We start from the raw sequence: 115,343 nt of genomic DNA, 5'->3' as shown, positions 1-115,343 counted from the left end.
ATTTTGCCACATCACATAGTCTTTGTACTGCACTCTCAATTTTGGAAGCTCATTTCCTTTATACAATTCTACAAACTCTTTTATTAATATCCCCATTGATAAACCATCAGATATTATATGATGCATATCTACTACAAGAATATGTCTTTCTTCTGCTATCCTTAAAAGCAACACCCTTAATAATGGAGGTTTTGATAAATCAAATGGACTTATAAACTCATGTATTAAATAATCCGCATCTTTTTCATTTACATGAACGTATTCAATATTGAAATCTACATTAGGCTCAATTTTCTGCACTAATTCCCCATCTAAAATTTGAAAAGAAGTTCTTAATATTTCATGTCTCTCAATTAAAGATTGAAATATATTTTCAAACTTATCTTTACAAATATCCCCTTCTACTTTAAGTATTGTGGGCATATTATAAGTTGTATTTGTACCATCTTCGAATTGATCTACTATAAACATTCTCTTTTGTGACGTAGAAGCTAAATAATACTCTTGTTGTTTTACAGGTTCTATGGAAATATAATTACTTTTTTCCATTTCTAATATACATTTTGAAAAATCAACCAAAACAGGAAACTTAAATAGGGATTTAATAGATAATTGCACATTAAATTCTTTATTAACGATAGAAATTAACTTAGCAGCCTTTAATGAATGACCACCTATCTCAAAAAAATTATCCCGTATTCCTACCCTTTGTATTCCTAATACATCTTTCCAAATATCAACTAATTTTCTTTCTGTAGAATTTGTCGGCTCTAGATGACTAGATTTCAAATTATTAATAAGTTGAGGTAATTTTTTTCTATCTATTTTTCCGTTTTGTGTTAACGGTATGTTTTGAATGGATATGATTTGTTGAGGTATCATATAATATGGTAACTTGGTTGCTAAATATGCTCTTACCTCTGGAATAGGAATATCTTTTTCTGTAACTACATACGCACATAAATACTTTTCTCCACTTTCATCTTCTCGCTGTATTACTACGGCGGTTTTGATTGTCTCATATTTTAACAAACTTGCTTCTATCTCACCTAGTTCTATTCGATATCCCCTTATTTTCACTTGATGATCAACTCGTCCCAAGTATTCTATGTTACCATCAGGTAGCCATCTCGCTATATCTCCTGTTTTATATAATTTCTCACCATGTTCAAATGGATCATCAATAAATTTATCTGCTGTTAATTCTTTTCGATTGATGTATCCCCTAGCTAACCCTATGCCAGAAATACATATTTCTCCTGGAACACCTATAGGTTGTAGCCTGTGAAATGAATCCAATATGTAAATTTTAGTATTTAACAATGGCGAACCTATTGGTACGTTTTGTGTTGTAATTTCTTTATCCCTCTCATATTGATAAGATGTACAACAGACTGTAGCCTCTGTAGGTCCGTATAAATTTAATATTTGGAGGTTCCCCCTAAATAGATGATCGTATTTTGCGAGTAATTCTGTTTTAATAGGTTCTACTCCCACGAAAAGTTTATTTAACGATATCTTCTGATTCGCCCTTACAAAATAATCATATATTTCATTTAATAAGGTAGGTGGAATATATGCTAACGTGACCTGTTCCTCAAGAATGACTTGTACAAGTTTTGGTACATCAAACTTCTCACCTTGATAAATAGTCATTCTTGCTCCATATACCAATGGGACAAATATTTCAAATATAGTAACATCAAAAGAAATACTACTTGAGAATAGTACATTATCAGTTATCCCTATATCTTGAGAGAAGTCCTCATACATTGCACACAAAAAATTAGTTAAGGAACGATGTTCAATCATTACCCCTTTGGGCTGGCCTGTAGAACCTGATGTATAAATAACATATGCCAAATTTTGAGGTTCCATCGTTATCTGCAAATCTTCTACTTGTTCTTCTTCAAAAGGAATATCCATTAGATTTATTACACTACCTTGAAATGCTACTCCCTTTATAATAGAGTTTTGATATGTTAGTACATGTGAACACTCGCTGTCTGTCAGCATATATTCCACTCTTTGTTTTGGTAACTCGGTATCAATCGGTAAATACGCCCCACCCGCTTTTAAGATACCTAATATGCCTATAATCATCTCAATAGAGCGTTCCATCATCACACCAACAATGGATTCTCTTTTAACTCCCTGGTCTAATAACCTTCTCGCCAACTGATTAGCTTTTATATTTAATTGTTTATATGTAATTTCTTTTCCATTACATACAATCGCTATTTGATTAGGATTCTGTTTTACCTGCTCTTCAAATAATTGAGGAGCTGTTACAGTCTCACAAAGTAATGTTTTATGAACTCTAGTCGTATGATTGAAATCAAATAATATTTGATTCTTTTCTGTTTTAGGCATTACATCTAGATCCATTGCAGATTTATTTGGATCTTTCATTAATATATCTAAAATATTATATAAATGATTAACTATTCTACTAACTAATCCTTCACTATATAAAGTAGAATTGTAATCCACTTGAACCTTTAACTGTTCTTCATTTTTCATAAACCTAATAACCATATCAGAGTTTATTTTATCTGTACTCTCATAACAATGAATATCATCTAACATTACTATTGTATTTAATAACGGAAGATTATTACTCTCTCCATCTAGACTTAATAATTGAGTAAGTTTATTAAAAGGAAAATGACAATGTTCATTTGACTCTAAAATTGTTTCTTTAATTTTATATATTATTTCTTTAAAATTATCTTCTTGATTTATTTGAGTACGTAATAATAAAAAGTTGTTTTGAAAAACCGTCTCTTCTTGACCTTGTTTAAAAACTGGCATTCCAATTACTACATCATCCTTATCGGTATATCTACTTAAGAGATATTTCACACCTGATAATAAAATAGTGTACAGTAACATATCAGAATTATTGCTAATTGCTACAGCTCTCTTCGCAATATCCGATGGGAATTGACAATAATAACTTTCTTTAGAAGCCTGAATATTATTTAAAGACAGACAATCACAAGGAAATCTACTTAACTCAACATCACCTGATAACTTGTCTAACCAATATTCTTTTTCTTTTTTAAATTTTTCACTAGATAATAAAACCTGCTGGGTAAATTTATCAAGCATTTTTTCTTCCCACCATTCTCTATGATATTGATACTAAATACTACATATTTAGTGGTTATGTTCCCCATAGACCTATCCGTTTTATCATGAGGGGGCACAATCATACTCGTCATTGGGAGTTTTCTTCCTCAGTAATAAAACTCCCAATGACGACCAATTAGATTGCTACTTTAACGATAGAAGTTTCACATAAAGCACAGAAATGCACTTTTCTCTTACTCAGATACATCTCTTAATTTTTTTACTTCACAGATTTTACCCTATCTAGTATTTTCATAATTAACTCGCCCACGATGTCAGCTTGATGTAGTAAAAACATATGACCACCATTAACTGTTAGAAAATGAACCTCATTGCCCCATTCTACCCACTTCTTAGCCCCTTTTACTGTATAATTAGAGTCTGTTGTTCCACTAATAATATATAGGGGCGCTTTCAACAATGTTGTGTCATCATTTATATAATTCTCAATGGCACGAAAGTCTGATCGAATAACTGGAAGGATATAGTTTAAAAGCTCCTGATGTTGTAATACTTCATCTGGTAATCCTCCCAAAGACTTTATATAATCTATAAAGTCTTTATCATCTAAATGATTTGTTTTTCTTCTTATTTCCGGTGGATTCATAGCAGAGATAATAACATTTTTAGGATTTATGCCCTTACTTTCTAAAATTTGAGCCATACGGTGAACTATAATTCCTCCCATGCTATGGCCAAATAATGTAACCTCTCCCTCTAAAATTGGTTGCATCTCCATTAAATATAAATTAACAAGATCATCTATGTTATCAACTAGTGGCGAAAGATTAGGACCATGGCCTGGAGGATCAAATGAAATAAGTTTTATATCTTTTGGTAAATAATTCTTTAAAGGTAAAAAAGAATTCGAATAGCCCCCAGCATAAGGAACACAAACCAAATATTTGTTACTATTCAATCCTGGCGATAAATCTTTCATTAATTTTCTCAAGTGACTTCTCCTTTATTAAATAAAATTTTCATCAAATAGTTGTTTAATCAAACAAATTATCAATTTCTTCATCACTAAGGTTTAAGGTTTCAAAATCTGATGAAGTAAATTCTTTTCTTTGCATTTGACAACAGGATTGGATATATGTCTGTAGTCGTTCTAAATAATCTGAAAATAAATTTTCTACAAAATTCTTTTGAAAATGACTTGTACTAAATGTCACATGAATTTCTAAGCTTTTATTCTTAACCATGGCCACAATATCCAATAATGCAGTAATATGATTATCTTTTGATTGTTCACTGCCACTTTGATAATCAACAATAGTAAACCATCCATCCCCGAGAGAATTATCTATCTCTCCTAAATAGTTAAAACGAATTATATTTTGAGTTAAATCTTTGCAAGAAGGAAACTTCTCTTTAAGAATTCCATATCCAATTCCCTTATTAGGTCTTTTACGAACCTCTTCTTTAACACTCTTTATTTGATTAGCAATATTATGCGAAACTTGTAATACAATAGGATACATCGTTGTAAACCACCCTACTGTACGTGAAATATCAAGATGCTCAAATAATTCCTCTCGACCATGACCTTCTAACTCAAATTTAATTTGATCTTGGTTTGTATATTTACCTAAATTTTCTGTCAACACAGCAAGTAACAACTCCATTGGTTGTGTATTGTAAGGCACATTTGCAGTAGTTAATAGTTTTCTTGTATCATCTGCATTCAATGTAAAGGTAAGAGTCGTACAACTTTCAACAGTACTATTTTCTTTTTCTCTATTAATTTGAAAATTATTATCTAGCGTGTTATCTATGGATTCCCAATAATCTAATTCAGCATGTACTAAATTAACTCCTCGACTATTTAAAGCTTCAGACCAATCTTGGAAAGAGTTAGTTTTTAATGGTAGCGATGGAACTTCTCCTAAATACAAGCTATTCAAACATCGGTTTGCATCTTCAATTAAAATACGCCAGGACACAGCATCAACAATAAGGTGGTGTGCAGTTAATAATAACAACTGTTGATCATTTGAAAGCTGGAATAAGGCCCCTTTAAATAATGGTCCTACATTCAAATTTAAACTTCCTTTTAACTCTTCACCTTTTATATGAACCTGATTCAAAGCCATTTCAATTGGAATTTCAGACAAATCAAACATGGTAACCTTAGAATCAACAATGGACATATCTTCGTCATAATAGAAGTAATCCTGCTTATCCTCATACCTTAACCGTAACAAATCATGATGATGCATGATCGTATTTAACATCTTATTAACATATTCTTCTTTAACCGGCTTCTTCAAAGACAGTAATACCGATTGATTCCAATGATGCGGGTTCTTAAACTGTTGATCAAGGAACCAACGCATAATAGGAGTAGGCTCTACCTTTCCTGTTACCAATGTTTGTGAGACTGTAACATCTTTTTGTTTAACTAATATTGCTGCCAATTCACTTACAACTGGATAATTTAGTACATCTTTAACTCTAACTTTCCATCCCAGTTCTTGTAATCTAGCGCTCACTTGGATCGCTTTAATAGAATCTCCACCTAAATGATAAAAATTACTATGCAATTCGATTCTATCAGTCTGTAATATTTCCTTGAGAACTTCACTAACCATTCCAGTAACATCTTCATCTACTTCTTCTAAATGAGTATGATTAGAACCGTTATTTAACATCGGATCTGGCAACGCTTGACGATCTACCTTTCCATTGATAGTAAGCGGTAGCTGATCCATATAGATAAAAAATGAAGGAATCATATAACTTGGTAGCATATGCGAAATAAAACTGCGTATTTCTATATTTTGAACACTGTCTTTCAAAACAATGTAAGCAACTAGATGATTTGAATTATCCTCACCTTGCCAATTCACCACTACTACATCTTTAACAGACTTGTGTTGTAACAGTGCATTCTCAACTTCCCCTATTTCAATACGATATCCTTTAACTTTCACTTGAGAATCCATCCGTCCTTGATACTCAATTAATCCATTTGGCAACATGACAGCTAAGTCACCACTTCGATACATCTTCTCACTCGAAATAAATGGATTGGATAAAAAACGTTGCGCTGTTAAATCCGGACGATTTAAATAACCTTTAGCTACCCCATCACCCGATATATAAATTTCTCCTTTTACACCAATAGGAACCGGCTGAAGATTCTTATCCAATAAATATATTTGAACATTATCAGCTGGTGTACCAATTGGTACGGATGCTCTTCGATCTAGATCTGGATCATAACGATGAATCATACATCCAACCACAGTTTCAGTTGGTCCATATTCATTAATTATTTCAACTTTACCGCTAAAAAGATCATATACCTTTTCGGCTACTGAGGTTTTCAAATCCTCTCCACCCACAATCAATCTGCGAAGAGATGAAACTCTTGGAGGTGCATAGTTATTTAACAATGCTAAATGTGAAGGCGTAACTTTCAACACTGTTACTACATTTTCCTTGAGTATTTTTGACAAAATAAACTCATCTTCATTATCATGATATATTACTAACAATAAACCACTTATTAAAGGAGTGAATATTGAAGTTACTGTTAAATCAAAAGAAACGGATGAATATAATGCAAAAACATCATTTTCACTACTAATATAGTTCTTTTTAGCCCAGGAAATATAGTTAACCAATCCACGTTGAGTGATTACAGTTCCTTTAGGATTCCCCGTGGTTCCAGAGGTATAAATTATATATATTGGATCATTTGATGCAGTTACTAGGGTTAGATTGGCATTATCTCCTTCATAAAGTTTCTGATCACATATATTAATTTTCTCACCTAAATATTCTAAATTACCCTCATTTGTATAGTCAGTTAAAAGTAATGTTGTGCCGCTATCATTCAAAATATAACGAATTCGGTCCTCTGGGTAGGAAGGATCTATAGGCAAATATGTACCTCCAGCCTTAATAACTCCCAAAATTGCAATTACTATCTCAAGTGAATGTTTAGCTAGTATACCCACGACTTGACCATTTTTGACTCCTTTTTCTCGTAACTTTCTTGCTAACTGATTAGATTTCTTATTTAATTCAAGATAAGTCATTGATCTATCAGCATGTTGAATTGCTATTTTTTCTGGTGTCTGTTTTACTTGTTCTTCAAATAATTCTTGAATAGTTTTTTCTTTCGGATACACAACAGCTGTATTGTTAAATTTCTCTAACATAAACTTTTGCTCATCATCCGATAACAAAGATAATTCTTTTATCGATTGATCTTCATTACGTAAAACTTGTTCTATTAAAGCTAAAAACCTCTCATGCATACAATTGATTTGATCTTCTTCAAAATCCGCGACTTTATAATCATATTGAATTTCTAAACCTTCATCTGCCCATTCCTTAATAACTAACTGCAATGAATAGGCTTGGTAGCCACTATAAAACTCCACGTTTTCTAAAGAAAATCCATCGATAGTATTTTTAAGTTTTGTATTATAGTAATTCACACTATATTGAAATAAACCATCGTATCCTTTACTAGTCAATTGCAAGTCTTTTACCAATAAGTTGTAAGGATAACGCTGGTGAAATAGACATTGTTTTATTTCATGATTTACTCTTTTAATGAAAGATAGAACACTCTCATCTTCATCCACATTTAACCGTAACGGCATTGTGCTAGTAAACATACCTACTATTTTCTTTTCTAGTACACCGGAACGATTTAGTACAGGAGATCCAATGATTATGTCTGATTGATCATACATTTTATGAATATAAATAAGCATAAAGGTTGAAAATAATGTATTCATAGATATTCTATGTTTTTGTATAAAAGACTGTAGAGCAACCGATTTTTCTTTTTCAATTAAAAATATCTTTCGTTTCCCTTCTAGAGAATGAGATGTTTTTGATAAAAAGAAATCTGGCAGATTCATAAATTTCTCATTCCAATAATTCTTATTTTTTACGTATCGAGGGGATTCCAGATATTTCTCCTCTGCTTGTAAATAAGACAGATAAGTAGATTCAACCGTATCATTTATATGCTCATCATTCTTTAACTTAGAGTAAAAATCGATAATTTGACTCGTCATAAGTTGGATTGTCCAACCATCAGCTATAATATGATGAAACTTAACAAAATAGGAGCTTTCTACATCACTTATTTTCAAGAGCACAAATTCAAACAGAGGGCCTCCTTCAAGTGGAATTTTTTTTTGAAATTCATCCTGGGCCCATTTTCTAGCTTCTAAACTTGGATTATGATGATTAGAAAAATCAATTAAACGTATTGGTGTAGGTTCAAATGGTGATATATATTGGTGGGGTTCTCTATGTTGTTGAAAAATCCGTAGACGTAAACCATCATTTTTCTTAATGAATAATTGAATTGCTTTTTCTAAAATTGTAAAATTAATTTCCCCCTTAATAAGAACCATCCCTCCGATGTTATACATAGATGTGTTTGGATAAATTTGTTCATTATACCAAACTCTTTTTTGTGGATGCGTAAGAGAATGCTTTACAATTGTTTGTTGCATATTTCCACTTCCCCTCTATCCACATCCGTTGGTGTTTCCGGAAATTGTATATTAATATAGTGAGGATAAGGATTTATATTCTCAAGATTATGTTCTAAAATTAATATTCCATTTTCGTTGCTAGTTTCCTTAAATCCAGCTAATCGGTACGTAACAAACATCATACGGTTACGGTCAGTCTGTCGAAACTCAGCCAAAAAGCGTTTACCTGCCTGTTTTGTTCTTTCCATTAGATATGTGAGGAGTATAGTACCAACGCCACGGGACATTACACGACAAGACATGAGAAGAAGTTTTAGGCAGTCGGCTTCCTCCGTCCTTTTTACAAGTGTTAAACCAATCTTCCCATAGGAGCCATATTTATCTGATAACTCACAAACTAATAATAAATAATCTGGATGATTACGATAATAGTTTAATTCATCATAATCATAGGTAATACCAGTCGAATTTAATTGATTCGTACGTACTGTTAACTCCTCTGCCCGCTGCAAATCTTCCTCACGAGCCTCACTAATCACAAAATTCATCCCAAGTGAAGCTAAAAATTCTTCTTTTGGGCCTTCATATTCTTCTTCATCCTTCGTTCTCTTAAGATTTTCTAAATACATCAGTCTTCGACGACCTGAATCTTCTGTAATTCTTTTTGGTTGTAGTCGTGGCAAGTCTAATAACGACTTATATTCATTTACATGTATACACAGAATATCATTATGAACGCTCTGTACTTCTTCTAATTCAAAAGGTTGGTCATCAATGAACGCAAAAGTATCAATACCTATGTTTAAATTTTTTCTAATTTTCTCAATGGAACTAGATTTAGAGTTCCAATGAATCTCCGGATATAAAAAATACTCTTCTATTCCAAATTCCCGTAATTTAGCTATTGCATCTTCGTAGTTATTTTTACTAGCAACTGATTGCAGTATTCCACGTCGATCTAATTCACATATAATTTCATAAATTCCAGGTTTTAAAGTAACTGTACCACTCTCTAATAAAACACCATCCCAAATTGTACAATCTAAGTCCCAAACAACACATTTAATTTCCTTACTCATAATAATGCCTCCTTTGTTTTATTCATTTTCACAGTTCCCATCTCCATCACTATAAGCTTATCTGCCAAATGAAAATATTGATCGTCGTGAGTAATAGCAATAATACATTTACCCTTCGCTCGCATTTGAGGTAACAATTCTTCATAAAAGAAGCGTCTATAACCAGGATCTTGATCCGCTGCCCATTCATCAAATAAAAGTATAGGTCGATCTTCCAAATACGTAACCAGCAATGCCAACCTTTTCTTTTGTCCAGTTGATAGTTGCGTAGTAGTAAAGCGTCCATTCTCAATGCCAACCTTGTCACTCAGTTGGAGAAGTTCTAAATAATGATCGATTTCTGCTTTCATTCCTTCTGTATTAATTCCATATAGCCTATCAAAAACATGAAAATCACTCAGGATAGCTGAATAGTATTGATTCAATTCCTCTGGAGCTATTTCTTTTCCATTTAATAAAACGTTACCTTCATTAGGTTCATATAACCCAGTAATCAGTTTTGATAAAGTAGATTTTCCACTCCCATTACCACCAGCAATAAAGACTATTTCTCCAGAATTAAAGTCCATGTCTATTGGACCAATACCAAAACCAGTAAAATCTCCATCTTTATTCTTATACTTATAACTTACATTTTGTAGCTGCAAACAAATTGGCACATCTAAGTACTCTTTTGTTGTTGCGATTTGCTCATTTGCCTTTATATGATCTACACTCTTCACCATTTGTTGAATACGTTGCCAAGAAATACGTACATTTACGAGCTGAGGGATACCGCCCAGTATTTCATTAACTGGACCTGTCATATACAGAAAAACAATTACATAGTTACTTATCGTCTCTTTTGGCATATTAACAAAAATTTCTGGAAATACGAAAACTACAATACCAATAACAAAAATGAATAATAGTTCTCCCAGAACAAACACATTTGCAAATTTAATATCTCCTATCGTTCGTTTAACACGATAGTTATTACAGCTTTCATTCATAACTTCTCGAAAATCGTTTCGTTTTCCAGTATGAAGCCTAAGCTCTTTGAAACCATGCCTTAGATCACCAATCAAACGAAAATATACATTCTGAATATCTCTTGTTTCATTCCAAACTTTATCTGCTTGTCGTCCGATCAAAGAATATACCCCTGCAGTAATAAAGATGATACACAAGGATAGTAAAAAGGCATACATATTCATTACACCAAGATAGAGAAAACAAAATAGTAACGTTAATAAACTTGTTCCAGCAGTAACTAATAGATTGAGAGAACGAGAGATAACTTCCGTATCGTTATTTAATGTCGCCTCTATTCGGCCCTTCTCAATCAACTCCAATTTGTAATAAGGAGTCTGTAACAACTTATCTGTTAATTCCATCCTTTTTTCATAAACTAGCTCGTTTGTATACGATACAATGCTAGTTCTAATAATACGTTGTGAAAAGATATACATAACGATTCCAAGTACAAAGTAAAACAACAAGCCATTTTCCAAATTATTTGATCTAACAAACGTTTCATTAATCACAAAAATGAGAAAGGCATTACCAAATCCTGATATTAATCCCAAAACAATTAAAGTCAAAAGCGACTTTCCCTTTTGTCTTGGAAAACAAAGATTTAAGAATGTATGGATAACATAGGCCAAACCCACCCCAGCAATTGCATATATTGCAAGGACAACAGTTGAAGGAGCCCAAACTTTTATAAATGCCCACGGAAGCCCTCCAAACAAGAGATTTGGTAGTTGATAAAGTGCATAAATCATTAGCCCATATATCGCAACAACTAATACCATATGTAACCATGTTTTTCCCGTTGGTAATATAAACTTTCTTTTTCTAAAAATAATCTCCCTGATTAAATGAAATAACATGACCAATAACGTTAGTAAACACAAAGATGAGATCACAAATAAGGCTGTTCCTATTTGATCCGTTTTCTTATATTCATCATAGAGTAACGGTTTAACTTCTTTATCTATCATCATATTTAAAAGACTGCTACCGATATAGTAAGTGTAATTACTATTCAGATTTGCTAATACTACGACCCCTATCTGTTCCTCATCACGGAAACCAATATACGATGAATAATTTGGGTTACTTCCACCATGTGAAATTTCCCCTCCACCACTTTGATAGACCTCCCATCCAGCTGCATATGAAGCTCCATTGCTATCTGGGGCAACCTTTCTATTCGCTTTATGAGAATCGTTAATCAATTCCTCCGGAAACATCCTAGGCTTTTCAACCCCAAGCTGTAATTTTAACCATCTTTCCATATCATTTATATTTGAAATAAAATATCCAGCCGGTGTATTCCCCCTATAATTAGGAGCGTCATAGGGTAATGATTGTAAGAAATTACGCTTGTAACCTTGGGCCATGTTATCTAATGGGGCCATCCCACGTCCAGCGTATGTACTCAATAAATCCAACTTTGATAGCACATGATCTTGAACATATCTTTCAAATGATTGATTAGTTGCCTTCTCGATTACTAAGCCTAATAGATCGTAGTTAACCGTAGAATATTCAAAACTGCTACCCGGCTCTCGGTTTAGTCCTATTGGCATAACATTTCTAATCGTTTTCTCAATAGAATCTTTGCCATTGGTTATAGGAATATATCCAATGGCCTTTTCCGGTATTCCACTAGTATGGTGTAATAAGTCATAAAGTGTAATTTCATAAGGTTTTCCTTTATACTCCATTTCAAACCATGAAACATATTTAGTTAAAGAATCACTAAGTTTAATTTTCCCTTCTTTTTCTAGCTGCAATACAGCTAATGCCGTAAAAGCTTTTGAAGTAGAACCTAGCTCGAAAAGCGTCTCATTCGTAACTTGACGTTTTTTGTCTGTATTGGCATAGCCATAATTCTTCTTATAAATCGTTTCGTTTCCTTTTACAATTACTACTGAAAGTCCAGGAATACCCGCTTGAGATATTTGTTCTTCTATATGCTTCTGTATTTTCTTCTCATTAAACTGTACCGTTTCCTGTGCTTCCACCTGTCGATAAGGGAGTACTATTAAAGTCATTAAAATGATAAACTTCAACCATATGTTTAACTTCATATTTTTAGCCCTCTTTTAGTTAACTTGGATTAACTTTTCAATTTTCTTTTTAAATGGTTGCACAACATTTTGACCAATACGTTCAATTTCATGCTCACTAATCTGAGAAGTAATAAGAAAATAATTTGCCCCTATTTCCCAAAAATCAGTTAACGTCGAGATGACTTCCTCATAGCTACCAACAATAGAAATTGAATTAGATGGGTTAACTAAACTTAGACCTCCCCAAAGATGATCATCTATCCACATACTATCTTTTGTAATTAAATCTTTGTATCGGCGAAGTCCAACAGAATCTGCATTATCTAAAAATAGCTTAGTCATCCTCTTTAAGGCTGCTGGTGTTCTCTCAAGTAATTCATATGCTTCTTTATATGCTTCTTCCGAAGTCTCACGAGCAATGATGTCTACTAAAATAGCACCTGGAATTTTCTCGCGCCCATATTGCTTAGCGTAATTATTAACTGTTTGATAGTGTTCTCTAAGACTTTTGCGGTCTGTTGCATAAAGTATATAAGCATCACCATACTCTGCAGCTACTCTCATTGCCTCCTCGGAGGACCCCGCTACAAAGTAGCGGGCACTTCGAGAGAGATCTTCCTTTGGATAAATATCACTATTTTCTACTTGATAAAACTCACCTTTATAGCTAGTTACTCCTCGTCTTAATTGTTGTAACAGCTCAATATATTCTTTTGTCCTAGCATATCGTACATGGTGCGGTTCTGGTAATCCATCACGCGCAAGGACAAGCGAGGCACTTCCAGTTACAATGTTAATATCTGCACGATTACCAATTAAACTATTTAAAGTATTCAATGCTTTTGCTGTTACGGTAGGAAGCATCTGGTTTGTATTTTGCGCAACCAAAATCTTTACAAACTCCGTATTCATTCCAATCATAGACGCTGCTATCATTGGATCAACAGATGTTGGTGCAATGGAAACCAATACTGAGTCAAAGTTATTCTTCTCAGCTCTTTTAGCTTGATTAACATATTCCTCTAGAAGTTCTTTTGTTTGTGGTGTTGGAATAACAGGTAATCCCCAGCAAAACTCAACTTTTGACGGAACTACTTCTTTATTAATCATGTTGTTCCCCTCCCTTTACTACTTTCTACTTTTTAAAGCAGATAATGTATTTTTCATAACCGATTTCGCTTTCAATAACTCTTTTTTATTTGTTAAATTGTTATTTACTTCTTGATTACTTAAATATTTAGCAAGAGATTTAATTGACGTATGCTCATAAAGAACAACTATAGGTAAGTCTCGTTTAAAGGCCTCTTTTAATTTCACATTAATACGAACAAGATCTAAAGAACTCATCCCTAGATCGAAGAAATTATCGTAAATTCCTATTTCTTCGATTCCAAACATATCTTTTAATAATTCGTATAATTGTTGTTCAATTTCATTAGTTGGTGGTCTATACGTTGTGGAAACATCTGAACGATTCTGCTTTAATCTATTCTTACTTCCTTTTTCCAATAATTCATTATAATAGTTGGCACCATTTAAAAGTTTCCAATGTAAATCTATTGGAGAAACCACGACTTGTTGTTGATTTCTATTGATAATACTACGGAATACTTTTAAACCCTCTTCTACAGTTACACCATCATGTAATACACTTTCCATATCCATATTAAATTGCTTTGCCCATATTTCAGCCGACTTAAGTGACATACCCACCTCTTGCCAATCTGGCCAATTAATAGCTACAGTGAACACTCCATCATGAGCCCGCTTATAAAACGCAAATGCATCTAAAAATTCATTCGCTGCATTATAACCACTCTGACCAAATTTCATATGATACGCCACATTACCAATTGATGAACATAATACGAAGAAATCAATTGGTTCATCTTTTAATAAAGCATCGAGTACTAGTGTACCTTTAATTTTCGGAGCTAAAATTTTATTATTAGATTCTTTTTCACGATTCATCATAATACCTAGATAATCAGCGACACCTGCTGCATGAATTACGCCATTAATAGAACCAAAACGAGATTTAGCCTTTTCAATTGCCTGTTTCATATCATCTTGATTGGAAACATCAGAACTTAGGATCATGTATTCTGCACCTTGAGACTCCATTGTCAACAAATCAGAAATAACTCGGCTTACACGCTCGTCTTTATTTTCTAAGTACTGTTCCCATTGATTACGTGGTGGGAACTCTGAGCGGCCAATCAATATAAGTTTGACATTTGGTACTCTATTAGCTAAATCTTTTGCAATTTCAAATCCAATTCCACCAAGTCCACCAGTAATTAAATAAACGCCACCCTCTCGTAATCTATCAATTTCTACATCTTCTTCCTCAAAAGGACTTTGAATAATCGTTTGCGTCCATCGATGACGTCCTCGATAAGCTACAACTATATCAGTAGAATCCACAAAACTCTCCATTAAACCCGCTTCTTCAAACATTTGTTGAGAATCTGTATCCATATCAATGGTACGACATTTTATATTTTGAAACTCAAGATTGCATATTTTTGAAAAGCCTAGAATTGTAGCTTGCTCTGGCTTTAAGTTCAGCTCTGTACCTGTAACTTCAAACATACGATCAGTAAAAATGTTTAACTGTAATGCTCCCTCATAATTAATTTTCCCAATTGCTTGTGCAATATAAAGTAACGAATAATATCCTTCATCCATTGATCGTTCAATTCTCTCTTGATCGAGAATAACCTCATTAACTGGATTAAAGCTCCAAGCATGTATAATCTTATTTGGTAATAAATCTTTTTGTTCTAATTCTGAAAATAGCATTTCATAATGCATTTTTTGAGATGGACATATCGTATATAAACCGTCGGATTTTTCAGAGAAAATACCACCTGTTTTAACTTCAATTACATCATGACCTTCTCTTTTTAATTTTTCTATCAGTCGATTGAATCGATTTAGATGATCATTGAAAATAAGCCATTTATATTTTTGTTCTTTCTTTATTTGTATAGATTTTAATGTTTTGCGTTCCCAAGAAGGCAAATAAAACCAGTCTTTAATATTAGCCTGTTTATTATGGCCTCTTGTTTCCTGAGTTAAACTCTGAGATTGAGTATTAAAAAATGGATCAGCTTTAAATCGTTTTTTCATGAAAGGATACGTTGGTAAATCTAATAACCTTTTATTCTCACTGTTATTAAAAGTATTCCAATTTATAGTTCCACCTTGCATCCATAACCGTCCCATTTGCTTGCATAAATGCTCGAAGTCATTTGATTTATCCAGAGGATGACGTAACATGTTTAAAGCCAATTGATCTTTACTTCTATTTAAATGTTTTAATACAAAAGTTGATAATGCATTACCTGAGCCAATCTCAAGGCAAATTACATTTTTCAAATGAAAAATTTCAGATAACCCCTTTGAAAATTGAACAGTACTTCGTAGATGCTGTGCCCAATAAGAAGGTGATGTGGCTTGATTTGCTGTAATCATTTCACCTGTAACATTAGATATATAAGGTATTTTAGGACTTGATAATTTTATATTTCCTACAGCTTGCTCAAATGAATCTAGAACTTCATCCATCATTCGAGAATGGAAAGCATGCGAAGTAAATAGACGCGTTGTCTTTACTCCATGATTTAAAAGTAATTCCTCAATTTTATTGATTGAAAGTACAGTACCAGAAATTACTGAGTGTTGAGAGGAATTTACAGCTGCTATATCTACATCATCTGTTATATAGGTTTTTAATTCTTCAACAGATAAATTTACACTTAGCATAGCGCCTTCTGGTACGCTATTCATTAACTTCCCTCTAATCATTACTAAATGTAATGCATCTTCATAAGACATTACTTCTGCTAAACAAGCTGCTACAAACTCACCAATACTATGGCCAAACATGACCCTTGGATAAACTCCCCAATTCATTAGAAGCTTGGCTAATGCATATTCAATAGTGAATAGTAGAGGTTGCGTCATTGAAGTTCTATTTAACTGTTCAGTTGCTTTATCCTCTGTCTCCTTTGTAGGATACAAAATATTTTTCATGTCTATATCTAACCAATTTGAGAGTAAGGCTAAACCTTGATCAACGTGTTCACGAAATACAGGTTCATTTTCATATAAATCTCTACCCATATTGATATACTGTGATCCTTGACCTGAAAAAAGAAAGGCTAAAGGTCTACTCTCCATTGCGTTTGTTTTCTCTAGTCCCGTATCACCAAGTTTTTCTATGGCATCCTCTATTCCATTAGCAACTACAGCAGTTCTATATGGAAATTCACGACGACCTTTTTGTAATGTATAAGCTGTATCAGATAGTGATATCTCTGGATTCTCCTTCAAATGCAATAATAGATCGTTAGTAGCTTTATCTAAGGATTCCTCTGTTTTTGCTGAAACAGTTAATAAGTTCCAAGATTGTTTTTCAAAATTCTTAGCATTGTCAGGAACAGACTCTAACACTATATGTGCATTAGTTCCACCCATCCCAAACGAACTAACACCTGCTCTTCTTACCTCTTCTTTCCATGGGATAAGTTCCGTATTTACACGAAACGGATTTTTTCCAAAATCAATGCTAGGGTTTGGGTTATTATAATGAAGGCTCGGCGGAATTTTCTTGTTTTTCAAAGCTAAGACCGTCTTTATAAATCCTCCAACTCCTGCTGCAGCATCTAAATGTCCAATGTTCGTCTTCACTGATCCAATTAAAACTCTACCTGGTTCTTGCTTACCAAAAGCTAACTTCAATGCTTCTACTTCTATAGGATCACCTAGTTGCGTACCAGTCCCATGAGTTTCTATATATGAGATTTCTTCAGGCTTAACACCAGCTATTTCATGAGCCGATTTTATAACAGCAGCTTGTCCATCAACCCCTGGCGCTGTAAATCCAGCCTTATTGGCCCCATCATTGTTTACTGCAGCTCCTTTAATAACTCCATGTATTAAATTTCCATCTCGAAGAGCGTCCTCCAACCTTTTCAGTACTACAATACCAGCACCATTTCCACCCACTGTTCCTTGAGCATCCTTATCAAAAGCTCGACAATGACCATCTGGTGAGAAAATCATACCATCTTCATATAAATATCCTGTTTTTGTTGGATAAGTTATACTTACTCCCCCGGCCAAAGCTATATCGCATCGTCCATCAATAAGATCTGCCCATGCGTTTTGAATAGCAACTAAGGAGGTAGAACAAGCTGTTTGTACTGTAATCGCTGGTCCTTTTAGATTTAATTTATAAGCCAATCGAGTAGCAAAGAAATCTTTTTCGTTTAACAACATTGCTTGGAAATCTTCTAATGTATTAGAAGATTCACTAGCAATAGAACGAAGCCAGTGGAAATTTGGTGATCCTCCAACATAAACTCCTGTATCCATATGAGAAGAATTAACCTCACCTGCTTGTTCTAGTGCTTCCCATGCGCATTCATGAAGTATTCGCAGTTGTGGATCCATCATTTCAGCTTCTTTTAGACTGTAATCAAAAAATTCATTATCAAATGCATCTACATCTTCTAAATACCCTTTAGATTTTATATAATTAGGTTTTTGAATCACTTCTTTTGGTATGCCCATCTCACTAAGTTCTTCATCTGTAAATGTACGAATGGATTCTATCCCTTGTTCTAAATTTGACCAGAATTGCTTAAGATTAGAAGCGCCTGGCATACGAACCGCCATACCAACCACTGCTACATCATTTTTATTCATAGATAAAAGATTTTCTTTCTTAACTTCTTCAGGTTGGTGTTCCATAGCATTATCACTTCTAAAGTAGGAAGCTTGATCATGAACCGTTGGGTATCGGAATAACATAGGCATTGTAAGTTCTTTTTCAAACTTGCTTCGTAAACGAGAAAACAATCGAACCATTTTTAAGGAGTTCCCTCCAACATCAAAGAAATTATCATACAACCCTACTTTTTCTACCCCCAAAACTTCCTTCCAAACATCAGCTACCGTTGTTTCAAGCTCATCTAGTAAATCATTTGGTTGTACTAACTTAGTAGGCTTAGGTAAAGCACGACGATTAACTTTTCCATTCGTAGTTAATGGCATTTCACTTAAAAGTACAAAATACATAGGTATCATATACGAAGGTATTTTGTCAGTAAGATAATAACGTAATTCATTTTGAGATATATCTTGATCAGTTAGTATATAAGCACACAGTTCTTGTTCCTCTCCAAAAGCAATAGATAAAACTACCGCTTCCTTCACATCCGCATGCTGTTGTAAATGATGTTCTATTTCTCCTGTTTCAATTCGATAACCACGTATCTTCACTTGATGATCACTACGACCTATATACTCCATTTCGCCATTTTCAAGAATACGGACTAAATCTCCTGATCTATATAATCTTTCACTTGGATTATAAGGATTCTGTATAAAACGTTCACTGTTTAGTTCAGGACGATTTAGATATCCCCGCGCAACTCCATACCCTCCAACATAAAGTTCCCCTTGCATTCCCTTAGGTGTAGGATTCATATGTTTGTCAAATACATAGCACGAATACGTAGGAAGAGGCACGCCTATAGCACTAAGATTACTGTGCATTTCTTTTTCTCCAATTTCCTTATAAGTAACATGTACTGTCGTCTCAGTTATTCCATACATATTTACTATGACCGTATTAGGTGAACGCTTAAACCAACTTTGCAGTAAACCTGGCTTCAGCATTTCCCCTCCAAATGTAATTAACCTAATTTTAAAAGCAAGTTTAGGCATCTCTTCAACTACTTGTTGAAAAACATAGAATGCAGATGGAGTTTGATTCAATACCGTTACTCCCTCATCTGCAATCAACTGGGCAAGTTTATACGTATCACGGATTGTTTCTTTTGTTGCCAGGACAAGACGTCCACCATAAGTAAGTGATCCAAATATCTCCCAAACTGACATATCAAAACAGAAAGAATGAAATAGTAACCACACATCATCACTAGAGAATTTAAAACTATTTGGTTGATGCATGACAAGTTGTATTACATTACTATGTTCAATCATAACCCCTTTAGGACGTCCTGTTGTTCCAGAAGTATAAATGACATATGCTAAATTATTTGGGGCAACATCTACTCTCTCGAAATCTTGCATAGGTGTCTCATTGAGTTCTTCAATAAAAAGCTTTGTGCTATCAAATTTAACTTTATCCTCAAATAAATTTGAGGTTATTATTACATTCGAACCACTATCTTGAAGAATAAAATCAATTCGTTCCTGAGGATAATCAGGATCGATTGGAACATAAGCCCCACCTGCTTTTAAAATACCAAGTAGAGAGATAATCATATTAAATGAGTAATCCAACATTACAGCTACTGGAGAATCTAAAGTTACACCTTCTTTTAGAAGAGCAAATGCCACTTTATCCGCACGCTCATTCAACTCTCCATAAGTCATCTCACTATTCTCAAATGTAAGTGCCACTCTCTCAGGATGCTTTTCAGCTTGCATCTCAATTAATTGATGAAGTGTTGTGTGTGGGAATGTAGCACTTTGATTTTGACCACCTTGAAGCAAAAACTTTTCTTCTGCCTCATCTAACATTTTAAGAGTTTGTATTGGTTGTCCTTCATCTAAAAGCATTGAATCTAATAGCTGTATAAAATGGTTAGTTATACTGGTAATAATGGATTCATCAAATACATCTTCAGGCCACATCATTGCAAGTTTAATAGAATCGAAACACTCTATTGAGACGGTTAAATCATAGTTGGTCATTTCATTTACTTCATAACCTGAAATTCTTACACTTTCATCAATTTCTTTCAGCTTTTCTATATCAAGAGGATAATTCTCAACTACCATAATAGTGTCAAATGACACGTTTAAATCAACAATTGGAGTCGTTTCATATTCAGTTCTTCTTTGGACATCACTTTGAATTCTTTGTAAAAGATCTGAAACAGTCATTCTCCCATCAGCACTTACACGAAGTGGTGGTGTATTTATAAATAAACCTACCATTTCACTCAGACCGTGCATTGGAATTGAACGCCCAGATACTGTTGTACCGAATATTACGTCCTCTGAATTTTTGTACCTTTGTAATAATAGACCCCAGGCTGTATAGAATAATGTAGCCAATGTTACACCTTGATTACTTGCAAAACTTCGAAATCTATCACTTCGCTCTTTATCTATCTCTTTTACATATGTTTTTGCTTTTTTTAGTTGATTAGAATTTTTATTGGATAAATTTATTTGTTCAATTAATCCATTTAAATATTGTTCCCAAAAAAGCCTTTGTTTTGATTTATCTTGTTTTTGTTGCCATAGTATATATTCTTTAAATTTCTTTTTATTTATAGATGATGGTACATCTCCCTTTATTAACTCTCGATATACCTTAATAAACTCTTGTAAAATAATACTATTACTCCAACCATCAAACAAAATATGATGATGACGTAAAACCATTTCATATTCGCCTTCGTTCAAATGGCACAGTTCGATAGAAAAGGGAACTGTTTGTAAATCAAAGCTTTCTGTATCATTAGATACTTTGCCATCACTATAAATAATGTTCGGAGTATGCTCTTTTAGTATAAGTTGTACAGGTTGTTTAACTTTTTCCCATCGAAAAATTGTACGCAGCATTTCATTTTCCCGCGTTACATAATTCCACGCCTCTTCAAACTTTGGAATATTAATTTTTCCAGTTAAGCAAAGTCGAAGTTCTTCATGATATAGCTTTCCTTCGGGTTCTTTCAAATAATGATAAAGAATACCTTCCTGCACTGGTGTAAGGGCGATTACATCTTCAATATCTTCTTTATGAATCTTTACTGCTTTCCTCATTAACAGAACCTCCTACAAGTGTGGTATGGTGTGAATATTTATCGGAACCTAATAAGGCAAGTGCTTTTCTATCTATCTTTCCGCTATCCGTTAATGGCATTTCATTTACACGTACCAAACTGTTAGGTATCATATAATCTGGTAAAAATAAGCGTAGATATTTTTTTAACCTCTCTAACTCAATATCATTTTCTGACTCATAGAAAGCTATTAACTTAACTACCATCTCAGATTCTTGTCTTACAATTACCGCACATTGTAAAACTCCTTCACAAGACATTAAACACGATTCTATTTCCCCTAACTCAATACGAAGGCCATTAACTTTAACTTGAAAATCAATTCTTCCATGAAACTCAATATTCCCATCCGATCTTATTAAAGCTAAGTCACCGGTTTTATATATACGGGTATCAAGGGAATATTGTACAAACTTTTCTGCCGTTAATTGCGGCCTATTTACATATCCACGTGCTAATCCTATACCTGAGATACATAATTCTCCTATATGGCCTTCCGGAAGTTTATTACCATATTTATCAACAACAAACATCTCAATATTCTTAATTGGTCGCCCTATTGGAACGCTCCCTTCTGTAATCTCATGTGTCGGACAATCATAAGCAGTCACATCAATGGTTGCTTCAGTAGGTCCGTACAGATTAGTAAGAAGTGTACCATTAGAGAAATTTAGCAACTTATTAAAACGGTTTACATGTTGAGACAGTAGTGCCTCACCACTAACAAATACTTGTTTCAACGATTTTATTCGGTTAGTTTCACCTGTCACATCAAGATAGTGTAAAAATGCACTTAACATAGATGGTACAAAATGCATAATTGTCACGTCATTACTTTCAGTTGTCTCAATAATAGCCTGTGGAAACTTCTCCATCCCCGGCGCAAGAATACATACTTTGGCTCCAACTATGGCCCACCAGAACATCTCCCATACGGATACATCAAATGTATAAGGGGTCTTTTGTAATATAGTATCCTTTGAACTAATTGGATAAGCCTCTTGCATCCACTCAATTCGATTTATTAAGGCCGAATGCTCAATCATTACACCCTTAGGTTTCCCGGTTGAACCGGAAGTGTATATTACGTACACAAGATCAGAGGGCTTGTTAATACACTCTAGATTTTCACTCTTTCCTTCATAGGAAATCGAATCTAAAGCCAACATATCAGCCTTCAAACTATCTTGAAAACGATGTAGGATTTGCTTTTGCGTAAGTATTAATTTAGCACCGCTATCTTCTATAATGAATTGTAATCGTGATGATGGATGATTCGGGGAAAGCGGAAGATATGCTCCGCCCGCTTTCAATATCCCGAAAATTCCGACAACCATTTCGATAGATCGCTCTACCATAATACCTACAACTGTATCTGGACCAACTCCACCTTCACGTAAAAGACGAGCTAATTGGTTACTTTTTTCATTTAATTCCTTATAGGTTAATGTTTCTTTTTTAAAGATAACAGCAACCTCATCTGGCGTACGGACTACTTGTTCTTCAAACAGCTTTTGTATACATGTACTCATCCGGGTTGTATCACTCCTTTAGTTACAGGTATTTTTTCAATGGCATGTTTCGCTTTTTTAGCAAATCCCTTACCAAGTAATAGCTGATGAATCTGATTACTCCCCTCAACGATCTCCATTGTTTTGGAATCTCTAAAGCACCTTGATATTGAATAATTATCATTACAACCAAGTGCTCCCATAATCTGTACAGCATTCGTTGAATGCCTTGTACCTGAGCGCGATGCAAAATATTTTGCAATCATAATCTTTTCAGTAGCATCAGCTCGATGCTCATTTTTGGCCTTACAAGCTTCTAAACTAAGTAGTATAGAAGCTTCTAAATCTACTCCCATATCCGTAATCATATGTGAAATCATGCCATGATCAATTAGAGAGTTACCAAATGCACTTCTATGTAATACATGATTCCCACATATTTCTAAACAAGTACGTAATACACCAAGAGCAGCAAAGGCAATTGAAATACGCCCAAATTCTAAAGCATACGGTGCAAGGTAAGTAAAAGCAAATCCTGGTCTACCAATCATATTTTCTAAAGGTATTTCTACATTATTGAATTCAATTTCTGCCAAATATGCAGCTTTAAATCCAAGCATGTCTCTTATATGAGTAACATTTACACCCGCACTATCTTTTGGTACTAAACAGGCAACTGGTTGTTCACCATTTAGCTTTCCAAATACCAAAAACACATCAGCAGCTGCACCAAAAGTGATCCACTTCTTCACTCCATTAAGTATTAATTCATCCCCGTGTTGATCGAAGTTCGTTTTAATCATATTTAAATCTGATCCTGCTCCAGGTTCAGTAAGAGCTAATGCAGCTATTTGATTACCAGATGCAAGTAATGGTAACCACTGATTTTTTTGATTTTCTGTTCCCCATTTTAAAATCGTTTCTGTTACCATCGTATGGACATTAAATAATCCCGAAAGAGAGACACTACCTCTTGCTATTGCTTCAGTAAATAACCCATACGTTACATAATCCCATTCTAATCCACCATACTCTGCTGGAAGTGTTCCACCTAAATAACCATTTTTAGCACAAGTCTTTATTATGTCTGATGGAATGCCCTGTTCAATTTCCCAACTATTAGCGTAAGGTTCTATATTTTCATAAACAAAATCCAAAAAATTCTGATACATTTTATATTGAGATGGCTCTAAGTATTGTTTCATGTCCATTACCGAACCATTTGCTTATTTCTTATAAAATTACCAATAGAATTTACAGACTTATAGTTATCCATATCTAAGTCATCCATAGTTACCTTTATGGCAAATTCTTTTTCAAGAAAAGTCATCAATTGGATTGCAAATAAAGAATTAACTAATCCTTCTTCAAAAATCTCAGTATCATCATTAAATTCAATACCTACATGATCTTGAATATACATATGAATAATTTGTTCTAAATTTTTATCTTGCATTTTATACACCCCTATTTGTAATTTTTAATTTTAATAAGCGTAAAAACCTTTACCACTCTTTCTACCACATTCACCTGCATCCACCATCTTTTTAAGTAATGGACAACATCTAAACTTTGGATCTTGATATTCCTCATAAAGTACATTCAAAGAATGTAATACTGTATCTAACCCAATTAAATCTGCTGTTTCTAATGGACCCATTGTATGTCCAAAGCATTTTTTAAATATATCGTCTACCTGTTTAGGCGTTGCTACACCATCCATTACAACCCAAGCCGATTCATTCATGAATAAGTGGGAGATACGGTTAGAAACAAACCCAGTCTGATCATTAACCACAATTGCATCTTTATCTAATTGTTTGAGGAAAGATTGAGCTTTTTCGACCGTTTCATCTGAAGTTAAATACCCTCTAATAACTTCTATAGATGGTTTCATATATACCGGATTCATAAAATGCATTCCTATTATTTTATCTGGACGCTTTGTTACTCCTCCTACTTTTGTTATTGAGATACAAGACGTATTGACTCCAAAAATTGTATCCTTTTTACATATCTCATCTAATCTTCTATAGATCGGCTCTTTAATTTGCCAGTTTTCTGGAACATTTTCTACTATATAATCACATTCAGCCACTTCATCAAGATTAGTAGAGCTACTTATTAACGAAAGTACTTCTTCCTTATGCATTCTAGGAAATGCTTTATTAATTAGAGGAGCAAAGCGAACTGTCTCTAATATTTTCTCTTCCGCTATTTCTAACTGTTCTTCTGTAACATCAATTAATACCGTTTCTAGACCATGCAGCACTAAATCTACTGCCATGCCGATCCCCATTGTTCCAGCACCTACAATACCAATTTTCTTGAACATTTATCCATCATCGCTCCCTTAAAATATTTATAATTTATATCTAAAAACTTTTACATTGAAGAACTCTTTGCAGGTAACGTTTTTGTTCTCTCTCTTTAATCTGTTTTTCAGTAAGTGCTGTTTTCATCATTTGGATTGCTTCTTCTACATCACTTTTCTCCACTAAATACCCCGAATTAATTTTTTCTTCCAATTGACTTTGGACCTTTTGAAATGGGAGTACTACCTTTTTCTGATAATCACTTAAATCTGTATTATAATTTTTTGTACTTACAACTACAGTTAAACACCCTGATATAACTTCTTCATAATCAGATTCTTGTAATGTAAAAGAATTTTTTGTATTTAGGATATCTTTCTCCCTTTCATAATTACATGTCGATATAGCAGGGTTAATAGCTTGCAGAAGATACTTCAAGACTTCCTTTGGTCCCATTTCAATAGCTTTCATAGACCCTTGATTCATTAGATAGTGAATCATGTCCAACCATTTCACAGGCTTTATTAATTGTAAGTAAAGGTTTTCTCTTATATTTTCTACACCTTTATACATTGAACTATCATGATTCGCTATGACAGGTACTAATGGCTGTTTCATATCTATATTTTCTAGTACACTCTTATATTTTTCAGCAGCAGGTTGCATCATAGGAGAATGAAATGGCCCACTTAATTTAAGGGGGATTGCAATTCCCCCATGCTCTACTACCATTTCACAAGCTAACTGAACCGCAGAGTTTGTACCAGAAATTGATGTTTTATTTGGAGTGTCATAAGCCGATATATATACTTCCTGTCCCTTGGTTAACAATTCTGAACAAATACCTTCAACAATTTCTGGAGCAAGATTGTTAACCCATGCCATAGTTCCATCTATAGTCAATGCATAGCTACTCAAAATCGTACTACGTTCTTGTACTAATTTTAAGGTATCTGAAAATGCAATTGCTCCAGAAGCACATAGAGCTGTATATTCTCCCAAAGAATATCCAATCATTGCCTCTGGTTTATTGCCTATTTCCTGTTCAAAAACTCGAAAAGCTGCCATGCTAGTTGTTACTAAAGCAGTCTGTGAATTTTGTAACTTTTCAAGGTCAGCTTTGTATATCTTCTCCATACAAAGGGAAGCCATGTCTATTTTTAGAGTGTCACTTGCTTCTTCAAATATCTCACGTGCTACAGGGAAGTTTTCATAAAGGTACTTACCCATTCCAGAATAATGGGATCCTACGCCAGGAAACATAAATACAATATTCATCTTTTTATCTCCCTTTTTTTCATCTTAAGCTATCTTCAACTCTATCTAATAAAGCTCGTCCCTCTTCAGTTTTTCTTAAATTCACTAAATCAACTACATAGCGAATATCTGATACATCATTCCATCCTAAATCCAGTGCAAGATTCATATGCTTTAACGAAAGATCGATTCTATCAATTAATGAATAACCACATGAAAGTAAAAAGTGATGCCATGCATTTAAATCTCCTATAGTACGAGCTTTTTGTACAAACTCACTAGCTTTATTAAAATCTGAATAGTATCTTAGTTGATGGTATGCGGTAAAAACGAAATTATCTAATTCGTTATAAGGAAACACATAAGCTGTATAGGTTTGAAGATTTGTGAATCCAACTTTTCCCGCTAGTTTAATAGATGGAATACGAAAATCCTCTGTCTTCCAATGTGGTGTTCTTCCTTGTTTTAAACAGTCATCCAAGAATGCTCTTGCAGCCAACCAAGCATACCCTTTACCTCGCTGGAATAAATCATAAGTATTAATTCCAATTTCCACATCAGTATCTGTTGCAAAAACCGATAAGCAACTAGTTACAACTTGTTCATGTACCATTACTACATAACCAAATCCATTTCGGATGAAATCCTGAGTTGACTCCCAAAAATCAACAATATCATCCCGTACCATTGCGAACTTTTTATCTGATAACATGTCGATTGTAATGCGTTCCACCGTTACCTCATCAGGCATATTAGGTTTAGATAACTTATTATAAGACTCCGGATCAAAAGTAAATGTTACTCGAGTGTAAGGTTTAGGAATAAACATTTGCAATTGTTCCTCGACAACCTGTTTCCATTTTGATTCGGGTAATAATTCAACCTGAAAAAAGTCATCCCCTATCTGCTGAGCCTCAGGTGCAATTACTTCTTTAATAAAAGTTGGTAGACTTGAAACAAAATTACTTGTAGGATCACCTAATAAATAAAAAATTTCTTGTTCTGCCCATACAAGTGCACATCTAGGGTTATTAGGATTATCCACATAAATATGTCCCTTATTGTAACCATGAGCTATACCATTAAGTATTGGATGGTTCTTATAATCAACGAGAAGTGGAGATATTTGTTTGAATTCATCCTTTTCTTTTACCAATTCATAAATCATATTCTTAAAAGTCCTCCCTTTTGAGAACAAGTGTGAAGTGCATGCTGCGCAATAATTGGCTGAAGTACCTGCGAGGTACCTTCAATAATTTCTAAAACCTTTGCTTCCCTAAATAAACGCTCAACAGGATATTCTCTTGAAAACCCGTTTCCACCAAACACTTGGACAGCGTCTGTGGCTACCTTCATAGCCATCTTTGAGGCAAAATATTTTGCAATGGTTGTTTCAATTACAGCATCAGTATGTCTATCCTGACGCTTTTTCCCAGCCTCTTGGCATAACGAACGAGCTGCTTTTATATTTACACTTGCTTCTGCTAAAATTGTTTGAATTGCTTCATATTCACATATATATTTATTTCCTTGTTTTCTTCTTCTTGAATAAGCTACCATTGCTTCTAGTGCTTCTTGAGCAATGGCCACTCCCGCCCAGGCAATACTATATCTACCATGATCAAGAGCTGTGTTAACTACATAACTCCATCCACCCCCAATTGGTCCTAACAAATTTTGAGCTGGTACCTTTACATCTTGCAAATGAATCTCAGCTATATGCGAGGAATTACTTGCTAACAGTTTACTCATTTTATTTGTAGAAACACCCGTCATTGACCGTTCAACAATAAAAGCGCTAACTTTTCCCTTACTAGACGCAAAAACTAAAAAACAATCCGCAATGTCAGCAAAAGAAATCCATTTTTTGTGCCCATTAAGAATAAAATGATCATTAACTTGTTTATAGGAAGTTCCAACAGCTTTTGCATCAGAACCAACCTCTGGCTCAGTTAGGGCAAATGAAAATAATAGGTTCCCCTTTGCCATCTCAGGTAACCATTTTCTCTTTTGCTCTTCAGTCCCCCACCTTTTAATTGACTCCCCTACTAAAGATACATGAACTGTAAGTAATTCACGAACCGAATTACAAGCTTTACCAATGATTTCAGTAAGACGACCATAATCTAAAGAATCAAGAGAAAGCCCACCATATTCTTTTGGTATCGTTGCACCCAATACACCATAACTTGAGATTTCTTGTATCACATCATAGGGAAGCTCTTCATTACTTTCAAACTCACTTGCTCGAGGCCGAAGCTTCTTTTCCGCAAACTCATCAACTACTCCCAGAATCTCTTCTGCATTACTCATACTGTGAAATTCCCATTCTTCTTTTTGTTAATTAGATCAACCATATTATTAATAGTAGAAAAGTTAATAATATCAAGTTCATCATTATCTACTACTATATCAAACTCCGTTTCTATGAAATTTAACATTTGCATAGCAAAGAGCGAATTTACATAACCTTTTTCAAATATGTTGTCATCATTAGCAACAATAGTTTCCTCTGCATTAAAAATAATAAGATTTTTTTTAATGTATTGACGTATTTTTTCATGATTATCCATGTAATTACTCCTTCTGAGACCTGGGAAATCAATTAACCTATATCCCAATTAAAATCAGTCTCTATTTTTATTTTTTCTTTCTCCTGAGTCGCAGATAAAACAAGTTCTTTTTCCTCACTTGTTAACATTTGAATATCTTTTAGACTAACATTAGGATGAGTTGTTATTTCTTCTAATAGAAGGTTAAATCGCCGTCCAAATTCTACTATTGTTGATTTATCAAATAAAGATGTAGCATATTCAAAAGTAAATTCATATATATCTTTATTTTCTTCAGCAATAAGAGTTAAATCAAACTTACTTGTTAGTGTATCTGTGTTTGTTTCCGTGCTAATTTCTAATCCATCCACAACTGTATGTTTTTCATCAGAATTTTGTAATACAAACATGACATCAAATAAAGCACTTCGGCTTAAGTCTCTAGAAAGATCTAATTTTTCCACTAACTGATCAAATGGATACACCTGATGTTCGAAAGCTTCTAACGTATCGTTTTTCACTTTTTTCAAGTGATTAATAAAAGATTGATCTGGATTTATTTGATAACGTAATGCAATTGTATTTACAAACAGCCCCATAAGAGGTAACAGATCAGCATGCGGCCTACCTGCAACTGGTGATCCTATAATGACATCCTTTTGTTCCCCATGCTTGTACAGAAAAATAGTGAAGGTAGCCATAAGTAACATAAAAGGTGTCGTATCAGTTTCTAGTGCTATTTTTTTTATTTTTCGAGTAATTTCCTTGTTTACTTGGAAATTATATTGTTCACCCTCAAAACTCTTTACAGGTGGTCGACCTCGATCATATGGTAATTCAAGAACTGGTATATCCCCTGAGAATAATTCTTCCCAGTATTTCTCATGGATATCAAATTCTTTAGAAGATAATAATTTTTGTTCCCACGCAACATAATCTTTATATTGCAAACGATTTTCCGGCAATGTTTCCCCAGCATATAGGGCCTTAAAATCATGCATAAATATACTTAAAGACACGCCATCTGTTATGATGTGATGAAGGTCAATTACAAGTAAATAACTATTATCTTTTAACTCCTTTAGTCCAGCCCGCATTAACGGAACCTTAGAAAGATTAAATGGTTGCAACCATTCTTTATACTCTCCCTTTATCATTTCTAGCTCAAATGTTACCTGTTCTAATACTCTCTGTACTAACTGATCCCCCTGCCACTCAAACTGTGTTCTGAGTATTTCATGGCGTTTAATAAGCTTTTCAAAGACTAATTCTATCCTTTTCCGGTCCACCGTTCCTTTAAGAATAAAACAACTTGGTACATTGTATGTCATCTGTGCCCCATCCATCTCTTGTAATAACATCATTCTTTTTTGAGTCGATGAAACCGGGTATACCTCAGATTCCGGTACTATTTCTATATCTTGCAACCTATTTTCTTTTGAATTTTTAATAAAATGACTTAAAGTGCTTATTGTTGGATACTCAAAAAGATTTGCCAATGATAATTGCACGTTAAATTCTTTCCATATTTTAGCGTTGATTACAGTAGCATGAAGGGAATGACCACCAAGTGCGAAAAAATTATCTTCCACACCAATACAAGGATTACCTATAACTTCTTTCCATATATCAACTAGCTTTCTCTCCATATCATCGAGTGGTTTTACATAATTAGTAGTCTCCATCAATGGAGAAGAATCTATAATTACATTCTTTGTATTACCTTCTATAACAGAAAAAAGAAATGTCATTATTTGTTCTGCTAAATTTTGCTCGTATTGTGCAGCATGGTGAATTTTATCTGAAATGTTTACTATTCCTTCTTTAGTTACTGATTTTGTTAAGTGCATTTTTATCAATGATCCACGAATTACTCCCCAATTGGCAGCTGCTGTCTTCATAGATTCAGCGATAGTTTGGAAGTCCGAGTGATAACGCTCACCAAGAAACGAAAGCATTTTTGAAAACTTCACTCGGCCATCTACAACTTGACCTAAATGTGAGAATAACGGAACATCATTAAAGTCTAAATATCCATCTGTCTCTTTATTTAAATCAAACCTACTTATTAGTTTCGTAGCAAAAAGGTGCATTTGTGAAAAAATATGTTTTTCATCTTTTATATGTTTTATCCAATTTGACAAATCGGTTGTAATCGATTGTATGTCTGTGATTTCATCTTCAGTAACTTTTAAAGTACTTACTTTTTGATAACCCTTATGAAAAAGTTCTGTTGAAAGTTGTGCATTTTTAACCATAAAATATGGATCGGTAATAATTAAACAGTCTTCTTCGGGCTCATATCCTACAATAACAAATGAATGAACAATATGATTTTTTAGATAATTCTCATCCCAAGGAAGCCAGTATGCATTCATGGTTACCACCACAGGAAATCCCGAGTATAATTGTTCTAATATAATTTCAAATCCTTCATCGGATGAATCTGTATCAAATATAGTACTTTTTATACCATGATATTTTTCTAAATCACTTACAAAATAACCAGACTCTGTATATAAACCATCCCCTAAATTTCCATTATCGACAGGAGAAAAACCAAAATCCCATAATCTAGCGTACATTAAATAATGTTTACGCTTAAACCAATTAGCTAACGTAGCAATTACATCATCAATACAATTCTGTTCAGAGCTTTTACAAGGCTCAACATCATATAAGATTGAAAAAGTATAATTTCCCATTTACTCACCTCTATATTTTTACCAACAGAAAAACTATTGTAATTTGGTTATTTCTCTATACTAAGTTGACAGAGATATGTATATCTTCTTTAAAAAGCTATCAATTATTATTAACGCATTTCATATAAAGAATCTTATTTCTCGAATCACTTTTTTATTTTAATCATTCTATAATAGGGAGGAGAATTCCCTAACTCATAGTCACCAGAATAAACACTAACATTCCAGAAAGCTAAGAGGGAAAACCCCTTTAATCCCACAGTATAGCAAGTGTAAATTTAAACTCTTAAAAGTCGTGTTTACAATATGAAGTAATACTAATTATTTTTCTTTTCTGCTATATAAGCCGCTAGTTGTTTAATATTTCGTTTTGTATATGCGACTAAGTCGTCCGTATTAAGATTCTCGTTTTCTAAAGCAAGATCAAGCTCAATAGCTAGTAGAGAATTTCCTCCTAAGTCAAAGAAATCATCCTCTACACCGACAGCTTCAATCTTCAATATACTTTTCCATATTTCAACCAAACGAGATTCTAACTCATTACTAGGAGACATCATACTCTCCTCCTCATTCTTAGGTAAAGATCTAGGTGAAGGTAAGGAATGTCGATCAACCTTTCCACTTGGTGTTAATGGTATGTTTTCAACTTCAACAAAGAAAGTAGGTATCATATAACTCGGAACTAATTTCGCAAGATGCAATTTCAAATCAGAAATGGATACAGGTGATTTTGCTACGAAATAAGCTACAAGTTTTTTCTGCCCATCTTCATCTTGAATGTCTACTATCACTGCTTCTTTAATTGCATGATGTGAAGATAAAGCATCTAAAATTTCCCCTGGCTCAATTCGATATCCTCTAATTTTTAATTGTTCATCATTTCTACCGAGGAATTCTATATTCCCATCAGGTAACCAGCGTGAAAGATCTCCTGTCCTGTACATTTTCTCCCCTTTTACAAATGGGTCTGGTAAAAACTTTTCTTCAGTTAATCTCATTTGATTTACATATCCTCTTGCAAGCCCTTCTCCCGCAATATACAGCTCTCCTACCGCGCCAATAGGCTGAAGTCTCTGTTTTTGATTAAGTATATAAAGCCTTACATTCGGAATAGGCTTTCCAATAGGAATAGTATTATAGTTTTCACTTTCTTGAAGTGAAAACGTACTTGCGATAACTGTCGCCTCAGTAGGACCATACATATTTTCTATTTGAGTCGATAGTCGATGCTTTTTAAACTTATTAACCACCTCATGTGTCAAAGCTTCACCCGCAAGTAATATATACTTCACTTTATTTAAAACCTGGCAATTTTCATTATTAAGTGTATTTACGAAAGCTCTAAACATAGACGGTACAAAATTTAATAATTTCACATCATATTTATCTATAGTTCTTAAAATTGCTCTTGGGTTTCGATGTTCCCCATTGTCCATTATTACTAATTTACTACCTACTATGGTCCACCCAAACAACTCTAGAACAGATACATCAAATATATAAGGTGTCTTCAGTAAATACGTATCTGATTCATCCATAGGATATAAATGAGACATTGAAAATAAGAAATTCACAATACTACAATGTTCAATCATGACTCCTTTTGGTCTACCTGTAGAACCGGAGGTGTATAAAATATAAGCTAAGTGATTTGGTTTTCCAGTAACCTCCAGGTTGCTTGTATCACCAACGTACAAATTTTCTTGCTTTAAATCAATAATCTCTCCTACAAATGGAATTTCACCTACGTATTTAGATTCTGTAAGTACAAATTGAGGATTACAATCCTCTAAAATATGTTCCATTCGACGCTTTGGATATTCAGTATCAATTGGTACATATGCAGCTCCAGATTTTAGCGCAGCAAATATAGCTATAATCATTTCTACGGATCTTTCCACAACGATACCAATTTTAGTTTCCTGATCTACACCTTTTTGTCTAAGAATACGAGCCAGCTGATTTGCTCGATTATTGATATACGAATAACTGTACGGTATATCATTTGAAATAACTGCGATTTCTTCTGGTTTATTTTCAACCTGATCCTCAAAAAATTGATGAACTAATTTACCCTGAGTAAAATCCAATTTTGTATTATTAAGTTCATTTAACATCCTTGTGGATTCACTTTTACTTAAAACATTAACGTCTTCAATTTTCGCTTCAGGATTAGCTACCATCCACTCTAGCGTATTTATAAAATGCATCATAAACCGCTCTATAGTTTGTGGATAATATAGTCCTGTCGCGTATTCCAATTCTAATCGCAGACCCTCTTCTTCCGGAAATACTTCTATACTCATATCTACCTTTGAAGCTTGATGCTTAATTTCGTATGATTTAAATGTAATATCTTTTATCTTTTCTGATGTTCTTCCGATATTCTGCATCACTAACATGACATCAAATACAGGATTTCGGTTAGTATGATAAGCCATGTCTAACTTATTTACTAACTCATCAAATGGGTATTCTTGATATTGAAATGCTTCTAGCGCATTTTCTTTTACTTCATTTAAGAATTGAATTATCGTCTTTTCCGCTTTAGGATGATTTCTCATAGGTAGGGTATTTACAAACATACCTATGATAGGCTCAAGATCATGATGAATTCTTCCTGCAATTGGAGAGCCTACTATAATATCTTCCTGTTGCGTATACACATGCAATACTATATTTAGTGACGAAAGAAGTACCATATATAAAGTAGCTTCTCTTTCATCCGCAAAGGATTTTAATTTATTAGAAAGTTCAGGTGTTAGATGGAATACTAATCTATCACCTTCAAAAGTTTGATTTAGCCCACGTGGCTTATCGGTTGGGAACATAAGAATTGGTAACTCACCTTTAAACTTATTTACCCAATACTCTTCAATTTCTTTCAGCCCTTCATCATGTAAACGATTGGTTTGCCAATTGGCATAATCTTTGTATTGTATTTTAATAGGCTCTAAGGCTTTGCCTGAATATAAATCTATAAACTCCTTTTCTAACTTCGCTAAAGATACTCCATCTGCTATTATGTGATGAAGATCAAAAAGTAACAGGTATTGATTGAATTCTAATTTCATTAAACCGACACGCATAAGTGGAGCCCTATCTAACTGAAAAGGACGAACAAATTCCTGTATTAACTCTTCAATTGTTGATCTATCAGATTTATATAAATGTTCAATTTTAATATCTAAACTATCATGAATAAATTGAACTGGTTCACCTTTAATAAATTGGAATGAAGTTCTTAATGATTCATGACGTTCCACTAATTCTTTGACACATTGTTCTGCCTTTATAAAATCAAACTCACCTTCAATTAACATTGCACCTGGTATATTGTAGGCAGTTCCTATTCCAGCAAAGCGGTTTAATATATATAATCTTTTTTGTGAAGAAGAAGCTTGATAAAATTCTCTATCAGGCACGATCTCAATTTGAGAATAATTTTTCTTCCCTTCATATTTCTCTATATACTCCGCTAATAGCATAATTGTAGGCCTTTGAAACATTTCACGTATAGGTACATCTACACCTAAACGTTTATATATGTGTGAAACAACAGAAGTAATTTGTAATGAATTACCTCCTAATTCGAAAAAGTTATCATTCACACCTATTTTCTCTATTCCAAGTACTACTTTCCATATCTCAGAGAGCATTTGTTCAATTTCGTTTCGTGGTTCAATAAATAAAGCTGTGGATTGCTCCCAAATTGGATCTGGAAGAGCTTTCCGATCTATTTTACCGTTTGATGAGATTGGAAACTGCTCAATCGGGATGATGTAAGCAGGAATCATATAAAACGGTAAATACTCTCTAAGGAATTGGCGTACTTCTTCTACTTTAGCTGGAGAATTCATAACAACATATGCACATAAAACCGGAGCATCTTCTCCCTCTTTTTTACGTGTAATTACAATAGCTTCACCAATTTCAGGATAACGTAATAGTTGCTTTTCTACTTCTCCTAATTCAATTCGTAATCCACGAATTTTGACTTGATCGTCCATACGGCCTAAATATTCAAGGTTTCCATCTGGTAACCAGCGAGCCAAGTCTCCAGTACGATATACCTTGTCATCTATAATAGAAGAACCTGTTTTGGTGATTTGTATAGGAACAAATTTGTCCATAGTTAACTTAGGTTGATTTAAATACCCTCTTGCTAGCCCTTCTCCTGAAATACACAACTCTCCAGGAATTCCAACGGGTTGTAACTGTTGATTATCACCCATAATATAAACTTTTTGATTGGCTAGAGGTCGTCCTATTGGTAATTGATTCATAAGTTCTAACTTATCGTGCTGAACATGATAACATGTAGAATCTACAGTAGTCTCCGTAGGTCCATAAGCATTTGTTAAATTAGGTTGGCAGTTCTTATTAAATAAACCAAGGAATTTCCGCGCTAATTTCGGTGGTAATTCCTCTCCAGCAATAATAAAATGTTTAAATGAATATTCTATTTTTTCATCTATAAAATTAGTTAATAATCGAAGATGCATCGGCGTTCCATCCGCGATATTTATTTGCTTTTCTTGATAAAAATTCATTAGCTTCTGCCCATCAGTTCTTGCTTCCTCTGGTACTATAAATAAACTATTTCCTAATAAAAGCGCACCAAACATGTTTTGTACTGAAGCGTCAAACTCAAAAGGTGAAACTAACCCGATTCGCATAGAGGAACTATATTTATCATATATTTCATTTTTTAACCCGAATATTAAATTTACAACACTACGATTTTCAACCATAATTCCTTTAGGATTACCTGTTGTTCCAGAGGTAAAAATAACATATGCCAAATCGTAAGGTGTACTTACTGAAGGGAAACTAACCAATTCTGTTTCAAGTAGTTCATTAAAACTTACCATACTACAATCCTGGATTTCCCTTGTAAAATCTTCACTAATAACTTCTGGTTTTACTATACAAAATGGAGATTTACATTCTTTTAGCATTGCCTCTATCCTTTTATACGGCAAATATATGTTAATAGGTAAATAAGCAGCCCCACTTTTTAAAATACCTAGCAATGCAATTACTGCATCAATTGATCGATCCATCATAAGGCCAACAATGTGTCCTTTTCCAATTCCTTTTTTATGTAGAGAACTGGCAACCAGATCTACCTTTTCTTTTAATTGAGCGTATGTTATTTCTCTTTTGTCATCAGAAACAGCAAGCTTATTTGGATTATGCATGACTTGTTCTTCAAATAACTGTATCACCGTTAAATGATGCGGGTAATCTAACTCAGTTTGATTAAATGTAATTAACTCTCTTACATCATTATGACTAACCCAATCTAACTCTATATGCGGTGTATTCGGTTGTAGTAAAGCTTGCTCTAACAAGTCTATAAAATGATGACCAAATCGCATAACAGTAGATGTTTTGTATAGATGCTCATTAAAATACATATCAACTTCTATACACCCATTTACTTGACGGAAAGAGAATATAATCTCAGCATTGCTCTCACTTAAATAATTTAAATCTTGAATTTCCTCTAGCAAAATTGCAGTACGGAACGGATAATTACGCCCCTCTGGAAGGTAGTTACTCAAAACCGGTTGTAAACTTTCCAATGGGAAATTTTGATGTTCTAAAGCATTAACCATTACTGTACTAACATGCTGGAGAATTTGTCTAAATGTCATATGTTCCTCAAGACCATGTCTTAAAACTAACAAAGTATTAATAAGGTTAGTATCACTGTCTTGTTTTAAAACAGGTGTACCAATGCATATATCTTGCAATCTAGTATATTTATTTAACAGCAAAGTAAGTCCAGCAGTAAGAATCATGTGCAATTGAAGATCTGATCCATTTGCTAACTTTAAAATCTTCTCGGACAATTCCTCTTTTAGTTTTATGCTAACATTTGATAAATTCACCTGTTTGTTTGATGTCCGGTAATCATAAGGGAAATGGCAGTCAGCCAGTTCCCCTGATAAGTTTTCTAACCAAAATTCTCTTTCCTTTATTCGTTCATTTGCGGCAATTACTTTATCTTTATTCGCTATTCGTTCAACCATAGTTACTCACTCCTGACAATAATCAATTAAAAGTTAAAATCCCCAAAATCTACTGATACCTTAACTGGTTGCAGTTCTTGAATTTCTTGTTTAAATGAAATATCTTTTAATAAAATTTCAGGATGATCTACAATTTGTTCAAAAATCTCAACATAACGCTCACATAACTTTTGAACCGTGTCCCTAGTATATAAAGAGGTTGCATATTCCATAGTCAGTTCAATTGTATCTTCCAATTCAACCACTCTTAGCAATAAATCCATTTGCGCGCGCTTAAAGTCGTGATCATATGTCTTTAGTTCTAAACCATCGATAAACATATGATCTGCATCCATATTTTGCATAACAAATGAAACATCGAAAAGTGGGTTCCTATTATACGTTCCTTGAAGTCCTAATTGATTAACCAGGTCCTCATATTGACATTTTTGATGTTCAAACGCTTGTAAGACCTGTTCTTTTACTTCAAATAGGAATTGAGTAAACCTTTGTTCAGCTCTTGGATAGTTCCTTATCCCTAACATGTTTACAAATACTCCTATAATATCTTGTAAATCCGCATGTGGGCGACCAGTAATTGGTGAACCAATAACAACATCCTCTTGGCCAGTATATTTACCTAGCAAAATATTATATACAGAGAGCATTAGCGTATATAATGTAGTTTCTTCTTTTGCTAATAAACGCTTAATTTTCTTGGTAACATTTGAATCAATAGTAAAGGATATTTTACTACCTTTTAGATCTAATATTTCAGGTCTTGTATAATCAGTAGGCATATTCAAGACAGGTACACCATCTTTAAATTGATCTAGCCAATACTGTTCATGTTTGAGAGCAATTTCTTTTTCTTTTTCACTCTGCTGCCATTCTGAGTAATCCTTATACTGTATTTTTAAGCTTGGTAATTTCTCTCCAGAGTAAAGCGCAAATAGATCTCTAACGAAAATATCATAGGAAACTCCATCAGTTACTATATGATGTAAATCAATAATTAAAATATGTTTTTGTTCTTCCAATCTAATTAACCCTACACGGAAATATGGAGCATTATTAAAATTAAATGGGCGAATAAACTCATTAATTATTTGTTCCACTTCAGATTCAAAGCCCTCAATTTGAGTAATATGGAAATCAGCATGATCATGAATAATTTGTACCGGTTTATCATTTTTCATTTCAATAGTAGTTCTAAATATCTCATGACGTTTAATTAATTGAGTGAACGCCTTTTCTAAACGTTCAATGTTTAATTTTCCATTCAAAAGAATAACGGAAGTATCATTATAAGCTGTACTTTCTGGATACAATCGGTGTAATACATAAAATCTCTTCTGAGCTGAAGAAAGCTGATAATGAGATTTAGGTTCAGCTGGAACAATAACATCAAATTCACTTTTATCTGCCCTTGAAATATAATTTGCTAGTTTCTCAATATTTGATAGAGTAAAGAGTTCTTTAATAGGAACTTCAACATTAAACTCTTTATGAATTTTTGAAACAATAGTAATAGCCTTAAGTGAATCTCCACCTAGTTCCAGAAGATCATCATGAACACCAACTTCTGAAACTTTAAATATATTTCTCCAAATTTTTGAAAGCTTTTCTTCTACCTCATTACGAGGTGCTACATATTCAGTCAAGAGTTGTGGTCTAGAATGGTATAACGTAGAATCTAATTCTTCTTCCTTCTCATCATTGAAAGAATTTAATAACACCCATTGATCAATACGTGCTTGCAGTTCCCCTGGAGAATGAATCAATACTTCCCCTTGTTTCCATGACAGTGCTATATTAAAGGCCTGAACTCCTTCTTCAGGTGTCATAGATAATTCATGTACACTTGCACCTATCTGCATATCTTTTTCTTCATCTTCCCAGTATTTCCAATCACTCCAATTGACACTTATCCAAGGCAGGTTGGAATAACGATTTATATATTGCGCAAAAACATCCATGTATATATTTGAAGCAGCATATGATACATAACCTAATCCACCTAAGACCGCTGAAATTGAAGACATTAGAACACAAAAATCTAAATCTTTATTTCGTAAGCACTCTTCTAAATTGAGAAGACCATAAATTTTTGCAGAAAATTGTTCCTCACAGTCCTCTTTTTCAAGTTCCTGAATCAAATTAAAAGTCTTTCCACCAAGAATACCTGCACCATGAATTACACCATTAATCTTTCCAAATTTTTGTTCTGCCTTATGAATTGCTTCGTATAGTTGTGATTGATCTGTAACATCAGCAGCAAGTACATAAACTTTAGATCCCGTTTCTTCTATCTCTAAAACTTTACGAATTCTTTCCGAATACATCGTATTTTCCTTCAAATGCATATCCCACTCATCACGATTTGGCAGACCTGTACGTGTAAGAAGAACTAAGTTGGCTTGTACAGTTTGAGCCAAGTGTTTCGCAAGAATTGTACCAATACCTCCGAGTCCTCCTGTAATAAGGTAAACTCCATTCTTTCGTAAAGGCAGTTTCTCTTTAGCTGGCTGTTCTAGTTGTAAAGGCTCGTAAGTTTGAACAAATCTTTTATTCCCTCGATAAGCAATCATCTTATCATTCGTATTTGAAAGACATTCTTCTACTAATTGATTTATTAGCCTATTCTTCAATTCTTTGTTTACAGGTAAAACAACATCAATACTTGAACAAGAAAGATAAGAATACTCTTGCGGAACAACTAATGACGTTCCAAGTACAGTTGATTTTTCTGGAATTAATTCTTCATCACCAATCACTTGTTGAACACCATTTGTAATGATTCGAATTGAGATTGAATCAGAGATATTCTTGTCTCCTAGTGCCTGAGTTAAATAAAAGATTGAATAGAATCCTAAGTTTTGTTTACAATTTACATATTCAATTGAGGCTTGTCTTTCCTCATCCGTAATTCCCCACATATGAACTATTCTTGTAGGTAAACCACATATTTCTTGTACTTCATCCAATAACTTAACGTAATCTGTACGTTCTTCAGGATTTATAATGAAGCGATCGTTATTCTCCTTATTAAAAGCAAAGCCAGATTCTACTGTAACTACTCTCTGCCCTTTATTTAATAAGTCCTTAACTAGTTCATTACCTAATCCTTCTTGATCTACAAAAACAATCCATGTCTCATTCACATCATGATTTGGTTCAAACAATGTAGAACTTTTCCATTGCGGCGTATAGAACCATTCAGAAATGTTGTTATTCTTACTAATTTTAGATTGCTTACTATTAAGCTTTTGACCTAAATCATACGGATTACCTTGTAATTTATAAGATATTTTATTGAAAGAATACATTGGTAATGGGATACGTCTTCTCTTCTCATCTTTATAAAATTGTTCCCAATCTACAGAAATACCTGTTACCCACATTCGAGTGATGTGACTGAATAAGAAATACATATCTGATACATCTTGTTGAACAGATCGAACCGTATTAAATATTCTTTCATTACCATTTTCATAGTCTAAAAGGCGACTAGTAAGCCTACTAAGGTCATTTCCAGGACCAATCTCTATGAATAGACTTGTATTGTCCCTATTCAACTCTTGAATTCCATCAGAGAATCGAACAGTTCCACGCATATGTTTTACCCAATAAACTGGGTTTGTTGCTTCTTCAGGTCGTATCCAAGTACCGGTCAAGTTTGACAAATAAGGTATTTTAGGTTCTCTAAGTGTCAATGTACTCACATAGGAAGCATACTCGTCCAGAATTGAATCCAGTTCGTGTGAATGTGCTGCTCCTTCTATCGTTACTCGCATACACATGAAACGCTTTTTCTTTAATTCATTTTCAAAATCTACAATTGCTTCTTCTGTCCCAGAAACTATACAAGCTGGACCATTAACTACGGCTAAAGAAATAGTATGTTGATATTCTTTTTCAAAAGAATTAATTAAATGAATCAATTCCTCTTCTGGAAGTGGAACGCTAAGCATTACCCCTGCAGGAAGACTACTCATTAGCTGTCCTCTTTTTACAACCAATTTAATTGCATCTTCCAAAGTAAATACTTCTGCTAAACAAGCAGCCACATATTCACCAAATGAATATCCAATCATTGCTTCAGGTTTAATTCCCCAACCCATTAATAGTTTCGCAACTGCGTATTCAAACGCGAAAAGAATTGGTTGACTAAATTCCATTCTTTTTAATTTTTCCGTCGCCTCATCAATACTGAAAGTAGTTGGGTATAACACTTCTTTCATGTTTACATTCGTAACAGATTGAAGGATTGCAAAGCATTCATCCATAGCTTCACGGAAAATTGCCTCTTGTTCGTATAATTCTAACCCCATGTTTACATATTGCGATCCATTCCCAGAAAACAGGAAGTTAACTTTAGGATGTTCCTCTTTTACATTTACATATTGTACTCTTCTTCCTTCTGGCTGGTTTAACAGTTCAATTCCTTCTTGAGTACTGGAACAAACTAAAGCTCTCCTATACTTGAATTCCTTACGTCCAATTTGCAATGTATAACTAGTGTCTGCCAAATTCACATGAGGATTCTGTTCAAGGTGATTTCCTAAATTCAAAGTCATACGATCCAAAGCATCTTTCGATTTTGCCGAAATCATTAACATCTGGTATGGTCTACTATTTGATGTTGCTTCAAGCTTTGGTGCCTCCTCCAAAATAATATGTGCATTTGTACCACCAATACCAAATGAACTAACACCTGCACGTAATGGTTTATTATCCTTTTTCCACTCATTTAATCGTTGATTTACATAAAAAGGTGTCTTTTCAAATCCAATTTGCGTGTTTGGTTTTGTAAAATTCACACTTGGCGGAAGAACTTGATCTTTCATCGCAAAGACCGTTTTAATTAGACCAGCAACACCGGACGCTGCATTTAGATGGCCCACATTTGCTTTAACAGATCCAATTGGTACAGATTGTTTTTCATTAGAGTTAAACACTTCACTAAGCGCCTTGATCTCAATGGTATCTCCTAGTTTAGTAGCAGTTCCGTGTGTTTCAATATAGGAAATGGACTCAGGTTCTACATTTGCTTCATGTTGCGCCATTTTAATAACTTCTACTTGGCCCTCTACACTAGGTGCAGTGTAACCAATTTTCCGATTTCCATCATTATTGATCGCTGTTCCTTTTATTACTGCATGTATAGTATCTCCATCATTTATAGCTTCCTGTAAAGGCTTCAGGACAACAATCCCAACTCCGTCTCCAAAAAGCATTCCATTTGCATTTTCATCAAAAGGACGACAATGACCATCTGAAGAAAACAGCATTCCTTCTTGGTAGGTATAACCTGCTTTTTCAGGTTGAGTTAATGTAATTCCCCCAGCTATAGCAATATCACAATGCCCCTGTAATAATGCTTGGCATGCATTATGAATAGCCACCAATGATGTTGAACATCCCGTAAAGATATTCATACTTGGTCCTTTAAGGTTAAATTTGTAAGAAATTTGAGTACTAAGCGAGTCTTTGTCGTTAAGTAATGAAATTAAAAATTGCCCAGCTGGTTCATTTGCCTCTGATAGAGTAGATAACACTTGCCAATATAAGTTAGGAGATGCCCCACTATATACACCAATTAGGCCCGGGTAGGTCTCAATATTATATCCAGCATGTTCAAGGGCAGACCACGCACATTCATGGAATACTCGTAGTTGTGGATCCATTAATGATGCATCTTGAGGTGTATAATCAAAGAATGGAGCATCAAAATTATCAGTACCCTCTAAATACCCTTTCGCTTTAACATAATTAGGGCTTTTTACTTCCATAGGATTCACACCAGATTCAATTAACTCTTCATCTGTAAAAAATTGAATAGACTCTGTACCAGACTTTATATTATTCCAGAATTCATTTACATTCTGTGCTCCAGGAAAACGTCCATCTATTCCTATAATTGCAATATCGTTATCTTCTTTCGTTTTTCGATTAAAACGTTTTGTATGTTTAACTTGATTCTTTTGCTTATCTCCACTTAAGTATCTCGCTAAAGAACGAATACTTGGATACTCAAACATAACTCCAATTGAAATCTGTTTTTCTAATCTATTAATTAATCTCTCATGAATTTGAATTATATGAAGTGAAGTTGCACCAAGATCAAAGAAATTTTCATTTACATTTACAGTATCAACACTGTAAAACTCTTTCCAAATTCCTATAATTATTTCCTCTACTTCATCTTGAGTTCTGAACTTATCTCTCGTTTTCGTTTGAGTTTCCAATTCAGAAATTCGTTTACGAGAATTCAGATTAATCCATTGATCAAAACGTTTATTTAAATCCCCTGAAGAAATAATTACCTGATTTAAACCACTTAAACCAAGCACACATTGGAATGTTTTTTGTCCTTCCTCAGATGTCATTTCAAGTGCTTCTATACTTTGAGCATTGAATATTTTATTAACCTGTTGAGCTCCCGTATACTGCCAATCTCCCCAGTTAATACTGGTCCATCGATTATTAGATGTTTTACTCACTTTGTCTGAAAAACTATCTAAGTAAAGGTTTGCTGCTGAATAGGCTACAAAACCTAATCCACCCAAAATAGGTGAAAGTGATGAAACAAGATAACAAAAATCAAGATCATAATTACTCAATAACTTATCAAGAACTAGCACACCATGTACTTTAGGAAGAAATTGCTCTTCACATTCAATCCTACTTATCTTTTCCATTGGACACTGAGCTGATTTAACACGTAAGACACCTGCTGCATGAATTACCCCATTTATGTGACCAAAATTAGCCTCAGCCTGATGAATCACGTTTCTCATCTGCTCTTCATCAGCTACATCTGCAACAGCTGTCATTACTTTTGCTCCCAATGACTCCAACTTCTGAATATGGTTAATACGTTGACATAATTGTTCATTTTCAATCTGTGATTGAAGAATTTGATCCCATTCTTCACGATCAGGAAGAGCTGTTCTACTAACTAATATTAGTTTAGCCTTTACTGTACGCGCCAAATATTCTGCTAATTTAAGGCCTACTCCTCCCATTCCACCAGTAATTAAATAAACCCCTTCCGATCGAATATTTCGAATTTTTGAAGCTGATTCATTTTCATTTATTACTAGCATTTCACTTACTTTTTCATCAGGTATAGGCTCATAAATTCGAATGTAACGAGTATTATTTCGAATTGCTATTACAGTGTCAATAATGTCCATTTGAATCTCAGAATATAAGTTTGATATTAATGCTTCTTCATTATCAGACAACATAAAATCTACACTACGGCATCTAATATTTGGATACTCTTGCGGAAATACTTTTATAGGAGCCAAAAGAGTAGATTTTTCTGCAATAATAGACTCGTCTCCTACTACCTTTTGCATATTATTCGTCATAACATTTATATTGATAGGATAAAGTAAATTAAATTTACTAATTGTCTTTGCAAGTGATATTAATGAATAGAATCCAGTATCTAAGGTCTTGATACCTAAATCCTTATTATCCACATTCCATAGGTGAACAATCTCTTCTGGTAAACACTCTTGTTTTTGTAGCTCGTTAAATAACTGATAATAATCTTCTTGTTCAGTAGGGCATATTGTAAATTCATTTAAACTAATCTTTTTATATGAAGGACCCACACCGACTGTTATAACACGATGTCCATCTCTTTCAAGCTTTTCTTTAAGAGCTAAGCCTATATGCTCATTGTCTAAAAATAACAACCAACTTTTAGTAGATTCTTTAGTTACATCTACAATTTCTTTTTCCATCCAACCTGGAGTATAGAACCACTCAGCTATATTAGAACGTTTCTTTATCGATGTTTCTTCACTATTAGTTATATTTTGCTGTTCAGCTGGATCTATCCAATATCGTTTTTTCTCAAAAGGATAAGTTGGTAAGGCAATACGTAATCTATATTCCTCTTCATACAGTTTACTCCAATTAATTTCTACCCCTAACTCCCACGCTTGTCCCAATACCTCTAACAAGTCGTTCTGTAAAATAATCTGATTATTATTAATTTCAGAATTTAATAACTCTCCAATATGTACAATCACAAAATTAGGATCTACATCCTTAACTTGTGTTAGAAGTTCTACTTTTTCTCCATGCGTCCATTCTGTTTTTAACTCTATATAGTTCTCAACTAATGGATTCAGGACATCTTCTGGCTTAAGAGATTTATTATAAATATCTGAAACCATTCCAGCTAAGCCTGTACCAATAATGTTAGAAGGACGTACATCACATTCAATTAATACATCAATAATCGATTGCAAGCAGACGAAGAAGGTTAAATCTTCAACCAAGCTATCATCTGTTCCTTTAAAGAATGCTTCTTTCAATGCTTTTCCAGTATACATTTGTGCATCAGTCATATTACGCTCAAATACTTGTAAGAATAATGGTTCCTTTTGGTATAGTTCTTTTACATTCTCAATAATTGATGAGTATTCGCTAGGTAACACAAATACCAAATCTGGATTTTCTTGCGTTTTTACGTGAAAATCTTTAACTGTTTTTAAATTGTCTATGGCGCTATCTATATCCTTACATAAGACCGCTCTTCTATACGGAAATGATCGACGGCCAGTTTGCAATGTGTATGCTACATCTGCTAATTCAACATCTTTATTAGATTCCAGATATTCAACCATATTTACTGTAGCATTATTTAAAGCTTCTTTTGATCTAGCAGAAAGAACCATTAACTTTTTCTCTCTAGTAGAAGCAGAACTTTTAACTTTAGGCGCTTCTTCTAATACAATATGAACGTTAGTTCCACCATATCCGAAAGCACTCACACCTGCTCTAAGAAGATCATTATCTTCACTTTGCCAATCCACCAAATCAGTATTAATATAAAATGGGCTATCTATAAAATCAATTTTCGAGTTAGGGCGCTTCACATTTAAAGTTGGCGGGAGTTGTTTATGTTTCATAGATAAAACTGTCTTTATAAGTCCGGTCACCCCTGCAGCTGTATCTAAATGACCTACATTACTCTTAACAGAACCAATTGCACAAAAAGATTTCTTGTCCACATCTTGAAACGCTCTCTTTAGAGCCTCTACTTCGATAGAATCCCCTAATGGCGTTGCCGTTCCATGCGTTTCTATATAACTAATTGTAGAAGGATCAACTTCAGCAAAACTATGAGCTGCTTGAATTACTTCAGCCTGTCCCTCAACACTCGGAGCAGTATAGCCTACTTTTCGACCACCATCATTATTTGCTGCTGATCCCTTAATTACACCATAGATTGTATCCCCATCAGCAATCGCATCTTCTAATCTCTTTAGTATTACCATACCTACACCATCACTAAAAACTGCACCCTGGGCTTCTGCATCAAAAGTACGTACTTTGCCATCCGGTGAACTTGTCATTCCTTCATGGTATTTATAACCATTCTTTTTAGGATACGTTATAGATACTCCACCTGCAGCTGCAATAGAGCATTCTCCAGTTAACAATGATCTACATGCAAGATGAATGCTCAAAAGAGATGTAGAGCATGCTGTATATAATGTAAAACTCGGTCCCTTAAGTCCCAGCTTATAGGATGTAAGCGTTGAAATTGCATCTTTATAGGAAAGAGTACCTGCCTCTGAAAACTCAACCACACTATCACTGTTTAATAATGGCGTGTGCTTCATCCAATTAAAATTAGTAGATGCTCCTACGTATAACCCTATTAATCCTTCATAATCAAATGGATTATAACCTGCCATCTCTAATGCTTCCCATGTTGTTTCCTGTAACATACGGATTTGGGGATCCATTATTTTCGCTTCTCTAGGTGTATAAGCAAAAAAGGATTCATCAAAATATTCTACTTCCTCCAAATACCCTTTTGCTTTCACAAAATTAGGATGTTGTAAAACATCTAAATTAACACCTTCTTTAATTAACTCATCTTCAATAAATGTAGAAATTGAATCAACACCATTTTTTAGGTTATCCCAGAATTGGTTTATTTCATTTGCACCTGGAAATTTACCTGCCATTCCAATAATCGCTATTTCCAAACCAGTTTTACTATCATCTTGATGCTTCATTTTCACTTTCCTCCTATTTTGTTTAATTCGGATTTTCTATGCTTTACATACTCTTAGCTACAATACTTAGAGCTAATACTCCTATTTCATAAACTTAAGCAAAAGAAAAAACACATGAAATTACCCATAAAGTAGCTAAAGTGATTTACATACCTGACAGAAAACAAAAAATTTTAATTACGATTTCTATTCCTGGATTTCAATGATATTTTGAGCAATCATTTTTATTCTAAAAACCTAATACTTTGGTAATAATTCTGTTAATATTACACTTTATGTAGTTAGTAACATATTCACAAGAAGTTTTCTTTAAGAAATTAATTTGTAGAGTAATAATTTTGTAGGGGTTTTATGTTATAAAATTAAGCATACTTTTTCCAATATCATATAGAAAAAAACAAAAAAGTGACATACAGTGAATATTGAGAAATAAAATTCATTTATTCCATATCTAACCAAAATAGAACGAATTTTCAATTTTAAATTAGATTTTCTTGCATTTATAATTGCATTCTCTATAAATCATCTATGGTGAGCTTTTAAACTTTAAACATAAATAAAATTATATGTGAAGTTTTTTAATTTAGATGAGGATCTATAAGTGAATCCATTCCAGAGGAATAACATATGCTACAGATTTAATATTCTTCATAAAGTTATATACATAAACTAAATTCCTTCAAACGTTTTAAGAAAATATTGAGTATGAACATCGTTAGTGGAACGCTTCCTACCGAAGGCAAACTTATTTCTAGGATTGCTGACTTACAATTATGCATTGTACGACTCCTAAGACAGACCAAATAAGTTCCATATGCTACAGTACTGTTTATCCTTCCGTTATGTTTCGCTATGCACATACAATATTTTCATCTTATACCCATAACTAATGTCCTGCAGACGCTTTATATTATCTTCAAACCCACTATTTCACTAAACTGTAAAATTAAAACCGCTAAATTTCCGAATAAACTGAAAACTCATGAGAAATTGACAAGAAATCTCAATAAGATCTTTTCAATATATCTTAACTTCAATCTCATGGAATCAGGACTCAATAATGATGCTATACAGGGGAGTATTCTATTAAGTAGAATTACAGAAACGATTCTGCTTATGCAGGATAAATAAAAAATTTTCCATTTGATCCTTTAACCTTTGTAAAAATCAGGTATTTAAATGTTATAAACAAAAAACGTAGGAATATTTAATTCCTACGTTTTTCATAAATAAATTTAATTTATTTATACAATTCCTCAAATTCGTCAATCTCAGCTTTACGCTTTAAAAATAGTTCCATATCTTTATTTTCTCTTTCTATTAACCCCAGAGCATGTGTATCATCCAAGGCTAACTCCTTATATCCCCATATATAATCTATAGTTGTATCTTTAACCTGTCTGTGTTCTGCACAATACCATTCTAAAGGTTGTAACGCATCGGATATTTTAAATAATTCTGCTGGATACCATGATGGCATATTTTCACGTTCTCCTAAGATTAAATATGTTAACTCACCACTTTGTAATTTACATATTCCATAAACAATATACTCTTTTTCAATGGTTAAATTAAATGTTTCCTCTGTTATCTTAGATAGGGCATTGCCGGTATTATATAAACAAGTTACTTTCATAACATATTCCCCTTATTTATTTTTATCTTTAAACTTAAAATTCAACCGTTTCACCTGTCCCCACATCAACTGCTTGATAATAACAAGCATAGCGTTTAAAAAGAAATTCATAATATTGCAGAGGTACAGAAACGAGTTGAGATATAAAGAATCAATATGAAAGAAAATCAAATTGATATAATATAAACCGCAGGAATTAAATATTTCCACAGTTTTATGTTTATCTAAGGTCCGTTTAATTATTTTACAACAATATAGAATTTACTTAGCATTTATTCTTCTGCAAATACTTATCTTTCAATTTTTATATCCTTACACCATATTTCTAATTCCATAGGAGGCATAACTATATTACAGGTATATAATTTCAAGCCCTCTTTTTCTACTTCACCGATTTCAATATCATGAAGAAAATATGGTAACTGTTCATATGTAAATGTTTTTATTGGCTTTTCTTTTACATATCCCAAGCTATGTTTGAAATCTATTCTATAGCAACCGCTAAATTGAAAATCTACGTCCTCATTTTCATCCTTATAAGTTAGGTGTACCTCATCACCAAAATAGTCGCATACTAATTTAGTAACCCATGCATCACAATAGTGTAACTTTTCAAATTCTGCTTGTATTCTCTGTACGTTCATTTTCGACCTCAATTCTTACTTTTTATATGGAATATGAGCATCTGGACTTTTAGCATCTACTATACTCCCATTTACATCTAATGGATTTTTATTCTCATCATATAAATGTACATGATCATATTTTGTTACTTTATCTGGTGGATCTATTCTCATCCTTATTGTACCATTACCATCTCGAACATGAACAAACCCATTATTCTCTGTGTATTTCCATCCTTCAGGAAGTTTTTCTAGTATTTCTTTTTTAGACATATTGGGTATGTTTCGAGCATTTATTTTACCAAAAGCATTTGTGTACTTTGCAGCCGCCTCTAATGCTTTACCTTTCTTTTCAAGGTCACCAATCTTCCCTACAACTTTACCGATAACCCGTGTTGTACCACCAGATACGACGGCCAATGTGCCCCATGCATAATCGTCTGGACCGTATTTTTGACCTGTTACTAAGTCTTCACCTTTGATAAGTTGTCCAATTTCTTTTCCTGTACCAATTATTGGTGTAATACCCAATACGAATGATAAATCCCCATCATTCGCACGATTATAAATACGAGATGGATCTCCACCTAAATCACGCAATGCGTTATTCAAATTAATATTCCCAATGTTAGCTGCCGCTGCAGGGATATTATACTTATGTTGGGCAATTTTTGAAGCTGTTCCCATAAACGCATTTCCAAAGTCTAATCCTGTATTAACATCATTATAGATACCTGGTACTCTTTCTTGAAATGCTTGTAAATCTTTTGCTATAACTGGAACATTTTTTCTTGTTACTTGTACAAGTTCCTCCATCCCAGGTTTCGCCGCATCTATAGAGTGTTTTAATCGAATCGTACTTGTTGCAATGTTTCCTAAATCCTCAAATGTACCATTGTCGTGTAATACTTGCTGAATACGCTTATGACTCTCTGCTAATTCATGAAACGCATCTGTAGTTTGTTTTAAATACACATTAAATTGATCCTGGAACTTTAATACGTTTTGTGTATCTTCCATGATGACTGCATAAATTTGATTATTAAACTCTACCATTTGATCAAGAGATTTTACCACTTCTTGCTGGAATCGAAGCATTTCCTTAGACCCTCTAAGGATTAATTCTGAAAAATGCTTTGCTCGGTCTTCTGCATATTGTCCAAGATCATCACCATAAATTCCAGCTCTTTTTGCATCAGCCTGAAACATTTCTATCAGCTGTCGCATCTCTTCTTTTGTTAAGTGGTCCCAGTCATTCTTAATTTTTTTTCCCAGGACTTTCATTTTTTGATCAAATTCTAGTATTTGTTTTTTCTGTTCTTCTAGGTCATGTTTCGCATCTTCAGCGTCTTTTGCAACATTATTCATCAATTCAATTGAATCAGTGGTACTATTTTCTAAATCTTGTAGAGTTTTTAATGTATTATTGAGTAAAGGCTCGTCACTTTTGATGTATTTAAAAACACCTTCAAAAATTTTCAATTTACCATTTAATAAAGATAACGGTGTCTTTGCTTCTTGGTCAAAAATAATGGCATCATGGATACGTACATACCCTTTTTCACCTTTATATTTTACTTCATACCAAGAACCAACTTTTCCTGTTACTTCTATTAATTCTCCAGTATTTACTCGCTTTGCTCGTAAAACTTTCTTTAAGTCTGGTTCTGGATATACTTTTTTTACAAGAGATTCTAACGTGATCCAACCTTTTATCATTTCTCCATCATTATTAAAAGAGAAAACCTTGTCTTTATAGGTAAAATCTCCTGTTTGTAAGGCACCATTTGGATGTAACAGATACCAATCATATTCTAATTTCATCCAACCACTTTTTGGTTCACTTTCATAACTAAAGTAGTACGGTTTTCCATCTACTTGTTGCATACCTCGGGATAAGATACCACTTTTATCAAAATAATGCATTTTACCATCAATATACTGAATACCTTTTTGTAACGCACCGGATTTATTCGCATAATATTTCGCGCCACCTATATCAACCCAACCGGTTTGCATAAAGCCATCAGGTCCAAAATAGTATTGTTTATTATCAATAGTCTGAAGGCCTGTTACACGACTTCCATTTTTTAAATAATACGTCCATTTCCCCTCTTCTTGCACCCATCCTTTTGCATTATCAAATAACAACATAGATTTTAATTGTTGGAAATCATAATACACATTATTTACGTTCTCAATTAACTCGTGAATTTCTTTCTCCTGGTTTTTAATTACATTTGGAGGAAAGTATTTTTCTGGATCTTTTTTATACTCCGTTAGTATAAATCGCGTGAGGCTTGTTCCTTCTTTTACAACATCCCAAGAACGTGTGGGATTTTCTCCTATGACTACGGATTCAAATATTCTTACATACCCTATTTCTCCTTGGTATTTTACTTGATACCAAATACCTTGTTTACCAATAACCTCTAATATATCTCCGTCTTTTACAGGCTTTGATTCCAATAAAAATTTTGTTTCTGGTTTAGGATACATTCTTTTAATTTTAGAACGTAATGTAATCCATCCTTTTTCCATTTCCCCATATTTATTAATTTCAAATTGTTTCCCTTGATAGGTAATAACACCTGTTGCATATTTCCCATCACGTATATAACTCCAAGCTGTTCCTGAAAAACTCCATCCGGTTTGTAATTTTCCAGGTTCTTTATAATGAAGCCATTCATTTCCGACTTGTTTTTTCCCTTCAAACAACCTACCATCTTTGAAGAATTCATATTCTATTCCATCTAATGTGATTGTTTCTGTTCTTTTACTGCCATCTTTTTCATAATAATACCAATTCTCTTTCTCCTTCACCCAGCCTACTTTATTTAAAACTTCGGCTGCTGCTGTAAATGTTGGTGCATAGGTAGAAAATAATAAAAATAATGATACAATAAGTCCTATGACTTTCTTCATACTCGCATCTCCTTATCAATTCATTAAAAACTTTTTAATTATATATTAGATTTTAATGTTATTAAAAATATTCAATATAAATATGCATAATTGCATATTTATATTCTTGATAGTGCGATCCCAATCATACTGGGAAGGATTTTTTCCGTATCCCTAAATTATCTTTACCCCAAAAAAAGAACCTGTTTTCCATAGAAAACAGGTTCTTTTTCATTATTACTTCTCCGCTATACAATCTTTTATTTTTTGTACTCAAATAATTAAGATTTTTAAATAAAAAGTTTCGAAGTGAAACCCTTCTTTTGCTCAAAATAGATAGAGTATACTACAACAGTATTGGTTCTTTAATTAATGGTAAATACTCTATACTCATAGCATAATTTAATAACAAATTGATATACTCTTGATTTGGCTCTAAACAATGTATGTTCTTCAAATATCCTTGCGTGTATAAACAAGATGGTATAGCTACTGATAGCTCTTCTACAGATTCTAATAAAGGCATTATGAGCTCTAAAGCTTTCTGTTCATCAGTAGTTAAATTCGTATTAAAAAACTTCTCTATATATTTTTCTTGTTTCATTAACAGGATATCGTATCCAAAAGCTTGTAAACTATTAATAAATTGTTCCCATTTTAGCTGAATTGGATTACAAATATGCATGGTTTTATTTACTGTATTGGCCTTATAAGATAATTCAGTAATAGCTAAACTTCCATAGTCTACAGGCGTTAAATCTACATACGTATTGACGTCAGGAGCTATGCTAGATAGGCATATCCCTTTTAATAATCTATAAAATGCGTTTTCATTAATATTGTATTGAAATTTACCTGTTTTAGAGTTACCCACTAAATTCCCTACACGGTATATTGTGGCACGAACTTCTTTTTCCATTGCTTCTCTAACCATTTTCTCGCCTTGAAACTTACTTTCTAGGTACAGATTATCTAAATTTTGTCCTCTATCAAAATTAGACTCAAAAAATTCAAATTCTTTTGGATCGCTTTCAGCCTGACCTACTACACTTAAAGTCGATATATAATGAAAACGTGCATTTGTGTTCTTAGCTAATTCCAATAAGTATTTTGTAGACTGAACATTTACCTTTTGAAAATGCTCACGTTCTCCATAGTGTCTAACTTCTCCACCACAATGTATGATTGACTCTACCTTATTCTTTAAATGGTCCAATTGCTTTGAATCTAGACCTAGATTCATCTGAGATAAATCTCCTTCAATTAACTCTACTTTCACCTTCAACTTTTGGAGAATTTCTTTACCGAAATAAAACTCCATTCTTTCTTTTAACTTTGCACCAATTACTTGATCCTCATTTTTTCTTACTAAACAGTAAATAGTCGTAGATGGTAACTGTAATAATCGTTCTAAAATATGTGCTCCTAAATATCCTGTTGCCCCTGTAAGGAAAACTGCTTTTGGATAATTCACCATATCTAACTCACATTCTTCTAATTTAGTTGTTTCATAAACAGGAGTCGTTTTCGTTTCATTTTCCCTACATGCTACATTCATATTTTTCTCTTTCTTGAACGACATATCTTCCATCTCTTCAATATGAGAGGCTAATTTTTCTATGGTTCTATACTTAAAGAAATCTTGAATTTTCAAGTTAGGATATAACGGTTTTAATTTGACTAATACCGGCATAACTTTTAAAGAATGTCCACCCAAATTAAAGAAATCATCTTTTAAACCTATAGATTTTACGTTTAGAACTTCAGACCATACCTTTGCAATGTTTTTTTGTACTTTAGTTTGAGGCTTAAGTATACACTCATCCTTTTGCTCATGATCAAACTCTATTTCTGGTAGTTTTTCAAAATCAATTTTCCCATTCGCCGTTATTGGTATTTCTAAGACATGAGAGTAATATTTAGGGACCATATATTCTGGCAATACATTTGATAAATGTATTGCTAACTTATTTTTCTCTATCCCTATACCGTCCACTGTTTTATAATAAGCTTGCAGTAACATTCCATCTTTCGTTTGTGTTACCACAGCCTGACTTACCCCCTCAAGTTGTAACATTGCATCTTCTATTTCTCCTAATTCAATTCTGTGCCCTCTAATTTTAACCTGTTTATCTTTTCTTCCCATAAATTCTATATTTCCATTTGGTAACCACCTTGCTAAATCACCTGTTCGATATAATCTTTTACTATTGTCTTCTGAAAATGGATTTGAAATAAATGCCTGTTTTGTTTTTTTTTCCTGCTTCCAATACCCTTGGGCCAATCCTAAACTTTCAATATATAATTCACCCATAGCCCCTACCGGACAATGTTGCATATATGAATTCAATATATGAACCTTTGTATTAGAAATAGGAATACCAATTGGTATACTTCCTAAAAGATTATTGTCGCCTTCTAAAACTGGTATGAAATAATACATTGCTGAAACGGTTGCTTCAGTAGGGCCATACTCATTTACCAGCTGTACTTGGTTTTTAAAAGTACTTTGCCAACTTCTAATAGCATTTGTTGATGCAGCTTCCCCTCCCATTATTATAAATCTTAAAGAACGTATCTTTTCGCAATCCAGTTTCGTTAATGAAGTCGATAATTCATTGAAAAATACTGTTGGTAAGTCAGAAATAGTTGCTTGTGTTTCTTGAATGGCTTGAGCATATGCGACAGTTGAATAGCGCTGTTCATCACTTAATACATATAGTTCCGCCCCATTTAACAAGGTAGAAAAAATTTCTGATACTGAAGAATCAAAACTATGGGAATAAAACTGTGTTACTTTATCATTTGAAGAAATCTGAAATACTTCATTTCTCCATTCAACTAAATTTAATACTCCTTTATGTGTTAATAATGTACCTTTTGGTTTACCTGTTGATCCTGAAGTATAAATTACATATGCCAAATCATATGGTTTATTTAAAATTTTCACATCATCATTTATAGTCGCACGATATATATCCTCTATTATTGAAATCTTATAATTACTTACATTCAAATGACTTTTGTATTTGTTACTCGTTATAATTCTACATGCCTCACTGTCACGAACTATATAATTTATTCTATCCTCAGGGTATTTTACATCGATTGGTATATAGGCAGCACCGGCTTTTAATATTCCAAGCATAGAAACGATACTATTCATACTTCTATCTAAAAATATGGCTACCTTATCTCCCCTTTTTATACCATTTTCGAGTAAATGTTGAGCTACTTGATTAGAGCTCATATTTAATTGTCTATATGTTAAAGATTCCGTTTCAGTCGCTATAGCAATCCGATTGGGTTGTCTATCTACTTGCATATGGAATTGCTCCTGTATATTTTGAAAATAAGGATATGGTCTTTCTGTATGATTTACCTTTTTATATAAAGATTCTTCTTCCTGTGATAGGAATGAAAGATTTTCATATGCTACTGTTCTTCGATGAATAAAGGCGTCCAGTATAGTAAGTAAATTTTGAGTAAACCTATTAATTGACTCTTCCTTGAAAAGATTAAAATCATACTCAAATGAAACCCCTACATAATCCAATCCTTCTTCAACAGCTAAAGAAATGTCAAACTTACTAATATCTTGTTTATTAGGTAACAACTGAAGCTTATACGCATCATGTTGCTGCAGAATTTCTTTCTGATAACTAAACATAGTAGAAAAGATCGGGTTATTCCCAAAGCTTCTATCAGGATTTATTTGCTCAATTACTTTATCAAATGGGTACGATTGATTTTGGAAAGAATTCAAACATTTTTCTCTCACTACTTGTAATAGCTGTGTTAAATTTTTCACATCATTTAATTGTGTTCTAATTGCTAGGGTATTTACAAAAAATCCTTGTATTTGTTCAAATTCTTGATGATTCCTTCCAACAACCGGTGTACCTACAATAATATCTTTTTGATTCGTTAGATAATGTAACAATTGAATATACGCTGCTAAAAATAACATATACATAGAAACATTCTCTTGTTCACATACTTGTTTCAAAGACTCTTTCATTTCATTATCTAACTTCATTTCAAATACTGTACCCTTATTTGTACTTTGACGATTCCTACTAAAATCCAAAGGAAGATTTAGTATAGGAAGAGGTGCTGCAAGTTCGGCCATCCAATAAGATTTTTCCGTATCCCACCGACCTAAATTTAACTGCTCCTGTTCCCACTCAGCATAATCTACATATCGATTAGAGATAGTTGGCAACTCAGGATTTCTACGTTTTGCAAAGGCACTATATACCTTCATTAATTCATCTAATAAATTCCTTACACTCCACTCATCTGTAATAATGTGATGTAAATTGATATATAAATAAGATTTTTTCTTATTCAGATTAAAAATTCTAATCCTAAAAAGAGGGCCATTTTCTAAATCAAATGGTGCATGATCCGTTTGATTTATTGTTGTACGTATATATTCTTGTTGTTCTTTTTTAGACATATGTTCAATCTCATCGTGAATCAAATCAATCGCTATTGAGTTTAAGATGACTTGTCTAGGCTCCCCATTTCTTTCAATAAACACTGTTCGTAGCATCTCGTGTCGTTCAACTAAAAATCTTATGGTATCTTGTAAAATATCCTTTTTTAAACTCGGCTCAATATATATGTGTAGTGGTGTATCATATACTCTATTAATGGCGTTATACTTATTTAAAAACCAGATTCTTTTTTGAGCACTTGATAATTGATAACTTTCCTTATCTGCAACTTTTAATACTTGCGTCTCCTGTTCTTCCCTATCATGATTTACTGCCATTAATTTATCGATGTAAGCAGACAGACTAGCAATCGTTGTATGCTCAAAAATATCTCTAATTTCAATTTTTAGATGAAACTCTTTTTGAATTTGATTTAACACTTGCACAGCAATTAATGAATGTCCCCCAAGTTTAAAAAAGTCATCATCTCTGCCGATTCTATATTTCCCTAAATTTAAAATCGCTGCCCATGTTTTTGCCAATCTTTTTTCTGTTTCACTTATCGGTGGAACATATTGCTTCTGCATGTTTTCAAGTAAAGATGGGATTTGTAATTCTAATTTTTTTCTATCAAGTTTCCCGCTTGGTGATACAGGAAAACTTTCAAGGTGAAATACATAATTTGGCATCATAAAATCTGGTAAACTTTCACTTAAGAATGTTTTTAATGCCTCTTGTTTTAGTTCTGTATTGTCTTTTGATAAATAAAAGCTAACGATTTTGTCGTTTTGATAAGTAAATACTACAGCATCTCTCACTTCTGGATGTTTAAATAATGTTCCTTCAATTTCATCCAGCTCAATTCGATACCCACGTATTTTTACTTGATTATCTTTCCTTCCGATAAATTCTAAATTTCCATTCGGTAAAAGACGTACTAAATCTCCAGTACGATACATCTTTTTATCATGATTATAGGATTTATCGAAAGAAATAAACGCCTCTTTTGTTTTTTCCTTTTGATTTAAATATCCGTTGGCAACTCCATCACCGCCAATAAATAACTCACCTACTACACCTGACGGACATAACGTATTAAACGGACTAACCACGAAAACTTCACTATTAGCAATTGGTTTACCTATTGGGATATTAGAGATTTCTTTTTGTATCTCACCATTTACTTCATACATCGTTGCACATACAGTAGTTTCAGTAGGACCATATGCATTAAGAACTGGAATCTTTAACCCTAATTTGCTTTGCCATTTACGAACTGATTCAGCAGGTAAAGTTTCCCCTCCCACAAATACACGTTTTACAGAATTTAATTTAAGTAACATTTCTTTTGGCATATCAGCTATTAATTTAAAAAACGCAGTTGGTAAAACCACATTTGTAATACCATTCTTTTGACTTACATTTATAAATTCCTCTGCTGAACGTTTTTCGATTTCAGAAATTAAATGCATTCTTCCTCCACATAGCAAAATCGGAAATATTTCCATAATGGAGGCGTCAAAAATGATCGTTGCAAATTGTAAAAATACATCTTCTTTGCCTAAATGAAATGTATTGATTACTGAATATGATAAATTAATTACGCCTTTATGTGGTACTACGACTCCTTTTGGTAAACCTGTTGAACCTGACGTGTAGATAATATAAGCTGCATCTTCTATGGTATGTGTAGGCGCAATATTTTCTATGGAATTAGCGTAATGAAAATCTTCTAGATAAATTGTATGAATCGCAAAACTTTCAACCAATCCCCTGTATTCTTTCTTCGTAATAATCATTTGACTTTCGCTATCTTTTAAGATGTATTCTATTCTTTTTTCAGGAAACTTTGGATCAATTGGTACATAAACTCCACCTGATTTTAAGATGCCTAGAATCCATACAATGGTATCAATCTCTCTCTCCATTGTAATACTTACACGTTGTCCCTTTTTCAAATCATTTTCACGTAAATAATTCGCTATTTGATTTGACCTTTGCTGCAATTCATAATAGGTAATGGATTTATCCCCCATAGAAATTGCTATTTGATTTGGCGATTTTAATGTTTGTAGATCGATTAATTGATCTAGTGTTTTTGAATTAGGATACGTAAGAGCGTTTGAATTCATTTCTTTGTATAGACGATGATCTTTCTCTAAAAGCAAATCCAGTGAATGAATAGGTTCATTCACATTCTTCATTAGTTTTTGCAACAAATATATATATCTTTCAACTAAATCACTAATACTCTCTGGTTTATATAATGCTGAGTTATAGTCAACCTCAATTTTATTCTCTGTTTCCCCTTCATACCTCATTATTCTCCAAGTCATATTAAAAGGATTTACTCTTTTACAATCTGTTAAAACTGTTGACTCAATATCAGGAATTTTTAATTCCGGTATCTTCATCGTATTAAATGCTGTGGAATATACCATATTATGATTTGTATCTAGATTTAAATCTTTTACTATATGTGAGTAAGGATTATGTTTATACGTAATAGCTAGATGAATAGATTTATTAACTTTATTAAGTATCCCCTTAAATGTCTCTCCCTTTTCTATTGTTATACGTATAGGTACTGTATTAACAAAATAACCAAAAGTATTTCGTTCTTCTGTATGTGGTCTAGTATTAATTGGAATACCAACAATTATCTCTTCAGCATTTGTCATTTGATGAAGTAAGGTACAATAAGTACTTAACATTACTCGATAAATACTTATATTATTTTTTTTAGCAAAACATTGTATTTGATAAAATAAAGCCGAATTAATATTCTTACTTATATTTTTATCTGTATATCTTTTTTCATTCATTTTATTAAAATCAATAGGAAACTCTGTAGGAGTTAATTCACCTTGTAAATAATCTTTCCAATACGATGATCCATCTTTATATATTGCACTATCAATAAAACCCTCCTCATACTCTACGAGGTTCTTATAAGGAGATTCAAATTTTACATTCGTCTTTCCTTGAAGTAATTCACCATACGTATTGGATAATTGTCGGATGAAAACTCCTAAACTCCATCCATCGTAAATAATGTGATGAAACATTAGATGTAAAATAAATGTATCTTCACTGAATTTAATGATGTGGAATTTAAACAAAGGCCCCTCCTCTAAACTAAATTTCTCATTCACTATAGATTCTAAGAAATTTTTAAAAATAGATTTTTGTTGTGTGTTTTTAAAAGCAGTTAAATCCTTAATTGGTATATCAAATTCTACATTCTTTTGAATTAATTGCTTTATTTTTTCATCCCTCTTCTTAAATATTGTACGTAGCGCCGGATGTGATTGCACTATTATGGTAAGCGCTTTCTCCAAAACCTCTATCTGAAGTTTTCCTTTTAACTTTATTATAATCGGTTCATTGTTCATTCCTTTTTCTATTTCCATTTGATGAGCTATCCATAATGCTTCTTGGCCTACCGTTGCATCCAATTCTTCTACAATTTCATATTTCTCTTGTATTTCTTTCATATGAATTTCTCCTTTTATAAATATTTAAAAACGGATAATATTTACAGTTACAACTATATGTACATATTCTGCAATTTGTAAATCTATATTTTCCGACTAAATTCAACATTTATTTCAATTATTGCATAGTTATTAAAATTATGAATAAAACTCATATTTATACTGTAACAGTTCATACTTTTATTCAATTTAAGCATAAAAAACCATTTCACTAATAATTCTAATTTCTTTTTATACAGTATTCTTGCATATATTTATTAAAGTAAATTGCCTAATTTATTCTCCGAAATAAATTCAAGAATATTCCAACTGGTCACTATATATACTTCTTATAACATAAACTGTAAAGGAGGAGTCCGTACATAATGGAATATAGATTATTAGGCAACACAGGATTAATAGTTTCAGAGATAGGATTTGGTTCTTGGGCAATTGGTGGAGATGAATGGGGTGCAGTAAAAGATAATGAATCCATTGATGCAATTGAGAAAGCAATTGATCTAGGGGTCAATTTTATTGACACTGCTGATGTTTATGGATTAGGTCATAGTGAAACACTCGTTGCAAAAGCTATAAATAATCGCAGGCAAGATATAATCCTTTCTACAAAAGGTGGTTTAATTGGTCATCATTATGACCCCGATCAACCAGCCGTTTATGGAGATCCTCAAAAGATCATTGATGCGTTTGAGGCTAGTTTACTGCGGCTTAAAACTGACTATATAGATGTGTACTTTTGTCATATTTGGTGGGATAAACCTGAAGAAACAGAAGCCTTTCTACAAGCATTCCAAACCTTAAAAAAATCTGGCAAAGTGAGAGCAGTTGGCGTTTCTACTAATGATTTAGATTATATTAAACATTTTAATCAGAATGATGATTTAGATGTTGTACAATTCGATTACAGTATTCTGAATAAAGAGCCCGAAAAAGACATCCTTCCTTATATTGAAAAACATAATTTAGGTGCTGTGATAAGAGGTCCACTTAAGATGGGAATTTTAACTGGGAAATTTAATCATGAAACTCAATTTCCAGACGATGATTTAAGAAAAGATTGGCCAAAAGAAAAATGGTTTAAAGATAGCTTAAACACAGTAGAGAAATTACGTTCACTTGTACGTTCAAATCGAAGTTTAGCGCAAGTAGCTTTACGTTATGTTTTAAGTCACCCAGCAGTTTCAGTTGCTATTCCTGGTGCAAAAAATTCTACTCAGGTTGAAGAAAACTCTTCCCACTTAACTCGTCCATTATTATTAGATAATGAAATTGAATTCATTAAAAAGCTTTGATCAGCTCGTTATTCTCCCATAAAAATCAAACTGATTTAGCTACCAAATCCATACCATTACTGCTTCTCCACTAAAACATATCTTTAACACTTCCACCTTATTTTTTCCCTTTTCTCAGCAATATCTACAGTTTATAGGGTAGTTGAGCTCTTATATTCAACTACCTTATAATTGGTTTAAATTATATTAAAATATCTACTACATTAGTTGAATACATGCTAGAGTATCATGCAAACCAAAAAAAACAATTAATTCAGAAATATTTTTAGAAACTTCATTATCTCACAATTACTTTTTTAAAAATTAATCAAAAAATTTTTCTTTACTTTAAATTCCATAGTTCATATAATCTTCTATGGAATTACATTTTTTTCTAAATAGCTCCTCATTTCTAAGCATTCTAAAGGGCAATTACAAATTATTACACCCTTATGTTTAACCAAGTAAAATAAAAATCCAGTTTTTCACAAGGAGAAGTGACTGCATGCAAGATATTTTAAAACTATTTCCGAGCGTTGACGGAAATGAAGAAAAACAACAACTATTATTAGAATCTATGCAGAAAATAATTAAAAATCTTGACCAATTAAAAAATGAAGAGCGAGCTACTTTAGGTAAATGTGAGGAAAAATCAGAAGGATACTACAATGACTTAATTCACCAAAGTCATATTCCACTAGCTGGAATTACTATGTCTGAGGTTATAGAAGAGCTAAACCAATTTATGAATGGTCATCCGTATCCAAATAAATATTACTTGTCTAACGCTGTACCACTACCAAGTATACCTTCACTATTAGGGGTAATGACAATGGCACTTTTAAATGGTAATGGTGTTTGGGATGTATATGGTCCAGGGGCAGCAGAAGCAGAAGTAAAAGTTGTATCCATGCTTTCAAAACTGATAGGTTATAATCCACATAATAGCGGCGGCTATACAACATGGGGTGGACAAGGTTGTGTATTTTCGAGCTTACGTTTAGCAATTTCTAAACAATTCCCATTAGCAAAAGAACATGGTGCTCCACAAAATGTATATTGCTTTGCTTCTGAAAATGCACACTATAGTTTATTAAAGTCAGCTGAAGCAACTGGCATTGGGTCAAATTACTTAATAAAAGTGAAAACTGATCCTTATACAAGTTCTATGGATATAGAAGACTTAGAGGCTAAAATGATACAAGTTATTAAAAATGGCGGTATCCCCCTTTATATTCTAGCTACCATGGGATCAACAGACACATTTACTATTGATGATATAAGAAAAATTAAAGAGAGCGCTGAAGCAATACAGAAAAAATATAAATTAAAACCGATTTATATCCATGCTGATTCTGCAATGGGCGGATTCTATAGTTTCTTTAATAATTATAGTTTTGAAGAAAATCCACTCTCATTTGAATCTAATGTAAAAAATGCCTTACAATACGTACAAGATAAAATGCAATATATGTCCCTTGCAGATAGTGTATGTTTTGATTTTCATAAATTAGGACAAACACCTTATGCTTCAAGTATTTTAATCGTAAAAAATCATACTGATTTACAACTGATGGATATTGAACAAGATGATACACCTTATCTTGGTAATAGATCATATGGGAGTTATCATACAGGATATACTTTAGAATGTTCACGAGCTGGTAGTGCTATTCCGATGTATATCAATCTATTAGCCTTTGGAATTGAAGGATATCAAAAACTACTAGCAAATTATATTCGTGTAAATCTATTATTTAGAGACAAGTTGCGCAAGGCCCTCCCTCAAGTCGCAATCACAAATGATTTTACATATGGACCAATTACAACTTTCCGTTTCTATCTAAATGGAGATAGCCAAGAAAATTGGGAAAAAGAACGAATAGGCCTTACAACAAAAGAAGAGATTGAGGATACAAACCGGTTAAATATAGAACTATTTAATTATCTAGGAAAAAATCGCGATCAAGTATTTTTTGGTGATACAACTCGTTCTTGTGTAGTAGATGTAATAAACAGTTATGATAGAAATCCGATTTCTACATTAAAATTCTTTTCTATCTCTCCATATACAACTGTTGAATGTATAGATGATATCGTAGAATTTCTTTATAAACATATTTCGATTGCTACTAAACAGATTCATTCATATGTTTAATAACCATTTTTGTTAGCGCTTTAATAGTTAAACTTAACTAAATGAAATAAAATTTTTAATCCTTTTAATTACTATTAACTATATCAGGAAAGAGGAAAAACATATGAATATAGAGCTACTTGATACACACCACGTGAAAGATGCAGCACATTTACTTGCACATTCTTTTGTGAATAATGAACCTCTTGTAAGCAATTTACAAATTCCTTTTGCTTCTTTTCACAAAATGTGCGAAGAAATGATGAAACAAGCTGTATCTCAAGGCATGTCATTTGTAGCAATAGAAAATTTTCAAATTGTTGGAGTTCTTTTAACAAAAAAAGTAACCCAGCCACTAATAGATACAGAGAAAGCGATTGAACTATGCCCACAAATGGAACCTATTTTTCAACTTTTAGATACATTAGAGACAGAATCTATTGAGTTTTCTCATTTAGATAAAGAAAAATTGGTCTATCTAGATATGGGCGCTTGTCATCCAGATTGGATGGGAAGTGGTATAGTCACTACCCTTCTTTCACATGCCATTCAAGAAATAAGTAAAAGAGATTATGATTTTATTGCTGCTTGTACAAATAAAATTTCTCAAAAAATCCTAAAAAAACTGTGTACGACCTATGAAATGAATGAAATAGTGTATAGTAATTTTCTTTATAAGGAAGCATACCCATTTGTTAATACAACAACTTCCTTAACAGCTCAATTACTATATATACCTCAATCTCAATTTGTCATTAAAGCTATATAAATTTGTGAAGAAAACTAGCTGTACTTTTGTGCAGCTGCTTTTTTATATAGAGTAAATAAGTAGTAGATATTCAAGTTAACATAAGTGACACTTTTCACACTTTAACTTCTTCGAATTCAATAGCCACTTTCTCAGCATGTCTTATTTCTCTGCTTAACCTATCTAAAGATCTCCTTCTATTTATTTCAACATGTTTCATCATGCTTTAATTTCATATGCTCCGTTTTTTCATCTATACAATTAACTTAGACACTTCTCCCTATTTAATGACTAATCTTTTACTTTTTAAGTAATGATTGATACACATCTTCCCACCCTTAAGTACTTGAAAATTCCCACCTAATAACCCCTTAACAATCCCTGTAATTCTTACAATTCTCTTTCATTTTATTTATCTATTCATTCATCCCCCATATCCTTTATCTACCTAATCTTCCCCAAAGAATCCAATGTAAAATTCATGATAAAAGAAAACAACCGTATCATATGTAGATTATTTAAGGAAAAAGAGTGAGAATTACTGGATTCCCCTTTCTTTTGATCTTTTTTAGAAGCTCTTTAAAGTCTAATTCTATTACATTCCTGCTTGGTAACATGTCTACTAAACATTAACAATTTGTATAGCTACATAAAGACTCTACTAATTCATTAAAGGAATCTCCTTCCCCCTATCGAATTATTGTAGAGGAAAGGAGAGGAATACATGGAAATTCTAGGATTAGATCCTCGCGCATTAGCGACCTTAGGTGCACTTGAATACACCAATCGTCGCAATAAATTAATTGAAGACTCGGAGAATAACATATACGAGTGTAAAGAAATAAAAGAAATACTTCAATCACTCCCTAAAGAGAAGCAGATTGAGGTTCTTGAGAATCAAGCTCACTTTGAAGCTGTGGCAAAGATGATTGAACAAAACAATTTAATTCTTTTAGAACAGATGAAAGCTCTACAGCTAATTCAGAAATAACAAACTTATGATTGATTAACTCTACATATGCTTCCATAAATAATGTATCTTTATTTATACCTTCAGCCTCTGTTTTTACAGGGGCTTTTGTTATGCGCTGATTCATATTTTGAATTTGAATGGTTTCTTTCACGTGTATGAATAGATCCTCTAACAAACCTGGTGTAGACTCTAATTCCTGTTTTTCAATTTCCTCTGTAACAGCACTTATAAATTCCCATAGTACTTTTGCACCTAATAGTTCTGCTAATCGTTTTTCACGCATTTCAAATGTTTTCATATTCATATTGAACACTTCCTTTATCTAATATTTTCTTAAAAATAATTAATATATTATTTCGTTTTAGGGAAACAATATAGAGATGAAATCCCCCTTATTAATTACACGTATTGTGACATTACTCTTCAAAAAAAAGAGTCCAATCAAAATTTAGTACCTTAGCTATATTCTTTGCGACAGGAACACTTGGATTTCTTTCACCATTTTCAATCATTGCATACATACTTCTAGATATTCTTGCCTTACATGCAATATAATCTTGTGTTTTCTCTTTATTTTTACGTTTTTCCAATAACCAAAACCTCATTATTCCCCCTCTTTCATTGTCACAAAATGTGTAACTAATGATTATATTACATAATAATAAGTTTAAAATCAATATTTTTTACACATTTCGTGTACTTTATTAAATGTTACATATTGTGACGTTATAATTGATTTAGAAAACACCTAAAAGGAGGTAGCATATGTTTGGCACTAGACTACACACTCTTCGAAAAGAACGCAAACTGCGTCAAGAAGACATGGCAAAACAACTAGGGATTGCTCGAACTACATATGCAATGTATGAACAAGGAAATCGAGAACCTGATTATAATACATTGATAAAATTAGCGACTTTCTTTGAAGTATCAATTGATTACCTCCTCGGTACAACTGAAATGAGACAAGTTACAGACATACAAGATCCTGAGCTTTATCAATGGCTTGAAGATATAAAAAATGCGACTCCTCAAAAGCGAGAGGAATTAAAGAAGTTTTGGGAATTTATAATACAGAAAGAAGATTAATATATCAAAAAGACCGCCATCTTAACAAGGTAGCGGTCGCTGGTTCGAACCCAAACGAGATTATACCGTTCCCTCCTTGATATTCAAGAGGGGTTCATATGTATAACAATGGAACAGCTCTTTTAGGGAAGAAAATTCATTTGACTTAAGCTTCTTTTCGATATTTAGCTAATACTTGTTCTAAACGTTTACGTTCACCTTAGGCGCATTCTTTTCTAAGGCTATTTCCATTGCTTTGAGAACAAGTTGTGTATTCAAATCTTCAATCCCCGCATTATTCCCTCCAGCTACAAATGGTTTACTAACTCCAAAGTTTGCTCGTTGAATGCTATTGGATTTTCTACTACTACTTTTTTATCACATAAGCAGCTTGCTGCTTCTTTTTCCTTCATATCAAAAGCCTTTAAGCTAATTTTGCTCGCTTTAGGTTAGAGCTATCTTGTTAGTTTATTAGGCATACATTCTTTTTTCTTATCCTATATTTCTGACCTTTTAATCTGTCCATTTCCACGAATCACATATTATGATTACATTTATAAATCACCCTTACAAATAAAAAAATAGGAAGATCCATGCGAATAAACGCTTTAGAATCTTCCTATTCCTTCATACACACCCTTAAAAATAGTTGGCTTATTGCTTTGTATTAGATAATCCTCTTTTTCAATAAACTTACATAAATATTATCTCCAATGATGACGTGATCTAGAAGAGGAATACCAATAATAATTCCACATTCTTTTAATCGCTTAGTTACTTGGACATCTTCATGGGATTCCACACTATGGCCTGAAGGGGAGTTGTGAAAACATATAATAGAAGATGCATTGTTTAATATTGCCGTGCGGAAAGTTTCCCTCGGATGGACCAACGATGAGTCAACTGTACCCTCGAACACAATGCTACATCCTATAATTTCATTCTTTGTATTTAAGTTAAAGACACCAAAAATTTCATTTGGCCTTGATTCTATATTAAATATAATCTGTGCAAAGCGTACAGCATCCGCTGGACAAGTGATTTTCTTTTTCTCAATATCATAAATACGATTACTATCTTTTACGAGCTTTACAGATTGCACCATAATTTTTTTACCCATGTCCTTCTCCTTTCGAAATAAAAAAGACGAGCCTACTCCTCTCATCTTTTTCCACCTTCTTTTATATTTTGAAATTCAAAATTCTTACTTCCTTACTACATTTCTTAAAAAGTTAAGACATCCTATCACTTCCTTGTTAGTTCAATACTTGTCCTATTCCTACAACGCAAAAAACCTCCCAGGAATACATTCGTAATACAAATAAGCGTATATGCGTTATACACTTCTTTGTAATGAATCGTAAACCCGAAAGGTTTGTGGTCATTATGGAATAAGTAAAAAAGGAAAAATTTTCTTTATATTAGTTTATAATATATCTAATATTCTTTCAATTCTATCTTTCATAAAAATACGTTTATTTAACTTAGGTAATTTAATTTATTTACCTTTAATATACATTAATTACATTTTTTACATCAATCGTTTTTTGTGTTAGTCCTAATATGGCAAAATAATTCACATGAAGACAATAAATCTTATTAATAACTAACTTAGTAGTATAAATATTCCTGCACCACCAAATTGTTTTTTATATCCCTTACTCTCCAATTTTAGTGACTTTAGCTTTTGAATAGTACACTTACTTACCAAATAACTCCAATATACTATGCAAATTATCATTGTCTATGGAATCATTTGATGTTAATAATCCAATAATCCTTTTATCGAACTCATTATTTCTACCCATGACTTCCTTAGCGATAGTATTTGCTTCCATTTCAATTTCTCTTTCTTCATAAGGGATACTCTTCATCTCTTCCATTTTTTCCTCGGTTAATTTTCCATTTTTAAATTGTTGCACATGAACCAATTCATGCACCAATGCAAATTTAACACTTAATTCAATTACTCTTTCAAAATATATATCTGGCACTTTTGAGAACTTAGAATTAATAGATTGCATTAACCCTTCTACCACTAAGATAAGTTCCTTTATGTTCTCCCACCGTTCAAATATTACTCTAGCATTTATTGATGTACCAACATAACCATCTCCCGCATTAACTCGGTCTATATGTAAAAGATCATATTCTATATCCTCAATATCAAACTCTCTTCTTATTGATGCATGAAATGCTTTAAAATCTTCACTTTCAATTAAACTGCAAATTTGGTCTTTAGTAACTTCCGATAGAAAAATTGCCATTTAATACCACAACTCCTATGTAATATTACTTTACTCACAAAGAATAGAATTCAACTATATTTAATTCTACCTAAATATTTTCAACATCCTCCTTATTAATAACGAAAACTTTACTTTCCTCTTCGTTACATTTTTATCCTGGGTTTTAAATGTGCGTTTTCCTTCAAGTACATCTTTTCTAAATTTTATCTCATTACTCCCTGCTACACTCTCATTTTTTTGCGAATTACTATCTCCTTTTCTTTGAGATGATATATTTCCAATAGTAATAATTTCCATTGAGATTGTTATTAAATACTCATTAAAGAAAAATCCATTTGTAGAATAATTACTTACTCCTGCAGTACCACTTAGTATGCGATAAGCTATTTCTTTTATTGTAAATTCTTTTTATATCAATACTTTGGTCTTCTACTCTAAAAAAACTAATAAAAAGATTATCTGTATTAGCGTAATTTTCAAATTAGCTCTATTAAACAGCTCATATCCCTCAATGCTCCAATTAAAAACACTTAAACTACTATTAAAGGTTCCCTAACATTGTAAAGTCAACCGTTTGAGTGTTATTTATTTTAACCTAATTTATTAAAGTCTCCCAAACTCTTTAATTGTATATTTTTCTAATTTCTTATTATTAATTACTGCACCTAATTTCAATTCGTAATCAGGATATATATATGCACACCTTGCTAATACTTCTGCTTCAACCTCATATTTCGGTACCCTTTCAACTGTAAATTCATGTGTATATGAATCATAAACATACTCATATTCATATTTTTCTCTTTCTTTTTCTATTTCTTCTTCAATCTCAACTTCAACCTCAATTTCTCCTGATAGTATTAACTCTAAATAAAGGCTGCCATCACTTTTTTCATATACAAAAAAGTCCTCAATATCTAAAAAGGCTCCACAAACATTAATGTAACCCGTACAGTTATCAAATCTATTTTCAGCGTATCTCATTAGCGAGTCTTCTTCATTTTCATTTAATATATGTAGAAAATTATCATTTACTTCGTCAATGTTAATTTGGTCTTTTATCCACGTTTCATCTACAAATTTAATTTTGGTAGCATGCCTTTGAATAAATTGCCCTAATGAGTTGTAATATTGCACATCTAGGTCTAAATCGTTTACTTCCCTCTCTAAATCTGGATGGAGTACCTCTTTATTGTTATCAGCTGCAAATTCTTTCGTATTATGCGAAATTAAAACTAATTGTTCATCTGAATTTTCTTTAGCAATATCTAGAACAGTAAGCCAAAGTAATGTATCTCTGAACTCTTCTCCTTTAGGGGAGCATGGTTTTATTCTATGAATTGCTCTGTTTACTACTTCAGGAAGATATTCTTGTTTATACTTAACAATACCCTCATCTTTTAAGCTTAATCTATCTTTTATGTAGTCCATGTAATCCGCCGTTTTTTTATCCACATTTATTTCTGTATTATTTTCAACCGGATCCATTAACAATACGTTTAATTTTAAAACACCATTTTTGTAATCCTCATATCGTTGTTCTAAATCTTTCTTAAATAAATTTTGTATTTCTTCCCAAACGATTTGAGGTATTATCAATTTAGATTGAGTTTTAATAAGATAATCAATTAAATTATTAAAATCAATAGAAGTAAGCATAAAGTTCTTTTTAATTACGTTGGCATCTAACACTACTAGCATTTTATCACCTCATTATTAATTACATTCACTTTTTCAAATCCTCGTTATCCAGCTAGCTAATCAACATATTTAATAGCTTATTTGAAAAGGGATAACGATTGATACATAGCTCATGTACTTCATGGATGTTCCGTATTTAATTTGGAATAACCTTCAATACAATCCCCATTACAAATCACTCCTTGGAATTCATGTACGTGAAAATCATACCATAATTGTACAAAAAATGAAGTATACTTTTATGGTATAATCCCTTTATAGTAGACAAGAAATAGAGAACATATTAATTTATTATAATTGGATTTTTCTATGGGCAAAATTAGAGTCACTTACGATGTAGAATTTAAGAAAAAAGCTGTAGCTTAAACACAAAATTCTCTCACGTGTTTAAGGATATATGGTCACATTCAAGATTTACTGTTCGCCATTCTTTTTTTATTCCCATAAAATTACTCATAACGCACTCATATAGATACATTCGATGCTCTTCTACATCAAGATCTTTCAACGTTGCAAGAAGGTATCATTCCGCTATCGCCTTTTCAAGTGTTTTGAAGAGCCAACAAAAAATACTTAATGAAAGAATTAAATAATGACATCAGAAGAAATTTTGACCGAGGAAAATATTGAATATAATTAAGTAATTCTTTATTTCTATGATACTGTTCTTCCCGATTAATAATAAACATCATTTTATCAATTTGTTTATACGAAGAATAATCTATCTTGATGATATCATTCTTAAAAATAAGGATAATTACTAAAAAAACATCATATTTACTTACTAATTGCTCCGATTAATTTTCATTATAAAAAAGAGCTTAGCTAAGTAGCCAAACACTTCTAGATGCATTAATTAGAGAATTTTCTTTCCTAATTTTTATTATGTATAAAATAATTCGTGTATTTTAAATATTTATTATCTGTCTCTTTATGTTTCTGAATGATTCTTTTCCTTCTTACTTTCTAATGTTACAATTTGTGATTCTTAATACTCCTGATTAGAAACATAGTGCCATTATCCCTGCTGTATTAACAATACCTGCCTTGCTAAACCTTCTATACACTCTCCTTAAAAATTAAGAAGAAAATCCAACAAAAAAATAGATACTTTTTACTCATCAAAACTTTTTTTCTTCATATTTATGCAATTGATTAATAATAATCTCAATAAATTCAGGTATGATTGAATCCCAAACATTAATGAAAAGAAAATGTATTTCCCATATTAATTTATTTAATCTAATACTATCAACCTCTCCTTCTCTTCGCTTTAGATGCTCAATATTATTGATTTTTGATTGGTTTGATGGAATATAAAGAAACCAATTATTACTACTAAGAACTTCTTCAAAACCTCTATCTATAGTTTTAAATAATTTTATAACTTGTTGGTATATTTCCATATCTATTTGTGAGGCTAAGTCTATAAATTCATATTTTTTTTCAAGTACCCAGGTACGTAATGTTATTAAATTTAATTGTACATGCTCTAAATCGACTAGTGCTTCACTGGATATTTGAATATCTTTTAAAAACACTTCATTTGAATTGGGTGCCAGTTGATTTATATTTTTCCATTCATTTACCTGTGTTAATCCTAAAGGTAAATCTATATTCCCTATAAAATTCTCATGAAACTCCTCCTGAAATCTTACCGAAATCTTTTCCAACTTATGAATAAAGGAAATTTTTTGCAAAACATCTTTTTTGGTTAAATTTTCATTATTGAATTTTTCCGCCTTTAATTTTACATCCATTATAACTAAACTCTCTTTTAGACAATTTTTTAATAATTTAATAACGGCCTTGTATATTAAACTATTTATAGAATCTGGTTTTGCTATCGAAGTATGATCAGCATCAAAAAAAGAACCCAATGTTTTTTTAGTTTCAATTCCAATCGCACTATTTTCATTTACCACCATATCATGCTTACCATAAAAATATTCAACTCTGGGCAAATGCTCCCTATAACGAACCCATTTCTTAGTTGTCTTATCTACTAACGAACTTAAAGGAGCTAAATCTTTAAGCTGTCTGTTTGCTCCAAATAAAATCTTTCCTGCTCCTGCTAGACCTGTACCTTGGTGTGGTACTGCTAATGAGATTAAAAGATCTACTTTATTAATCTTTTCATCTTCTAGAATTTTTAAAATATATGTTTTTGCAACTAAACCTCCCATACTATGTGCAATAAAAACAATCCTTTGATAAGAGCCACATTCAATTTCTATTACTGTGTGCAATAGATCTGATATACTTTCTATATCTAAATTCTTCCTAGTTATCGAACTTTCCGAACATAATATTTTGTCAAGTATATTCTTTAACCATTCCATACTATACGGTCGAATAAATTTACTATAATATGAAAAACAGGCAATATCATAATGCTGTTTCACGTAATCATCCTGTAATAATAATTCCGGGAAAAAAGACTTTTCATTATATCTCCAAGTCTCTATTCCTCCTTGAAATCCATGTATAAAAATGACTAGATTTTCTTGATTTGAACGTTTTATAAATTGAATATTATTCATTTAATCCCTTTCCTTTTTACAATAATACTTTTACTAACTTTCATTTTACTGCCTTAATTCTTTTATAATCTAGATAAATATTTAATAAACAAATCGACTTTAAGGAAATAATAGTATCATGACTGGCACATAGAAATGACTTTTTTAGCAATAAAAGTTTATTAATAAATATAGTTTTACTACCCGTTTATTTCCCTTAATTAAATAGAATAAACGCAGCATATTGTCCATTTAATTATGGTTAATTAAAAAGTCATCTCCACAAACTGAATTATAAAATAACTTTAAAATAATCCTTCTAACGTTTCTTTAAAATTAATATTTTTGCTATAAAGGTTATTTAAAATAATATATATATGTGAAATTTGGAAGAAGTTTAACCCATAATTAGTTCATAATTTTCCCTTTGTAGACATTCTTGATATTTTATCAATGTTTATTGCCGCTGCTTCAATTCAATCATCTTTTGGCCTGTATCTAATTCTAGTTCATTGTAACCGGTATCAATGGGCAGTTTTACTATACTTAATAAAAACTAAAACTGCTACTTAAGTACTCCAACGTTTGTATTCTGCCTTCCATTCAAAGCTTCCTTAATTCAGCCTTTGTACTCTGAATTTTTCTTACGATTTATAATCAAGTCATCCAATAAAACCACAAAATCTCCATACTTTTATATTAACGTGAAATAATTTCTGTGAATAGCATTAAGATTTAGCTAAATAATTTTCATCGTTTTTTCTAAAGGATTTCTATAGATATATCTTCCTAGATAAAACAGGGAAATACCTGATTTAAGTGTGTAATATTCAACTATATTGAAGTAAAATATCCTATTAAAAATTCACGAAAGTCTTTTATTAACTTACAACCAAATACTCAGTATGGGATTTAAACATTTTCCTACGGCTATTGAAATCCTTTGGACAAATAATTCGTAATTTACAAAAAAAGCAAAATTAGGATGTATGAAAGTAACGAACATCAACCTGATTACACTAAATTTCGCTGTATTGCTGATTACTTTGAGGTAGCAATCGATTTTCTCCTAAGGCGAATATCAAGAATAAAAAAAGAAAAAACCATACTATACTCATTAATTTAGAACTTGATTAATTGTTTAATAATATTAAGCGCGAAAACGGAAATGATCCGAAACTTTCAAACACTTCAAACACTGAAATTAAAACACTTAATTTAAATAAACTTCCACCTTATCATATTGGAAGTTTACTTTTAAGGCTTATTTCTAAAGCATAGTCCAGAGTACAGTATATTAAATTCCCAAATATAACTACCGTATTTTATTGCGACATTGGATTTTTTAACATTATTAATATTTCGCTCAAATAATTAAGTTTTATTTCCATCAAAAGACTAAGTATACCTTTTTTTAAGATTGATAAGATATCTACCAAAAAGACAATTGCCCATTTTGAAAGCAACTGTCTTTTTTTAATGAAAGCATTAATTATTGTACAATTCCTAAATACTTAATTTATTATTATTTATCCTGATTCAAATCTAGAACGCTTTTTAATAATACATCTATATCTAAATTAGGTTGTCCCTGTCTTGCAAAATAATTTGAAAATCTAGCACTTATATCTTTTGAAAATTTCCCTGAAACTGAAGCAAATCTAGTCATTTCAGCTAACTCCTCTTTTGTTTTGGAATGTACTTTCTGAAAGTTTATCAATCCACCTGAAAACTCTTGATAACTCGGTAAAAAATGATATTTAGCACTATGATTATTAGTTAAAAAAGCGAGCACTTGTTTCTTAGCTTTTTCAACTTTGTCTTTTCCTTTATTTTTTTCTTTATAAAAATTTTGTTGACGTTCTGTAAAAGCTTTTATTTCTGCTAGTAACTCTATTTCAACTAAAGTTACTTTTTCATACTTTTCTTGTGCCATATCACATGATGGCGACAAAATTATATAGTAATTGTTATTGCTATCAAATAAAACATCACCAAAGAAGGGATTGTTTTTTATCGGTGGTTTGATAAACACTTCAAATGGATGATAATCTAAAAAACCATCACCATTTTCCGCAATTTCTAGATGTTCTTGCAATAACGTTAAACAATACCTAACTAAAGATACCTCATGCCTATTATTATCTAATAAATCCTTATCCCAAAAACTAATATTCTTTGAAAGCCTTTCCCAAAAAATTTTATTTAAATATTTTTCAACTTTCCCTTTTGTTCCAATAGTTGAAGTAATTCCTTTTTTGTAAAATTTAACAATTTCAGCAACAATATCATCCAATTTATCAGTTTTTTTGAAAACCTTAACAAAATAATGTTCAGCATTTATACTTTCAACTTTTTCAGGAAATCCTGAACGAACAAAAATTGGAAATCTTAATTTATCAATAATAATATCAATTAAATCCACGCCCTCATCCTTATCTGTAGTAGAACTTAGCTTTAAATCAATAATTGCTGCATCAAAATTCTCTTTTAAAAGCGTTAGTACTGCGTCATTATATGTTTTAACTATTCTTAAATCTATTTTAATATTTTCAGCCTCTCCCTCTTTTCTATTAAAATCTCTAACTGCATCTTGAATTTGTTCAATCTGTCCATCATCATCTTCAATAATTAATAGATTTATATTATTAGTAGTATATTCACTCTCAATAGTACCTAATTGTTGATTACTTATTGCATCATTCAATTGCTTTCCCTCCAAGTTCAATTCTTAAATGTGCACCATTTGTAGAATAAAGTGCTTTTAATTTCCCTTCATTTCTTCTTATAGATTCTCCTGAAATTGCTAAACCCAGACCTGTTCCAGACTCTTTGGCACTAAATCCTGGTGTGAAAATTATGTTATTCTCAATATGTTCTTTTTTTATTCCAGGGCCATTATCAATAATATCAATTATCAGATTATTATCGCTATATTCTGCAAGAACTTTTATATATCTGTTAACATTTTTAGTATCTCGCTTCAGCCAATATATGCTATTTTCAAAAAGATTCGCAAAAACTCTCCTATAATCTTGCTCAAATCCATTCCAAACAATTTTGTTATCTTCGAATTCTTTAATAATTTTAATGTTATAGTCATTTAAGGAGCCTTTAAAAATCCCTTCCATATAATCAATGATTTCAGAAAGGTTTATTTTTTTTACTGTTTCCTTTTTCGCCGTTGTTAGTGGATCTAATTTATCGAAAAGCTCTATTAAAGCTTGCGTTTCTTTATCTGCTCTTTCAAGTCTGTTAATAGAGTCATCTAATAGTTCATTCGTTTTTTCTAACCTATATTCTTTTAACCACTCCACTACCCGTGGAACTGAATTCGAAAACCAACTAGTATGCTTTCTGCCTTCATGAAGTATGGTCGTTGTAATATTCCCTAAAGTTGCTTGCCCTTGATATAAAGCTATTATTTGTTTAATTTCTTCATATTCTTTTGCTTTTTCCTTTTTTATAGCATTAATGCTTTTATTAAATACTTTAAAAAATTCTTCTTCAACTTCCTTTTTATTTTTCCCCTGTGCAACTTCATCAAATTTACTCTCTATTGTTTTAGTAACTGTATGCTGAAATTCTGTAAAATCAAATAGAGATTCCATTTTTTGGTATATCGTCTTTTGTTTTGAATGATCTGTAGATCTTCTAAAAGCAAATCTTTTGTTTTCTAATATTTTCAAAACTTCAATACTTTGAGTTTTAAGCCCCTCAAAGTATAAATTTTCTTTTAAACCATCACGCGCACTCTTTTCTTCAAGTTTAGAAAATTCTTCTGGTTGGATAGAAATATAACCGATGATTTGATCTACACCTATTCTTAATGATGGGTTTTGTACTCTTCGTCCATCTAGATTTAGCCAATCAAACCCCTTATCACCATGTGGTCTAATTCTAAACCCTCCACGGTATATCCCAACACCGGCCATTTCTTTTACTTCTTTTGCAACTTCTCTTTGGGTAAAGCTTAAATCTACCGTCTTGATTAATTTTTGCTGTAATGAACTTAAATTCGCAGTATCAAGGTCAAATACCCTAAAGTCAATATCTATTTCTCCACAATAGTTTCCACCTTCATATCCTAAATCTATATAAAATGGATCTATTTCTTCTTCTTGCATAACCTCTAGCGAATTATTTTCATAATTTAGATACGCCATTCCTTGATTATCAATTTTTCCATATAGTCTATAATTATACATATCTATTATGGGTAACGGCTCTATAATAGTACTATAATTGTTAAATTCTGTAGAATTTTCTATGAAATCTATAACCTTCATTTCTATTTTAAAAGTATCCCTTGCTAAATCTTCTTGGAAAGGGGATAATAATTTCCTGAGTTCTTTTACCAACTTCTTTAATTCTTTTTCATTCCATAAATTAAAATATTCAGTATCACCAATAATTTTAATAACAGTACCATTAGGTTCATCTACGGGAATAGACTCTACTTCAACTCTAACATCTTCTAAGTATTCTAATTCTTCAAAGTCATCCCAATTTACATACACAATGGTTTTATCATTATTATGTATCGTCTCCATTTGCAAATAATTACCTAATATTGCAGCAGCATATCTACCAATACCTTTTCTTCCTTGGAGCAACCTACTTTTATGCTTACTCTTACGATTTAATTTATTTGGTGTAGCAGGAACCAGCCAGGCCTTAGTCATTGTATCTAAATCCATGCCATGTCCATCATCTCTAATTGTTATAGATATTCTAGGTTCTTCCCCTTCTAGATATTTTGAAAAGATAATTTCAACATTTTCTGCATCAGCGTCATACGAATTTTTTACTAATTCTACAATTGAGGCAGGAATATCTTTTATCAAATCTTTTCCAATAGTAGTAATCATTCTAGCGGCTGGTTTTAGCGGTAGTAGTTGCATTTTAACACCCTCGCTTTCATATAATTATGTTTTTATAATATCAAATTATTACAGAAATACACATTATTTTTGATTATTTAACACGATTTCCATTAATTTCTTAAAAATACTCAAATAAAAGAAGCCAACTTATAGGGCTTCTTTTATTTTTTCAGCTATGCATGCCGCCATTAAAGGTGGAACCGCATTTCCTATTTGTCTAAAAGCTGCGGTTCGTGAATTTTCAAAGTAGTAATTATCAGGGAATGATTGAATTCTCGCGGCTTCTCTTACACTTAACGAACGATTTTGTTTAATATCTGGATGTATATAATAATGTCCATCTTTCGATATATGAGCAACTATTGTATTTGAAATACTATCATATGGAATAACATTAAAACGGTCTAAAAATGAACTAGTATTACTATGACTTCTTAACTTTTCGGGTAACTCATTATATTTAAGTTTAACCTTTTTATCATTCCACGCTTCAACACATAATCTATAAATATGTAAGTCTTGCTCATTATTTGGACGTGCAATGTGCTGGGTCAATACATTCCATTCACTATCCCTTATTTGTTTTCTATCTAGGTACTTCCCATCAACAGAACATACATAAGTGTTACCTGGTACTAACTTTTCTCCAGCTTGTATTTTTGGTAAATCCATAAATAATTCTTTGATGGTTGCATTCTCATCCACTCCCTCAAATTCTGGATACTCATAGTTTAATCCTGTTTTCCAGCCAATTAGTATCACACGAGCTCTTGATTGTATAACTCCAAAATCTTTAGCGTTCAATATTCTATAATCAATTTGATATCCAGCTTCATTCATCTCAGTTTGAATCGCTTTAAATATTTCTCCCTGACCAGCTGATAATATCCCTTTAACATTTTCAAAAACAAAATGATCTGGTTGATACCTCATTAAAAATTTTATATATTGTTTATATAAATAATTACGTGGATCATTCTTCATTTTATTTGGATCCCTAGAACGACCCGCTACTGAATATGCTTGACAGGGTGGGCCACCTATAATTACCCTTACTTTTTCACCCTCAATTAATGTGTCCACCTTGCTAAAAACACCCTCTATAGTTTTATCAGATATTTCCGCATTAACTACTTTATCTATAATTTTTTGAGGTATTTGAGAATATAATTCATCACGTGATAGCTTACCTAATAAATAATCTTTATACAAATCTAACTTATTTTTCTCTTTTAAATAATAATATACTTCTCTTGTTCTCAAAGTAAAAGAAGCACTCTCGTCCATTTCCACATGAGCAACAACATCATACCCAGCTTGTCTAAATCCTTCCGATAAGCCTCCTGCTCCAGCAAATAGATCTATTACCTTCATACTTCTTCCTCCTTTACGCTCGCTCTTTGTAGTATACCAGGTAAATTTATCACCGAAAAGAGAAATTTGTTATAATTATATAAACAGAATTAATGATTTATCCTGCTACTAATATAAAGAATAATGCATAGTTTACTATTGACATATCCCAACTAAAGAATCTCTCTCTTATATCTAAAACTTTATCAACCTGTAAATATCCAAAAATAGCATGAATATCGGGGGCATTCTTACAACATTTCTATATATCGTTTATTTTTCTTACTTCTTTAAACCAGCCAAAGAAGAGAAAAATATCCCCTTTTCCAACATTTCGATTATGTAAGATACCTTGAGAATTCCCACTTTATCCAAATGATCCATGCCTATTTTCTGGTCGTACCTTCAATATAGATTTTTGTAAATCTGGATCTAAATGTGCCGCTGAGTACAAATTTATACCCAAATCTTTCATCACCTTCAAGTAGCTTTCTGTTGGGGAATTAATTAGATTTTTGTAAAAATTACCGGAATCAGCTCTTAGAATAGGAAATGACACAAATTTATCATTCAAAATAGGACTTACTTTTTCACCAGTGGTTCCATCAGCTAAGAATCACCTTTCTTCCCATCTTTTCTTTAACTTCTCTTATAAAATACTAAACTTAATAGCCGCTTAACTAATTAAATAAACTAATCTTTATTATAAAATTGGCGTATCATGTAACTCTTTTAGTATAGATTTTAAAGTTGCTATGCCATTTTCTTTTAATATTACACCAGTAACTTTTGTATTACTCTTATCATTAGCATTAATTTAGTCGAATGCACCTCAAAACCATATTTTTGAATTACACGAGTAACAAACTATGAAAAAATTTAAAAGAAGACATCCAACTAATTTAGATGTCTTCTTTTATTTAGTTTCTCGATATCTTAAGCTAACGTTGGCTCTCTTGTTCTACCTCCCTAACTTTATTAGAATTTTTGTTAGCCTCATTCTATTCTTCTACTGCTTTGTCACCTTCTTTCAAAAATTGGCCTTGGAGACGAATTCGACCTCCGCATGGTTTTACGCTTTCTAAGAATTCTGACCAGCTTCTATATGCCTCATAAAAAGATGAATTTTATTGTCTATGTTTAACAATGATTTCTTTTAACTCTTCTATTCTTAATACTTCATCTTTTCTTCTATGTACCATTCGATGACAGTTAGCACATAATGGAACTAAATCAGTTTCGGGATTTATCTCAACTGCTTTCTCTAATGTGCTTAAAGGTTTAATATGATGAACCTCAATAAAATCTTTACCACGCTCACCATAGACTTCTTCAAAACTAAATCCACAAGCATAACATTTCGCTCCATGCTTTTTAATCGCTAATATTCTATTCTTAGGATCTCTTTCGTAACGTTTTCCATAGTAATATTTCACATTACCTTCTATTCCATGACCATCTTCTATTTGTTCAGCTTCTAAGTCAGAATTAATTGTATTTATTAAACTACTATCATCTAAAAGTGATAGTAATCGTATTGGTTCTTCAAAGCCTTTTTCTTGCTCTGTTAATATACCTATTACTTCTTTTAATACTTTACCTTCAAAAACACCCTTATAATTCGCCTTAATCCCAAGAAAATGGAGAATACCCATTGATTGAAATCCTTTGCTACTGTTTTTATCCAACCCAAGAACTGCCTCATCAAGCTCTCTATGTGTTAAACCATTAACAATATGTTCAAAAATTACTTTTGCCTTTAATGAGTCTTCATAGTTATTAAATTCTCTAATTCTACCACTAGGTTTCAATTCTGGTAAATCTATATTTAAGACATCAACTTCATAACCAAATTCTCTTAATCTAGTTTTAGCAATTTCCTGCTCTTCTTCAGTAAACAAAGGTCTAAATTCTTTTTGTAATATTACTGCCTCAGTTGATAAGTCTAATCGCTTTAGTTCCCATAACTTTTCAAACCCAGTAGATGTTTTATGAATTAGTTTTTTTGCAACAGAGTATCCACCTTCAGTTGCTAGCATCTGATTAAAAACATGAGGAGTATATCCAATACTTTTAGCATCTTTTACTGCTTTTAATAACGCTTTATGTAATTCCTTTTGTAATTGGTTATGTTCTTCAGACATTAAAATCGATCCTTCCTTTAATTTGCATTATCCTCCTATGAACTTTATTTATCGGTTATAGGATTGTCCAGTTACAATTATACCTTTAATTCAAAGTACCTTTGTATAATAAATAGTGTGAATCATAAAATCCTGGTATACCTCTAGTAGAAAATGAAATAGAAGGAATACCATATGGCATATGTATATGGTTACACGTTTTAGTCATTTATAAACTGGTCTTTGTTTTATACTATGTATAATATTTATTGGAATATAAAGGGGATAAGAAGAATTAATGGAAAGATGAAAAACGTATGTCAAAGGATAAAGAAGAAATGTTAGGGCTAAAACTGGATAAAGTAATTGAAATATTAATTGTGGAAGCTTTATAATTTTGAAACATTAGGGTAATTCCTACTGTAATAGTCGTCCTAATTAGAAATTAAAAGGTAGGTTCATATTAATTATGTCTAATACGTACCTACCTTTTTACTATTAGGATTTTTAAATTTTAATTTTGATAAATTACTTCTTTAATCAATCTTGCTTTATTATTTATAACAACATATTAATATTTTAATGAATGAATTTTATTATTGCTTTATGTTATATAGACCCTAAAAAGCAACTTTCTATACCAAATAAACTTATAGTACATTATCCTACCTATATACGCACTACAAATAAAAGTTTGCAAGTAAATTAGGGGATCCAAACTCTATGGTGATATGCTCATCTAAACAACTTCCCACAAAATCAGTCTTAATTTTCATTAGCACCGCAATAGTATTTATTTATATTCTATTCGCAACAATCTATTAACTGCAAATTAAAATAAGCTTTTCTATAAAAAATAAAAATTACAGCACTATATACAGAAATGACTATAGAATAAAAAAACTATTTATAGTGCCTAATCTTAACAAACATATAGTTGCTAATCATTGAATTATAGCCCAAACAATTATGATATTAATCTAAAACTCCCATTTCATACAAAAATCTTGAGGGTGTTTTTGACCAACCATTATAATTTTCAGCAAAAGTTAATGTAAGTGTTTCATTAGTTCTTGTAATAGCTACAAAACAATTTTCATAATTTCTATTCATTTGTTTAAATAACCATTCACTTTTTTGTTTTAACTTCATTAATGGAGTAATATCTAGATTACATAATTTAAAATATGAAAAAATCTAATAAACACCATATTAAATACATCTGATATCACACGATACGCGTGCGCTAACTCTAAAAATCCCCTTCTTTGTTCACCCCTTTCTTTCTATCAATATCTTAATTTATGCCTAAGACAGACGCCCTTAATTTTCTCTTCTATCTCATCTCTAAAACGTTCCGTCCACTGTAACCAGCGATAAAATGTGGAACGTTGTAGTTCTAATATGTTACACAATTCTTTTACTGTTATTTTTTTAAAAAAATCTATCCATAAAGTAACCACGGTTTCTGGTTTCAGCCCCTTTCGATTTACAAATACTTTCCCCATACAAGTAATTTTGTTTTTAAATGTTTATTTTCTAACCGTAGTTGTTCCAATTCGCTTAGCTCTTTTGATTCTTTTACATAAGCATATTGTTTTCCTACAGGTTGTTGAAAACGATACGTTTGACCGGTACGATACTATTTCATCCATGCCTTAATTTAGGAAATTTTTCAATTCCGAGTCTCTCCATAATCTTACGATTTGAATAAACATCTTTTTTCATCTCTTTTACTTTCCACTTTATTTCTTCTGGATAATGAACTCTCGTTTTCAAACAAAAAAAAACACCTCCATTGAATTTGCATACTTAGTATGCAAATTCAGAAGGTGTTTTTTTATGTACCACTATTCGGGGTCACGACATCAAAACTGGATTTTCATTTATTAAATTTAATTATCTTATTAAAATCTCTAACCAAACCGCTTTGTAATTAAACTTAGAAATTATTTAGACAATATCTCTTTTACTGCTTTTGCAATTACTTGTGACATTATTGGTGGAACAGCATTTCCCACTTGCGTATATTGCGCTGTGCGAGGTCCTTCGAATTTATAGTTATCTGGAAATCCTTGTATTCTCGCTGCTTCTCTTACAGTCAAGGAACGACATTGTTCAATATCCGGATGTATATTATAATGTCCATCTTTTGAAATATGAGCCACAACAGTATGTGGCAGACTATCCCACCAATGTACTTTAAATCTATCCAAAAAGGCCTTATCATTTTTATGTGTTTTTAAATAACTAGGTAAATGATTATACTTTAGTTGTTCACCAACGCTAGCTTTTTTTATTGCTATTCTATATATTTCTGCATCACGTTCTTTTAATGGTCGAGCCTTATGGTTTAAAACTCCAATACTCTCTTCTCTCATTGTCTCTTCATAACAAGAAAGCTTATGATTGTTATCAGTTTGACTATATTTCATTACTCCTAAATCTTGACCTTCATTTGGCTTCAATCGGGGTAAATCTGAAATTACATTTCTAGTACTCATCGAACTTTCCCAAGGAAACTTATATTTCGAAAAATTGGGATAAGTATATCCTAGACTTTTTTGAAAACCAAACAGCAATACCCTTTTTCTTCTTTGAGGTACTCCAAATTCCCCAAAGTCTATGATATTTTTTTTATCATCATCTTCTATTCCAGATAATACAGTGTATCCAATTTCATCAAAAGCTTTCTTAATTTCCTCGTATACTTTTCCCTTTTTAGCTGTTAAAATCCCCGGAACATTCTCAAAAATAAATGCTTTAGGGCTAAATTCTTGAACTATTCTTTTATAATACTGAAATAAATAATTCCGTGAATCTTTTTCTGCGTTTTCCTTCATCCTACTACGTCCTACTAAAGAATAAGCTTGGCAGGGTGGGCCCCCAATAATAAGATCTACTTCAGTTACATCGTTATAACGAAGAGAATCTCTTATTAATTCAATTACTTGATTAGATGATGTTGCAGTTGAATCATTTTGAGGATTTCCAAATTTTTTATTGAGAACCTCCCTCTCAATTTTATGTTTCAATTCTGGATAATAGCTGTATACTAACTCTCTATACTCATTTACTTTTCTATAATTAATAGATTCACGTAAATAGGTAAAATATAATTCTAAATCATTACGTTCTTTCAAAAAATGGTAAAACAGGCGCGTTTTTATCGTTTCACACGCCCACATTTCTTTCTCTACATGGGCCAAAATTTTAAATCCTTCTTTATGAAATCCTTCACTCAACCCTCCTGCTCCAGAAAATAAATCAATTACAATCATTTACAGTACTCCTCTACAATTTCTAAACTATTTTGATAAAATATTTATTAGCAATTAGTTGTTTAAATAAATTATCTATCTCTCTCACTTTTTCGCCTATAATAATTGTTCCAATCTCTACATTATTAACCATACCATTATAAGAGAGATTAGACGATGATACAAAAGCTTTTTGATTGTCGACAACAATTACTTTTGCATGTAATGAAGATAAAGATTCACTTTTTTGATATTTATACAACTCTAAATTAGTCAAATCTTTACGATTTTTAATAGTTTCCATATAACTCAAGTTTTTAGTATTATCATCAATAAAAAATTTAATATTTACTCCAGATAAGTTTTTATTTATTATAACACTAAAAATTTCATCAAAATACTCAGAAATTGCATATCCTGTGATTAAAATTTCTTTTTGAGCCCCGAGAATAATTTGACGTACAACACTAATTGTTTTTCTAAATCTGCTATCTATGTTAGCTGGAAGTGTTGCAACAAATTCCACAGACTCTTGTCTTTGTTCTTGCTCATAAATTTTAAATAGTAAGAGCAGTTCTAATAACTGCTCTTTACTAAGCTTATTTAATAATGTACTTGAATTTGTTAAATTTACATCAAGCTGATAGCCATTTATTTTGAGGTGCTCTGTATATTCTTCAACATTCATATCAGCATGTTTTTTCAATTCATTTTCAAGTACATTTTTTAAAACATATAAACGGGATATGTTTATTTGCTCCATTTCTATATCAACCCTTCAAAAAATGGAGCAAATTGACTATCAATAGTTTTTACAACTAATGACCGATCTAATAAACGATTTCCCACTTCACAAGATGTCTCAGAAACCATAGAGCAAGCAAAACATGCACACCCATTTAAGTGATTATCTTCGCATGGTTCTAAACTTGCACAATACGGATCACTAGAACAGAATGTTGCATCCTCTAAAGCTTTTAAAATCAATTCACGTAATTTTTTAATAGTACCCATTTCTACCAGACCACCTAAAGACCCTTCTTGATCTGTACTTCCTGTGTAAAGAAGAATTCCAGCCATATCTTCACCACAATATATTCTTTCTTTAATGGCTACAGAAGAATATCCTGATTGCAGTGACAACTGTTTAATTAATAAATGAGCAAATGTATGCAACATGACATATACTATATTCTTATTATCACGCAATTCCCAGCCTTTACTTTCTATCCATTTTGAATATAAAGTTGAAAATTTATCAGACCTATTAGATAAAACTTGATTATTTTTTATCCAACTTGCTATTGATTCTTTATTAAATTCGAGAAAAATGCCTTCACCATGAACTTCTACAGCAGGCAGCCAATTTTCATTACTATTTGATTCTAGCCAAACAATTTTTTGGGGTTCATTTACATCTGGTTCAGGACTATCATTTCTCATAAAACCCAATAGTACTAATATCTCTTTTAATCTATATGCTTTTATAATTTTTTTAAAGTATGGTTGTAAATCTATAGGAACCTTCTCTATCTCAGCTTGAAATACCCCTCCTAAATTTACTTTATCCTTAAAATTAGTAAATGTATGGTATTCAGCTTGTTTTATTTGATTATATTCCATTTCCTCATCGGGATTTTTTCTCTGTTGATACTTTTTAAATTTCTCCAAGAAAGCACCTGCATTAGAAAACCCTCTATTTTCCAAATGGTTCAATTCATAATACTTAATATACCATTGATCTCCCAGTGCACTTCCCAATACTTTTCTAAACTGCTCAATTTCATCATTTAAAGAAATGAATAACTCATTTAATTCTTCTCCTTTATCAGGAATTACAATAGCACTTCTCAACGCAGGGAAATAAACATTTGAAGCTCCTCTTTGCAGAGGAATAATAGCTGAAGCACAAGGTGATTTTTTATTTAATTTATGAGGGTGATTACCAGTACACTTAAATCTCTCAAAATAACTTTCTTGTGTAGCCCCTCTCATTGTCTTACGTTCCCCACACTCACATTGAACATATAGAGACTCCAAACTAGAATTTTTACCAGAACTCTTTAAATACAATTTGCCCCTACACTCTGTTTCTTTCCTATTATGTACCCACCATCTCCATGGAAAATCATCTAAATGATTTTCCTGACAAGATACAACAAAACGAGCTGGATAGGATTTCGTCGAACAATCAGGACAACTCGGTCCCTTACTTAAATAAGTACTCATTTTAAAGGTTTCTCTTATATCAAATAAATGAAAACATTTACTACACACATGATAATTTGGAAAAGGTATAGATGGCAAATCATAAGAACCGGTGGCAGGTATTTTTTTAAAATAATCCTTTTTTAAAAATTTAGCTAGCTTGTTATCATATATTTTTTCGTCACAGTTTTGCCAATACTTTATATCTAAAACCATAAGCGAATCATTTACTGAATCTATAATTGCTCCTGGTCCATATGTTGTGATAAGCTGTCCAGGTCTAACTTCTCCAACTTCCTTTTTCATCATGATTCCACCCTTCATAAATATACAACGAAGATGTTCCTTCAACTTGTCTCATTGAATCTAGTGTAGACTTCCCTCCATACTGTTTATCCTCTGAAAAACGAGCTAATATCCTATTTTTACTTTCAATACGCGCCTGTTTCTTATTGGGATAAAAATAATACTGTAAATCTTTTTCCAAGGTACTCTTTTCAATCCATTGATCTAAAAACTGATTCAAATCAACCATACTTTCTTCAACATTGCGAGGTTCTACAATCCTTATCCGATTCATAAGTACTTCTTTAAGATAACTTAAATCTACATCTTTAATGTTTCCCGCATCTTCATTTTTTGCTAATTCTATATTAGAAAGTCTTAATAAAGCCACGGCGATAGCATGTAGAACCCTATCTCTTGCCCTAGATGCATAAGGAGTTGCTGTTGTCCCTTCAACAAAATGATATAGACGTTGATGATACCCCTTGAAATTTTGATAATGAGACATATCACGAGGACGGTATGGGTTGTAAACCGTAACAACTAAGCCTGGTTTACTTCTCCCTACTCGACTTGATGACTGAATATACTCAGATGTTTGCTTAGGTTGTCCTGTTACTACCATTAATCCTAATCTGTCCACATCCATACCTACTGAAATCATATTCGTAGCTAATACAACATCTAATTCTTCATTTCCAACAGTTCTTTCCAATTGCTCTAATACTCTTGGAATTTGGCTTGATTGTACACGTGAAGTTAACTCTGGTTTACGGTTAATATACCTTGGCTTTGCATAAGAGTGTTTTTTTTGTAAAGTCTGAATTCTTTTCTTAATGTCATCATCTAATAACCTAACAGCTCCACCTAATTCTCGAACACTATTAAAATACCCAACTAATGTTCTATAAGGATCAACATACCGCGAGAGTTCCTTGTCCGCTAATAAATTCTCCGTTGTTTGTAATAAAACTGCATATACCCTTAATAATACTGTTTTCATAGAATTTCCAGATACACAAATACCTGTATATAGTCGGAATGGGAATTCATCAAGATTTCTTTCTTTTGCAAAGAAAGAATCTTCTACATCTAAACCCGATGGAGGAAATTGTTGGGTTACTTTCCTCCCAAATACTTTCTCTATTTGATTGGCTGCATTTTTTATCGTTGCTGTAGCTGCAATATACTTAGGTTTAAGTACTTTGCCTCCAACACTTACTGTACTTAATTCCTCTACTATAGTTTCATATCCCCCATAAATAGTTCCCAATGGTCCAGTTATCAAATGCAATTCATCTTGTATAATAAGTTCGGGGGGATAAAAAGGTTTAACTTGATGAACCATTGCATTGGGATTTTTATGAAAACGCTGGTGCTTTTCCCCTTCAGAAATAAAACCACATTTTTCACACAGTCTATTAACTCTCCCAAACAAAGATGCTGTTTTTTCCTCCCAAGGTAATCTAGCAAACTTATCAACAGTTGATATCACTACTGAAGGTAATTTTCTATAAATTTCTTCATCAATTAAATATACAGGGATATGATTATTCTTAAAAAAACATTCTTCATTTCTGCAATAAATCTGCACACCTATCTTTATAGATTTTGTATCCTCATTTGGTAGGAATTTATAGTGCAATTCTTTATTTCCACAACATGGACACTCAATTATTTGTTTTCTTATTTTATTATATTCATAAATTACTCTATCACTGCTTCTAAATTTTGAATCCTCAGTTAAATCCGATAATCTATTAGCAGTAACCTGTGCTCCCACCCAGAAACCTACTGAAAACTCTGATTTACCAAATATAGACTGTTTCTGACGTATATATTCACTTGCACATATCATACGCATCAAACGATCTCTTTGCTGAGTTGTTAACAAACGTAATGTATATCGTAACAAAATTGTAACTCCACCATCGCGTTCATAAGAATCAGTAGTTGAAGCAATAAGTCGTCTATAACCTAATAAAAATGCTGCAATTCCTAAATAGGCTTCAGTTTTTCCACCACCTGTTGGAAACCATAGTAAATCAACCAGTTCTCTATCTTTAGAAGCTGGATTAACAAGGCCTTCAATGTTAAGGAGTATAAATGCCAACTGAAAAGGACGCCAATTGAGACTATCCTTTGTTAATTCGCTCTCTAATGTCGTTGACGTTCTATTTTTAGCATAATTTTTCATCGCTATTTGCGTATGCATAACTTCATTCATAAACTTAAATGCTAAAAAAGCTTCATTATTACTTTCTAGAATTTCAATACCCGTTCTAATTCTTTCTATTACTCTACTACAATTCATTACAACATGCTTTGCGGATTGTTTGTCTTCCACATCCTTAGACGGTAACATATTAATCCAATTTTCATAACGGTTAGCTAAATTATTTAATTTTCCAACAACTTTTTCTCTTTGGACCTCTTCAGCAAATTTCTTAATTGAAAAATAGCTATTTGGCATTTCTCCATATTGTCTATCAAATGGCAATTCAGTACTCATACTTTCTACTTCATGAATAGGGATAAATTCCGAACGAATTTGTGCAGCATATTTTATATCATTATTATTCCAACTAACGGCACATCCGAATCCTTTAGCGAATATCGGCTTATTCCTATACAAAAATTCATTAAAATTATATGTATCCTTCCTCGCTTCATTCTCACATAAGAAAATCCGTTGACTTTCAGTGTGTTCTAAAATTAATTGACATTGAAACATTGCATTATTACTATTTTTATCAACTGTCTTATTTGTTAAAAAGACTGAGATTAATACTGCGTTTGTACCTTCAATTTCTTTTTTATTTACTATTAAAAAAACATTTCGAGAAATCTCTAAATCTATTTTATTTTCAAAAGCATTTATATATATTTGCTCCTCAAAACTTACAATGTCTCTAGTCCATATCGTTACTTCTCGCTGTTTTTCATTATCGAATTTCTTAGATGACGTATATTTTCCCCATCCACCTTTAACAAGAAAATGATTAGTATCTTTTTCTATATAAAACTTTACTCCCATTGAATTTTGTTGTTTAAATGTTTTTGTTTTAGGAAGAATTATCTCTTCTTTTACATTATTATTCTCAGTACCCTCATATTCTTCATCTAAATTATCAACTGAATAGACTTTTTCAAGCTCTTCTTCAAATATCTGTGTTTCAGATTCTAATGGATATAGGATGCCCGTAATATAAGCCTGTGATGGAGGTTCATAAATTATATCCTCTTTATTATGTTCGGGTCCGATTAAATCCCTTTTAAGGTCTTTAATTAAAATTTCCCTAACCATTTTGTATTTATTTCTTTCAGTATTAGTCATATTTTTCTCACTCCTTTTCCATAGATCCAAATATAAGTCCCATTTCTATAGGCTTAATTCTATATCCTCTATTCAATTCTATATTTTTCACTGTTTTAATTAATAATGATTCCTTTAATTGCTCCACAGATAAATTATAGTTCTCAATCATTGCTATTTCTTCATGATCAATTTTTTTATTTGAAAAATAAATAATCTTGTTAAGAATTCGTGAAGCCCGTCTTCTTTCAACTCTCACTTTTGACATAGCGTTATAGTAAATGTCCGTATTATTTATAAATTCCGGTATTTCTAGCGCCTTTCCTAACAAGATAATGTCTTCTTTATTTCTAGGTCCATAACTATATCCCGTACGCCAATTCCTCAAAATAGATTTAGTAGTTTTTTCCCAACCTATTGTTCTCATTTTCATATATAATTTCTCGTCAGTCATTCTAGATTCTAAAAATTTCTCTTCATACAATTCTCTCCACCGCTCAATAAGCATGTATAACTTTTTATTAATATCCATATTTTCAATTGAATGAATAAATATGTTATATATATCTTTACGGGCATCATTATCAATAAATAGGATTTCATCTTTTATACATAAATCTTTAAATCGCTTGCGTATAACACGTTTGTTCTTTTTATCAAGCACCTGTATTCGGCTGTTTTTAGTAAAAAATGCAAGGCTATTATCATTAAAATATACTAAAAAACCAGTAACTGCTTTCTTGCCCTTATACTCCCGAAATTCCCTTAATAAGTACGTTTCAGATTGGGTAACCTCCTCCATTAACTTAGATAATGTTTCATCCTGATTCACTTTTTTTTGTCTAACAAATCGATTTAATCTACTAAATAAATATATATATATATTTCCCACACTACCCTGTCTTATTTCAAAGTGTTTAAGTGCGTAATTTTCAACATCTATTACAGTTTTCAATTTATTTATAAGTAAGTTTATTTCAATATTATATAAATATACTCTCGCATTTTTATAATTACACTTTAATAACAGGCTTAAATCACTGAGATTTAAAGATGAATAGATAACTAAGCTATCACATGTAATAACCTTCATTTCATTAATAATATCATTTGCAAGCACAAAAAAAATACCATTATCTTCCATATCACTTAAAGAAACACCTATAGATATTGATAACATTTCTTTAAGTGCCAATTGCGCTATCTTATTAGGAGAAACTATACAAATACTCTTACCACAGCTATATTCCTTAAGTAAATAACCTTTTAACTGTTCCCATTTCGGACATACACTATCCAGTTTACACTTATACAGTATATCTTCAAGCATCTCTATAATTTGTTCAAAACTGTCATTTTCGTATCGGTAATCACTCTCTTTTAACTCTTGCATTATATCTCTAATTGTTTCTTCATAAGGTTGTAACTTAGCAATAAGGTCATATAAAGCTGCATTAACAGGCATTCTAATAAAAAGATATATTAATTTTGCTACTCCATGCACATCGTATTTTGAAAATCTTTGTTTTTTTAACACATCTAACAACTGTATAGCTCTTTCAATTTCACGTTCAAAATTACTAGAAACGTATTCTATTTCTACTGAATTAATACTCGATTTTCTAAACATTTCTTGTGATAATTGTTTAATATTACATGATTCTTGATAATTTATAGATTTTAATATATCCCCTACTAACAGGTATTGTTTTAAATTATAACGTTGTAAGTAAACAATGCGATCGTCTAAAGGAGAGTTAAAGAAAAACAAGGTACCTGTAGGGAAATTAGAAATGTTTTTTTTGATTCGTGAGCAATCAACAAATACATAATCATATTTAATACTGCGATCCTTTAATTTATCAATATTGTCTGTAATATTAAAGGTAGGTGGTTGACTATCCTTTCTACCAAGTAAATTTCTATTTCCCCTAGAAATTGTTTGCAGTGTATGGTATCCTGTCGCAACTGGATAAATGTAGTGTAAAGGGACTTCACTCGGAATCTCACCACTATAGTATTTATATAATAAATGTCTCCAATATACCCTTGCAAAATACGGATCATCAATATTACAAAAGCCCAAATGATGATGCAGCCTATTACATAACAAAAACAGTTCATTACTATTGACTGTGCAGTTTAAAAAAAATTCTTTCATATTATTTTTCTTAGTAATTATTAGTACTTCAAGCCTTTTTTCTGGCTGCTTGTTGTGCTTAAAATTAATAGTTTCTTCTTTATATAATGTTTGTAATAATAATGAAAAAAACATTTTTTCATTAGGGGTAAACACTAAATAATTCTCTCTTTTTTTTATTCCAGTAATTAATTCATTAATTATGGACATTTCCTCATTAAACAAATTAAAATCTATCGTATTACATTTCAAAAAACTTTTATCAGTTAATTGGATTTTTTTCAAATCCCTCTTCCTTCCTAAAATTTTTTTGTAACGTACAAATGTAAAAAAATACAAAGTGCATTTGATTTTATTGTATCATATTAAGATCAATGTCTTCTTTAGTTATATTTAGTTGATTTACTCCTTATTCTAATTCCTTCTATAGCAAAGTAATTACTGTAACAATATTTAAGTGACCATATTATTTTTTTATTCTCAAAGAGCTTTTTAAAAAACATTATAATACTTTGATAAAAAATTATTTAAATACATCTAGTATGTCAAATTTTAATTTAGATAAAGATTTATTTTATATGGTTTCTCCTTACCAGAGAAACCATATAAAAAGAGATAAAGCTTGGTATTATCCCCTATAGGTAGACAGTAAAAAAAGAGTCCATCTGATATGATGGACTCAATACTGTTTTATCTGGAGGGGATTTTTTTATGGCAAGAAAAGGACAATCATTTCAAAAATATACAGAAGAACTAAAGCGAGAAGCAGTTCGTCTTCGATTAGAAGAGAGAAAATCATTGCGAGAAATTCGTGAACAACTCGGTGTGAAGAGCGATGCCCAGATTATTGAGTGGGTAAAACGTGCGCAACAAGGGGAGTCCTTTGATGATCAACGTGGTGTCTGGAATCGAAAGAATTTTAATAGTCTAGAAGAAGAAAATGCTTATTTGAAGGCACAGGTTGAGTATTTAAAAAAGCGCAATCCAAATCTACACGGGAAGGAATGGTCCTAAAGAAAGAACGATTTTCTCTTATCGATTCATTACGCCAAGCCTATCCACTCCGATGGTTGCTTCAAATCGCGGAAGTTTCTAAGGCTGGCTACTATAAATGGCGGAAATATCATAACGTGCAGCGTTTACGTCAGAAAAGGGATATGTGGCATAAAGAACATATTTTATCTATTCATCGTCAGCACCCTTACTATGGGTATAAACGTATGACTCGTGCTTTGGCTCGAGAAGGAATGGTAATGAATCATAAACGTGTTCGTCGTCTTATGAGAGAGCTGGGTATTCAATCTATCATTCGAAAAAAACGTCCGTTTTATGGAAGAAAAACATCTGTGGTATTTAAAAATCATTTGAATCGAGAGTTTCAAGCTGAAAAGCAAAATCAAAAATTCGTAACAGATATTACTTATGTATGAATCGGAGAACAATTTGCCTATTTGTCGGCTGTGTTAGATTTATACAACAATGAAATTGTTGCCTGGAAGCTATCTTCAAGAAATGATTTAGATTTGTTTTTAACTACATTACGTCAATTAGAAGGGAAGTCATTAACTACTAAGCCCCTTTTCCATTCAGATCAAGGGTTTCAATATACATCTAAATCCTACGCAAAACAGTTAGAGAAATTAGGATTTGTCGGTAGTCATTCTAGACGTGGAAACTGTTTTGATAATGCGTGTATCGAATCATTCTTCTCACATTTAAAAACAGAGAAGTTGTATTTAGTGTGCCCAAAAACATATGAAATGGCCTACCGAGCAATTCAAGAATATATTCAATTTTATAATACAGAAAGATTCCAAGAAAAACTTCACGGCCTTTCCCCGATAGAATATCGGGAAAAGGCCGTGGCATAATACTCTTTTTATTACTGTCTACTTGACAGGGAGATGACCACCTTATTTTTAAATAAGAGTTCTTGCACAAAACCCTTGTGAGATTGATATATTTCTTCTAAGCGAAACATCTCAATTTTCATATTATCCACCACATAACTATTATCATCCTCTATTATCAAATCCAAATCAGCAGTATTTCCAATTAAAGAATTTATATCCACTTTCCTTTTCGGCTTAATATTAAAAACGGCATTCTTCTCAAAGCCATCTTCAAAAGGATATTGTATTTTTAATTTTTTAGCCTTTTTAAACCTACTATTACAAATAGTACACGCTGGTATACAATTTAATATCGCTCACGAATATAATTGGAAAGTACTTTTAGGATAAAAATGATATAAGTCACTTGTGGAACGTAAATCTTTCCCTACATTGTACGTCGTAATGTATTGTCTATTGCAATACAGACATACCTTTGCATCTATTGAAAAAAGCAGTTCGAAGGGTCTATCTTGTGTTTTAAAAATGAATAAGAAAATAATATACATATTAATATAGTAATTTTGAATAAAAATTCAAGAAAGCACCTTAACAATACAAGTACTAACTTTCGTATTGTTAAGGTGCTCATCAGCCAAAAAAAATCTTACTGAATTTTAAATTAATCATATTTTTATCCTGTTAGCCTTTTTTATATGATTTATTAGTTTATTTAAACATTCCTCCAACTCTGTATTTTCTTCTACAAGTTCCGCATTCCAATTATCAGCAACATAACGTGCAATTTGGACTTTACGCTCCACAATAATATTAACTACGTTTGTTTTTTCATTCTTACTTAAAGCTACTCTGATTGACTAGAATTCTCTTTGGTCATTCGAAAATTATTCTTCTTACTAACCCACAAACAAATCGGATGCCATACACTGGGCGCCCCACCTTCTTGTCCTCTTTTGACACATTTCATTGCAATCAACAATATTAACCTATAAATGCCGTTTATCATTACATAACTTATTATTAAATTAACTAATAAACTAACCGTGCTAACAACCATCTCCTTTTCAATTACTGGATAATATTTCTCCAGCGCTTGAAACAACGTATTTTCCACTAAAGGATGTATTAAATTATAGTCTTTTTGGGATAAAAAGGAGAAAATTATAATTATCCCTACTAATTTAAATTGTGATACCCGCTTAAATTTTGTTTCTCTTTTCACCCTTTCCCAATCATGCTTTAAAAGAATACTTCCTAAATATTTTAACTGCTCTTGATAAGATAAATAATTTTCCTCACTACCAACTTTCATGCATTCATATATATTGTCCATACAATTTATTATTTTGATGTCCTCTACATCATTAGGGTTCAACCTTAATCTAATAAAAGTTCTACATTTATCTACAGTAGCTAAATCTTTCGTTGTACAAATATCGACTAATTTATCTCTAATTTCATTTCTCCATTTTTGTCGTTCTTCAATGATGTATTTTACCTGATGATTCTTTTCATTAAAAAATTTAGTGTATAGCATTGTAATTACAGCGCTCAGTACTGTTGATCCTATAATTGCAGTTAGTATTTTCTCCATAACCTGATTCCCCTCCAAGTCTATATTATAACGAAATTTAGACTTTCTAAATAATATATTAATTCTATTAAGTGATTATTCATGTCCACTCTTTATATACTAAGATTACCGAATGGATTAACTTTAAATTTAAAACTTGCTATTTTTCATCCAAAGTTTGATAAATAAAATCACTTTCTCTAAGATGTTAATTATACAATCTAATTACCCTTATTAGTTTCATTTAAACCAATTATACTATCACAATAATCCCAAAGGACACTAAATCTAACTAAGATGAGTTATGAGAAATAGAATTAAATATCACGAATATCGTATCTCACTTATAAATCTAAAAGCCTCCTTAAAGAAATTTAATACTATGTCTAGATTCCTAAAAAGGAGCACCTTCTTCCAATACTTTTATACAAAAATATATTTAAACACAAAAAAATTAATATTTATGGTAAAATCTGTTATAAAAAACACGATTCCTCATAAATAAAAATAAAGGGAGCCGTTACCACGAATATATTCACAACCTCTTCGAATCACCTTCTTTAGCCAAGATAAACGTAAACAAACATATTATTCACAGTATCAAAGGAAATTTTTATGGCTTTAATTCAGTTGTATTTTTAATATAGGTAAAAATATAGAAATCTAGTTTTTCCGAATTTGAACAGTGCGAACGCTTTTTTATGTGTGCCGTTGCAATAAAAGCTGGTGATAATTCGTCTTCATACCACCTCGTTCTCACCGTCTCATATAAATTTACACAGTAAATTTTGTTCAACACGATACCTATGCTTCGTATCTCGGTTAAGCTACTTATTAATCTCTAGTGCTAACAATACTTTTAAAATCTCTTCACATTTTCTTAATAAATTCAGATTGTGTTAGCTAATCATTGGATTCTTTAATATACGAAATGCAATAGCATCTTTAATTTCATTACGGGGTTCATCTTCCACAACTATATCAGCCAATGACATTTGATTACCCATATATTGTAGCAATTCGTATATATCACTAGATTGTATAATGTTTGAATCCGTAACATTCACACCGCAGCAACGAATGCTCTTCCCTAAAACCTCATCAAGTAAAACGCGCTTTTCAGCTTGTCTAAATAAAAAAATTTGAAAACCTATCACTTAAACCAAATTTCTCACTGCCTTTAACTACCGTCCTTCCTTACGGAAATTGAAAATATTCTGCTTTATGGTACGGATTAACCTATAGTATTTTTCACAAAGTTCCACATGATCACTTCTTTCAGCCTCTTCAAAGAATTCGCATCTTCTTATAGCTTCGTCTATACCAGCCACCAGCATTGCGACTTCATCATGTAACAAATGGTACTTTTCATAAAGAATAGGTCGAACTTCTTTTTGATATACAGTAAAATCAAATTCTTCAGGTGCTCCACCATTATCAATTATTACGTTATTTTCTCCATTAACCTTAAGGATACGATTATAAATTTCTAAAGTTTCTTTTAAATCATTTCTTTTTTCTTTCATTTCATCTCGTTTTATTTGTAATTCTAATAAATCTTTTTGAACTTTCTTATTTCCTTTCTGAGTCAACCAGACTGCTGTTAATGTAGCAATCCCTGTGGCAATAGAAGCAAAAAGAGGCATAAATTCTTTCATAAAAACACTTCCTCATTATTTAATATTTATATTGTAATATAACTAATGAAATATAAAACTATTTTTCTATCTATAAATTTCATCAAGTAATTCATCCATGCCTTCTTCATTTATGCTATCCATAACCATCATCGTTTCTTTATGAGCGCATAAAAAAGAAACAAATTCATCAATCTTTTTTTGGACTGTGGCTTACTTGGGGCTTTCATCCCATTGATATTTGTTACAACTACAACATTAAGAGCACAATAAACAAGGGATTATCGGTCATTATACGTTTTTCATAAATTAGTATTTTTGAATCTTCCATCATCGCATTCACAACATTTAGAAACTGATTTACAGAGATACATTTTAAATCAATATTTTCCTGTTTTTTTAATTAACTTCTGTGACATTGCTGGATCATAGTTTATTTGTTGTACATCATACTAATTTAAGCATTCCACAATATAATCCATAACTTGGTCTTGGTTTATCATCTTGCTATCACAAAAGTAACAAAACCACGTTCAATTATATAAACACCACCTCTAAGGCATAATAAAAAGGATAGCAATTTGAACTATCCTTTTTATTATAAATTCTTTTCGATTTCTTCATATTCAGTTCTTGAATATGTATCAAGGGCCTCATCTATATTTATCTTTATCTCAACTAATTCGTTGATATCTTTTAAATTAAATACTAATAATTGATTTAATGCTATTTCAGATGCTAAATTCAAACTCTGTGATGTATGTAGATATAATTTGGAAGATAATTTATTAAGATGCATATCCAATTTATTAATTAGAGGATCTGTCTTTGAAATCATCCTACTATTTGGATTTAATTTCACATTTCTCTTATTTAGAAAAGCATTTATTAATGATAGTAAAGCCGCTCCTTCCTCTCTTAAATCCTTTAGCTCTTGTAGCCTTAAATTTACTAGTGTAGTAGATTTTCTGTTTTTCTTCGCTTGCATTGATGTAACAGCAAGAGAAACAAGAGATGAAATAAATGCTAGTAAAGAAGCAATAGCCGCTATACTTGCCCATTGAAAAACACCAGTTTTGTCAAAAAAAATATCATGCCACATAATCTAACCTCCAATATTTTGATAATTAATTATATCAAAATATATTATTATATTCATATTTAATTTTAGCTCTCCACTTTGCACGGTATTTATCCAATTCACTAACTTTAGCTATTGGTTTCTGTAGCTCTTCATCTTTTGTGACAGAAGTACCACCGGTGCCAATCTTACCTAGCTTAGATTTATTAGTGAGTCCTAACAAATCTATTACCTTAGTTTTCTTATCAGGCCAAGTTTCTACTTGCTAAGCCAATGGATGCTATAAATTATTTGTAGCATCAACTTTATTTTTATGCCGCTGCGTAGCTGGGAGCCCCATTTCTTTCCATTCAATGTACATAGTTTGATAGATTCAAAAATGTCCGTGTAGGATTCAATTAATGGATCTAAAGTAAGAGTGTAAATATCTGCGTCACGCATGATTTTTAATATTTGATTTTTTCAACTTCTGTTTTTTCGGCAACAACCTTTTGACGCTCTTTTTTAGTAGACATTTCCCCCCCCCTTTATTTTTTTAAAATGTTGTCTAACGATAGAAATGCCCCTATGCTACCTATCCTCCCCAGAGGAGAAATTTTATTTTTTGATAGGGGGGCTTATCCAAAATAACTTGGAAAAACTTTTTTTCGGTTTGCTTTCATTTTCTTTGATTGTATGACAAACTGGACAAAGTAATCTCAAGTTATTCTCTTCTAATTTAAGTGTTTCATCTTCTTTAATTGGTATTACATGATGAACATGAGCACTCCTACCAAAAACGAGCCTTCCACATCATTGACAACAGCCATCCTCGCTTTCGTATACCTTTCCTTTGACCTAACATACTTCCATGCATCAGTACGATAGAATAGTTTGTTATCATGATGATAGATATTCTTCTTATCTTTCTTCTCCTTGGTTTGTTGCGCTTATGTCTTCACAGTAACGCCCCTTACTTATCTTGTTACGTCAGCAATTAAAGTCACAGTACTTCATGATAGTAAGTCAATTATGTCTTCTTTCTTGTTAACATTGGTTGGAATCTCAATATCTAACTCATCAGCATACTCACGTAACTGTTTCACTGTCATACCATTAAAGGGTTCTACCACTACCGTCTTATCAGGCTTACTTGATAAGTCCATGCCCAAGACCATACTTTCAGGATTAACAGTTACTTCGAATCCCGGTTCTTCACCAGTAGGAACAAATAGACTTCGCTTTTCTTTTTAATCCCAATACTCCGTATCTGATATTATTTTTCTGATTTCAGTAATCAATTACTCTACACCACCATGCTATTTTTATATAATAAAAAGCACCTATTAATATAGGTACTTTAATTTAGTGAATATTAGTTTTACAGCTCCAAATATTATAAACCCCACCATAATAAAAATAGCAGGTTGCTCTAACAATATCGCAAGTGCATTTAATAACATCTCGATTTTAGACATGTAATCACCTCCTATATTTAATCATACAGTAAGAAATGTTACAAACATCTTTAAATCCATTTATAAAAATATTAATATTCCGTTACAGTTCTTTACATTTAAAAAGCACTCCCTAAGGAATGCTTTCAACACACATAAACACTAACCTTATAAACCTAGCTTTTCACCAAATGTTTCACGTAGGTAATCTTCTAAGATTACTGTTGTAAATTTTCCATTACGACCTAGGGCAAATAACTCTCCATTTTGTACAACAATTGTATACAGGAAAGTAACTTCGCCATTAATAATTTTTGTAACCTCAATTGTATTGTTCTCGTTATTAACCTTTGTATAAGATTCAATACCATCTATGTTTATACGCGAATATATATAACCCGCACCGATTTTAAAATTATGATTCTTTACAGTTCCTATCCCTTTTTCCATTAACAGTACATAATCAGAAATGAGCTTACTATGTCCATCCGTGATGATTTTCTCGTCTAAATCCTCTCCTAAAAATCTATTGCTTTTTTAATAAATTCAGCTTGAAAATCCAATTATTCCACGACCATCTCTACAATTAATATTGGAATTTTAAACTAATATTAATTTTTTGTCTAAGTTGTAATCTAAGTACGCGATTCGTTCCTCTAATTCCTATTGTACTTTCGATACGTAGGCAATTGTAAATCTCAATTTTTAACTACATTATAAAATTGTTTGGGTTATTAACAACTAAATGTAAAAAAGCTTTTATATTCCTGCAACATTGCTGAAATCTGATTTCTGATGAACGTTTATTTTACTTTCTACTTTTTGAGTAAGTAAAATGTAAATACCATAACCTTCTCACTTCATTACATGATGATTATAATGCCACTCAAAATAAGGTGCCGTTTCTTCCTTCCAATATAGACAAGACTTGTTATCATACTCTCCAAGTAATGCACCTACACGTCCCTCATAAGGAACAGCATTATCCATCATATCCGTACGCCTAAAATAACCAGAAGAATCCACTACAAGGAGCCCTTTTTCAAACAACATATCACACCCTAAATAACAAAGTGGCATAACCACATTGACATCTAGTTTTTCCTCATTTGAACAGTGCGAACGCTTTTTTATATGAGCCGTTGCAATAAAATCTGGTGATAATTTCGTTTGGCAGCAACCGCATACCACCGCTTTCTCACCATTGAATAAAAATTCCCTTAGCAAACTTTGTTCAACACGATACTTACGCTTCGTATCACGGTTAAGTTCCTTATTATTCTCTAGTGCTAACAATGCTTTTAAAATCTCTTCACGTGAGCGCTTCTCACTAGATGCTTCCAAAATAGCAGCATGCGAGTCTACATATTCACCTTCAAGATCAAATGCATCAATAACCTGCAAGCTCTGTTCATGACTTAATACACGGAAACCCATCACTGGGAAATCCTCCGATTTTCCATATACAACCTCATTAAATCTTACAACCGACAAGTTATATGGATGGATATCTTGTAGTATGTAAACGTGCTCGAAAATTGGATCTCCCCATAAATGTTCACTTAACCCAGGAGAATGCAACTTATACGCAACGATGGCCCGGTTATAAAAATGCTTATCTTGATAAAATAGCACAAAATCACCAAGTTCTAACTTATCATACTGCTTTTTCGTTGCATCATTTGCACCTGACTTCACGCCCCAAACAGCGCACTTCCCCTCAGGAAAAATTGCCCGTAAATCCGCAAGCTCTTCTGCCTTCACATATTCCGCAAATTCTTCAACATCACGTAACTGACGAATCGTATTTTTAAAATTAGTTCGTGCCACTTTATCGCTTGTTGGCTGCAGTACAACATTGAAATCTCCATAAGTAGCAAGTCCATTATGGGTAATCTCCATCACTGGCGTTGCATCCTTCTTAATAACACTAATCGTATCTGCTGTTAATGGGTTCACTAAGTACTCCTGTGATACCTTATAATGATTTGCAAGTCTTTCCAAATGTTTTTTTGGAATCGTACCTTTCTTCGTCCATAACGAAACCGCCTGAGTCGAAATACCTAGAATTTCCGCAACATCCTTATTCTTTTGACCTTTAACATTCATTAAATAGTGTAAGCCTGTCATTACTTGTTTCATTCCAATTTCTCCTTCACAAAATACAGGTAACGGTGACCAAAAGATTACTCTTTTGACCACTATTATGTTTAAATTAATTTTAATAAAGCTGTCGCTTTTTCATCAATAAAAACTTCCAAACGTCTTAAAACATTTTTTTTCAATTCTCCTCGTGTGATTTCATTAACCTCTGGTGTAAGCAAATTGATTTTCGTTAACGAATCAACTGAACAGAAATATAGATTATTAAAGTTACGACTATCATCCGATGGAGAGTTCCATAGCAAACTTGCCACTTTTGGATTGTGAAAGCCACACTCAACTTCCGCACGTAAAAAATAACACCAATCTGTGTAAAACCATATATCAAACCCCTTGTTAATCATCTTATATTGATTATCCGTCCACCCATAATCGTTACATCCCCATGCAAGAAAGCGTTTCGAGGGAAAAGCTTGTTCTAAACACTTATACTGCTCTTCAGTTAATGCTTTTTGTAAATCATCTAGGTAAACCGACTGAAGTATTGTACGCTTCACATTTTCCATACCACCTGTTGGTTGTAAAACTACACCTTTCTTCTTACTTCCTACTTCTCCATTTTGATATAATTTCATTATATATTACCTCCAAGTTTTTATTTATCACATTAATTCTTTACATGCTAATATATCGAATTATTTGATACAATTGATTTGATTATTATTTAAACTTGTTTTTTTCAAGTTTATTACCACCTATACGAAACCCTTATATACTACACATTAAATTGTTCATCTATCAAAGTCAAATATAAAATTTAGTTAATTTTTGTTCCCCAAATATAAAAACATCAATAAAACCCTATTAAATCAGCATTAAAAATGATTTAATAGGGTTTTATTTTTTTATGCCCCAATTGAATTATAATGTGGATATCTTTAAAAACTTTAAAATATCAAGTTTTTGTATATATAATAAAAATTCAAGATAGGGCTATACCAACATTCTTCCTTTAAATTTACATATATAACAAAAACGTTTCTTTTTTATCACATCGATTATTTTTCTATCCCTTAATTTCGCAGTATATCCAACCACTTAAATAGAATGAGTGTTAATGGTATAAATTCCATTATCAGATGAAAAACCTAATCGATTGAAATTGAGTTATGTATATAATCATCCAACCGAATTCTTATTTTTCATTTCTATAGTTCATCATATTTTTTATTTTTTCCAAACGCCTTTTCTACTGGATATTTCTCTGCATTCTTGCGTAATTTAGCATGAACTGCCTCTTCTAAATCAATATTTAATTTATCACTTAACATAAGCAAATAAATCATTACATCCGCTATTTCTTCCTTCATTTCTAGCATTTTTGTTTCTGTCGCTTCTTCACTTGACTTCCATTGAAAGACTTCAAGCAATTCTGATGCTTCTAAGTTTAATGAAATGGCTAAATCCTTAGCATTATGAAACTGACCCCAATTTCTCTCATCTCGAAATTTTATTACTGCCTCTTGTAAATCTTGCATTCTATTAATCGCCTCTCTATCCCTTACTATTTTTTCACATAAAACTCAACACATATAGAACCTCTTCTAATTAACCATAATCCAGATATAGTCATCCTCATATTTAATATTTAATTTTAAGCGAATTCCCTTCATATAAACTTCTAATTGTTTTATAAGGTCCTCATCATCAGGTTGATCATATCTATCTAAGTTTAAATATAACTTAAACAGATTTCCATTCGTTAACTCAAACTCCCATTTTAAAAAGTTATGTAGCATATTTTCTTTATTCATATAATTATTTGCTTCCATATAATCTAGCAATTCATATAAATTATAGTATACTAAGCTACTTGGTTTAAGACCTTCACATCTTGGGCAAAATTCTCTATATCTGTCTTGTAATTGCATAATCATTTCTGTTCCACATTGATTACAGTTATACATATAACACCCTCCTCTACTAGATATCCCAATTTCTCTTCCTTATTACCTGCCCCTGAAATTATAAATTATACTATTTTATTTAATAAATATTCCTTATTCAACTTAAAGTATAATTTATTCTCCAGGTTAATTTCTATATATTTAAAATCCCCCTTCATAAAAGAACATACGCTCTTTTATGAGGGGCAATCACAGTGTATGACTATTCCATCCTAACTAATAAAATCATCTTATGTGTAGTTCTATGAAGTTTTTACGCTTCAGTAAGTTGCATCAAAATGGGATTAGACCCTATGCATACAAAATTAGCAGTAGTCGGTGATGTAAATAGAAGCGGTTCAATCGTTCTAGCCGCAACTCCACCCTTAAAAGCATTGGGTGTAAAGAAGAATGTATGGTTTGGTATTTAAGAATGTAAATCAGACTGTATTTGGTACTATGGAACATTATCCCTTATATTTTTCATTCCTACTGCTACTTATGTTATTTCTAAATTAATATGGTCATAATTAAAAAAGAGGGTGCTCGCAGCTCCCTCTTTTTTTAGATAATTAAATATGCTCTCCATGATCCATAAACACTTCAATAGTTTCATTTTGTGATACGTCTTTTACATTAGTAAGACCAAAAGTAAAAACAGCGGATAACATCATCATTAATAAGATTGCTTTTTTCATTTTAGCGCCCTTCTTTCTATACTCTTTTTGTCTGCATCTAAAGCGATGTGTAAATACTTGCTGGCTTTTTCGTGATTTTCTGAACCATAGAATATATTACCTAAAAGATAAGCATATTCTTTTACCCAATCATATAATTCTTCTTTTTCAAAATACGAAATACCTTCCATGACCAACTTTTCTAATTCTTCTTGTGGTGCATAGTTATGTACTGCTTTTAAAATTTGAAAATGATGACGATAACATAAGTCACTAATCTTATAGCCATTCTCAATATATTCATTAGCATTATGATTATGACCTAACTTAAAATGTTCTCTTGCTAAAAGAAACATCGTTTTAGCGTTGTTTTCTAGTGATTCCTCTAAATGCTTAATTGCTAACTCTGACATGTTTTGACTTGCATATAAAAGTCCTAAATTGTGCTTCACACGTTTAGTAAGACTTTCGTCATGAGATTTTTGGAAAGTATCCAATGCTGAAAGTAAATATTCCTCTGCACTTTCGAATTCACTTAAGCGAGTGTGTGCCATCCCTAAAGTATTCAAACAAGCAGCAGTTTTTAATTCATACCCTGGACTAATTGAAAATACTTCATTTGCCTTCGTAGCAAATTGAACTGCTAGGATCGGTTTTAATACGTGATAGTAATGGACTGCAAGCCAATAATTAAATTCAGCTTTTTCAATTTCATCATGCATGTACTCTAAAAACGTTTCAGCTTTTTCAAATTGCATTCTTGCTTCACTATGGTTTGCTGTATTAGTAGCATAAATTGCTTTAAATAAATGATGATAGTACTCTAAAAATGTTTCTGTAGACTCTTGTAATGGCTCAATTTTATCCAAAATATCTTTTGAACTATCCATATCACGAATTAGCAGATTATACCGTGCATTCAATAAAGCATAGTAGACTAATATTGTTTGGTCTTCCTTAATATTATTGATTTTATCTGCAATCTCTTCTTTTATTTTATTAGACTGTAATACACGTAGTGAAATTATAGCTTGATACCAGTCGTTTAATAATTTTGTGATTTCTTCTTTAGAAATAATTTCAACATTCATATACGCTACCCCCTTTTGTTAAATGTTACCACAACACACTTGTTTATATAAATAATTTTTCGAATATTAAAACTTGATAAACTTTTTTCTAATACTTATATTAAACAATGTTAATTTCAGATCTATTGAACTATCCCCACTTTAAATAATTATCTGTTAATCTTACCAATTCAATTAGTACAACAGTTAACAAGATACACAGGGAAGATTTAATTGAATAGAAAATATATTTTGAATAACTCCCTTTAAAATTAGTATCAGTATCCCTCATTCCCTCGTCTACCGATTTTAATATCCGTATTTCTTCAAGTACACATATATATGATTTGATTTTATACGAAAAACCATGAATTATTAAAAATTTAGTTTCAGATAGAATACGTAGACCATAGGAGTTGGTGTTTCTTAATCCAGAATACATTACTGGGTCTTTTTTTATTAGTACAAGATATAAATCGTCAGTTTGAATTATATAGTTGAGAAGGAATGCTTAATAAAGAAGGAGGATCATGATGAAATATCAAACAATATTTCTCTCATTAAAAAAATCGCTTTTTATCTTTATCCTTTCTTTCAGTATGTTAATTTTCACACTCCCTGCCTCTACCTTTGCACAATCCAATAGCAATGCAAACCCTGTTACAAATTACTATGTATCTCCAACAGGAAATGACCTCAATCTCGGCACATTAGATCAACCTTTCGCTACCATTCAAAAAGCTGCTAATGTCGCGAAAGAAGGAAGTACAATCTACATAAGAGGCGGAGTTTATAAACAAAAAGTTCGTGTCGCTCATTCTGGTGCCTCAGGCGCACCCATTACTTTTCAAAATTACCAAGATGAAAAAGTCATTCTTGATGGTTCTAATGTCAAGTTAGAAGATGATGGGTTATTTACAATAGAAGACAAAAACTATATTCAAGTAAAAGGATTAGAATTTCGTAACTTAAAGTCAACGAAAGTTAACGAAACCCCTATTGGTATTTATATCTCTGGAACAGGAAGTTACATTGATATTAGAAATAATTATATTCACCACATTGAAGCAAATGTTAAGGATGGAAATGCACACGGTATTGCTGTATACGGTACTTCATCTAGTGCACAAAATAATTTAAATCATATTGTCATTGATAATAACGAAGTAGCAAATTTGAAATTAGGATTGAGTGAAGCAATTGCTGTGAATGGAAATGTAGATTCTTTTGAAGTTACCAATAACAAAGTGCATGATAACAACAACATCGGAATTGTTCTGATTGGACATGAAGGTGTATCTTCAGTAGCTGCTTTAGATCAAGCACGGAATGGAGTTGTTCGTAATAACATTGTCCATCACAATTCATCCATCAATAATACTAGTTATAATGAATATTCAGCTGATGGTATTTACGTGGATGGCGGAAAGGAAATTATCATTGAGCAAAATCAAAGCTATGAAAACGACCTTGGTATTGAGGTGGCAAGCGAACATGCAGGAAAAAGCGCAAGCCAAATTACCGTTAGAGACAATACGATATCCAATAATATCATGAGTGGTATTGCAATTGGTGGATATGACAGTAAGCAAGGATATGCTGAAAATAACACGATTACGAACAATGTAATTTATAAAAATGATACAAAAGATCAAGATAGTGGCCAAATCGAAATAAATTACGATACTCGGAACAATGTAATTACCAATAACCAAATCTATGCAAGTAATAGCCGTATTTTTATTAGCAATAGTTTTAATAAAAACACTGGGAACAAACTGGATTACAATCATTACTATGGTGAATTCGATCAAAGTAATGGCTTATGGCAATGGAAAAGAAAAACGTATAAAGGATTTTCATCTTATCAAGCAATTATGAACCAAGAAGGAAATGAACAACATAGTGAATTTAGCAAATTATCCCCTTCATTCAAACTTATTTGAAAATGAAGCGAGTTTACTAAAATGACTTTATCTTAGCACACTTCAAATCCCCTCCCCTATAATGGCAAGGATGAATTAAAAATTGCAGTTTCAATTGAAACTGCAATTTTTCCATGCCTATAAAAACTCTGTATTTATTCTTTAAGTACATAGGCGTATCTATAATTATATTAGTAAGCTGCGGCTAATTCCTCTTAATATTAAGTACTAATAACTCCACAGAGATTAATCTATTATTAATTCAGGAACAAGTATATTAAAAATATGAACCTTATTTTTAGTATTTCTTTTTATATTTAATAGCTCCTTCTCCAATATGAATAAGCAACTTTTATTATCCCTAAAGAAATAAAGAAATATAAGAGGATATTCACAAATTGTTCTGCTGTAATATATTGAAGTATGTTAAGGAGAAATAATATAACTATTCCCAGATAAAGAGTATTATATAAAAAATTAGTAGTTTTATACTGAATTTCTAAACCTCTCTCATCTCTTGCTTCTTGGCTTTTTTGAAATTTAAACATATATAATTCACTTAAGCATGATAAAACTATAATAATAATTACAGCATACTTTATAGATTCCATTTGTTTATTCCTCCTTAAATTCAAAAACTTCCTCTAATGGTTTTCCAAAAGCTTGAGCTATTTTAAATGCAAGAATTAAAGAGGGATTATATTTATTCCTTTCCATAGAAGCGATAGTCTGTCGACTAGCACCTACTCTCTCTCCTAAATCTTGCTGTGTCCAACCTTTTTCGGCACGACAAACAACTATCCGGTTGTTTAACAACTATCTCCACCTCCCATAAATATTTTATCCTATTTTTAACATTTTGAATATAATCTTTAACATATTGTTCGCTATTTTTTACATTTTGTTAAAAATACCATATGGGGAACATTGAATATTTGCAAGAAGTTGTCTCTTCAAACGACTAGTATTCTAGGAAATTACAACTAAAGAAGTTGCTGTTTCTTTTATTCCCTTAAAAACTGAATCGCTTTGCGGTACTTCTCCAATCTTTTTAGGTCTTTATCTGTTATTCTAGCTAGTCTTGAGCGATCAGAATTATGTTTTAAGTCTGCAAGTTTAACTGTGCGGGCAAGAGAATTTTCTTTTACTCTGCTCAGATACTCAAAATAAGGCGTGTATTTCTCTTTTGTCAGTAGCTGCACTGCCTCAACTACATTATGAGGTATACCAGCATTTAATAAATCAGTAGCTGTTATCTCAGTATCTTCCAGAACATCATGCAAATAAGCAGTAGCCTTCTCTTCGTTCGTATTTACAAAGCTAGCAACCGCCTCAGGGTGTTTGATATAATCCATACCTGCTTTATCTACTTGTCCAGCATGGGCTTTTTTGGCTATCTCATGAGCTATCTTTATATAATCAGGTAACATCTCAAAAACTCCCTTTCTTTAAACAAAATCTCCCCCTCTAGCCAGCTATTCTAAAAGTGAAGGAGGAAAATATTGATATAATCCCTTAGCAAATCATTGGAATTCATCTTGAAACAAAAAATTTATAAAAAATGCCATCCTCTCTGTATATTTCTACAAAAAGAATAGCGTTTTTTGGTTATACGGATACATTTTTATTTTAATTTGAATTACACCCTTTTCTCTTACGGGTATTTACTATATTAATGAAGAAAATTAGTCCGAAGATAAGGAATAAAAATGGGTGTACCCATGTTCTAAAATTAACAAGACTTATAATAAACATTATAATGCAAAGGATACAACCTATAATATCAATACTAAAAGATAACTTCCCCTTTATTTTTTTCATTTATAACTATTCCCTTCCAGATGCCACCTTTAATTTATAATTCTCAATATAATAATAACATATGTTTCGATTTTTAACTTTTTTACATTTAATTACTTTTTTGGTTCTGGTGCAACAAATACCTGTATTATGTGCACCAGGGTAGCAAGATAGCAATTACCGATGAAATTAAAAGTAAATCTGAACAGGTTGAAGAATCCATTACAAAAAAGCTAACGAAGCAAAAATAAACAACATATAGATTTGAATTATATTTCTCAACAACCAAAATTACTTAATGTGGTAAAATAATAATTGGATTGGCATCCAATACCATATTACGTTGGTTCAAGTCGCAGAAAGGCACCTTAGGGTGTCTTTTCTTTTGTTTGAAACACATTCTGCCAAAATACCTGTATCTTTGTTCAATTACGACTCATATAATCCAACAAACTTCGTATATATAATTTGTTACCCTAAATGGGTTGACAATACGAACCGTTATAGGAGGATTTTGTGAATGGTAAAAACAGCATGTGTAAGTATGATTACTGGCATTCTTTTAATATGTTCAACAGGATGTGCCACTCAAACTGATTCTATTACAGCTAAAACTCAATCAATAGATGATGGCACATATACAACAAAAGAGATCACAGACGCATTTCCTGTAGGAACACCCATAACTACTTACATTCAAAAAGAAGAAAAACTTAACGTAAAACATCTCACCAATATTTCACTTACAGATGGTGGCGTCGGTAGAGTTCTGGAAGCAACAGATGGTTTTGTTGTTGTATGTGGGAATGAAAAAGGAGTTTTTGATGTGTTAACGTTTAAAACTCTGGAAGATGTAAAGAAATATGAACAGAGTTTAAAGCGATAATTAATATCCTCCTTATGCCTTTTACACAGACATTGTCCTCTTGCTCTTGCTATGGCCTTTTCTAAGTACAGTATAATTGCGTCATGAATACACACACGTTATAATAGTCACCTAATTACATATTAAGAGGTGCAGAAAATGAATAAAACTGAATTAACAAAAGTAGTAGCAGAAAAAGCTGAACTTACACAAAAAGATGCTGCAGCAGCAACACAAGCATTATTAGATACAATAACAAATGCGTTAGCAACTGGAGAGAAAGTACAGATTCTTGGTTTTGGTACATTTGAAGTACGTGAAAGATCTGCACGTACAGGACGTAACCCACAAACAGGTGAAGAAATGCAAATCGCGGCTTCAAAAGCACCTGCTTTTAAAGCTGGAAAAGAATTTAAAGAGGCAGTGAAATAATTACACATAGTCAAAAGGCTTTCCACACCCCAGCTTTGCCCCCTACCCTTCGCATATCCTGTTTTGGCTAGCTAATCTGGTTTGTTAAGGGGGGAAAAGAGAAGGAGGGCAAAAAAAAGAATCCTTTAAAAATCAGGATTCTTTTTTTTGAAGTATCGCCTATTGTAAAGTATTTTTATAAGAATGTGTAGTAGAAGGTTATAGCAAATCCGATTATAAAGAGTAATGATACGAGGAGATAAACTCTTTTTTTGTTATCTTTTGCTATTATTTTATCTAGTGTATTGAACTACCCCCACTTTCACTTCGTTTAGAAGTGAGGGATTCCTAAGTAAAGAGTTCTATCGAACTCTAATTGATTAGGCTAACCCCGCAGTCCTTGCGGTTAGAAGCCTTATCGCTTCATTCTTTAGATTGATACTTGCGTTAATATCCCTATCATGGTATGTACGACAAGAAGGACAGTTCCATTCACGTAGGTTTAGATTTTTAACGTCTTTATTTTGATATCCACAACAGGAACATAATTGGCTGGAAGCAAATGTTTTCGATACGACAATGACTTGTTTGCCATACCATTTTGCTTTGTATTCTAACATTGATCGAAATTGCAACCAAGATACCTCACTAATTGCTTTTGCTAACTTATGATTTTTTAGCATATTCGATACTTGCAAATCCTCTATACCGATAACATCGTGGTTTTTGATGATTTCAGTTGAGATTTTGTCCAAGTAATCTTTTCTAGCATTTGATATGTATTCATGAATTCTAGCTACCTTTACTCGTTGTTTATTCCAGCGAGAAGATCCTTTCATTCTTCTAGAAAGAACACGCTGTGCTTTCGCCAACTTATCTTCTAATGATCGGAAAAACTTAGGATTTTTATAGTGTGTTCCATTTGACAAAATAGCGAAATCTTTTAGTCCTACATCTATTCCAATGTAAGAATGTGTTTTCGGAAGTTCTTGTACTTCTGTTTCAACTAATAGTGACACAAAATATCTACCAGCAGGGTTCCGTCTAACTGTAGCATTTACAATACGTCCCTCTACTTCACGACTTTTGGCAAATCGAACAAGGCCTAGTTTCGGTAACTTTATTTTGTTCCCTATAATGGCAATGTTTTCATTTGTTTGTTTTGTGGTATAAGATTGTACGTTGTTCTTCTTAGATTTAAAGCGCGGTGCGCTGTTTTGTTTTTTGAAAAAGCGTGTATAAGCATCCGCAAGGTTGCGAACAGACGACTGAATCGCAATACTATCCACTTCTTTTAGCCAAACAAGCTCTTTCTTCATGGCAGGTAGTTTGGCAGAGCATGTACCATAGGTCAAGCCTTTTCCTGTCTCTTTGTATGCTTGATCCCATAAGGATAGGAAATGATTGAATACAAAGCGAGAACATCCAATCGTTTTGTTGATTAGAATTGCTTGTGCCTGATTTGGATAGATACGAAACTTATAGGCTTTATTCATCATTATTTGATTCACCTCCATTTCGGTATATGACTATTATACACCAAACGTACATTCGATAGGTAGTGGAGTAACACTTTCTATATGTCGAACAATTAAGATGGCTTCCTGCCATCCCTTGTTCGAACCCAATTCATCTCCCACCTACTCACTGAACTGTGACCCTTCACGCTCCTTGAGGAAGGAGTCTTCTTGGCTAAAATGATAAAAATACCAACAATACCTGCGATTAATGCGAATTTAGAGAATTCAGATGGATATGTGAAGGCAACTACTGCCAAACAAGCAATAATCAATGTTAGTCTATAAAACAGTATTCCTTTAGACATTTCCATTTGAGGAATCACACCCTTCTTTTTATATTTGACTAGCAGCGCAACCAATTGCGTAACCAGCTAGACATCCAAGACAACCACCACATGCACCTTCGCAAGCCCATTTAGCCCATTGAGGCATAGTTTTCCAGTTGTTTTTAATACAACGTTGAACATCTTCCCAGTAACCTGCTTTTGCATTGTTTTCTTTTAAGATTGATTCACTTTTTCCATCAGTGAATAATTTCATCTGATTAAGTTTTCCATCTTTTGAATTTAGGTCTAAAGCCCCTACATTTTCACCATTTCCATAATAGAACAAAAAATTAAAATTTTTAATATTTTTATAATGATTGTAATATGTTGTTAACTTAGAGAGCTTTGATATATTCCATTTTTCATTTATTCAAAAATCAGATTATAAAAAAACACCTTCAAGAATGAAGGTGTTTTTTTCTTATAAGTCAGCGTGTGTTTGTAATAAATAATCTGGTCTTGCTGGTGCACCTCCACCGTCTCCTATATTTACAGCTTGATTTTTAAAAGAGTCGTTTAGCCCTAACGATAGGATACTAATTAAAGATATTCCAAGTATAGTTAGATAGATTTTTTTCATTATTTTAACGCTCCTTTTTCTAATTCATTTTTTTGAGCTGTATTGCTCATGTAAAAATATTGACTTGCTTTGTTATGGTTATTTTCTTCATAAAACTTTAGAGCTAAGATATCAGCATATTCTTTTACGCATTCCCATAGTTTTTCTTGTTTGAAATAAGTAATACCTTCTGAAATAAATATTTCTAAAGTTAATGTAGGGACATTGTTGTTGAGGGCTCTTAAAATTTTAAAACGATGTTGGAATTCTTGATTGTTAAAATCGTTACTAAGTTTTAATCCTTTTTGAATTAGTTGATCGCTGTAATTATGGTCATTTATCTTATAGTATTCATATGCTTCTACGAAAAATGCTTTGAAATGGTTTGGATTGTTCTTTGTTACTTCAGATACATGACGAATCGCGAGTTTAGATAAATTTTGTTTTGAATATAACCAAGCTAAATTATGTCTTACCATAAGGATAGAATTTTTATGGTTATTTTTTTGGAATGTGTCTAGTGCCTTATTAAATGACTCCTCAGCTAATTCGAAATGTTTTAAATCAATACAACACAGACCTATAAAATTGTCACATAGTGCTACATTTATTTCATAACCTTCATGTTTTAAAAACTCTTCTTTAGCTAATTTTATATAATCAAGAGCTATTACTTGTTTATAGATTTGATAATAAAAATACCCCATTCGATAATTAAATTCAGCATGTTCTATTGGATCAGGGATGTGTATTAATAGTTCTTTAGCTTTTTCATAGTGTTCACTTGCTTCAGTGTAATTGGATGTTAAAGTAGAATGGAATGCTTTAAAGAAGTGATAATAATAAGCTAGGAAATCATCTGCTGGAGTTGTGAAATTATCCATTTCATCAAAACTGCTTTCGTTAATACTTATCCAATCTGTTAATGCTTTGTATCTAAAATCTAATAAAGAATAATATAAGAGTACGTTTTGATTTTCCTTGACATTGTTAATTTCATTTTCTATATACTCTTTTAATTGTTTTGCTTTAACTAATTGTTGTTTTAACATGGATTGATACCAGTCGTTTAATAATTTTGTTATTTGTTCATTTTCTAGTTGAACACTCATAGAATCTTCCCCTTTTCCAAAATTATCTATATCTAATGTAAAACCATGGTATCATGGTATTACATTAGATTAACCTTTAAATAAGTTGATATATATAATTTC

The 115,343-nt window shown here is 32.2% G+C and carries 63 protein-coding genes and 8 pseudogenes (1 of these 71 cut by a window edge); 9 read left to right on the top strand and 62 right to left on the bottom strand.

Annotated elements, in window-relative coordinates:
- The 22 genes from NST86_RS29035 to NST86_RS28930 all read right to left on the bottom strand — a co-directional run.
- Positions 1-3,114: the 5' portion of an amino acid adenylation domain-containing protein gene (locus NST86_RS29035; RefSeq protein ID WP_340935023.1), read on the bottom strand. Its footprint begins 3,423 nt before the window's first position; the window shows 3,114 of its 6,537 coding nt (coding positions 1-3,114); it begins with the start codon at positions 3,112-3,114; its stop codon lies beyond the left edge, outside the window.
- A 241-nt stretch (positions 3,115-3,355) separates the two neighbouring features.
- Positions 3,356-4,087, bottom strand: a complete 732-nt coding sequence (locus NST86_RS29030; protein ID WP_001228849.1) for a thioesterase II family protein — start codon at positions 4,085-4,087, stop codon at positions 3,356-3,358.
- 43 nt (positions 4,088-4,130) lie between these two features.
- Positions 4,131-8,627 carry a non-ribosomal peptide synthetase gene (locus NST86_RS29025; protein ID WP_061663556.1) on the bottom strand — a complete coding sequence of 1,499 codons (4,497 nt, stop codon included), beginning with the start codon at positions 8,625-8,627 and terminating at the stop codon, positions 4,131-4,133.
- A complete protein-coding gene (locus NST86_RS29020; protein ID WP_000031543.1) occupies positions 8,609-9,688 on the bottom strand; it encodes an HAD-IIIC family phosphatase in 1,080 nt (359 codons plus the stop codon). Before NST86_RS29020 ends, NST86_RS29025 begins: the two co-directional genes overlap by 19 nt.
- Entirely contained in the window at positions 9,685-12,768 is a 3,084-nt protein-coding gene (locus NST86_RS29015; RefSeq protein ID WP_061663555.1) for a cyclic peptide export ABC transporter, read from the bottom strand. Before NST86_RS29015 ends, NST86_RS29020 begins: the two co-directional genes overlap by 4 nt.
- Before the next feature lie 15 nt (positions 12,769-12,783).
- Positions 12,784-13,860, bottom strand: coding sequence for an LLM class flavin-dependent oxidoreductase (locus tag NST86_RS29010; RefSeq protein WP_000608549.1), 1,077 nt, complete (start codon positions 13,858-13,860; stop codon positions 12,784-12,786).
- An 18-nt stretch (positions 13,861-13,878) separates the two neighbouring features.
- Positions 13,879-21,567 carry a hybrid non-ribosomal peptide synthetase/type I polyketide synthase gene (locus NST86_RS29005; protein WP_061663554.1) on the bottom strand — a complete coding sequence of 2,563 codons (7,689 nt, stop codon included), beginning with the start codon at positions 21,565-21,567 and terminating at the stop codon, positions 13,879-13,881.
- Complete coding sequence (zmaJ, locus tag NST86_RS29000) at positions 21,542-23,119, bottom strand: zwittermicin A synthase ZmaJ (protein WP_061663553.1); 1,578 nt, start codon at positions 23,117-23,119, stop codon at positions 21,542-21,544. Before zmaJ ends, NST86_RS29005 begins: the two co-directional genes overlap by 26 nt.
- The gene (locus NST86_RS28995; RefSeq protein ID WP_061663552.1) at positions 23,116-24,309 is read right to left on the bottom strand and encodes an acyl-CoA dehydrogenase family protein; all 1,194 of its coding nucleotides are present in this window, start codon (positions 24,307-24,309) and stop codon (positions 23,116-23,118) included. Before NST86_RS28995 ends, zmaJ begins: the two co-directional genes overlap by 4 nt.
- Positions 24,309-24,554, bottom strand: coding sequence for an acyl carrier protein (locus NST86_RS28990; protein WP_001152970.1), 246 nt, complete (start codon positions 24,552-24,554; stop codon positions 24,309-24,311). The genes NST86_RS28995 and NST86_RS28990 overlap by 1 nt, the downstream gene beginning before the upstream one ends.
- A 30-nt stretch (positions 24,555-24,584) precedes the next feature.
- Complete coding sequence (locus NST86_RS28985; RefSeq protein WP_000473347.1) at positions 24,585-25,433, bottom strand: 3-hydroxyacyl-CoA dehydrogenase family protein; 849 nt, start codon at positions 25,431-25,433, stop codon at positions 24,585-24,587.
- A 40-nt stretch (positions 25,434-25,473) separates the two neighbouring features.
- Entirely contained in the window at positions 25,474-26,691 is a 1,218-nt protein-coding gene (locus tag NST86_RS28980) for an ACP S-malonyltransferase (protein WP_061663551.1), read from the bottom strand.
- Between the two features lie 19 nt (positions 26,692-26,710).
- A complete protein-coding gene (locus tag NST86_RS28975) occupies positions 26,711-27,838 on the bottom strand; it encodes a GNAT family N-acetyltransferase (RefSeq protein WP_000638851.1) in 1,128 nt (375 codons plus the stop codon).
- Complete coding sequence (locus NST86_RS28970; protein WP_061663550.1) at positions 27,835-28,983, bottom strand: acyl-CoA dehydrogenase family protein; 1,149 nt, start codon at positions 28,981-28,983, stop codon at positions 27,835-27,837. The genes NST86_RS28975 and NST86_RS28970 overlap by 4 nt, the downstream gene beginning before the upstream one ends.
- Positions 28,980-29,243, bottom strand: a complete 264-nt coding sequence (locus NST86_RS28965) for an acyl carrier protein (protein ID WP_000368639.1) — start codon at positions 29,241-29,243, stop codon at positions 28,980-28,982. The genes NST86_RS28970 and NST86_RS28965 overlap by 4 nt, the downstream gene beginning before the upstream one ends.
- Positions 29,244-29,275: 32 nt before the next feature.
- A complete protein-coding gene (locus NST86_RS28960; RefSeq protein WP_340935013.1) occupies positions 29,276-31,927 on the bottom strand; it encodes a condensation domain-containing protein in 2,652 nt (883 codons plus the stop codon).
- Between the two features lie 317 nt (positions 31,928-32,244).
- Positions 32,245-37,968, bottom strand: coding sequence for a non-ribosomal peptide synthetase (locus NST86_RS28955; protein ID WP_061663548.1), 5,724 nt, complete (start codon positions 37,966-37,968; stop codon positions 32,245-32,247).
- A 26-nt stretch (positions 37,969-37,994) separates the two neighbouring features.
- Positions 37,995-48,005, bottom strand: coding sequence for an SDR family NAD(P)-dependent oxidoreductase (locus NST86_RS28950; RefSeq protein WP_340935010.1), 10,011 nt, complete (start codon positions 48,003-48,005; stop codon positions 37,995-37,997).
- 1,240 nt (positions 48,006-49,245) lie between these two features.
- Complete coding sequence (locus NST86_RS28945) at positions 49,246-49,641, bottom strand: hypothetical protein (protein WP_061663546.1); 396 nt, start codon at positions 49,639-49,641, stop codon at positions 49,246-49,248.
- Between the two features lie 290 nt (positions 49,642-49,931).
- The gene (locus NST86_RS28940; protein WP_061663545.1) at positions 49,932-50,285 is read right to left on the bottom strand and encodes a hypothetical protein; all 354 of its coding nucleotides are present in this window, start codon (positions 50,283-50,285) and stop codon (positions 49,932-49,934) included.
- A gap of 15 nt (positions 50,286-50,300) precedes the next feature.
- Positions 50,301-53,189 carry a pre-toxin TG domain-containing protein gene (locus NST86_RS28935; protein WP_061663544.1) on the bottom strand — a complete coding sequence of 963 codons (2,889 nt, stop codon included), beginning with the start codon at positions 53,187-53,189 and terminating at the stop codon, positions 50,301-50,303.
- A gap of 325 nt (positions 53,190-53,514) precedes the next feature.
- Complete coding sequence (locus NST86_RS28930) at positions 53,515-61,107, bottom strand: non-ribosomal peptide synthetase (RefSeq protein WP_061663543.1); 7,593 nt, start codon at positions 61,105-61,107, stop codon at positions 53,515-53,517.
- A gap of 365 nt (positions 61,108-61,472) precedes the next feature.
- Between NST86_RS28930 and NST86_RS28925 the strand changes: the two genes are divergently transcribed.
- From NST86_RS28925 to NST86_RS28915, 3 genes are all read left to right on the top strand, one after another.
- Positions 61,473-62,399, top strand: coding sequence for an aldo/keto reductase (locus NST86_RS28925; protein ID WP_061663542.1), 927 nt, complete (start codon positions 61,473-61,475; stop codon positions 62,397-62,399).
- Between the two features lie 484 nt (positions 62,400-62,883).
- Positions 62,884-64,536, top strand: coding sequence for a pyridoxal phosphate-dependent decarboxylase family protein (locus tag NST86_RS28920; RefSeq protein ID WP_340935007.1), 1,653 nt, complete (start codon positions 62,884-62,886; stop codon positions 64,534-64,536).
- 103 nt (positions 64,537-64,639) lie between these two features.
- On the top strand, positions 64,640-65,284 hold the full coding sequence (locus NST86_RS28915) for a hypothetical protein (RefSeq protein WP_061663540.1): 645 nt from the start codon (positions 64,640-64,642) through the stop codon (positions 65,282-65,284).
- Positions 65,285-66,129: 845 nt separating this feature from the next.
- Here NST86_RS28915 and NST86_RS28910 read toward each other — a convergent pair.
- Entirely contained in the window at positions 66,130-66,540 is a 411-nt protein-coding gene (locus NST86_RS28910; protein ID WP_061663539.1) for a hypothetical protein, read from the bottom strand.
- Between the two features lie 112 nt (positions 66,541-66,652).
- Positions 66,653-66,841: a helix-turn-helix transcriptional regulator gene (locus tag NST86_RS28905; protein ID WP_061663538.1), complete on the bottom strand. Its 189-nt coding sequence runs from the start codon at positions 66,839-66,841 to the stop codon at positions 66,653-66,655.
- A 160-nt stretch (positions 66,842-67,001) separates the two neighbouring features.
- Here NST86_RS28905 and NST86_RS28900 point away from each other — a divergent pair, with 160 nt between their 5' ends.
- Entirely contained in the window at positions 67,002-67,325 is a 324-nt protein-coding gene (locus NST86_RS28900) for a helix-turn-helix domain-containing protein (RefSeq protein ID WP_061663537.1), read from the top strand.
- A 192-nt stretch (positions 67,326-67,517) separates the two neighbouring features.
- Here NST86_RS28900 and NST86_RS28895 read toward each other — a convergent pair.
- From NST86_RS28895 to drmE, 16 genes and pseudogenes are all read right to left on the bottom strand, one after another.
- A pseudogene (locus tag NST86_RS28895) lies at positions 67,518-67,711 on the bottom strand (DnaD domain-containing protein); the annotation flags it as partial.
- A gap of 260 nt (positions 67,712-67,971) precedes the next feature.
- Positions 67,972-68,424 carry a JAB domain-containing protein gene (locus NST86_RS28890; protein ID WP_061663558.1) on the bottom strand — a complete coding sequence of 151 codons (453 nt, stop codon included), beginning with the start codon at positions 68,422-68,424 and terminating at the stop codon, positions 67,972-67,974.
- Positions 68,425-69,004: 580 nt separating this feature from the next.
- Entirely contained in the window at positions 69,005-69,571 is a 567-nt protein-coding gene (locus tag NST86_RS28885; protein WP_061663536.1) for a hypothetical protein, read from the bottom strand.
- A 585-nt stretch (positions 69,572-70,156) separates the two neighbouring features.
- Positions 70,157-71,254: a PIN domain-containing protein gene (locus NST86_RS28880; RefSeq protein ID WP_061663534.1), complete on the bottom strand. Its 1,098-nt coding sequence runs from the start codon at positions 71,252-71,254 to the stop codon at positions 70,157-70,159.
- A gap of 1,121 nt (positions 71,255-72,375) precedes the next feature.
- Positions 72,376-73,797, bottom strand: coding sequence for an esterase/lipase family protein (locus tag NST86_RS28875; protein WP_061664709.1), 1,422 nt, complete (start codon positions 73,795-73,797; stop codon positions 72,376-72,378).
- Between the two features lie 1,504 nt (positions 73,798-75,301).
- The gene (locus NST86_RS28870) at positions 75,302-76,483 is read right to left on the bottom strand and encodes a hypothetical protein (RefSeq protein WP_061664707.1); all 1,182 of its coding nucleotides are present in this window, start codon (positions 76,481-76,483) and stop codon (positions 75,302-75,304) included.
- The gene (locus tag NST86_RS28865) at positions 76,476-78,680 is read right to left on the bottom strand and encodes a sensor histidine kinase (RefSeq protein WP_340935001.1); all 2,205 of its coding nucleotides are present in this window, start codon (positions 78,678-78,680) and stop codon (positions 76,476-76,478) included. The genes NST86_RS28870 and NST86_RS28865 overlap by 8 nt, the downstream gene beginning before the upstream one ends.
- 129 nt (positions 78,681-78,809) lie before the next feature.
- On the bottom strand, positions 78,810-80,036 hold the full coding sequence (locus NST86_RS28860) for a DNA cytosine methyltransferase (protein WP_061664704.1): 1,227 nt from the start codon (positions 80,034-80,036) through the stop codon (positions 78,810-78,812).
- 241 nt (positions 80,037-80,277) lie between these two features.
- Positions 80,278-80,613, bottom strand: a pseudogene (locus NST86_RS28855) (Nmad3 family putative nucleotide modification protein); the annotation flags it as partial.
- Between the two features lie 529 nt (positions 80,614-81,142).
- Positions 81,143-82,159, bottom strand: coding sequence for an HNH endonuclease (locus tag NST86_RS28850; RefSeq protein WP_061664702.1), 1,017 nt, complete (start codon positions 82,157-82,159; stop codon positions 81,143-81,145).
- A gap of 1,271 nt (positions 82,160-83,430) precedes the next feature.
- Positions 83,431-83,917, bottom strand: a pseudogene (locus tag NST86_RS28845) (IS3-like element ISBt2 family transposase); the annotation flags it as partial.
- A 170-nt stretch (positions 83,918-84,087) separates the two neighbouring features.
- Positions 84,088-85,419 (bottom strand): DNA cytosine methyltransferase, encoded by a 1,332-nt coding sequence (locus tag NST86_RS28840; protein ID WP_061664700.1) that lies wholly within the window; start codon positions 85,417-85,419, stop codon positions 84,088-84,090.
- Positions 85,420-85,441: 22 nt separating this feature from the next.
- Positions 85,442-86,161 (bottom strand): phospholipase D-like domain-containing protein, encoded by a 720-nt coding sequence (locus NST86_RS28835; RefSeq protein WP_061664699.1) that lies wholly within the window; start codon positions 86,159-86,161, stop codon positions 85,442-85,444.
- Positions 86,162-86,163: 2 nt separating this feature from the next.
- Entirely contained in the window at positions 86,164-87,912 is a 1,749-nt protein-coding gene (gene drmB / locus NST86_RS28830) for a DUF1998 domain-containing protein (RefSeq protein ID WP_061664697.1), read from the bottom strand.
- Positions 87,887-91,228, bottom strand: coding sequence for a DISARM system helicase DrmA (gene drmA / locus NST86_RS28825; protein ID WP_061664695.1), 3,342 nt, complete (start codon positions 91,226-91,228; stop codon positions 87,887-87,889). Before drmA ends, drmB begins: the two co-directional genes overlap by 26 nt.
- Positions 91,229-91,235: 7 nt before the next feature.
- On the bottom strand, positions 91,236-93,632 hold the full coding sequence (gene drmE, locus NST86_RS28820) for a DISARM system-associated protein DrmE (RefSeq protein WP_061664694.1): 2,397 nt from the start codon (positions 93,630-93,632) through the stop codon (positions 91,236-91,238).
- A gap of 426 nt (positions 93,633-94,058) precedes the next feature.
- On the opposite strand from drmE, the pseudogene NST86_RS28815 reads away from it, so the two are divergent.
- A pseudogene (locus tag NST86_RS28815) lies at positions 94,059-95,218 on the top strand (IS3-like element ISBth8 family transposase).
- A gap of 826 nt (positions 95,219-96,044) precedes the next feature.
- Here the strand turns inward: NST86_RS28815 and NST86_RS28810 are convergent.
- The 13 genes and pseudogenes from NST86_RS28810 to NST86_RS28745 form a co-directional block, all read right to left on the bottom strand.
- Positions 96,045-96,794 carry a hypothetical protein gene (locus tag NST86_RS28810; RefSeq protein WP_061663560.1) on the bottom strand — a complete coding sequence of 250 codons (750 nt, stop codon included), beginning with the start codon at positions 96,792-96,794 and terminating at the stop codon, positions 96,045-96,047.
- Between the two features lie 852 nt (positions 96,795-97,646).
- Positions 97,647-97,937 (bottom strand): annotated as a pseudogene (locus tag NST86_RS28805) (phage portal protein); the annotation flags it as partial.
- Positions 97,938-97,957: 20 nt separating this feature from the next.
- The gene (locus NST86_RS28800) at positions 97,958-98,431 is read right to left on the bottom strand and encodes a hypothetical protein (protein ID WP_340768413.1); all 474 of its coding nucleotides are present in this window, start codon (positions 98,429-98,431) and stop codon (positions 97,958-97,960) included.
- A gap of 66 nt (positions 98,432-98,497) precedes the next feature.
- Positions 98,498-98,951 (bottom strand): annotated as a pseudogene (locus NST86_RS28795) (terminase TerL endonuclease subunit); the annotation flags it as partial.
- A 57-nt stretch (positions 98,952-99,008) separates the two neighbouring features.
- Positions 99,009-99,512, bottom strand: a complete 504-nt coding sequence (locus NST86_RS28790; RefSeq protein WP_340768411.1) for a hypothetical protein — start codon at positions 99,510-99,512, stop codon at positions 99,009-99,011.
- A gap of 576 nt (positions 99,513-100,088) precedes the next feature.
- The gene (locus NST86_RS34935) at positions 100,089-100,232 is read right to left on the bottom strand and encodes an HNH endonuclease (protein WP_253703363.1); all 144 of its coding nucleotides are present in this window, start codon (positions 100,230-100,232) and stop codon (positions 100,089-100,091) included.
- Between the two features lie 251 nt (positions 100,233-100,483).
- A pseudogene (locus NST86_RS28775) lies at positions 100,484-100,771 on the bottom strand (hypothetical protein).
- Between the two features lie 45 nt (positions 100,772-100,816).
- Positions 100,817-100,948: a hypothetical protein gene (locus NST86_RS28770; RefSeq protein WP_277996105.1), complete on the bottom strand. Its 132-nt coding sequence runs from the start codon at positions 100,946-100,948 to the stop codon at positions 100,817-100,819.
- 147 nt (positions 100,949-101,095) lie between these two features.
- Positions 101,096-101,398 carry a DUF3942 family protein gene (locus NST86_RS28765; protein ID WP_253703360.1) on the bottom strand — a complete coding sequence of 101 codons (303 nt, stop codon included), beginning with the start codon at positions 101,396-101,398 and terminating at the stop codon, positions 101,096-101,098.
- A gap of 384 nt (positions 101,399-101,782) precedes the next feature.
- A complete protein-coding gene (locus NST86_RS28760) occupies positions 101,783-103,069 on the bottom strand; it encodes a helix-turn-helix domain-containing protein (protein WP_061663311.1) in 1,287 nt (428 codons plus the stop codon).
- 68 nt (positions 103,070-103,137) lie between these two features.
- Entirely contained in the window at positions 103,138-103,665 is a 528-nt protein-coding gene (locus NST86_RS28755; protein ID WP_340934997.1) for a hypothetical protein, read from the bottom strand.
- A 573-nt stretch (positions 103,666-104,238) separates the two neighbouring features.
- Entirely contained in the window at positions 104,239-104,568 is a 330-nt protein-coding gene (locus NST86_RS28750) for a nucleotide pyrophosphohydrolase (protein ID WP_061663309.1), read from the bottom strand.
- Positions 104,569-104,634: 66 nt separating this feature from the next.
- Positions 104,635-104,997 carry a hypothetical protein gene (locus NST86_RS28745; protein ID WP_061663308.1) on the bottom strand — a complete coding sequence of 121 codons (363 nt, stop codon included), beginning with the start codon at positions 104,995-104,997 and terminating at the stop codon, positions 104,635-104,637.
- A gap of 194 nt (positions 104,998-105,191) precedes the next feature.
- On the opposite strand from NST86_RS28745, the pseudogene NST86_RS28740 reads away from it, so the two are divergent.
- Positions 105,192-105,386: pseudogene (locus tag NST86_RS28740) on the top strand (DNA repair protein); the annotation flags it as partial.
- Positions 105,387-105,548: 162 nt separating this feature from the next.
- Here NST86_RS28740 and NST86_RS28735 read toward each other — a convergent pair.
- Positions 105,549-105,674, bottom strand: coding sequence for a hypothetical protein (locus NST86_RS28735; protein ID WP_000709205.1), 126 nt, complete (start codon positions 105,672-105,674; stop codon positions 105,549-105,551).
- Positions 105,671-106,744 carry a Rap family tetratricopeptide repeat protein gene (locus NST86_RS28730; RefSeq protein WP_340768403.1) on the bottom strand — a complete coding sequence of 358 codons (1,074 nt, stop codon included), beginning with the start codon at positions 106,742-106,744 and terminating at the stop codon, positions 105,671-105,673. The genes NST86_RS28735 and NST86_RS28730 overlap by 4 nt, the downstream gene beginning before the upstream one ends.
- Before the next feature lie 512 nt (positions 106,745-107,256).
- Here NST86_RS28730 and NST86_RS28725 point away from each other — a divergent pair.
- A complete protein-coding gene (locus tag NST86_RS28725; protein WP_061663389.1) occupies positions 107,257-108,669 on the top strand; it encodes a right-handed parallel beta-helix repeat-containing protein in 1,413 nt (470 codons plus the stop codon).
- A gap of 296 nt (positions 108,670-108,965) precedes the next feature.
- Here NST86_RS28725 and NST86_RS28720 read toward each other — a convergent pair whose 3' ends face one another.
- The 3 genes from NST86_RS28720 to NST86_RS28710 all read right to left on the bottom strand — a co-directional run bounded on the left by NST86_RS28720 (position 108,966) and on the right by NST86_RS28710 (position 110,078).
- A complete protein-coding gene (locus tag NST86_RS28720) occupies positions 108,966-109,259 on the bottom strand; it encodes a hypothetical protein (protein WP_061663387.1) in 294 nt (97 codons plus the stop codon).
- A 4-nt stretch (positions 109,260-109,263) separates the two neighbouring features.
- Positions 109,264-109,464, bottom strand: coding sequence for a helix-turn-helix transcriptional regulator (locus NST86_RS28715; protein WP_000933886.1), 201 nt, complete (start codon positions 109,462-109,464; stop codon positions 109,264-109,266).
- Between the two features lie 188 nt (positions 109,465-109,652).
- The gene (locus tag NST86_RS28710) at positions 109,653-110,078 is read right to left on the bottom strand and encodes an HD domain-containing protein (RefSeq protein ID WP_061663385.1); all 426 of its coding nucleotides are present in this window, start codon (positions 110,076-110,078) and stop codon (positions 109,653-109,655) included.
- A gap of 890 nt (positions 110,079-110,968) precedes the next feature.
- Between NST86_RS28710 and NST86_RS28705 the strand changes: the two genes are divergently transcribed.
- On the top strand, positions 110,969-111,334 hold the full coding sequence (locus NST86_RS28705) for a hypothetical protein (protein WP_000241080.1): 366 nt from the start codon (positions 110,969-110,971) through the stop codon (positions 111,332-111,334).
- 138 nt (positions 111,335-111,472) lie between these two features.
- Positions 111,473-111,745, top strand: coding sequence for an HU family DNA-binding protein (locus NST86_RS28700; protein WP_001043942.1), 273 nt, complete (start codon positions 111,473-111,475; stop codon positions 111,743-111,745).
- Positions 111,746-112,104: 359 nt separating this feature from the next.
- On the opposite strand, the gene tnpB is transcribed toward NST86_RS28700, so the two are convergent.
- From tnpB to NST86_RS28680, 4 genes are all read right to left on the bottom strand, one after another.
- Positions 112,105-113,223, bottom strand: a complete 1,119-nt coding sequence (gene tnpB / locus NST86_RS28695; RefSeq protein WP_086414111.1) for an IS200/IS605 family element RNA-guided endonuclease TnpB — start codon at positions 113,221-113,223, stop codon at positions 112,105-112,107.
- A gap of 354 nt (positions 113,224-113,577) precedes the next feature.
- Positions 113,578-113,784, bottom strand: a complete 207-nt coding sequence (locus NST86_RS28690; protein WP_228161275.1) for a hypothetical protein — start codon at positions 113,782-113,784, stop codon at positions 113,578-113,580.
- Positions 113,785-113,991: 207 nt separating this feature from the next.
- Positions 113,992-114,150 (bottom strand): Phr family secreted Rap phosphatase inhibitor, encoded by a 159-nt coding sequence (locus NST86_RS28685; protein ID WP_000725639.1) that lies wholly within the window; start codon positions 114,148-114,150, stop codon positions 113,992-113,994.
- Positions 114,150-115,241, bottom strand: coding sequence for a response regulator aspartate phosphatase (locus tag NST86_RS28680; RefSeq protein ID WP_061663255.1), 1,092 nt, complete (start codon positions 115,239-115,241; stop codon positions 114,150-114,152). The genes NST86_RS28685 and NST86_RS28680 overlap by 1 nt, the downstream gene beginning before the upstream one ends.
- Positions 115,242-115,343 lie beyond the last annotated feature (102 nt).

Origin of the sequence: Bacillus sp. FSL L8-0199 (genome assembly GCF_038005705.1) — a bacterium.
Lineage (GTDB): Bacteria > Bacillota > Bacilli > Bacillales > Bacillaceae_G > Bacillus_A > Bacillus_A cereus.
The sequence above is the reverse complement of the archived record's forward strand: the minus strand, read 5'-3'. Positions and strand labels throughout refer to the sequence as shown.

Coding starts and splice junctions, on each gene's coding strand:
- NST86_RS29025 (WP_061663556.1), bottom strand. CDS start 8,627: ATGCAACAAACAATTGTAAAGCATTCTCTTACGCATCCACAAAAAAGA.
- NST86_RS29020 (WP_000031543.1), bottom strand. CDS start 9,688: ATGAGTAAGGAAATTAAATGTGTTGTTTGGGACTTAGATTGTACAATT.
- NST86_RS29015 (WP_061663555.1), bottom strand. CDS start 12,768: ATGAAGTTAAACATATGGTTGAAGTTTATCATTTTAATGACTTTAATA.
- NST86_RS29010 (WP_000608549.1), bottom strand. CDS start 13,860: ATGATTAATAAAGAAGTAGTTCCGTCAAAAGTTGAGTTTTGCTGGGGA.
- NST86_RS29005 (WP_061663554.1), bottom strand. CDS start 21,567: ATGAGGAAAGCAGTAAAGATTCATAAAGAAGATATTGAAGATGTAATC.
- zmaJ (WP_061663553.1), bottom strand. CDS start 23,119: ATGAGTACATGTATACAAAAGCTGTTTGAAGAACAAGTAGTCCGTACG.
- NST86_RS28995 (WP_061663552.1), bottom strand. CDS start 24,309: ATGGACATGAAACAATACTTAGAGCCATCTCAATATAAAATGTATCAG.
- NST86_RS28990 (WP_001152970.1), bottom strand. CDS start 24,554: ATGCAAGATAAAAATTTAGAACAAATTATTCATATGTATATTCAAGAT.
- NST86_RS28985 (WP_000473347.1), bottom strand. CDS start 25,433: ATGTTCAAGAAAATTGGTATTGTAGGTGCTGGAACAATGGGGATCGGC.
- NST86_RS28980 (WP_061663551.1), bottom strand. CDS start 26,691: ATGAATATTGTATTTATGTTTCCTGGCGTAGGATCCCATTATTCTGGA.
- NST86_RS28975 (WP_000638851.1), bottom strand. CDS start 27,838: ATGATTTATGAATTGGTAAAAGAAAAGGATGAATTCAAACAAATATCT.
- NST86_RS28970 (WP_061663550.1), bottom strand. CDS start 28,983: ATGAGTAATGCAGAAGAGATTCTGGGAGTAGTTGATGAGTTTGCGGAA.
- NST86_RS28965 (WP_000368639.1), bottom strand. CDS start 29,243: ATGGATAATCATGAAAAAATACGTCAATACATTAAAAAAAATCTTATT.
- NST86_RS28960 (WP_340935013.1), bottom strand. CDS start 31,927: ATGGGAAATTATACTTTTTCAATCTTATATGATGTTGAGCCTTGTAAA.
- NST86_RS28955 (WP_061663548.1), bottom strand. CDS start 37,968: ATGGTTGAACGAATAGCGAATAAAGATAAAGTAATTGCCGCAAATGAA.
- NST86_RS28950 (WP_340935010.1), bottom strand. CDS start 48,005: ATGAAGCATCAAGATGATAGTAAAACTGGTTTGGAAATAGCGATTATT.
- NST86_RS28945 (WP_061663546.1), bottom strand. CDS start 49,641: ATGAAAGTAACTTGTTTATATAATACCGGCAATGCCCTATCTAAGATA.
- NST86_RS28940 (WP_061663545.1), bottom strand. CDS start 50,285: ATGAACGTACAGAGAATACAAGCAGAATTTGAAAAGTTACACTATTGT.
- NST86_RS28935 (WP_061663544.1), bottom strand. CDS start 53,189: ATGAAGAAAGTCATAGGACTTATTGTATCATTATTTTTATTATTTTCT.
- NST86_RS28930 (WP_061663543.1), bottom strand. CDS start 61,107: ATGAAAGAAATACAAGAGAAATATGAAATTGTAGAAGAATTGGATGCA.
- NST86_RS28925 (WP_061663542.1), top strand. CDS start 61,473: ATGGAATATAGATTATTAGGCAACACAGGATTAATAGTTTCAGAGATA.
- NST86_RS28920 (WP_340935007.1), top strand. CDS start 62,884: ATGCAAGATATTTTAAAACTATTTCCGAGCGTTGACGGAAATGAAGAA.
- NST86_RS28915 (WP_061663540.1), top strand. CDS start 64,640: ATGAATATAGAGCTACTTGATACACACCACGTGAAAGATGCAGCACAT.
- NST86_RS28910 (WP_061663539.1), bottom strand. CDS start 66,540: ATGAATATGAAAACATTTGAAATGCGTGAAAAACGATTAGCAGAACTA.
- NST86_RS28905 (WP_061663538.1), bottom strand. CDS start 66,841: ATGAGGTTTTGGTTATTGGAAAAACGTAAAAATAAAGAGAAAACACAA.
- NST86_RS28900 (WP_061663537.1), top strand. CDS start 67,002: ATGTTTGGCACTAGACTACACACTCTTCGAAAAGAACGCAAACTGCGT.
- NST86_RS28890 (WP_061663558.1), bottom strand. CDS start 68,424: ATGGGTAAAAAAATTATGGTGCAATCTGTAAAGCTCGTAAAAGATAGT.
- NST86_RS28885 (WP_061663536.1), bottom strand. CDS start 69,571: ATGGCAATTTTTCTATCGGAAGTTACTAAAGACCAAATTTGCAGTTTA.
- NST86_RS28880 (WP_061663534.1), bottom strand. CDS start 71,254: ATGCTAGTAGTGTTAGATGCCAACGTAATTAAAAAGAACTTTATGCTT.
- NST86_RS28875 (WP_061664709.1), bottom strand. CDS start 73,797: ATGAATAATATTCAATTTATAAAACGTTCAAATCAAGAAAATCTAGTC.
- NST86_RS28865 (WP_340935001.1), bottom strand. CDS start 78,680: ATGCAACTACTACCGCTAAAACCAGCCGCTAGAATGATTACTACTATT.
- NST86_RS28860 (WP_061664704.1), bottom strand. CDS start 80,036: ATGAAGGTAATAGATCTATTTGCTGGAGCAGGAGGCTTATCGGAAGGA.
- NST86_RS28850 (WP_061664702.1), bottom strand. CDS start 82,159: ATGTCTGAAGAACATAACCAATTACAAAAGGAATTACATAAAGCGTTA.
- NST86_RS28840 (WP_061664700.1), bottom strand. CDS start 85,419: ATGATTGTAATTGATTTATTTTCTGGAGCAGGAGGGTTGAGTGAAGGA.
- NST86_RS28835 (WP_061664699.1), bottom strand. CDS start 86,161: ATGGAGCAAATAAACATATCCCGTTTATATGTTTTAAAAAATGTACTT.
- drmB (WP_061664697.1), bottom strand. CDS start 87,912: ATGAAAAAGGAAGTTGGAGAAGTTAGACCTGGACAGCTTATCACAACA.
- drmA (WP_061664695.1), bottom strand. CDS start 91,228: ATGACTAATACTGAAAGAAATAAATACAAAATGGTTAGGGAAATTTTA.
- NST86_RS28810 (WP_061663560.1), bottom strand. CDS start 96,794: ATGGAGAAAATACTAACTGCAATTATAGGATCAACAGTACTGAGCGCT.
- NST86_RS28800 (WP_340768413.1), bottom strand. CDS start 98,431: ATGAAAGAATTTATGCCTCTTTTTGCTTCTATTGCCACAGGGATTGCT.
- NST86_RS28790 (WP_340768411.1), bottom strand. CDS start 99,512: ATGTGGCATGATATTTTTTTTGACAAAACTGGTGTTTTTCAATGGGCA.
- NST86_RS28770 (WP_277996105.1), bottom strand. CDS start 100,948: ATGTCTAAAATCGAGATGTTATTAAATGCACTTGCGATATTGTTAGAG.
- NST86_RS28760 (WP_061663311.1), bottom strand. CDS start 103,069: ATGAAACAAGTAATGACAGGCTTACACTATTTAATGAATGTTAAAGGT.
- NST86_RS28755 (WP_340934997.1), bottom strand. CDS start 103,665: ATGAAATTATATCAAAATGGAGAAGTAGGAAGTAAGAAGAAAGGTGTA.
- NST86_RS28750 (WP_061663309.1), bottom strand. CDS start 104,568: ATGCAAGATTTACAAGAGGCAGTAATAAAATTTCGAGATGAGAGAAAT.
- NST86_RS28745 (WP_061663308.1), bottom strand. CDS start 104,997: ATGTATAACTGTAATCAATGTGGAACAGAAATGATTATGCAATTACAA.
- NST86_RS28735 (WP_000709205.1), bottom strand. CDS start 105,674: ATGAAAAAAGCAATCTTATTAATGATGATGTTATCCGCTGTTTTTACT.
- NST86_RS28730 (WP_340768403.1), bottom strand. CDS start 106,744: ATGAATGTTGAAATTATTTCTAAAGAAGAAATCACAAAATTATTAAAC.
- NST86_RS28725 (WP_061663389.1), top strand. CDS start 107,257: ATGAAATATCAAACAATATTTCTCTCATTAAAAAAATCGCTTTTTATC.
- NST86_RS28720 (WP_061663387.1), bottom strand. CDS start 109,259: ATGGAATCTATAAAGTATGCTGTAATTATTATTATAGTTTTATCATGC.
- NST86_RS28710 (WP_061663385.1), bottom strand. CDS start 110,078: ATGTTACCTGATTATATAAAGATAGCTCATGAGATAGCCAAAAAAGCC.
- NST86_RS28705 (WP_000241080.1), top strand. CDS start 110,969: ATGGTAAAAACAGCATGTGTAAGTATGATTACTGGCATTCTTTTAATA.
- NST86_RS28700 (WP_001043942.1), top strand. CDS start 111,473: ATGAATAAAACTGAATTAACAAAAGTAGTAGCAGAAAAAGCTGAACTT.
- tnpB (WP_086414111.1), bottom strand. CDS start 113,223: ATGATGAATAAAGCCTATAAGTTTCGTATCTATCCAAATCAGGCACAA.
- NST86_RS28690 (WP_228161275.1), bottom strand. CDS start 113,784: ATGAAATTATTCACTGATGGAAAAAGTGAATCAATCTTAAAAGAAAAC.
- NST86_RS28685 (WP_000725639.1), bottom strand. CDS start 114,150: ATGAAAAAAATCTATCTAACTATACTTGGAATATCTTTAATTAGTATC.
- NST86_RS28680 (WP_061663255.1), bottom strand. CDS start 115,241: ATGAGTGTTCAACTAGAAAATGAACAAATAACAAAATTATTAAACGAC.